Raw genomic sequence first — 115343 nt, 5'->3', positions numbered from 1 at the left:
GGTATGGAAGCTCATGGTAACTCACAAATCGTGAATGCTATGGTTCCATTAGCTGAAATGTTTGGTTACGCAACTACATTACGTTCTGCAACTCAAGGACGTGGTACATTCATGATGGTATTCGACCACTATGAAGACGTTCCTAAATCTATTCAAGAAGAAATCATCAAGAAAAATGGTGGATCTTCAGCTGAATAATCTATAGGACTATTCATTTTGGAAGAAATCATGTAAAATATAATTTGAGATTAAACTCCCGTCTGTGTGACGGGAGATTTATCGAATATAAAAAAACATATATATTAGGAGGAACATATTAAAATGGCTAAAGAAAAATTTGACCGTTCTAAACCCCATGTAAATATTGGTACAATCGGACACGTTGACCATGGTAAAACTACATTATCAGCTGCTATCGCAACTGTATTAGCAAAAGCTTTAGGTGGAGAAGCAAAAGGTTACGATGAAATCGATAACGCTCCAGAAGAAAAAGAACGTGGAATTACAATTTCTACTTCTCATATCGAGTACGAAACAGAAAACCGTCACTACGCTCACGTAGACTGCCCAGGACATGCTGACTATGTTAAAAACATGATCACAGGTGCTGCTCAAATGGACGGAGCTATCTTAGTAGTATCTGCTGCTGATGGCCCAATGCCACAAACACGCGAGCATATCTTATTATCTCGTAACGTTGGTGTACCATACATCGTTGTTTTCTTAAACAAAATGGATATGGTTGACGATGAAGAATTATTAGAATTAGTAGAAATGGAAGTTCGTGACTTATTATCAGAATACGAATTCCCTGGTGACGATACTCCAATCGTAGCTGGTTCTGCTTTACGCGCTTTAGAAGGCGACGAAGAATACGAAGCTAAAATCTTAGAATTAATGGCTGAAGTTGATGCTTACATCCCAACTCCAGAACGTGACCATGACAAACCATTCATGATGCCAGTTGAGGATGTATTCTCAATTACTGGTCGTGGTACTGTTGCTACAGGACGTGTTGAACGTGGACAAATCAAAGTTGGTGACGAAGTTGAAGTTATCGGTATCGCTGAAGAAACTGGTAAAACAACAGTTACTGGTGTTGAAATGTTCCGTAAATTATTAGATTACGCTGAAGCTGGTGACAACATTGGTGCTTTATTACGTGGTGTATCTCGTGAAGATATCCAACGTGGACAAGTATTAGCTCAACCAGGAACAATCACTCCACATACAAAATTCAACGCTGAAGTATATGTATTGAGCAAAGAAGAAGGCGGACGTCATACTCCATTCTTCGGAAACTACCGTCCTCAATTCTACTTCCGTACAACTGACGTTACTGGTGTTATCGAATTACCAGAAGGAACTGAAATGGTTATGCCTGGCGATAACGTAACAATCGACGTTAACTTAATCCACCCAATCGCTATCGAAGAAGGAACTCGTTTCTCAATTCGTGAAGGTGGACGTACTGTAGGTTCAGGTGTTGTTTCAACAATCAAAGAGTAATCTTTGTTAACTTACAAACTCCAAAGCTAGTAGCATTTGCTACTAGCTTTTTTTGTCTTTCTAAAAGATGAAAATTAGTTGTTTAGACCGAAGAAATAAGGTATTCTTATAGGTGAATGAAGAAAAATGGAGGTTTATGAATGAATAAAAAGAGTTTATTGGTTTTAGTTTTATCTGCCATTTTTGCGTTTGCTTCAATTGCGGTGGGATTAAAATATTCTAAAGATCAATCAGAAAAATTAAATGCTAATGTTGCTGGAGAAATAGCACCTGAAAAAAAAGAGAGTAATCAAAAAAAGGACAAAACAAAAGTCTCTGCAGATGTTTTGTATTTAGATAGTGACAGTGTTTATTTATCTAAGAAAATTAGCGATAAACAAATTTCAGAAGTGAAGAAAGCTGTTAAAGGATCTGACGAGCAAACAAAGTTAGTAGAAACAGCAAAAAGTAAATGGGCGGCTTTAAAAGAAGTTAATAATTTGTTTAAAGAAACGGTATTAAATGGTGATGAAGTAACTAACGCCACGATGAAAGATGAGATAAAAGAAGAAGATATTCAAAGAGTCATCAATATAATAGAAGAAACATTACCTGATGACGCATTTAAAACCACTCTATTAGCAATATTGAACGGCGACGAAGTATCGACAGATTCAGTTTCTATTGAAGAAGAGTCAGATGATGGTTATGCAAAATCATTAGTTGAAGTATTGGTTACTGATGACGGTGTAAGAGATTCGTCAACATTTACTTATGACGATTATGCTAATGCTGTTAATGAGGTACAAAACTTATCTGATGGTGAAGAAAAAACTTATTTATATTCGCAATTAGATAAAGTGTTAAACGCATATCCATGGTTGCAATAAATTTAAAAAAATAATAAAAAAAGCTTGCGTGCAGGCTTTTTTTTTTGTATACTATTAGAAGTGTTGTGCATAGACAATCACGACACAGGGGGCTATTCGAAGAAAGCCTTCAGGCTGGGAAGCGAAAGGTTGCGACACGCCCGGAAGAGTTGCCATGGAAGGTCGTATCGGATATTTTCGTGGAGCTATGTCTAATTTTAAAGTAGGCGAAGGAGGGAAAAATATGGCAAAGCAAAAAATTCGTATTCGTTTAAAAGCGTATGAACACCGTACACTGGATCAAGCGGCAGAGAAAATCGTTGAAACAGCAAAAAGAACTGGGGCAGACATTTCTGGACCAATTCCATTACCAACAGAGCGTTCTCTATACACAGTAATCCGTGCGACACATAAGTACAAAGATTCTCGTGAACAATTTGAAATGCGAACTCACAAACGTTTAATCGACATTGTGAATCCAACACCAAAAACAGTTGACGCTTTAATGAAGCTAGACTTACCAAGCGGTGTAAATATTGAAATCAAACTATAAAATTAAGATGATGGGGGTGTAATCATGACCAAAGGAATCTTAGGAACAAAAGTAGGTATGACACAAATCTTTACTGAGAACGGTGAACTAATTCCTGTAACAGTTATCGAAGCGGCTGCTAACGTTGTTTTACAAGTTAAAACAAACGAAACAGACGGTTACGAAGCTATTCAGGTTGGTTTCCAAGACAAACGTGAAGTTTTATCAAATAAACCTGCTATGGGTCATGTTGCAAAAGCAAGTGCAACTCCTAAGCGCTTCATTAAGGAATTTACTGATGTTGAGCTAGGGGAATACGAAGTAGGACAAGAAATTAAAGTAGATGTTTTCCAAGCTGGAGATATCGTAGACGTTACGGGTACAACAAAGGGTAAAGGGTTCCAAGGGGTTATCAAACGCCATGGACAAGCTCGTGGACCAATGAGTCATGGTTCTCGTTACCACCGTCGTCCTGGTTCAATGGGTCCTGTAGATCCGAACCGCGTATTTAAAAATAAAAAATTAGCTGGTCAAATGGGTGGCGACCGCGTGACAATTCAAAATCTTGAAATTGTACGTGTTGACGTTGAGAAAAACGTTATCTTAATTAAAGGTAATGTACCAGGTTCTAAGAAATCATTAGTTCAAATCCAGCAAGCAGTTAAGTCTGCTAAATAATTGTTGAAGGAAGGAGGAACTAAGGAATGACTTCTGTAGCATTATTCAAACAAGATGGTACTAAAAATGGCGAAATTGAATTAAACGAAACTATTTTCGGTATCGAACCAAATGAAAGTGTCGTATTTGATGCAATCATCATGCAACGTGCTTCTTTAAGACAAGGAACACACGCAGTAAAAAATCGTAGCGCAGTCCGCGGTGGTGGTCGTAAACCATGGCGTCAAAAAGGAACTGGTCGTGCACGTCAAGGATCAATCCGCTCACCACAATGGCGTGGAGGTGGCGTTGTATTCGGACCAACACCACGTTCATACAGCTACAAACTTCCTAAAAAAGTTCGTCGCTTAGCAATCCGCTCAGTATTATCTGAAAAAGTTGCTGAAAATAATTTGGTGGTAGTAGATGGATTAACATTTGACGCACCAAAAACTAAAAACTTCAAAGAAGTTTTATCTAATTTAGAGGTATCTACAAAAGTATTAGTAGTTTTAGAAAACGGAAATGATTTCGCAGCTTTATCAGCTCGTAATTTACCAAATGTTTCTGTAGTTTCTGCTGATAACGTATCTGTTTTAGATGTAGTATCTAACAAGAAAATGTTAATTACTCAAGCCGCTCTTACTCAATTAGAGGAGGTACTTGTATAATGGAATTACATGACTTAATTAAAAAACCAGTTATTACTGAAGCTTCAATGCTTGCAATGGACGAGAAAAAATACACATTTGATGTAGATACTCGTGCTAACAAAACATTAGTTAAACAAGCTGTTGAAACAGTATTTGGTGTAAAAGTTGAAAAAGTTAACATCATGAATGTTAAACCTAAATTTAAACGTATGGGTCGCTATGCTGGTTATACTAGCAAACGTCGTAAAGCGATTGTGACTCTAACTAAAGATTCAAAAGAAATCGAATTATTTAGTGCTGAATAAGCAACTAAAATAGCTACTCATTTTTAAGTAGGAGGGAATTTAACGTGGGCATTAAACACTACAAACCAACCACGAATGGTCGTCGTAACATGACATCCCTAGATTTTTCTGAAATTACAACTAATAAACCAGAAAAAACATTGTTACAATCATCTAAAAATAACGCTGGTCGTAACAACATGGGACGTATCACTGTACGCCACCAAGGTGGAGGACACAAACGTCAATACCGTTTGATTGACTTCAAACGTAACAAAGATAACGTCGTAGCAACAGTTAAAACTATTGAATACGATCCAAATAGAACAGCTAACATTGCGTTAGTTCACTATGAAGATGGTGTGAAAGCATACATCTTAGCTCCAAAAGGACTACAAGTAGGAGACAAATTAGTTTCTGGACCAGAAGCGGATATTAAAGTTGGTAACGCGTTACCATTAGTTAACATCCCTGTAGGTACTGTAATCCACAATATCGAAACTAAACCTGGTAAAGGTGGACAATTAATCCGTTCTGCTGGTACTAAAGCGCAAGTTTTAGGTAAAGAAGGCAAATACGTATTAATCCGCTTGAACTCTGGTGAAGTTCGTATGATCTTAGGAACTTGTCGTGCGACAATCGGTTCTGTAGGTAACGAACAACACGAATTAGTTAACATCGGTAAAGCTGGACGTAGCCGTTGGATGCGTAAACGCCCAACAGTACGTGGTAGCGTAATGAACCCTAACGATCACCCACACGGTGGTGGTGAAGGTAAAGCACCAATCGGACGTCCATCACCAATGACGCCATGGGGCAAACCTACATTGGGTTACAAAACTCGTAAGAAAAATAAGAATGATAAGTTAATCGTTCGTCGTCGTAAAACAAAATAATTAGGTTTATAAACAACCGTAAATTTTGAGAGGAGGTTCACCATGGGACGCAGTTTGAAGAAAGGACCTTTTTGCGATGATCATTTAATGAAAAAAGTATTAGAGCAAAAAGATTCAGAGAAAAAACAAGTGATCAAAACTTGGTCTCGTCGTTCTACAATCTTTCCTAACTTTGTAGGATTAACTATCGCAGTTTATGATGGTAGAAAACATGTACCAGTTTACATTCAAGAAGACATGGTTGGGCACAAATTAGGTGAATTTGCACCAACAAGAACATACAAAGGTCACGTAGCTGACGATAAGAAAACACGCCGCTAATTATTGAGGGGAGGAATTGCAAATGACAGAACAAATTACTTCAGCAAGAGCAACTGCTAAAACAGTACGCACTTCACCTCGTAAATCACGTCTAGTGATCGACTTAATTAGAGGTAAAAGTGTTGCGGAAGCTATTTCAATTTTGAAATACACTCCGAACAAAGCAGCTGGTCTAATTGAAAAAGTATTAATGTCTGCTGTAGCTAATGCAGAAAACAACTTTGATTTAGATGTTGAGAAATTGGTAATATCTGAAGCATTTGTTAACGAAGGACCAACGATGAAACGTTTCCGTCCACGTGCAAAAGGTTCAGCATCACCAATCAACAAAAGAACAAGTCATATTACAGTAGTAGTGACTGAGAAATAGGAGGGACATTCAGTGGGTCAAAAAGTACATCCAATAGGAATGCGTGTTGGCATTATCCGCGACTGGGATGCTAAATGGTATGCCGAAAAAGAATACGCAGAATACTTACACGAAGACTTAAACATCCGCAAGTACATTGCGAAAAACCTAGCTGATGCCGCAGTTTCAACAATTGAAATCGAACGCGCTGCAAACCGCGTTAACGTATCAATCCATACAGCTAAACCAGGTATGGTTATTGGTAAAGGCGGATCAGAGGTTGAGAAGTTACGTAAAGAATTAAATGCATTAACTGGTAAGAGAGTGCATATTAACATTGTAGAAATTAAAAAACCTGACTTGGATGCTAAATTAGTCGGCGAAGGAATTGCACGTCAATTAGAAAACCGTGTTGCTTTCCGTCGTGCTCAAAAACAAGCAATCCAACGTACAATGAGAGCTGGAGCTCAAGGGATCAAAACTATGGTTTCTGGTCGTTTAAACGGAGCTGACATCGCTCGTTCAGAAGGTTACTCAGAAGGAACTGTTCCTTTACACACATTGCGTGCAGATATTGACTACGCATGGGAAGAAGCAGACACAACTTACGGTAAATTAGGCGTTAAAGTTTGGATCTACCGTGGAGAAATCCTTCCAGGAGTTAAAAACACTGAGAAAGGAGGGAAATAAACATGTTAGTACCTAAACGTGTAAAACACCGTCGTGAATTCCGTGGGAAAATGCGTGGTGAAGCCAAAGGTGGTAAAGAAGTAACTTTTGGTGAATATGGTTTACAAGCGGTTGATTCAAAATGGATCACTAACCGTCAAATCGAAGCGGCTCGTATTGCGATGACTCGTCATATGAAACGTGGAGGGAAAGTATGGATCAAAATTTTCCCTCATAAATCATACACTTCTAAAGCTATCGGAGTTCGTATGGGTAAAGGTAAAGGGGCACCTGAAGGTTGGGTAGCACCAGTTAAACGTGGAAAAATCATGTTTGAAATCGCTGGCGTTTCTGAAGAAGTAGCACGTGAAGCATTACGTTTAGCTTCTCACAAATTACCAGTGAAAACTAAAATTGTAAAACGCGAAGAAATGGGTGGTGAATCGAATGAAGGCTAATGAAATCAAAGAATTAACCACTGCTGAATTACAAGCTAAAGAAAAAGAATTTAAAGAAGAATTATTCAACTTAAGATTCCAATTAGCTACTGGTCAATTAGAAGATACATCACGTATTAAAAAAGTACGTCAATCGATTGCCCGCATTAAAACTGTTTTGCGTGAGCAAGAAGTTAAGTAATAGTGGAAGGAGGCCATACGTATGACTGAAAGAAATGAACGTAAAGTTTATCAAGGCCGTGTTGTTTCAGATAAAATGGACAAAACTATTACAGTTGTTGTCGAAACAAGAAAAACACATAAAGTATACGGTAAACGTGTTAAATATTCTAAGAAATACAAAGCACACGATGAAAACAATGTTGCTAAAGTTGGAGATATCGTGAAAATTATGGAAACTCGTCCATTATCTGCTACTAAACGTTTCCGTTTATTAGAGGTAGTTGAAGAAGCGGTTATCATTTAATCGAGATTTTCCTATAGATTGTAAGTTTAAATCTGAAAGGAGGATACTATAGTGATCCAAACAGAAAGTCGTTTGAAAGTAGCTGACAACTCAGGTGCTAAAGAAGTACTAACAATTCGTGTACTTGGTGGTTCAGGACGTAACAATGCTAACATCGGTGATATCATCGTTGCTACTGTTAAGAGTGCTACGCCAGGTGGAGTTGTTAAAAAAGGTGAAGTTGTAAAAGCTGTAATCGTTAGAACTAAATCAGGAGCTCGTCGTGCTGACGGTTCATATATTAAATTTGATGAAAATGCATGTGTAATTATCCGTGACGATAAGAGCCCACGTGGAACTCGTATCTTTGGACCTGTTGCTCGTGAATTACGTGATAGTAACTTCATGAAAATTATTTCATTAGCACCAGAAGTATTATAATTACATGTTAGTTAAAGGAGGTGCGAGACAATATGTTTGTTAAAAAAGGCGATAAAGTAAAAGTTATCACTGGTAAAGACAAAAACAAAGAAGGCGTAGTATTAACTGCGTTCCCTAAAAAAGATCAAGTCATCGTTGAAGGAATCAACATGGTTAAGAAACATCAAAAGCCTAGTGCTACTGCTCCTCAAGGTGGAATCATCGAAACTGAGGCACCAATTCACGTATCAAACGTAATGGTGGTTGACCCAACTACTGGCGAAGCAACTCGTGTTGGCCATAAAGAGGTAGACGGTAAAAAAGTACGCGTTTCTAAGAAAACTGGAGAAGTTTTAGATAAGTAATAGTAACGAAAGGAGGGACCGACGGAAATGAACCGCCTAAAAGAAAAATATTTAAACGAAGTAACTCCTGCTTTAATGGAGAAATTCAATTATAGCTCAATCATGCAAACACCAAAAGTTGATAAAATCGTTATTAACATGGGTGTAGGTGAAGCTGTATCTAACTCAAAAACTTTAGATAAAGCTGTGGAAGAATTAACTTTAATTTCAGGACAAAAACCTGTAATTACCAAGGCAAAGAAATCAATTGCTGGATTTAGATTACGTGAAGGTATGCCTATCGGCTGTAAAGTAACTTTACGTGGCGAAAGAATGTACGAATTCTTAGATAAATTAGTAACTGTATCTTTACCTCGTGTACGTGACTTCCATGGTGTAAGTACAAAATCATTCGACGGTCGTGGTAACTATACTTTAGGAGTTAAAGAACAATTAATCTTCCCTGAAGTAGACTACGATTTAGTAGATAAAGTACGTGGTATGGATATCGTTATTGTTACAACTGCTAACACTGACGAAGAATCACGTGAATTATTAACACAACTTGGAATGCCATTCCAAAAATAATAAAAGGAGGCGAACTACGTGGCTAAAAAATCAATGATTGCTAAAAACAAACGTCCAGCTAAATTCTCTACTCAAGAGTACACTCGTTGTGAACGTTGTGGTCGTCCACATTCAGTTTATCGCAAATTTAAACTTTGCCGTATTTGCTTCCGCGAACTTGCCTATAAAGGACAAATTCCCGGCGTGAAGAAAGCTAGCTGGTAAACCTATAATCCCGCATAGAAGGAGGTACATAATTCAATGGTCATGACAGATCCAATCGCAGACTTATTAACACGCATTCGTAATGCAAACATGGTTAAACATGAAATGTTAGAAGTCCCTGCATCTAAAATCAAACTTGATATCGCAAACATCCTTAAAAACGAAGGATTCATCCGCGATGTTGAATATATCGAAGATGACAAGCAAGGCGTTATCCGTGTTTTCTTAAAATATGGACGTAACGAAGAGCGTGTTATTACAAACTTAAAACGTATTTCAAAACCAGGACTAAGAGCTTATGTTAAAGCTGATGAAGTTCCTAAAGTATTAAACGGACTAGGTATCGCTATCATTTCTACTTCTGAAGGTGTAATCACCGACAAAGAAGCTAGACAACGTAAAATTGGTGGCGAAGTATTAGCTTACGTTTGGTAATCAGTAAAAGTATATAAGGAGGTGTCTTGAGTGAGCCGTATTGGTAATAAACCAGTAATCATCCCTGCAGGCGTTACAGTTGAACAAAACGGAAACGTGGTAACTGTTAAAGGACCTAAAGGTGAATTGAGCCGCGAATTTGCTAGTCAAATCGCAATCAATATCGAAGGAAATGAAATTACTTTAACTCGTGAAAACGACGCTAAAGAAAGCCGTTCATTACACGGAACAATGCGTTCTAACCTATTTAACATGGTGACAGGTGTAAGCGAAGGCTTTGCAAAAGAATTAGAACTTATCGGGGTTGGGTACCGTGCACAAATGCAAGGAACAAAACTTGTATTGAACGTTGGTTACTCTCATCCAGTTGAGTTTAACGCTCCAGAAGGAATTACAATTGAAGTTCCTTCAAATACAAAAGTTATCGTTAAGGGTGCCAACAAAGAACACGTTGGTGAATTAGCTGCTAACATCCGTGGAGTACGTCCTCCAGAACCTTATAAAGGTAAAGGAATTCGCTATGTTGGTGAATTTGTACGACGTAAAGAAGGTAAGACTGGTAAATAGTCTTAACCGAAAAAAATAAATTAAAGAGGTGACAATTGTGATTTCTAAACCAGATAAAAACAAAACACGTCAAAAGAGACATCAACGTGTAAGAAAAAACATTTCTGGTACTGCTGAGTGCCCACGCTTAAACGTGTTCCGTTCGAACACTAACATCTACGCTCAATTAATTGATGACGTAGCGGGTGTGACGCTAGCAAGTGCCTCTACCTTAGATAAAGAAATTTCAGGTGGAACTAAAGTTGAACAAGCTGCCGCAGTTGGTAAATTAGTTGCTGAACGCGCAGTAGCAAATGGAAATAAAAAAGTAGTCTTCGACCGTGGTGGTTATCTTTACCATGGCCGTGTTGCAGCACTAGCTGAAGCAGCACGTGAAAATGGACTAGAATTTTAGGAAAAGGAGGATTACCATTCATGGTTTATATCGATCCAAAAGGTTTGGAATTAGAAGACCGCGTTGTATCTATCAACCGTGTTACTAAAGTTGTAAAAGGTGGACGTCGTTTACGTTTTGCTGCATTAGTAGTAGTAGGAGATAGAAATGGTCACGTAGGTTTCGGTACAGGTAAAGCTCAAGAAGTACCTGAAGCAATCCGTAAAGCGATTGAAGACGCTAAGAAAAACTTAATTGAAGTACCAATGGTAGGTTCTACCCTTCCTCATGAAGTAATTGGAAGCTTTGGTGGTGGCCGTATCATGATGAAACCTGCTGTAGCCGGTGCCGGAGTTGCTGCTGGTGGACCAGTTCGTGCTGTCTTAGAACTTGCTGGTGTTGCTGATGTAACATCTAAATCATTAGGTTCAAACACACCAATTAACGTTATTCGTGCGACAATCGAAGGATTAGATCGCTTAAAACGTGTTGAAGAAGTTGCTGAATTACGTGGCAAAACTGTAGAAGAAATCATCGGATAAGGAGGACATGGTAATGTCAGAATTAAAAATTACTTTAAAACGCAGCGTTATCGGACGTCCTCAAAACCAACGTGATACAGTTAAAGCTCTAGGCTTAGGTAAAACTAACAGCTCAGTTGTTAAGCCTGCTAACGAAGCAATCAAAGGTATGATTAGAACTGTTTCACATTTAGTGGACGTTGAAGAAGTTTAATAGATAAAAGTTAGACTACAAAAGAGGAGGTGCCCAAAGTATGAAACTTCATGAATTACAACCTTCAGAAGGATCAAGACACGTACGTAACAGAGTTGGTCGCGGAACTTCATCTGGTAATGGTAAAACAGCTGGTAGAGGTCAAAAAGGTCAAAAAGCTCGTTCAGGCGGTGGCGTTCGTTTAGGATTTGAAGGTGGTCAAACACCATTATTCCAACGCTTACCAAAACGTGGATTCACAAACATCAACCGTAAAGAATACGCTGTAATTAACTTAGACGTATTAGAGAAATTCGAAAACGGTGCAGAAGTTACACCTGCTATCTTAGTTGAAGCTGGTATTGTTAAAGATGAAAAAGCTGGTATCAAAGTATTAGCTAATGGATCTTTAACTAAGAAATTAACAGTGAAAGCTGCTAAATTCTCTAAAGCTGCTCAAGAAGCTATCGAAGCAGCTGGTGGATCAATCGAGGTGATCTAATGTTTAAACTATTGAAAAGTGCGTTTAAGGAAAAAAGCATTCGTAGTAGAATTCTATTTACGTTGTTCATTCTGTTCGCTTTTCGACTAGGAGCTCATATAACAGTTCCTGGGGTTGATGTTAAAGCATTAGCAAAACTAAGTTCAAATCCATTATTTAACATGATTAATACTGTTAGTGGTAGTGCCATGGAAAATTTCTCATTGTTCGCAATGGGAGTTTCTCCATATATTACCTCTTCAATTATTATTCAATTACTGCAAATGGACATTGTGCCAAAGTTTGTTGAATGGTCTAAACAAGGAGAAGTGGGACGCCGTAAATTAAATCAAGCAACACGTTACTTAACGTTGTTCATGGGATTCATGCAATCTATCATGTTAACAGCTGGATTTAATCAATTTGCTGGTCGTAGCTTCTTAATCGAGAAAGGTCTTAAGACTTATATCGTGATTGGAATTATTCTGACTGCTGGAACGATGTTGGTTACTTGGTTAGGAGAGCAAATTACTGAAAAAGGAATCGGAAACGGTGTTTCAATGATTATCTTTGCTGGTATTATCTCTCGTGTACCAAAAGGAATTAAATCAATAATTGAAGATTACTTTATTAATGTTAAAAGTGAAAACTTATGGAAATCCGTGATTTTTGTTGTTTTATTATTATTAGCAATTTTATTAATCGTGACCTTTGTTACATACTTTAACCAAGCGGAACGTAAATTGCCAATTCAATATACAAAGAGAGTTGCTGGAGCTCCACAAAGTAGTTACCTACCATTGAAGGTAAATGCAGCCGGCGTGATCCCAGTAATCTTTGCTAGTTCATTGATTACGACGCCAGGCCAAATTTTATCGTTACTCGCTAACTCAAAAGGTGGCGAAACTTGGTATCAAGTATTGAAACAAGTGTTTGATTATAGTACGCCATTAGGTGGTACTATTTACGGTATTCTTATCGTAGCCTTCACTTTCTTCTATGCGTTTGTCCAAGTTAACCCTGAGAAAGTGGCAGAGAACTTACAAAAACAAGGTAGTTACATTCCAAGTGTGCGTCCCGGAAAAGGTACTGAGGAATACATTTCAACTGTGTTAAAACATTTGAGTGTTGCCGGTGCTATCTTCCTAGCCGCTGTTGCTTTAATTCCAATTATTGCGCAAAATGTCTTTAACTTACCAGCCGCTGTCGGTTTGGGAGGAACAAGTCTTTTGATCGTGATTGGGGTTGCTTTAGAAACAGCTAAACAATTGGAAGGTTTATTGATGAAACGCCAATATACAGGCTTCATCGTGGAGTAAGAGCGAAGTGCTGAGGAAATATCTTCAGCACTGCCTCGAACTTACTAGGAGGATCAACCAATGAACATTCTTATTATGGGGTTACCCGGTGCTGGAAAAGGTACTCAAGCAGAACGTATCATCGACACTTACCACATTCCACATATTTCTACTGGAGATATGTTCCGTGCGGCAATGAAAAATGGTACTGAACTTGGGAAATTAGCTAAATCATACATTGATGCAGGTAACCTAGTTCCAGACGAAGTTACAAATGGTATCGTGAAAGAACGTCTAGCTGAACAAGACACTGAAAAGGGCTTTTTACTAGATGGCTTCCCACGTACATTTGATCAAAGCAGTGCGTTAGAAGAAATTCTAACAGATTTAGGCAAAAAGATAGATGCTGTTATCGAAATTCATGTTGAAGAAGACGTCTTAATTGACCGTCTAGCTGGACGCTTTATGTGTAAAGATTGCGGTGCAACTTATCATAAGCTTAACCATATGCCAAAAGTAGAAGATACTTGCGATCGTTGCGGAGGACATAATTTCTACCAACGCGAAGACGATAAACCAGAAGTGGTTAAAAATCGTTTGGCGGTTAATATTAAAGATAGCGCGCCAATTTTGGCATACTACAAAGAACAAGGCCTTCTACATACTATCGATGGAAATCGTGATATTGATGTTGTATTTGAAGATGTTAAAGTCATCATTGACAACATTTAATAACTTCAAGCCCGAAAGAGAAAACACTTGAATGCTTGTGAGTTAAATTAGGTCAATTTGCCCTATGGTTATTAAGACAAAGGCTTTAAAAAAATTTGGCTTTATGTTATAATAGACAAGTTGAGTTTCTCAACAATGTCCGAGTGCCATAGCGATTTTTATCGTGAATGATAACAAACAAGTAATAAGGAGGTACTCAAAGTGGCAAAAGAAGATGTGATTGAAATTGAAGGAACAGTTGTTGATACTTTGCCGAATGCGATGTTTAAAGTAGAACTAGAAAATGGCCATGAAGTTTTAGCTCATGTTTCTGGTAAAATCAGAATGCACTACATTCGAATCTTACCAGGAGATAAGGTAACAGTTGAACTGTCACCGTATGACTTGACTCGCGGTCGCATTACTTATCGCTTTAAATAGTGCACTCCGTAAAATCAAGGAGGTATAATCATGAAAGTAAGACCATCAGTAAAACCAATTTGCGAAAAATGCAAAGTAATTCGCCGTAAAGGTCGAGTTATGGTTATTTGCGAAAATCCAAAACACAAACAACGCCAAGGTTAATAAGTAGGAGGTGTAATATACATGGCTCGTATTGCAGGAGTAGATATCCCTCGTGAGAAACGAGTTGTTATTTCATTAACATACATTTTTGGTATCGGTAAAAATACCGCTCAAAAAGTGTTAGCTGACGCTGGAGTATCAGAAGATATTCGTGTTCGTGACTTAACAAACGATCAATTAGACAAAATCCGTGCTGAGATTGATAAACTAAAAATCGAAGGTGACTTACGTCGTGAAGTTAACCTAAACATTAAACGATTAATGGAAATCGGTTCATACCGAGGAATCCGTCACCGTCGTGGTTTACCAGTTCGCGGACAAAACACAAAGAACAATGCACGTACTCGTAAAGGCCCAGCCCGTGCTATCGCTGGCAAGAAAAAATAATAATAATTAACTTATGAAGGAGGTTAGAACTTCATGGTAGCAAAAAAAGTTAGCAGAAAACGTCGTGTGAAAAAGAATATTGAAGCTGGTATCGCGCATATCCATTCAACATTCAATAACACAATCATTATGATTACAGATGTACACGGAAATGCTATTTCTTGGTCATCTGCTGGATCTTTAGGATTCAAAGGTAGCAAAAAAGCTACTCCATTCGCAGCCCAAATGGCAGCGGAAGCAGCTACAAAAACAGCTATGGAACATGGTTTGAAAACTGTTGAAGTTACAGTTAAAGGCCCTGGTTCTGGTCGTGAAGCAGCAATTCGTTCATTACAAGCAACAGGTTTAGAAGTGACTGCAATTCGTGACGTAACACCAGTTCCGCATAATGGATGCCGCCCTCCAAAACGCCGTCGTGTTTAATGAGCGTCTTTCATTTTGAACGTAACTTGAACGTCATTGAACTGAACACTTTTCGTTTTGAAAGGGGTATAGACAAAAATGATTGAATTTGAAAAACCACGAATCACCAAAATTGATGAGGATAGAGATTATGGCAAGTTCGTCATTGAACCACTTGAAAGAGGTTATGGGACTACTTTAGGTAATTCTCTTCGTCGTATTTTACTGTCTTCTTTACCCGGAGCAGCAATCACTAATTTACAAATTGATGGTGTTTTACATGAATTCTCAACCGTTCCTGGTGTGAGAGAAGATGTAACTCAAATCATTTTGAATATTAAAGGATTAGCATTAAAGCTTTATGCTGAAGAAGAAAAATCCCTTGAAATAGATGTTACTGGTCCAGCTGTTGTCACAGCAGGCGACATTATTGTCGACAGTGATGTTGAAATTTTAAACAAAGATTTATACCTATGTACTGTTGCAGAAGGTGCAACTTTCCATGCAAAATTGGTTGTAAAACCAGGTCGAGGCTATGTTCAAGCTGAAGAAAACAAAACAGAAGATATGCCAATTGGTGTATTACCTGTGGATTCAATTTACACACCAGTTCGTCGTGTAAATTATCAAGTTGAAAATACTCGTGTCGGTCGTCGTGACGATTTCGATAAATTAACACTTGAAGTTTGGACAGATGGATCAATCAAGCCGCAAGAATCTATTAGCTTAGCTGCTAAAATTCTTACTGAGCATTTAGATATCTTCGTAAATCTAACAGATGAAGCGAAACATGCTGAAATCATGGTAGAAAAAGAAGAAACTCAAAAAGAGAAAATGCTTGAAATGACGATTGAAGAGTTAGACTTATCAGTTCGTTCATACAACTGCTTGAAGAGAGCAGGTATTAACTCTGTACAAGAATTAACTAATAAATCTGAAGCTGAAATGATTAAAGTTCGTAACTTAGGACGCAAGTCTTTAGATGAAGTTAAGTTTAAACTTAACGAATTAGAACTTTCATTACGCCAAGACGACTAGAATTTTTCTTAAGTAAGGAGGGAAACAACGTGAGTTATCGTAAATTAGGCCGTACAAGTAGTCAACGTAAAGCAATGTTACGTGATTTAACTACTGACTTATTGATCAACGAAAGAATCGTAACAACTGAAGCTCGTGCTAAAGAAGTTCGTTCTCTTGCTGAAAAAATGATTACTTTAGGTAAACGTGGAGATTTACATGCACGTCGTCAAGCTGCTACTTTCGTAAGAAATGAAGTTGCTGATGTTCGTGAAGAAAATGATGGAATCGTAGTTGAAACAGCTTTACAAAAGTTATTCAACGATATCGCTCCTCGTTATGCTGAACGTAACGGTGGTTACACACGTATCTTAAAAACAGAACCACGCCGCGGAGACGCAGCAAAAATGGTTATTTTAGAACTTGTCTAACATAAAAACTATACCATCACTTTATTGATGATTTATTTAGAGTGTTATGATGTTGAGTCGATTTTATTGGCTTAAAGTCTAGCTCGTGGTGGCTACTCCCTAACTTGCATGTTAGGGAGCTAGCGTTCATCATAAAGTGTTTTTTTTGTACATTTTTTTAGTGAGTTCGTTTACTTCAAAGAAATGAGTATAATTTACTTATTTAATTGAATTTTTTGGCTTTTTTAGGTACTATTAGTAATGATAATGAATAATAATTATCAAGGTTAGCTAACATTAGGCTAGCTTATTTTTTTACATTTAAACGTAATGTCAAATACATAGATTATGGTGAGAAAAATGAAACCAATTATTGAATTAAGTAAGGTAAATTTTAAATATCAAGAAGATGATGAACGTCAAGCGTTAACAGATGTCTCGTTGAATGTTTATGAAGGTGAATGGTTAGCTGTTATTGGTCATAATGGGTCAGGTAAATCAACACTTGCTAAAACAATTAATGGTCTAATCGTACCTTCCTCAGGTGACGTTGTGGTGGAAGGTTTACCAATGAATGAAGAGAATGTTTGGAATATTCGTAAAAAAATCGGGATGGTATTTCAAAATCCTGATAATCAATTTGTCGGTTCAACTGTTGAAGACGATGTTGCCTTTGGCTTAGAAAATCATGGGATTCCTCGTGAAGATATGCTACGAATTGTGAAAGAATCATTGGAAAAAGTTCGTATGACAGATTTTGCTAAGAAGGAGCCTGTCCGCTTATCTGGAGGTCAGAAACAACGTGTCGCGATTGCAGGCGTTGTAGCCCTTAGTCCTGATGTTATTATTTTGGATGAAGCAACCAGTATGTTGGATCCAGAAGGACGTATGGAAGTAATCAAAACGATACAAGAGATTCGTGATGAGAAAAATATTACGGTCATTTCAATTACACATGATATCGATGAAGCAGCTAATGCGACACGTGTTTTAGTGATGCGTGAAGGACGTGTCTTTAAGGATGGCTTACCAGAAGAAATATTCTCTGCAGGTCAAGACTTAATTGAAATGGGATTAGATTTGCCTTTCCCAGAAAAATTAAAAATGGAAATGCGTGCACAAGGAATGGACGTGCCAGCTGATTATATGTCAGAAGAAAGGATGGTGGAGTGGTTATGGACATCCGCTTTGAACAAGTAGGGTTTACTTACCAACCCCATACACCTTTTGAACAAAGAGCGTTGTATGATATTGATTTAACCATTCAAGACGGTTCTTATACCGCTTTAGTGGGACATACAGGTAGTGGGAAGTCTACTTTTTTACAACACTTGAATGCCTTAGTTAAACCAACAGAAGGAAGTGTGACTATCGGTGATCGTGTGATTACACCAAGCACGGATAATAAAAATCTAAAGCCGATTCGTCAGCAAGTCGGAATTGTTTTCCAATTTCCTGAGGCACAATTATTTGAAGAAACAGTCGCAAAGGATATAGGCTTTGGTCCTAAAAATTTTGGTCGTAGTGCTGAAGAGATTGAGAAGATTACCAAAGAAGTGATTGAACTGGTCGGACTAGATGAGAGCTATTTAGAGCGTTCACCGTTTGAATTGTCTGGTGGTCAAATGCGTCGTGTGGCGATTGCGGGTGTACTTGCGATGGAACCGTCTGTTTTAGTATTAGATGAGCCGACAGCAGGACTTGATCCAAAAGGACGCGAAGACATGATGAACATGTTTAATCGCCTACACGAAGAACGTCAGATGACAATTGTTTTAGTGACACATTTAATGGACGATGTGGCAGATTTTGCTGATTACGTGGTTGTTCTAGAAAAAGGTACTGTGATTAAACAAGGTGTACCTAGTGAGGTGTTTAATGATGTAGAGTGGTTGGAAGAAAAGCATTTAGGTGTACCAACTGCGACACGTTTTGCTAATGAATTAATGAAAAAAGGTTTTGTGTTTGATCAATTACCTTTAACAACCGAAGAGTTAGTAACGGCATTAAAAAATAAACAGTTTGACTTAAAAGTAGGTGGCCAAGCATGACAGATAAATTAATTTTTGGTCGCTATATGCCGGGGGATTCGGTAATTCACCGTATGGATCCGCGTACCAAGTTATTATGTAGTTTTTATTTTATTGGTATTATTTTCTTGTGTAATAATTTCGCTTCTTATGCGTTAATGTTTGCTTTTACATTGATGGCAATTTTTTTATCAAAAGTTGATTTAAAGTTTTTTATTCGTGGTGTGAAACCGATGATTTGGCTAATTTTATTCACTGTTATTTTGCAGTTATTCTTTACACAAGGTGGTAAAGTGTATTGGCAATGGGGTGTCTTTTCTTTAACTGAATTTGGGGTGCAAAATGCGCTCTTTATTTTCTGCCGTTTTGTCCTAATTATCTTTATGTCGACATTGTTGACGTTAACAACGCCGCCGTTATCGTTATCTGATGCGATAGAGGCGTTATTACGTCCGTTAAAAGTGATTAAGTTTCCGGCGCATGAAGTGTCATTAATGTTGTCTATTGCACTTCGTTTTGTGCCAACTTTAATGGATGAGACAGAAAAAATCATGAATGCTCAACGTGCGCGTGGGGTAGATTTTAATGATGGGAATTTAATGGATAAAATGAAGGCGATTGTGCCCTTATTAATTCCTTTGTTCATCAGTAGTTTTAACCGTGCAGAAGAATTAGCCACAGCTATGGAAGCCCGTGGTTATCAAGGCGGAGACGGACGTACTAAGTATCGTCAATTGAAGTGGGAAATGCGAGATACTGTCTGTGTGCTAGTCTTTGCATTATTAACGGTTGCATTGATTTTTTTAAGAAAATAAGATAAACATATGTGAGGCTGCGGCAATGGTTGCCACAGCCTTTTTTTAATAGGAGGAAGTATAAATTATGGTGAGATACAAAGCAGTTATTGCCTATGATGGGACACGTTACAGTGGCTTTCAAACGCAAGGAGAGAGTTTAACGGTCCAATTAGTGTTAGAAGATACGTTAAAAAAATTAAATGGAGGTAAGCCTGTTTATGTGCATGCATCAGGTCGTACGGATGCGGGTGTCCATGCGTGGGGACAAGTGATTCATTTTGATTTACCACAAGAACGAGACGCGGAGAAGTTTCGCCATGCGTTTGATACCCAGTCACCGGAAGATATTGCTGTGCGTTCGGTTGAACAGGTGGCGGACACGTTTCACTCTCGTTATTTAGCGACAGAAAAAACATATCACTATCGTTTGGATATAGGACGCCCTAGAGTGCCGTTTAAACGTCACTACGCCGCTTTTTATCCGTATACTGGAGATTTGGATGTTGAACGTATGCAACGCGCTATGGAGGATCTGATTGGCACACACGACTTCACACCGTTTTGCGCAACAGGGAGCTCAGTTGAAGACCGTGTCCGCACAATTTTTGAAGCACGAGTTGAAGAAAATAAAGAAACGCAAGAGCTGTTATTTATTTTCCGAGGGACAGGGTTCCTGTATAAAATGGTGCGCATTTTAGTAGGCACTTTAATGAAGATTGGGCAAAATAAATTACCTGAGGACGCATTTAAATTAGCAATTGATCAACAAAGTAAAGATTACATTGGACCAACAGCACATCCTGAAGGGTTATATTTGATGGAAGTAAGATATGATGGGAAACCGAAGAAAGCTTATCAGGAAGAGTCGTCCAATTAATGGGATGAATCATACGTGTACACCCGGATAAGTTGTTTTTGAATGGCTTGAAGAGAAACGTTGGTTGAAGCGTGTAATATCAATCGTTTCAGCGTATAGAAGGATGAAAATAAATTTGCAAAAAATGTAAACAAATGTTTGACATTATTGTGATAAACAGTTAATATGATAGATGGTATTGTTTGCCCCATGATAAGCCCCGGAAACTTGTTATGAAAGTCAAACATTTAGTAGATTGAAATTGGAGGAAAACAAAGTGCGTACAACATATATGGCCAAAGCTGGCGAAATAGAACGTAAATGGTACGTAGTAGACGCAACAGATATCCCTATGGGTCGATTATCTGCAGTAGTTGCATCTATCTTACGTGGAAAAAATAAACCAACATTCACACCTCATGTGGATACTGGTGACTATGTAATCGTAATTAACGCTGATCAAGTAAAATTAACAGGTAAAAAAGCAAGTGATAAAATTTATCACCGTCATTCTGGATTCCCAGGTGGTTTAAAATCTATCTCTGCTGGTGAATTACGCGACAAGAACTCTCGTCGTTTAATCGAATTATCAGTTAAAGGTATGTTACCTAAAAATACTTTAGGACGTCAACAAGGTTCTAAATTATTCGTTTACGGTGGCGCTGAGCATAATCACGCTGCACAACAACCTGAAGTTTTAGATATCACAAACCTAATTTAAGGAGGGAATTTCATTGGCTAAAGTACAATACAGCGGCACTGGCCGTCGTAAAAGATCTGTAGCTCGCGTACGTTTAGTACCCGGTACAGGTAAAATCATTATGAACAATAAAGACATCGAAGAATATATTCCACATGCTGACCTACGTGAAGTAGTTAACCAACCATTTGCGGTTACTGACACTAAAGGTGCTTATGACGTTTTAGTTAACGTTAACGGTGGTGGATATGCTGGACAAGCTGGCGCAACTCGTCACGGTATCGCTCGTGCGTTACTACAAGTTGACCCAGACTTCCGTACACCATTAAAACGTGCTGGATTATTAACACGTGACTCTCGTATGGTTGAACGTAAAAAACCAGGTCTTAAGAAAGCACGTAAATCTTCACAGTTCTCAAAACGTTAATCAATTCCTTATTGTATCAACGTTTACTGGCACTTTTTGGTGTCAGTTGGTGTTAATCATAAAGATAAATCGTTTAAGAGCTCTAAAGCATCAGCATCTTGCTGGTGCTTTTTTTCTGGCATTAATTCTAGATAGTAGTTTTGTGTTGTCAAAATAGAGTTGTGACCTAACCGTCTTGAAATATAATCTATGCTAATATCTTTTGAGAATAAGAACGATGCGTGTGTGTCACGCAGTCCGTGAAAAGTCGTCTTTTTAATATTCAATTTCCTTAATAATTGTTGTAGCTGTGAAGCTTGTCTGAAACCATTCCAATCAAAAATATAATCAGATTTATTATCAGCCAGCTTTATAAGAGCATGATAGACATCTTGATTGATTGAAATATCACGTTTAGAATGTTTCGTCTTTAATTGTGTATCGTTATTGGTTGGGCTAATTGAGTGTCTTATTTTGATACCATACTCATAAATATCTTCTTTAGTAATCCCTAACAGTTCCCCGCGGCGTGCACCTGTTTCTAATGCAAGTAAAACTAACACATTAAATTCCGCCTCTTGATGATTTAAACAATATTGTCTAAGCTTTTTAAATTCTGTAATAGATAAAGCAACATTCCTTTTTGGTTGTTCTTGTCCACGAGCTTTTAATAGATGACCAAAATCATTGGTAATTAAACCTCTAGCATAGGCATACTTTAATGAGCCACGTATTTTGAGTACTAATTCTTTTGTCGTTTTTTTTGAATGTGTTTCAGCATAACGATCAATTTTTTTTTGCATAACGATATCATCTAAGTGTTTTAACTGAATACCTTGAAATAGGGATTCAACTACTGTGATTGTACGCATATAGTTGATATAGGTTGCTTCTCTAACATCATTTTTCTTAATCGTATTGACCCAGTTTCGGTAGAAATCTGGAAATAATGTTGAGCGTTCTGCTAAGTTTTTTCCCCGTCCTTTTTCGAGCTCCATTTCAAGTGCCCACAGTTCAGCATCTTTTTTATTTTTAAATGATTTTGTCTCTCTTTTATATTCCCCTTTCTTATAAAGCGAAACGGTTGCGCGATAAGCGTTACCTCTTTTTATAATAGTTGCCATTTCTTTTCATCCTTCCTTCAATAAAAAAAGATTGATAAAGCAGATAGATGACTCATATAACGTATGAGAGCTATCATTCTTATCAATCTTTTTAAGTGTTATTTTACACAGTTGTTTTCAATAAATTCGATTAATTTTGATTTAAGGTATCGTTCCTGTTTTCCTACCATAAAACAAGGGAAATCAGGGTGACGTCGAATATATTGATCGAATGACTTAGGGTCAATTCCCAAGAATTTTGAAGCTTGTTGACGTGTGAGTAAAAGTGGGTATTCGTTCATCTAAATTCATCCTTTCTTTTGATTATTTGATATTATTAGTATATTTTGTTCAAGCGGATTTATACATGCGTGAAAATGTGTGGCTAATCTGTAAAAATCTACTACATAAAAAGGTACACAATTATCTAAAAAGACGATTGCGTACCTTTTATTTGATTGTTATATTTACACCGTTTTTATATCTACATATCTTTTCGCAAATAAGTGTATATCCTTAACATCATTATCTTCTGAAAGTTTGCTATAACATTGTGTAAGTATATCAATATCGTAACCTAGTTGATTTACATCATAGTAGTTACTTGTGATATCTCGTTTTGCATTCAATTCAGGATTCATGTTTAATGCCGCTTGTATTCTGCTCCTAACGTGATTGTGACCAATTGCAGTGTCATGGGTGTATTCATCCACTGTTAATAATTCTTGAAGTAAGTAAATGAATGCTTCAGATTGTATCACATAATTAAAATGTTTATCATTTAATTTTTTTAAAGCGTGTGCATCGTTGCTTAGACGGAATATTTGCTCATCGAAAAACTTCATTAATACGTCTTTTTTATTGTCCCACAATTCTTCAAATGCTGTGATGAATTGTGGGAAGTAAGTTAATGTCCAGTCAATTGCTAGACTACCATAAACCCCTTTGTTTTGCAGTAAGTTCAGTGCTTCTTCCTTAAAGGTTCCATAAGCGATATTTATATTAGTAAAATGTTCAATAAAGCTTTTCGCAAATTTAAGGTTTCCGAATAACAGCTTAATAAGTAACGTGGAAGGTTCTAGTAAATCTTTAGAATAGCCAGTGTACAAAATGTTATATTTATCAATATTTTCTTTGTTAGCAAAAAAAGGAAAGGATGAATTAATAAAATTATTGAATTCTTCTGAATTTATTAATAATTTATTTTCATCTTTGAAAACAGAGTGACTATTAGCATCTGTGAATTGATAAATTAAATAATCGTGACCTGTTTGCTCATATTCAAAAGGATTTTTTACACTTTTTAAAAATGGTAACTGAATATCCTTATCGAATCTGTCCTTGTCGCCATTCATAATAATTGATAATAAAATCAATTTAATTAGTTTTTCTCTATCTTGTTTATCACCAAAAATAAAGGTAGTTTTATCAATGTTCAACATGTTAGAGAAGATATCTAGTTGTAATGATGACATAAGGTATGGATTTTTTCGAGGGTCAGTTTTTCCGTTTTCAATAGCTGAGATGCGTTGCCTATCAAATGAGTAATGGTATTTTTGAGAGATATCTTCTATTAAATTATCTTGTGTTTTATTATTTTTTTTCCTAAAGTCGTTTACTTTTGTTCCCATATCTTTATAAAGTAATTTTTGAAAATTCATTATGAAGCTCCTTTTTTATGTAATATATATATATGAATAGATAAAACAATTATATATTCTTTTTTAATAAATGGTCTATAGTTAAACGAAAGAAAGCATTGATGTTAAAGATCATTCAATAGGTTAGTAGTTACATCCTGCAACTTTTTACACTTAAAAAGTTAGGAATTATATAGGTGGAAAACAATACTGAACAGTAATTATCAAATTATGATGCGATGTACAGTAGGCCTTCTTTCTTGAAATAGGAGAGAATTTGTTAATGTTTTCAAATTATTTATCGGCGCCATTGGTGGTGCTTTTATATCCTGTTAATATTATTATTTTATATAAAAATATAAGAATAGTGTATGGTTGTTTGATAAATATGTTTGACGGGGAGCTAATTATTATAACTTGTGTCAATTTAATTTGTTATTGTACTTAAAAAGCAGGCATTGTCTGCTAAACAATAAGACTTAATTTTTAACGCAAGTTGAAAATTAAGTTGTCATGAGCAGTTCCGTGAAGCGGAGCTGAGGAGCAAAAAAGCGAAGCTTTTTTAGAGACGAAGTAAAGGGTGTGGTCGGCTATGCCGACTGGGAAAATTTATCGCAGATGAATTTTGTCATACACACCCCTTATGCTCTTTCCTCGTGACCACCAATTTTATCACCCAGTGGACATAACATGGTGGCACACCACTGGTACCAACGTTTTGAGGCAGACATCGTTGCCGAAGTTGGTGCTGATTCGTGTACACAATGTCCATACCCCTTCAGAAACGTTGATTTATCAACTAGGGGTATGGACATTTACCCCCATTTTTAGAGGTATTTTGTCAGACAATGTACATATGGACATTTATGTCCCGAAAATGGCTCTCAGAGGTCCAAAATGGGGGTGGTTTGATGTCTTTGGTCAAGATCTATTGTCAGGGGCTTGTCCCCTGGAGACATCAAAAGTAATCACGAAAAAAGACACGAGGAAGTTAGCGAAGCTCAATCAAAAAAGAAGCGACAGCGTTCAGCAAAATGTTTCCCGATACATGCCTAATATTCTGGTAACAGAAGATGGTTCCAGGGCATGTCAGCAAAGCTGTCCGCAGGACTATCAAGCAATATTGTGTGTACAAAAATGGGCTGGGAAAGACCGAGTCGGAGATGTCCACGTTACTTAACAATTAGCCGAGGGAATTGGGACCTATACCTTTTTTGAACATAGAAATAGGAAGAATATATGGGGTAAAATGGAGCCGGAGATGCCAGCGTAACCTAACAAACAGCCGACATTTTAAGGGCCCACGTATATTCTTCCTGATAAAATGGTGACAAACATTGGCACCATGGTGTTTTTGATATTCTTAGGTTCTCGTACAAGAATGTACCAATAAAGAAATAGAGATGTTTTCCAGTCTGTAAGTCATTGTTACCACAATATCGGACCATGTGTGTCGTAAGTATGATTTTTATCAATTTTGTTACAACAAATTATAACTATGTCATATTTTAAGAAAGAAATACGAACGCTGTTGTTACCCTGTCGAACCGTGTGTTAACAGAATAGGATGATACCCAATAATTTATACGAAAAAAATTTTGAGAGATCCACAGGTATGTTAGCTTTCGTTTAAGCTAGCAGGGTTGTATATTTCCCACACATTCGCCATTATGTTGAGCAGTGCGTGGACGGTATTATTGTTATACGCTGTCAAAATGTTATGGGAAATCAAACATGATATACCCATTATGTTAGAACAGATGTATCGTACCGCGGTTATTGTACAAGATGTTGTGTGGTACATGTTGACAATCCCTGGCTTATTGTTGTTGGTCGGGATGTTACTTAATATTATGTTTCCACGCAAACCTAAACGGGATACAACTGTTGATAGTCTAGATAATTTTAATTCATTTCAATAATATATAGTGTTACTTTTAGAATATCTAAGTAATGAAAATACTGTAGTAGGGAGGGGATTTCTTAGGTCTGACTACTTGTAGTCAATAAAACTTTATGATATTATATAGGTAGTTAATAGAGGTTACAGAGCCTACCAAAACTGTTTTAATAGAGGTTACAGAGCCTACCAAAACTGTTTTAATAGAGGTTACAGAGCCTACCAAAACTGTTTTAATAGTTAGACCTACGTTTTGTAGGTCTATTTTTATAGGGAGATATGAGTATGTTGGAATGGATAAAAGTTGATAAAAACTATTTAGATTTCTTGAGAGTAAAAGAACCAAGAATTCCAAATTCTGAATATTATGATGCGAGAGGGAGAAAACTACTAAAACCATTTTTTTCTCCATTATTTGAAATGAATGACTTAGTATATGTTACCCAAGTATCTCATCCACAACAAAGACATTTAAGGTTGCGTAATAGTGCGGATTTTATAAAAGTTTTTAAACCAAACAACGAAAAAACTGGTGGTATAGGAGACTTATATGCTGTTGTTAATTTAAATTATATGTTTCCAGTTCCTAAAGAACTAATTCAAAAGATAGATAATTCTAAAATGGATACGTATAGAGATTTTGATAGTGAGATTGGAAAATCTAAATATATAGATTTATTAAATAAGCAAATAGAAAAAATTAGAGAATTAGGAATTGAAGAAATGGCAATAAAATTATATGAGCGGAAATACCAATTTCCTGAAGATAGAGTATCTACTAGATGCCTTGATTATAAAGATTTAGAAATGATAGCAAAGGATTATTTGGGAAATAATAGTGTTGAAAATTAAGAAGCACAATCTTGTGTTACAAAGATTATACAGTTGATAGTTTATCTGAAGCGTTGAGGTCTAAACGTTTTAATGAATTAGTGGGCGGCTTAAACTGATTGGCTATGATGGTTTTTAGTACGTGTTTGGATGCTTTAAAATAAGTTGATAATATGGTACAAAAAAAATAAACCCCCTGAGATTGTTCTCAGAGGGTTTTTGTATTATTTGTTTTCTAGTTCTTCGCGTTTGTCGCTAGATGCAGCGTAAACATAAGCCAGGTACCAAACTGTTGTAGTTTTTTCTTCACCAGTCCAAGCATCAATGTATGTTTCTTCACGAGATACTAAACCGACTGAAGCGTAAGCCGCTAATGGGTTTAAGATATCTAAAGCATGGTCATCAGATAAGAAACCACCCATTGGACCAACGATCATTTCTGCTAATTTATCAAGGTAGTCTAAGGCATCATCCATAGAGTCATAGTTTTTAGCAGTGAAGTCGAAGCTGAAACCAGCTAAGTCATCAAGGATATATTCAAAGTCATCGTTAGAATCCATTGCTTCATCGTAGTAGCCTTGAGACAATTGGCTGTTAGAGTGACCAGAACTTGGACGTCCTGCTTCAACAGCATTAGCGTAATCATCGCCTTTAGATGTTGCGTAGTTAACTAATGATTCAGATGATTCTACTGGATCTAAACCAGCGGCAACACGGTATTCGTTGATTTTATCTAAGATGGCTTTTTTCATCGCATCTTCTGATACAGAGATAGACCCATCATCATTTTGAGTTAATAGTTCTTCAACTGTTTTGTCGTGATCAAAATCATCTAAATCTTCTTTGATTTCGTCGTCGTTTTCATCGACAATGTTTTGATTTTCTTCTGTGTCACCAGGATTAGGGATTTCAACTTCAGGTTCTTTTTCTTCTTCTTTGTCTTCATCTGGTGTTTCTGGTTGTGTGATTTCAGGTTCTTTTTCTTCTTCTTTGTCTTCATCTGGTGTTTCTGGTTGTGTGATTTCAGGCTCTGTCACTTCAGGTTCAGTGATTTCTGGTTCAGAAGGTTCAGTCACTTCGGGTTCCGAAGGTTCTGTTACTTCAGGCTCTGAAGGTTCAACTGGTTGTACTGGTGCCACAGTGTTGCCACCACCGTTACCACCTGAGTTGCCGTTGTTACCACCAGAATTACCACTACCGCCATTATTATTGTTGTTATTATTATTTTGATTTTTAATAGCTTCAGCTTGGCGATTAGCTTCTTGGCGATTTTGTTCGGCTAAGTTTAAGTGATTTTGTTTCTGGTTTTGTAATTTTTCTCGTTCTTTTTTACGTACTTGCATCGGCTGGTAGTTGTTGTTATAAGCTTGTTGCCATTCGGCATAATATGTCCCGTCTGGATCATATAAGGCATCACCAGGTTTTGCATTTTTGATTTGTTCCATCATGTTCAAAGCGTTTTGGCAAGACCCTTCATTTTGCTGGATTTGCCAATTAAGTGTTTCAATTTGACCGTCTAACCCAGCTGCTAAGTTTTCGTATTTTGTGATATTCGCAATGACGGTATCAGAGACGCCATCAACACCATTCCATGTGCCAGCTAGGGCGATTGGACTATTGATTAATAAGGTAGATGCTGCTAAGAGTACTAAGCTTTTCTTCAAAGTGTTTTTCATAAATAGTCTTCCTTTCATCAGTGATAAATTAGTTTTGGTAATTAATGAATAAGTCGGTTAAATCTTTATCTTCGATTTTGACGTTGGCTTCTTTTAGTACGTTACCAATGATTTTGTTTGTTGTTTCCGTGTCTTGTAGAGCGTTGGTGATGGCGATTTCGGTTAATTCGTCTTTGAATTTATTCATGTCTTTGCCTTTTTCGCCACGTTTAACCATATTTACCACGTAGTATTCTGTTTCATAATTGCTATTAACCGCTTCGATTACGCCAGATGTTTCCTTGTTTTTTAGTTTCCAAGCGGCAGTTTTAACACTCTCAGGAACGCTTGTGTCAGCTGAATCAAATGAAGTCGTCAAGTTGTCTTTATTTACTGCTTTAGCGGCTAATTTAACAAAATCGGCTTTCGCTTTTTTCTCTTCTTTTAAGAAACTGTCAGCTTCTTTTTTGTTTTTGAATTGGGCTAATTTAACTTCTGATGTTGGTTCAAATGTTTTCCAAGTGTTTTCGATGTCTTTGTCCGTGACTTTTCCCCCCTCACGTAAGCCAAACTCCGTAATTAATTGTGATTTTAGATTTGCTTTGTAATCATCAACAGATAAGCCTTTTTGTTCTAAAACTTTATCAAACGTCTCAGCACCGTAAGTTTCACGTAATTCCGTGTATTTAGCGTCAACGTCTTTATTGGTGATTTTGTCACCATAGATAGTAGCGAAGGCTTCAGCAACTAAGGCTTGTCTCATCGCATTTTGCGTGTTTGCATCGGCTTTTATCAGGTTGTAAATATCCTTTCCTGATAATTCCTTACCTTTCATGGTGATAGCAACCGTTTCTTTATCGTTTGTTACCTTTGTGTCGTTACTTGAACCACAGCCTGTTAGTACTAATCCAGTAAGTAGGCTGATTGTTCCCATTTTGATTAATTTTTTGCTTTTCATAAAAATCCTCCAGTTGTTTATTTTTTTTATAAGTCTTTTTTTAATGTACGGATTGATTAAATATCAAAATCAGTCTCTTTAAAACCATAAGATAATTGTTTTAAGAATGCTTGGTCAGTGTTGAATGTATGTAATTCTTCTAAGTTATACAGGTTTAAAATTAGGACCGGGCTTTTTCCTTTGTATTTCGTTGTTTGGCTAGAGAAAGACAACGTCTCAACGTTATTTTTAAGTAAATAATCAGCAAAATCAGCTAATGTTTCAATTTTTTCTATCCCTTCAATTGAATCAGGGAGATCGATATTGGTAGGTACATTTTCAGGTTGTTCATAGTCATTGTATTCATATTTACGTAGTAGAGTGATGCCTATAAAGTTTCCTTCTAGTATCTCTTCTTTGCGAATGTCGCGTTCGTCACCAATGCTTACTTCAGAAGATTGACTAGCAATTTTATTATCTTTAACGGTAATTTTTGTTGCACTTGCTGTTTGATATTGATTCGTATTGTCTCGATTAAATCCATCTTCTGAGTACCAATCGCCTTCATATTTTTTTATGAATTCAGCATTTATTCTCTCTTCTAGTGCCTCAATCGCCTTATTATAAGCTTGTTCTTCGATTTTAAGTTTTTCTTCTTTTTCTTTCTCCTCTTTGTCTCTTTTTTTGCGCTCCTTTTCATTTTTTTCTCTTGTTTTTTTGATTTCTGTTACGTTTTCTTTTTCAATTTTTGAGCCTTCGCGATAGAATGTTTTCTCTCCAATGGTTAGTGTATCTTTGTCAACAGTAAAAGGATAGGCTTCGCGATCACCATCATTTGTTACTTGGGTTAATAAACCTTTCTCTTTGTCTATATAAAGACTCAGAAGTTCAGTCTCTTCTTGTTCACCATTTTCATATTCTGTAATGGCTAGCATATTTGCTTTGGCATCAATTTTCCAAGTTGTTTTGTCTAATTCTGTTGACTCGTCATATTTAACCCATGTGTCATCAATTTTATTACTCTTACAAGCGGTTAATGACAAAAGCATGCCACAACAAAAAGCTAGTAGGGTTAATTTCTTTTTTGTTTTCATCATGATATCAGTCCTATCTGTTTTTTTAGATTAATGCTTAGTAGTTATTTAAGTTAGTTTATTATTGTATAAGTTTGTCGTTCTACATGCACTCCTTTATCGGTTAAGGTGGGTAAAATAAACTGGTGGTTAAAAATAAATGAACGTTTAAACAACGTTACTATACATTTATATCATAATTTTGATCCAAATAATATATCTATAGCCTTATAATTTCACTTATTTCCATCTAACATTGAATTAATGGAGGTGATCATCATTGTTAAATGAGCTAATTTCCAGCCAAATTAGAATTTATAGAACTGCACGAGATATGACTCTTTCAGACTTGTCCGTTGCAACAGATATTGATGATACATATTTGGGTCGTATTGAACGTAATGAAATCAATATTACGCTTAATACATTAGAAAAAATAATGGCAGGATTGAAAATGACTCCTTCAGAATTTTTTGGTTTTTTAGATTTAGAAAGTGTGGATCCGGTACTCTCTAAACTCTTTAGGGAAGTGAAGGTATCGCCTAAAAAAACTGAACTAACTAATATAATTCAAGATATTGTCGAGATATCTAAGGAAGAATAATCTGGTGGGAGCCATTATTTAGACCTTGCCATTTTCGTTTCTTCGGATAATCAAAAAACAGGCTCTTTGTCAAATTGGACTGATGAGTAATTTTAGCCAACCATGAAATTGGGGAAAACATTCTCTGATTTCATGGTTTTTTGTTATTTAATGATTAACTTCTATCAAACCTTCGGTTAAAAAGATTCTAATCCTCATATTGCTGAAAGATTTGAATCCATAAGAAACTCGTTTTAATGTTTTGATGTGTGTATTCTTTGCTTCAATCTTCCCATTTGAATAGGGATGTATTAAAGCATTGGTAATTCCTTCTTGATGACGTATTAGGTTTTGTACTTGTCCTTTAAACTCTTCATCTAATTCTTCTGGTAAAGTATTCAATAATTCAAAGAATCGTTCATATTCTTTTCTTCTAAATGAATCTAATAAATCATGGAAGTAGCCATAGGCTAATTTTAGAGGTTCGGAAAAATCTAATAACCGATCAATCATCATCAGTTCGGTCAAATAAGGATATTTATTTGACCGAAAGCTCGGCCATCTTTTGTATTCAGAGATATTAATGTCTAATCTATTTTTAAGTAGGAAGCGCCAATTTTTCTTAAGTTTACTTGCTTCTACTTTATGTCCCGATGCTTTGAGTTTTTTCATTTCCCGTACTCTGAAACTATTAAAGGCTTCATTCAAATGTTTAACAATATGAAAACGATCAATGATTAATTCAGCATTTGGAAAGATATCCTTCACTAATTGGAAATAAGCTGCATTCATATCTGTCACAAGGTATTTTACTTTAAAACGTTCTTCATCTGGATAACCATTAAAGTGAGGCATGAGATAATTTAATCGTCTACTTTCCAATATTTCTACTAATCGCCCTGAATTGCCATCAGCACAAATAAAACTCATAGAGTCTTCTATGGCTGTATGCGAACGGAATTCATCAACCATTAAAACCTCAGGCAACCAACGGTTTTTTGGACTAGGAAGGTAAGTTTCTAACGATTTTAATACCTGAATCACTTTACTTATTGAAACACTACATAATTTAGCAATTAGTTTTAGAGATATTCTTTCACCTAATAACTCAATAATTTTGCCTTCAATTATCCTTGAAACATTGTGACAAGGTTTAACTAAATCAATTTGAGCAGTCCAGTGCTTATTACAGTTGCGACAACGATAGCGTTGCTTAGATAGCTTCATAGAGACAATTCCTGTGTTCTCATGTGTTAATAGAATCTCTACTTCTTTAGAACCATTCTTAACAATAACGTACTTGCCGTCGCATTCTCTTGGAGAAGAGTCACAATGAGGGCAAGCTATCGTTTTAGGTTTATAGCTCGCTTTTATAATTTTCGCAGGCTTATTACGATAGGTTCCTTCGGAAACACTAGAAATTGTTAGATTAGAGTCTTCAATTCCATAAATTTTTTTGATATCATTAATCATAGCATATCGCTCCTTTTGTTTGTTTTGTGTGGTAACTTAATTTTAACAAAAGGCGATATGTTTTTTTAAGATTAAATACAAAAATAGGGCTGAAGAAGGAATAAAGCTTCATCAGTCCTATTTATTATAGAGCCAAAAAACACAGGTACTGATGAGTACCTGTGTTTTAGCTTATATTAAAATAAAAATTTATTAAAGTCTTGTTATTTATGATGAATTTATTTAATATAAACATCAATCGATTTTCGAAATAAATTCATCAAAATTATAACACCCTTGTCAAGTGAAGGCAATAAGTAATCAATTTAAACAATCGGGTTGTACTTCACGAAAGCTGTAATAATCTTTGTTGTCTGTGACAATGATATGGTCCAGAAGAGAGATACCAACGATTTCACACGCTTCTTTTAGACGTTTAGTGAATTTTTCGTCAGCAGAGCTAGGCGTTGAAATTCCAGAGGGGTGATTGTGGCTAATGATAATGTTCGCTGAATTACAAAGTAGTGCCCTCTGAAGTAAATCTCGAGGATGCGCAAGCGACTGGTTGAGCGTTCCGATGCACACAGTTGAATAGTTAATAATTTCGTTTTTTGTGTTAAGACAAATTAAGACGAGGTACTCTTGCGTTTGACTACCGATGTGGCGAGTGAGCCAATGTGCTATCGAAAAGCTCGAGGTGACTTTTTCGGGTAGTAGTTTAGACTGCCTTTTTCTTTTTACTTGTTTCAACGAAATGATTTCTTCGCAAATAATCGTTTTATCTTTCATATATTATACCTCCAGTTCTTCAGATTCACTTGTACAATCGAGGCAATACATCATTTCATTTCTCGCAACAAATTTCAATAAACAAACAGATTCAGCTAGTGAAATAGACGCTTGTTTCTTCTTGATACGCTGTTGGTTCATGGCACGATTTAATAAAAATTGTACTTGATAATGCCTTTCGTCCCAGACGTATAAAGGGATGTCGTTAAGATTATCATCATTTGATAGATAGTATCTTGATGGAAGAATACTTCTTAGGTCGCTATAACTAATAGCCTGTGCCAATGTGCTATAAAATTCACTATGTGTCATGCGATTATTTGTATATGCTTCACGGGCTGTATCATAGTCAAAGAGTGGTGTATTATTGTTCATTCTTTAGTCTCCTTAATTTATTTCCTATTATTTATCGGCGACACCTTGTCGCACTACACCTGTTTTGTGATTTGTTCATACGTACTACATGATATTTTATTAAAAGAGAGGGTGTCTAATTTAGTATAAGAAGTCATAGTTATATCAGCTGTAATATTACTAAAGTAAGTGCCACATTTGGGTAGATAAGGTGCTATTTTACAGATATTGTCTATCTTTTCTTAAGTCTTAATTTTAAATAATATTAATAAGTAAATCTATAGGATGCCGTGCTAAAACGTATCATTAATCCTAAAGGAACCTATACTCTTGATAAATACATCATCTGTTTCATTAAATGTTGTTTTAAAACAACGAGGGTTTATGATAATGTATAATAGATAAGATGCTAAATAAGGAGGAATTTTATTATGATTTTGTTAAATGTACCCTTTTCAGAAAAAGATGAGGCCAAAAAATTAGGAGCAAAATGGGAGCCAACATTAAAAAAGTGGTGTGCTAATCATAGAAATAACTATTGGAAATTTGAGAAATGGCTTAATGGTGAGTTAGTTTTTAAAGAGAATATATTTATTGTTGAAGGGAAACAGACGTGTTGGAAGTGTGACAAAACAACTAATGTATATGCAATAGGTGTCTTATCAGAAGATATCATTGAATTAGAGAACGTCAGTCAAAGGGAAACGGTTCAGCAGAAGACGGGGTTTGATTTGCAGATATGGCCGGTTGAGAGCGATATGCCAGATTTTCTTCGGGTACAATTGGTGGAAAGATTTGGTTGTAAGAAAAAATATTCGTATACGGAACAACGCAGTTATTTCGCCAATGTTTGTTCAAACTGTGACAGTTTACAGGGTAGTTTCTTTTTACATAGTTCACCTGATAGTCCATTTGGTTGGATGAATGAAAGCCAATTAACTCTTTATAAATATCCACTCAACTATGATTATGCTTCAAATGTTAGCTTAGACCGAAGCATTTCGATCAATTATAGCTATTTAAAAAGATCAGTGATTAAGACCTCGAGTAGTCCAATACTTTGAAATTTTGACAAGATATCGAAAAAAGAGACACGAATTTCAATTCGTGTCTCTTTTGCAATCAATTATCACGTTAGTTTTTTTGTAGGAACTAACAAAGACCAATTTATATACTTTTATTGTATCACTTTTAAGTTAAGTATCAATATCTATAGCGTCTTCTCGCTGTTTTCGGTCTTGTTTCTCACTTTTTGAATACGTGATTAAGGTGAAAGCCAGTGCCCCAAAAGAGATAAGTTCATAAGGGGCCAAAGATGTGCGCCAGAAAGTCAAGGGAGTGAGTAAGCCTATTTTATCAGTGGCTAATGTAGGTATATTCCTGTAGTCAAGTAGGATTGTTACACCAATCGTTCCTATTATACAATATTTCGCCTGTTTTTTCGGTTTTTTCCAAATATATAGCGTAACTAAAAGTAAGGTCATGTAGAATAAGAATTTCATCGTCATGCGACACTCCTGAGTGTTAAAATTTATTTTAAAAATAGTCGAGTAGAAGATTAACCACCATTTTTCATCTGTTGACTGCACTTCTTGCTAATGTGTCATCATTTAGTTATTACGTTGTGTGTCTTCTTTCTCGGGCTGTTCAATGGTTGCGATTGATACGATGAGTCTCTTGTTTAACTCCAGTACTTTTTCAGCATCTTTTTCTTGATAAGTGTCCACTGATACTAAAGCAGATAAGCTGTAAAGTTTTTCTACTCTTCCCCAAAATATGTCTGTTAATAAGGGACTTGTACATTTGCATCGGTCCCCAATCTTAATAGTTGTCATAATAGTTTTCTCCAATATAGTTGTATAATAGTTGTCTCTTTTTGGTTGATAAAATATTTTCTAAGAAAATCAAAACTCACTATCTAGTAAGAGACATATAGGGCTGATGTCCAATGCCCCTGTCAGTGAGCGTTAAGAGAGGTAAATGTTTGCACTGTCAAGATTATTGGTGTCATGAAAAGGTCGCCTATACTCTCAACACAGATAGGGGCCCTTTTTTATTAACGTCCTTTATTGTGTCACCACTAATACTTGTGCGACAAAAATCAGGTCAGACTTCAGATTATTCCATGTCTTTAATTGAGAAACGGTTGTATGGTGTTGCGTTGCAATACTGTACAAGGTATCCCCTGATTTTACTGTATAATGTGTTGTTTCGCTGGATGTAGAATGGTTAGATGTATTAGCCGACACATTTAATAATTGTCCAATAACAATCCTATCAGAGGTCAAGTTGTTCCATTGTTTAAGATTTGCGATAGATGTTTGATACTTTTTGGAGATACTGTATAACGTATCTCCTGCCTTGATTTGATAACGCGTTACTTGCGTATGAGAGGTATCGGGTAATGGCCTCGCATTGTTTTCTTGGCTAGTTTCTGGCGTTTTTTTTTGCTGATACCAATAGTGTTTGCCCAATATAGATAGTATCTGTTTTTAATTTGTTCCATGTCTTAATGGCGGCAACTGTTGTATGATGTTGTTTCGCAATAGCGTAAAGCGTATCTCCTGAAACTACCGTGTGTTTTTTGTCCTCTGTTGAGAGATTAGTATTGTTTTCGGTAGTGCCTCCGCCTGTCTCATTACCAGGTGAATCATATTGGCTAAGCTGGTAAGTTTCGATAATGGCATTTAATTTCCCTCCATAGCCGGTATCTGTTGCATATCGTCCAGTTAGCCAAGCAGTTGCTTCTTTATAGGAGGTCGTCTGGCTTTTCCAAGCACCTGCATAATAATAATGACCTGAAGAAAAGCTTGTCGTTTTCAATACATGAGCGTTGTCATTAAAGGCTTCTTTAAATGATGGATATTTCCTGAAATTTGCGTCTATCCAATAAGCATTTCCCTTCCCATCATCTTCCCAAGTTTGCATGGTCACATATCGTCCGTTATAGGCACCTTTAATTCCAAATAAATTGTAGTTTGGCGCTTGGCTTAATGAACTTGTACCGTAACCTGTTTCTAAACAAGCTTGGGCAATCATAACAGAAGCGTACAAATCATTTGCTGCAGCGACTGCTTGCGCTTGAGAGGCAATCGAGTCTATAAAAGTTTGTGTGTTCCCCTTTCTGGTGGTGAGGTTGCTCTCATGAATTTCTTCGCCGATAGCGGCTATTTCTTCTGCATCAGCAGAAATGAGTGTGGTCGTGGCAACAAAAGGTGTGACCATTAATGCTGTTTTTAGAGCCTGTTTCATTTGTTTTTCCCCTTAATATTTTTTTCATTGTTCATTATGGCATAATAACTAACGTTTTTTTTAAAAGAGACGAAATGTCATGTATTTGAAATATAAAACAAACGTTATTTAAGGTGAACCAATTCAGCTTGCTTGTGGTGAAATAGTAATACGTTTACTTTCTATTTAACTACATGTTATACTTTTTGTGTTTATAAAGAATAAATGAGTTAATAAAGAGCCTAAGAATAGGAGGCAGCGCTTCATGTTATTACTGTCTGATAGAGATCGATTGTGTATTCAATTAATAAAAATGTTGAAGGAACGTAACTATACTTATGAAGAGTTATGCAAGATGTTTGATATTTCACGAAATAATTTAAATAAGTTAATCAGTGATCTCAATGCTATCATAGGTGAGCCTATCATCCTCATACAAAAGGTTGATATTACATTAAACATTAATAATAATCTATCTTATGATGGCTGTATTTCTAAAATTTTATCTCAAAGTCTTGAATATCATTTATTGGAACAGATTTTTTTTAACGAAGATATGAGTTATCTGACACTATCGCTCGAACTATTTGTCAGTGAATCAACCATAAGAAAAATCATCGCGAGACTAAATGAAAAATTAGCCTTGATGGATTGTGCTATCCTAACGCGTCCCCTTCGACTGGAAGGGGACGAACGAACGATTCGTGTGTTGTTTTTTAGATTATTCAAAGAAACGTACGGTCTAAGTAATACGCCATTTAAAGAGGAAGAAAAACAATACATTGATCAATTTTATGACCTTGATATTCCATTTGCTCATCGGAATAAGTCCCTTCAAGAACGCTTGAATTTCCAACTGTTATCGTTAGTGGCACTAACACGGGAGAAACACGGCCACTCGATGGCTTCTGTTAGGAAAGTGGGTAAAGCGTTACCAGCCTTTTTAAAACTATCCAACGTACTTTCTAATGTTCCATTCCTTGGTGTACATAAAATCCCAAATAGTTTATCGGTTGAGTTTATTGAGAATGTTTTTTCTGCGTTCTTACATAATGATTTTCTTAAGGTTAGTAATTATAAAAAGCTTAAACTAAAAGATCATCCAGAATTACTTTCTATTTATGACTTTGTAACCGAAGTAGAAACGTTATTTAATTTACCTATCAATGAAGAAATCAAACAACTCGTCTGCCGCGATATGTATGATGGCATTTTTGGTTACTTGTCTTTAACTAAAGAGGTTATAGATCTTGTTGTGGTCAATAACGAGTATGTGAATTTCGTAGAGAATGCTGATTTGTTAGTGAAAGATATTATTCCTGCGATTAAGAAGCTGTATGATAAACACATTGACGCTAGTAAAACGCACTATTTTCCTTTTGCTTTTTATTTGTTACAGACACGGTTTAATCATGTGTTTATAGAAGAAATAAGAGAACGATTAAAAGTGAATATCTTGATTTATGTTGATTATGATGTGTATTATGCGGAATATATTAAAACTAGAATTGAGTTTGAATTAGGGGATTATGTCGATATTCGTATTATCGAAAAAAAAGAATCATTAGCTGATTTGAAACAATCGGGTAATTTGATTATCACGAATTTATTATTAGACGGATGCGATGAAGAAAATATTATTAGGATCAGTCACTACTTTTCTTACACTATCTTAGATAGAATCATTGTATGGGTTAGACAGGAAAAAAGAAAAGCCCTGAATGCATTAGTCATAAAAGATGAATAAACTTAGTTATCGCGCTAGGGAACTATTATGATAGTTCTCTAGCGTTTTTTTTGAGTCAATAATGCCTCATTTGGTGCGTTTTAGTAGATAGAAACTTGCCGAACTGTTTATTTTGTCTAAATTTTATTAAAAAAATAACAGTTCATTGTGAGGCGCCTATGGCATAATACGATTATAGAGTAATATAAGGAGGGATAGACATGAAGCCGTCTACCAGCAAAGCGTTAACACAAGAAGTCTATTTTGCCTTCTTTCATGATGTATGCAAGCAATACCATACCAAAACCAAATTGGTCCATGAAATAGAAATAATTTTAACCGAGATGACGCATCACTTAGAAAATCTTTCAGCAGAGTCTAGTTTTGAATGCTTGGGCAAACTTTTTGGATTAGACGCACGCTTACAAATAATCTTTTCGTTTATTGATGATGAGGACTTAACAGAAGATGAGATTATGAGATTACAATCTAATGACTACAAGGTTTTTATGAAAGAAAACTATCGTTTCTCAGGCGATGATCAAGTACCAACTTTATTTGATTTAGTCAGTTAAGTCCTTTATTAAGGTGTCGTGCATACTGCTGAACTGTTTTTTTTAGGAAAATATTTTCAAAAAAAAACAGTTCGTAAAAATAAATTCTGTCATACTATTAAATGGACTGTGTCATGTAAAGCAAAGAAGAGGACCAGTTTGTCAAAAGAAAGAGTCTACGTCAGCAATATTAGAAAGAAGCAATAGATAAACTAAACATTATGAGGAGGAGACAGACGTTGAAAAGAAATCATTTACACAAAAAAATTGGCGTTGTCGGGTTAATCGGTTTAACAATGGGAAGCGTTGCGGTACAAGGAATTAGTAACGCCCATAACGCGCAACCATTATCAGCAGATGAGGTCAGTGCAGAAGCGATTCAAAGTACACTAGCCACCAGCGAACTAGCCGAACAATTGATTCAAGAAAGTCACGTGACGCAAGAAAGTAGTCAGGAGGCACCACAGAGTACGGAAGAAACCGTTGAAGTGGTGGAAGAATCAGACATAGCTTCGACTCAGACTAGTGAGGAAGCCTCTTCTGATGTAACTGAAACGACAGTGGCATCAGAAGAAGCGTCAACGGATGCTACAGAAACAACGGTAGCCACAGAGGAAGAAGAAACATCCCCTGTTACCACGAATGAGGTGACTTATGAAGTGGTAGGGAACACCTTAATCATTGAAACCGCGCGTCTGGACGAGGCGACGAAGACAGATGCTAAGCAACCGGAAGCCTACAGCTATTTCGAAGCGGCCGGTGTGGACATCGCGTCAATCGAAACGATTGAAATAAAAGGCACTATCGAGTTAATCGATGAAGGGGGAGCCGGTCTATTTAGCGGTTTCACTTCGCTAAAAACAATCAACGGCTTAGACAATCTTAACACTAAAGAAGCCACTAGCTTAGCTAATTTCTTTAAAGACAGTCACGCCTTGACAAGCCTAGATTTAAGCGTATTTAATACTGAAAAAATCACCGACATGAAGGCGATGTTTGAAGGCTTAGACAACTTAATCCACATCAGACTTGGTGAAGACTTCACGTTCCAATCAGAGAGTGGTTTTGACACGTTAAACGCACCAACAGATACCACAGGCAAATGGTCAACCAAAGATAAAGAGGGCCACTTCAATCAAGTGCCAGTGACCAACCAAGACTTAGTCGTCAACTACCAAGAAAAGCAACCAACCACTGATTGGTACATCGTCGAACAATTAGGGATGACCGTCAAAGAAGCGACGATTTATCAAGACGAAGACGTTGACCCAGGTTTATTTATCGACAGCCTAACAGACGGTTATGGCAATCCATCTAGTATAGAGGCTCAAGACGTTGAGATTAAAAACGTCAAAGCGGTTAAGACGGAAGACAAAGGTGAACAAGACATTACGCTAACCTATGCGTCAAAAGGTGAAACCTTTGAAGCAACCACCGAGTTAACGGTCAAAGATATCACGGATGGTTTAAGTTTTACGTCCCTGCCTGAGACGGTTTCATTTGGTCAGTTGGATATTAGCGATGCAGGTAGTTATCCAGCAAGTATTACTGGTGACCTAAAAGTGACCGATAACCGTGAAGACTTAGAAGAGCCAAGCTGGCATGTCCAAGCGTCAATGGTGCAGGATTTGACTAATGAAGCACAAGACAACCATGTCTTAAATCAACATGTTTACGTCCAAACGGAAGAAGGAAAAGAATTAATTAACAGTGACACATCGGCTATTGTTTATTCACAAGAAGCCAGTCAATCAGAGGAAAAAACGGTTGAGTTAGCGGATAAACTGACGTTAGATATGAAGGCTAGTGAAGCCAAAACAGGCACGTATAGCGGAACGGTATTATGGACCTTAGCGGATGGCCCGGGGAATGAAATCCCAGACCCAGATCCGATTGCATGGGGAAGTGTGAAACGATTGAACTTAACAAAAGATGATGCAGGGAACTTCACACAAGGGCAAGCCGTGACGATTGAAAGTGATTTATCTAGTCCAACGTATAGCTTGGAAAATGCGACGTCAAAAGATACAACTATCAACGATACAACGGGTGAATTGACAGTTGGCTTGAACGAACAAGTAGGAGAATTGATTGTTCGTGTGACAAGTGGCAAAGAAGTGGTACGCTATGCGGTAACGATTGCGCCATTTGAAACGAATGACATCATCAACCAAGCAGGGATTGATTGGAAAATCATGAAAGATAGCAACAATGAAGTCTTAATGGTGACGGATGAGATACAGAAGGAAGTTGAGTTTAATCCAACACTGGATGACGGTAATGATTATACAGGCTCAACGTTAGAGCGTGAGATGCAGGCATTTTATGAGGAACGTATCGCGGGAAGTGACTTAGGGACATTTGTATCGGGAGTGGACTTGCCGAATACGGATGAAGATTATTTAACGACCATTAATGGAAATAATACGCCAACGGCGTTTGCGTTAACTAATTGGGATGTGACGAAGACGAAAGGCTTCGATAGAGTAGCGTACGACTACGAGGGTGAGAGAGATTGGTGGTGGTTGCGCTCGCCTAGGCCGACTTTTAACAACGCCGTGCGCTATGTGGACACGCAGGGCACTACCCTCTGGTTCGCCTATGTGGACAACGTGAAGGGGTTGCGCCCCGCGCTTTACCTTAATCTGGTATCTGACATCGAGCAATAGGCAGAACGTGCGTTCGTGTCTAGAAACAGTAAATGAATGGTTCACCCAAGAGGGAAGACGTGGTCAGAGAGACAGAATAGGTGGTGACAGGTAACCATTAAAGAATAGTGGGCACATGCAGCGCCGTGCCCAACCGCAGCGAAGCTGCGGCGGCGATTTCAAAATTTAGTAGGGGGTAGAGTAGGGATGACAGAGATAAACTGTTACATCAGTGTAGTCAAGAGTGACGCGGTTTTTGATGAGGTGTACACTAGTTGTGGGATTGTCTTACAGTCAGGGCAACATCGTAAAACCTATGCCAAGGTGACACCTGGTGTTAGTCTGCAAGTTGGGCTTTTAGAAGGGGTGGCGACAGCCCTAGGGATGATTCAACACCCTCATCGCCCAGTGCAACTTTATACTTCGATGAGTTATCTTTATCATGCCCTAACCAAAGGTTATTTAGAGGAATGGGCCCAACAACAATGGCTAACCAAACAAAATAAACCCGTCAAGAACCAAAAAGAATGGCGGGACCTGCGTCATGAGCTTAAACGATTTGACGACGTCCGTTGTCGTTTGATTAGTGGCAAAAGTCAAGCGTTTAATGCCAGATACAGTAAGTATCTAGCCAAGCAAGCCTTGTATACGCAAGTCCCCTTTGAAGGAGAGCTTTAGAAATGGCAGAAGAATTTTATGTTGCCGCTAGTGCCAAAGCGTTAGCTCGGTTAATCTTTCGTGTTACGCAATCAAGTCCCAAGCACTTCCGCTTTAGCTTGGTTGGGAAAATGCAGACGCTCACTTTAGGGGTGGTTGAAGGGATTTACCAAGCCAATGAGCTCCCGCTTGAGAAAGAAACGTTCCACACACGTCAAACTTATCAGCGTCAAGTCATGACGGATTTGAAACTACTTGGTTTCATGGTTGAGCTAGGTTTTGAAACAGGCTGCCTTCTTCAAAAAGATTACCTGTCATTAGTCGAACCATTAGAAAGTTGTCGGAAGTTAGTCTATCGCTGGCTAACCTCCGACCAAAAAAGAATCTCCCCGGATGGGGACTAAACGAAAGCAGCTAATTGGTGGTTGCGCTCGCCTAATACGACTAGTAACAACGCGCGCAATGTGAACACGAATGGCAACGTCAACAACAACAATGTGAACAACACGAACGGGTTGCGCCCCGCGCTTTAGCTTTAATCCCAAAGAATCCGCAACAAGTGGCACGTGCCCCTTGTCAGTATCACGATTAAAGGAGTTTAGGTTCCCTTTTATCCCTAAGGATAGAAAAAAATATAAAAAGAGTGTGATAAGTAGCGGTTGTGATTCACACGCCGTTCATACGCGGGCAGAAACGATTCTGCCCCTTTTTATTTTGTATTAGAAAGGAAAGGTTAGATGGAAAGAGACAAACAATGTGTTCTACGTGTGATTGCCAAGTTAGGCGGACAATTCGGTAAGACGACTACGGTGAAGGTGTTAAAAGGCAATCAATTGAAAGAAGAAGTTCAAGAAATAACCCGATGTGAACGTGGGTGTTTGAAAAACTATCGTAAAGAAGCCATCGAACAGATGATTGACCAGTTCATAACGGAAGGGTTGGTGGGCTATAGACAACGTGGCAATCTTCAACTGTTACGATTAACCTCCTTAGGGTGGGAAGGTATTTTGGTGCCGCTTGAAGAATGTTCTCAAATGCTTGATGCCTCTACACACGACCGTTGGTTTGAGCAGTTAAGGCAGTGGCGTCAGGCGCAAGCTAAATTAAACGGGGTTTCGCCGTTTATTATCTGTTCGAATGCCACATTGGAAGCGTTAGTGAGCCAACGTCCTCAAACCCTTGAGGCATTGACTTTGGTGAGCGGAATGTCGGAGAAGAAGGTAGCGGATTTTGGCGAATCGCTCTTAGCGTGTGTCAAGAGGTTAGACACACATGTTTGATTATGTTGACTTATATCGGGCCTATCAACATTGTCGTAAAGGTAAACGTCAGCATCCTGAAGTCGTGGCGTTTGAGTATGATTTGTCTCATCAGTTGTCTGTTCTCTTATCTTATCTGCCTTGAAAGAAGGCGCCTATCAACACGGAGGTTATCGGACTTTTGTAGTAACGGACTCTAAGCGCCGCGTCATTTCAGCGTCAACTTTTGTCGATCGTCTTGTGAATTATGCCCTGTGTCAGCGTTATATTATACCTTATACGGAGCCGTTCTTACTGCCTCACACGGCGGCTTGTCGTCGGCGAAGGGGGACGTCGTATGCACGTCGCAACTTACGCCAGTTTATTCATCAACTTAGCTCGCACGACAAAGCTACGTGTTACGTCTTACGTGTTGATATTCGTCATTTTTATGATAGTATCCCGCATGCTAGATTAAAACAATTCATCGCTAGTGCCCCGTATCCAGAAGAGGTAAAAGGGTTATGTTATCAAATCATTGAAAGTTATCATGCCTCACCTGGTAAAGGGTTACCCCTTGGGAATCAAACGAGTCAATGGTGGGCCAACGCCACGCTTCATTCATTAGATACGCTTATCGTTCAGCAGTTAGGGCATCGTTTTTATGCGCGCTACATGGACGATTTGGTTCTCCTTCATCCTGATAAGCAAGCCCTACAAGTGACACGCCAACACATTATCCAACATTTATGGGAGCTTGGCCTCGCCTATCATCCGCGCAAAACACAACTATTTCCGTTGAAGAATGGGGTAGAATGGCTAGGTTGGCGGTATCAACTAACGGCTAATCAAGGGTGTTATCACGTATTGCCACAACGTATTAAACGACGCTTACGTCTAAAATTTAAACATCAACCACTCGCCAATGAACACGTCACGACCTATCGCCATTACTTACAAACAGGCAAGGCCTATTTCTTCTCTAAACGCTATTTACCCTCGTCTTCTCGTTCATTTAATGAAGGATTGTAACTGTTTGTTCTTCATGATTTTTACTCAAAATATAACAGTTGCGATTGTTAAATTATGTGATAATGAAGTTGTAAGGATGCGGCAGCAATCAAACTGTTTTTTTTAGAAAATTTTTCTAAAAAAAAAACAGTTCGTAAAATTGAATTCTGTCATACTAATGAATGGACTGAGAAGTTTAGTAGAGTAAATCCTTTTAATAATGAAAATAATGACATAGGAGTGAAGAAATAATGAAGAAATTTGTATTGTTAATGACATCTTTATGTTCTGTAGGGATTTTTGGTGTAACGAGTACGCAAGCAAGTGAATTGAATTTTAGTGTCGATACGGTGTTGCCGGATAACCAACGCGAAGGTAGCACGTACTTCGATTTAGATATGACAGCGGGTCAGAAACAAACCTTAGTGACCAAGATTAAAAACCATAGCGATAAAGAAATAGAGGTAGAAGCCTTAATCGAGCCTGCGACAACGAATATTAACGGGGTGGTGGATTATGGCCAGACGAAGGATACTGTGGATGACACAGCACCCGCTAACTTAAAAGAAATCGCGAAGGCCGATAGCCAAACGGTGAAAATCCCAGCGAATGGCAGCTATGACTATAAAGTAACTATCGAAATGCCAGAAAAAGCCTTCGATGGGTTAATCGCAGGTGGCTTGACCTTTAAAGAAGTTGAGGAAGAAGAAAAAGAAGACGAGACAGCCGGTGGGATGACGATTGAAAATAAGTTTGCCTACTCTGTTGCGGTTTTACTACGTGAGAACGACAACAGCTTACCCTCAGATTTGAAATTAAATAAAGTAGAAGCCGATCAATTAAATGCCCGTAACGTGATTTATTCTTATTTACAAAATCCAGTCGCTAAATACATGAATCAACTAAAGGTTGATGCGAAAGTAACCAAACAAGGCAAGAGTGAAACGCTTTATGAAACAACCAAAGAGGGTATCCAGATGGCACCTAACACGACGATGGCCTTCCCGTTACGCATGGAAGGAAAGAAATTAGCAGCCGGTAAATATACCATGCACATTGAAGCGAGCTCAGGGAGTGATAAATGGTCACTAGAAAAAGACTTCGAGATCACCTCAGAAGAAGCAAAGAAATATAACGAAAAAGATGTGTCAATCGAAGAAGATAACACAAATTTATATTTAATGATTGGTATTGGCGTGATTGCCGCATTACTTGCGATCATTATTCTATTGTTAGTGAAGAAAAAGAAATAAAAAAGGAGGAAGAATGAATGAAACAGTTCAAACTTTATGCAACGGTGTTATTAATGATGGCGACCCCAATCAGTCAAGTGTTGGCCAGCGAGTCAGAAAAAACGTCACAGGGGACGATTACCTTTGTCGGTGAATATGTAGAAGACAGTGGTTTAGTCGAACCAGAACCAGAACCAGAACCAGAACCAGAACCAGAAAATCCAGGCGATGGCACAGATACAGATGAGGGTAATAACGGAAATGGCGGTAACACCGATAACGGTACAGGTGGTAACGGCGACGGGTCCGACAACAACGGTGGCAACACCGGTTCAGGCGGTAACGGCCAAACGAATCAGAACGGTAATAGCGGAACTAACACGCGTCCCAACACATCGGGTAATGGGAACACATCCAATAACACCCACCATTTACCACAAACAGGCGAACGCGTTCGTGCCTCACTTATGGGGCTAGGCGCACTGGCTCTTGGTGGAGCGTTCTTATTATTACTTACGAAAAAACGAAAGGAGACGGTTGAAGATGAAAAAAATTAATCCTTCTTTATTGGCTTTATGGTTAGTGTCAAGTTTCACGACAGTCGCATTTGCTCAAGAAGACAGCTCAAGCATCACATCAAATGGCCATGTTCAATTTATTCCAAGTGAGGACACCACGCTCCCACTTCATCCAGAAAACCCTGATCCAGAGGTACCCGTTTCACCGTGGAATCCGACCGATCCAGAAGGTAAACCAGAACCAGGCACACCGGGGCCATTATCCATTGACTTTGTCTCAACGTTTGACTTTGGCACCAATGAAATCAGTAATAAAGACCAAACGTATTATGCCAATCCACAATATTATGCCAATGACGAAGGCACGGCAGTCGACACAGACAAGAAGACAGCGAATTATTTACAAGTCACTGACTTACGCGGTGGCGCATCAGGTTGGCGATTAACTGTTAAACAACTTGCTCAGTTTGAAAATCAAGCGGCGAAATATCCCGTTCTTGACGGGGCTGAAATTCGTCTAGTAGAGAGTCAAGCGACGTCTAATGTGACGGACGACACGCAACGCCCAACTGCCCATGATGTCGCGCTAACACCAGGTGAAATGTCCGTCGTTATGCAGGCAGATTCAGGTGAAGGCTTTGGCACATGGCTAGACAGCTGGGGGAAAATTGACACCTTACCAGATGGTAGAGAAAAGAATACGGGTGTGCAATTTTTCATTCCTGGTTCAACACCGAAAGATGCCGTTAATTATCAAACAGAGTTTGTCTGGACGTTAACCGATGCGCCAGACAGTCAACTATAGAGAAAGGGGAATAAATCGTGAAAAAACAATTATTAACGATGAGCTTAGTCAGCACCATCATCTTAGGCAATATGCCCCTAACATTAGCGGCTGATACATTAGAAGGCACTACACCAGCTGACGTAACGTTTACGTCAAAGGCGGATCCGTCTAACCCACAATTACCAGGGGATGGTAGTGAGATTACCCCACTAGATCCAGAAAATCCAGAAGAAACGTTACCGCCAACAGGCAACGATGGGATGTTACGTCTAGATTTTGTGTCTAATTTTTACTTTGGTAAACAACAAGCCACGATGCAAGAGGATAAAACGTATTATGCCGCTGCCCAACCGTATAAACAAGTCGATGAGGACGGCAACGAGACCCGTGACCTTGTGAATAACTATGTCCAAGTGACGGATAATCGTGGCGACAGTGAGGCAAGTTGGAAATTATATGTAAAACAAGACGATGAATTTAGAACATCCGCAGGAGATCCATTAGTCGGGGCACAATTATCGATTGGCGCATTGGGGCTTAGAACCACTGCAGATGGCGGGGGAACACCTCCCACAACCGCAGACCCTAATGGTACCGAAGAACATGACGGACGCTATGTGTTAGACCCAGCCGAAGCGGTTCAATTAATTGACGGTCAAGCCGGTGAAGGGGCTGGGACATGGTTTGTCGAGTTAGGACAAACACTAACCCCTAACGATGGCTCTTATGGTCAATACGCAGAAGGGATTAGCAAGTTGAGTAAAGACGTGCAATTACTTGTCCCAGGAAGTGCGACAAAGGTTTCACAAGGAAAGTACCGCACGACCCTAACATGGACGATGCAGGATGTGCCGGGGATTCCACCAGAAGAAACCTTAGCCTTTACTATTAAAAATGTGAAAGATGAGATTGCCACAAGTGCCCATCGTACGATTGAACCACTTAAATTAAGTTCAAACGTGGAAGGTACAACGTATAGGATTGAAGGCGCACCTTCTGATAAGACGTATGTAGACGCAGAGACAAATTACTTCTACTTTGGGTCAGATTTAGCAGACAATACTGAAATCACGATTACAGCGATGACACAAGGAGGACAAAGCGAGACAGGCACCGTAACGGTCTTACCGTTTGTAAAAAATGAGGTCATTGCAATTCCAGACAAAGAGGGACAATTAATTGACTGGAAAATCATGAAAGAAGATGAACGTAACAAAGTCTTAATGGTGACGGATGAGATACAGAAGAAGGAAGTTGTGTTTAATCCAACACAGTCTGACGGTAATGATTATACGAATTCAACGTTAGAGAGTGAAATGAAGGCATTTTATGATAATAGCATTGCGGGAAGTGCCTTAGGGACGTTTGTATCGGGAGTGGACTTGCCGCATACAGAGACAAGTGATACTGATATCACTGATGTAACGACCATTAATGGAAATAATACGCCAACGGCGTTTGCGTTAAGTACGGCGGATGTGTTGACGACGTGGGAGAATGATGTAGATAGAATCGCGAAATACGATGGTTCAGCTGATTGGTGGTGGTTGCGCACGCCTGGTACGACTAGTAACTACGCGCGCGCTGTGAGCACGGGTGGCAGCGTCATCAGCAACACCGTGGGCGGCACGAACGGGTTGCGCCCCGCGCTTTACCTTAATCTGGTATCTGACATCGAGCAATAGGTAGAACGTGTGTTCGTGTCTAGAAACAGTAAATGAATGGTTAACCCAAGAGGGAAGACGTGGTCAGAGAGACAGAATAGGTGGTGACAGGTAACCATCAAAGGATAGTGGGCACATGCAGCGCCGTGCCCAACCGCAGCGAAGATGCGGCGGCTATTTAGAAAACTTATAGGGGAACAACGCTTGTGTAAGGCACGAAGCCCATTACACAACGTTTAAAAATAAAATCAAATAATAAAAGAGGAGTAACAAACATGAGAAAACAAGTGTTAGCCTTCATATTATTAAGTACAATGGTATTAAGCAACACCTCAGCAGTCTTTGCGGCGGAATTCGAACCTGAAGATGCGACATCAGAAGCAGCGATTCATTATAAAGAAAAAGATGGAGCAACGGATCCATTAGATCCAGATGGTGGAGGGGTGATTGACCCAGTAGACCCAGAAAATCCAGATACAGGCAACCCAGGAACAGGGCTAGAAGGTCCGTTAACGATTGACTTTGTATCAAAACTATACTTCGGTTCACAAGCTATTTCAAGTAATGATGAAACGTATCACCCAGCGGCTCAACCGTCAAAGGTTTATACTTATAATGAGGAAACAGAAGAAAATGATTTAACAGATTATCGTTTTGTGAATAACTATGTCCAAGTAACAGATGGTCGTGGGGTAGCTGATGCAGGCTGGACCTTAAGCGTGACTCAAGAGGAACAATTCTCATCATCAGCAGGCGAATTAGAAGGCGCAGCGCTGACGTTCAACCACTTAAAGATGACCAACACAGGGAATGAAGAAGCGGCAGCCCCACAAATCAAGATGACCAATGAAGAGGGCCATGCTATTGAAAAGCATGAATTGGACCCGGGAACTAAAATGACCCTTGTTGAGGCAACTGAGGGACAAGGAATCGGAACATGGTTCTTAAATCTAGGTCAAGAGTTAGTAGAAGATGATGGGAGTTACGGAGACTTCCCAGAATTAAAAGTAGGAGACAAGGAAATCCCTTACCAAATTAGCAAAGATATCCAATTAGACGTCCCAGGTAGCGCAATCAAGATGAAAGATACAACGTATAAAACAGATTTAACGTGGACATTAGAAGCCATTCCTTCAGCAAGTGAAGGGGCATAACCAACCACCTAAAAGAATTATTAAAAGAGTTATTAAAAGAGTTATTAAAAGAGTTATTGATGGAAAGAGGATATGATATGAAAAAAATGATGAGCACGTTATTATTAAGTACCTTAGTATTAGGCAGTCTAAACACAGCGGTATTTGCTGAAGAAGGAATCACAACGAATGAAACCAGCGAAGGGAAAGTTCACTTTGTAGTGGATGATGAGGCAACGAATCCACCGGTATCACCGCCTATCGTCGACCCAACTGATCCAGAAAATCCAGATCCAACGACACCAGAGATTACACCAGACGAACCAGATAAAGAAACAGGCCAAACAGGTCCGTTAACGATTGATTTTGTGTCAACCTTAAACTTTGGCATTCAAAAAATCTCAAACAGTGACGAAACGTATCCAGCATTCGCGTCAAAATCAACTATCACAGGGTCAGATGTCAAAGTCATCAACCCTAACTATGTGCAAATTACAGATAACACAGGTAGTCTAGCTGGTTGGACGTTGAAAGTTGAACAAACACAAGCGTTCAAAGATGAAGCAGAGCATGAATTAGAAGGCGCAAAAATCAATGTATCCAATGGCGCTGTTAACTCTGCATCAGATACAACAGGTATTGAAGCTAAAGAAGCCTTCGCTATTGAGCCTTCAACGGAAGAAAAAGCAATTAGCGTAGAGGTGATGACCGCCTCTGAAGGCCACGGAGCCGGACAATTCTTCTATCTAGCAGGAAATGGTGGAACAGCTGTAACGGAAGAACTAGGAGAAACTAGAGGGACTTTAGTGAAGGCTGACGTTCTTGGTGAAGACGGTCAAGTAAGCGGACAAGATTGGTTTAATACGGCCGTTCAATTAGAAGTACCAGGCGCGTCTGTTAAGAAATCAACCGCTTATACAGCTGAGTTAACATGGACATTAACCAACCAACCAGCAAACGAAGCGTAAGTCTTTGACAGAATGAGGTCAATGGCTAAATTACGTGGTGGTAATGAACGAATGATAGCAACCTTTCAAACAAATGAAGCGTGACAAACGCGAACATTTGGCATTCTAGTTGATGAATGAGATATACGCATCAATGTCTCTTGGTTCAATAGGGTGTGAACGCTAGAAAAATTTTGGTCGTGCTGGTCAAGAGTCCACACCGTTCGCTTAATCGCTCGCTACCATAGAGAAGCAATCAAGTTAATTGACGGGACGAAAGAAGTCAATCAAGGTTAATCGGTCAAGCACCCTGTTGCTTTCACGATAAAAAAGGGAAAAATAATACGGTTATCTATAGAAAAAATGCATAAGAATCATAAAGGAGAGGATGTCACAATGAAAAAGAAACGTCTGACTATCATGTTAGTAAGTACATTAGGTCTGTCGCAAAGCCCGTTAATGTTAGCGGCAGAAGCCACTTCAAAGATTGACACGAAACCAGCAACCAGTCAAGCTGGCGTGGATTTCGATAAAATCTATGAGGTCATTGAGCCTATTGATCCAGAAGAAGGGGGAACAGTGACCCCGCTTGACCCTGAAAACCCAGAAGAAGAGTTAGCAGGAACGGATAATAAAGGTCCAATCACCATCGACTTCGCCTCGAATCTCTATTTCGGAGCACAAGAAATCACGACAACTGACCAAACGTATTATGCCGCGGCCCAATTATTAAGAACAGAAGATGGCCAAACTAAATTTGTGAATAATTATGTGCAAGTAACAGATGCACGTGGCTGGGTAGACGGGAAGTGGTCATTGTCTGTCACACAAGATGCTGGTTTTAAAACAGCAGATGAATCCTCTTTCTTACCAGGAACAAAGATTACCTTACAAAATCTTAAGATGACGACCAACGGCTCTGAAACAGACGCGCCGAATTTAGCCACGCCAACAATAGCCGCGACAGAAAAAAGTCCAGCTAAGTATGTTATTACACCAGGTGATACCACGCCTATCGTTGAGGGAGACACAGGTCAAGGCATGGGCACGTGGTTTGTCAATTTAGGTGAAACGTTAATGGCCAATGATGGCACACATGGCGATTTTGATGCCGAGATGACGCAACTAAGTAAAGACGTCCAATTAATGGTTCCAGGTAAAGCGAACAAATTAAAAGAGGCACGCTATGCCACTACCCTGACGTGGTCACTAACAGACACACCAGGAACAGAACAAGTGCCAGAGGTTGAATTAGAACTGAGCGTAGATAACCCAGAACCAAAACGCTTGAGCACCGTAACGGTTAGTCCTAATAAAGAAGTGGTATCCTACGCGATTTCTGGTCAAACATCTAGTCAAACGACGATTGATCAGGAGACAGGTGTCTTAACGTTAGGACTAAATGAGTTAGTCGGAACAGTTATCACCATTACTGCAACGGATGCAGATGGTTTGACTGCAGAAACGAGTGTGACCGTCCAACCATTTGAAACCAATGACATTATCAACCAAGCAGGGATTGATTGGAAAATCATGAAAGATAGCAACAATGTAGTCTTAATGGTGACGGATGAGATACAGAAGGAAGTTCAGTTTAATCCAAAAAACGGTGACGGTAATGATTATACAGGCTCAACGTTAGAGCGTGAGATGCAGGCATTTTATGAGGAACGTATCGCGGGAAGTGACTTAGGGACATTTGTATCGGGAGTGGACTTGCCGCATGAAGAGACAAGTGCTACTGATACCACTGAGGTAACGACCATTAATGGAAATAATACGCCAACGGCGTTTGCGTTAAGTACGGCGGATGTGTTGACGACGTGGGAGAATGACGCAGATAGCATCGCGAAATACAATGGAAAAGCAGCTCCTTGGTGGTTGCGCTCGCCTATGACGACTAGTAGCGGCGCGTGCGATGTGAACGCGAGTGGCAGCGTCGGCGCCAACACTGTGACCACCGAGTACGGGTTGCGCCCCGCGCTTTACCTTAATCTGGTATCTGACATCGAGCAATAGGCAGAACGTGTGTTCGTGTCTAGAAACAGTAAATGAATGGTTCACCCAAGAGGGAAGACGTGGTCAGAGAGACAGAATATGTGGTGACAGGTAACCATCAAAGGATAGTGGGCACATGCAGCGCCGTGCCCAACCGAAGCTTCGCTGCGGCGGCGATTTCGAATTTTAGTAGGCAAGAGGGTGTTTAGTCTTACGAGTAATAGGCACAGAACAACGAAAAATTTGAAAATTTTTTAGAGGTCAGACCTATTACCGAGGAAGTTGCGACTAAAAGCCTGATTACAAAGAGTGCTTGAGAGGTCGTTAAGCTTCAAGAAATAAGTATAAGACCGAAGAAAATTGCGTATCAATTTTTGGAGGACTTATCTTATTTCCGCAGAAGCTGACCTCAAAAGCCGGCCTACAGGTTGTAACGGTGTGTTTGTTAAGTAGGGAAAATGCCTTAATTGTAAGCTAGAAACACGATAGTCTCGTGCTTTCTAGCTTTTTAGTATATTAAGGTAATTTTGGAAAGGAGTGGGGGAATGATTCGTCTTATGTTGGTTTTAGGGCTGATAGCTTTGATTGGCTTTTTTATAATCCCAAGAATTGGTATTCAATGGCAGTTGGATCGTGCGAGGGGTGTGCGTCCCAAGACCGAAGCCTTCACCCAAAAATTGGCGCGTCTTCAAGTGATTGAGAATCATCGCCATCTTCATCATGTGCTGTATAGTATGGGATTACTTGTGTTAGTGGTGGTGATTTTATTTAGTCAGATTCTCTTACTACAACGAGAACGCGGTCTTTTGTCTAAAGAAGTGACAGAGCTTTCTGAGTCGTTAATGGAAGTGACGAGGCAACAGGAACAAGCGGCCTACCGTTTTTCTTTAGCGACTTATCCCAAAGAAGGCATTGGCGTGCAGGATTACGTGTTGCATCCATCTGATGATTTAGTAGCCACTACTAAACAAGCAAGAAGACTAGCTGATGTCTTGGCACCTTACTTTTCTTATACCCCGCCTAATCTACTAATAGGGAAAGAAAGTTGGGTGTTTTCTGGCCAACAAGTTGTGATGGATGATCGTCAACTCGCGCTTCGTCGTGAGAATCAAGCGGCGTTTATTGAAGAAGTTTCTCAACTTACCGAGATTCAATCGGTCATTTTTGAGTGGCAAGGCGTTCAATCCATCGAGCGCGAGATTTATCAACGTAACCATTCAGAAGATAGTCTTAGATTAGTGGAAAGGACGGAAAACTAAATGTTAAAGCATTTTTTTTCATATAAGAAGTTTATACAGGAAGTAGAAGCGCTTGATGATGCGATGGTTAGACGTTTGTATGAACGAATTAATGGAACAAGTCATGACCAGCACAAGGCTAACAGTCCAACGCATTGCGCTAACGCTACCACCTCTGAAACGAATCAAGACGTTTCTGCAAGTGAGTTAGTTGCTTCGGAAGAAGAAACTTGATATAACTAACTCAATAGGAAAAATGTTTAGGTTGGTTAGATTAACCAAATGAAGAGGTGAGAAGTATGAAAAAGACCGTTATGTTGTGGGGGCTTTTAGGTTGTTTAGTGTTAGGGATGGTGTATCAGTTTGATTATCATCCAGTCAAGGGGCGCAGTATGTCACCGACGATTGAAAGTGGCGAAGGTGTTTTGTTGAAGAAGCATTTTAATGTGACGCGTTATGACTTGGTTGCGTTTCGTTCTCGTTCTGAGGATAAATTATTAGTGAAGCGTGTGATTGGGATGCCCGGTGATCGCGTGATAGTGAGTGACCATCAGCTGATGTTTATCCCTGACAACGGGACGAATTTAGGTACCACACTAACCTTTGAGCTAAAAGAAGAGGTTGCCCAACGTCTGAAAGGCCTGACCACCTTACCAGAGGCACACTATTTTGTCGTGGGAGATAATCAAGCACTCTCGAATGATAGCCGTCATTTTGGTTTAGTTGAGGCTGACCAATTAACCGGACAAGTGGTGTTACGCCTCGCGCCTTTAAAGAAAGCTGGGTTGGTACATTGAGTCATTATCCCTTTAAGCATAAGAGAAACACGCTATGCTATAATTAAGTGGAGATAATAAACAAGGGGAAATCGAAGTCGAACATGAGCTTCGATTTTTTTCATTTAGCAAATAAAAAACAATACGGGACGCTTATTACGTGATGATACTACTCAAAGATAGTTCTTAGAATGGATAAAGTTACGATACGCTATCTTCTGTAGAAGGAAAAGTATTGAAACAATCAAAAGTAAAAATATTAATTATTACACTATATGTTAACGTTAATTTAGAAAAACAACTCGTTTCTTATCTCTTCCATCCAAATAAAAAGGCAAAAAGGAAGGCCATTTTGTACTGTTTTTTTTATATATGATTTGTCAAATTAAACTGTAATGTGATTGACTTATATCAAACAAAACAAAATCTTTTTTCTGTTCTATTTCAATTAGGACAAAAAAACAGACCATTTCCTTCAGGATGGTCTGTTTTTTTCGCTTATTTAAAACATTAGCTGAAAAAATTAATCGATCCCTGATTAACTTTTTCCTAAGTTAGTTATAGTTTACCATTAAAAGCGCATTAACTTGAACTAAAAGGTGATAATATTGTACTTTTATGAAAATATTCATGTTTAGACGATGATTCTAAGCGTCTTTCCAATAAATTAGTATAGGATTATCCATGAAATGAGCTAAAAAATCTTCTCTAAAAGTCGGCTATTTAGGTATTTTTTATCTTTGCTCGTTATATGCTATAATAATTAACGTAGAAAAGTGAAAAAGATGGTGGCTAATCTCTTGAAAAAGGGGTGATGCCTTATGTTGATAATAAGCGCTACTCCTGGAAAGGAATAGCGTGTCTGTTTTTGAAGCATTATCGCTAATGATTGCCTTTGCAATGTTAGTGTTGCAGATAAATAATAAAAACAACAAAAAATAGCCATCTAAACACTTTGACAGAGAGTTAGATGGCTTAAAATAATTTAACTACAGTCACCGTCTTTTTAACGGTTCTACATAGGGAGATATGTTGACGCATATCTCTCTTTTCATATCTATCATACAACGATTTTATAAGACTTTCAAGTATTTGAAAGCGAAGGAGGATTATGCTGAGTCTATTAAACGCTTATTATTTATTGTACCTCCAAGAAACAGACGCACAGAAGAAACGATTGCTAGAGGAAAAAATACAATTAATTATCGATGATATCAAACAATCTGATTATAAGGATTTATCTCAAGAACCGGAGTGGCTTGAAATTTTCCGATTATTTGATAAATAAAAAAGAAGGGATGATCTCATGTCAGATGACATTTTACCTAATACACAAGAAGAAAAACCCGTTGATGGGCCAACTTTAACATTTAAACAGAAAATAGAAAAATACGACGAATTAAAGTCTGTTCGTAGTCAAGTGGCTATCCAGACAGCTGATGTTTGGCAACTGCATAAAGGACTATTTAAAGCAACACACGAAGCTGGATCAGATGAACATTGTGAGTTGTGTCAACGATTTCATTATTTGTTTGAGCTTCATCATGAATTAGGGAACCAACTAGACATCATGAAAAAAGAATTAGGCTTTTTAAAAACGAAAGAGAAAAACTAATATTATTTGAATTATTAGGCGTTAAAGCATATTTCAAAGCATATGTAGCTCCATTAACATAGTGAACGGTGCGCTTATCAACTGTCTCGTTCCCTGTTGTATCTTCGCTTCTTGATAGTTTGATGCGTCGGATTCATTTTTCCCTAAGTCACAACCAATCTCCTGTTTTAATAGTTAAAATCGTCTCAACTACATGAAGGTTCATAAATAGAAGAAGACTTGTGAATAAATCCATGAAACTTTATGAAATGTAAAAAGGAAACCCTTGATTTTGTTGAGTGTTTAAGATGCTTTCCACTCGTTAGGAAGGTGTCTTTTTGTTGTGGTAATGATGGAGACGAATTATAAACGCTATTCTTCTCCGCCAAATAGTGTAAAATGGCGTAGAAAAGAGGTGAGTGGCGGTGAAAACATTTAATTATCAAGAGGTAGAAAAGCTATCACTTAGGTATGATTTACTAAATACACTGACAAAGATTCATGAATACAAAGGGAAACAGGAATTGTACCTTGCGACAAAACCTGAATTTTTAATGAAGCTGACTGACTTAGCCTTAATTCAAAGTACGGAGTTTTCTAAAAGGTGTAAATATCTCATCCTGTTTTTAGAAAAATAAGCGTTTTTTATTCTGGGATTCAAACAAAACTTTATGATAAATATGTTTTAATAATGAAGGAGTGTGTATAAGAAAGGGGATTAAAGTTCCCCATTTTTGCTCCTAATTTAACATAGGTTGTTATTATTTAGGTTGCCTTTAAGAAGAGGTAATCTTGCTTATGATTACTAGGTAATAATTAATAAAATACTATATTCATATGCAAAGAAAAAATGGTAAAATAGTTGTAAATAAGTGTGTTAATAGAAGGTGTATTTATTGATTTATATAGTAGGTGTACTATTTAAACAGTTACATTATTTGTTCACTCTTTATGATCTATAATTTATATAATACGAGGTGATTTTTATGAATCAAAAGAATGAATTCATGGTGCAAGATGAATCTAAATATATTGAATATAAAGAGTCTAAAACTAACCTTTCAAAGTCATTGTTTGAAAGTTACAGTGCGTTTGCTAATACTAGTGGAGGCATCATTTATTTAGGCGTAACTGAGGAATTAGATCATAAAGGGAATCGGAGTTATCCAATAATCGGAATTGATAATCCTCAGATTCAAGAAGAACAGTTAACGGCTAAATTTAATGATCCAAATGTTGTGACTTACAATTCTGTTGAAGAAATTTCCATTAAAACGACGAATCATGGTAAAAAATTTATAGAGATTATTGTAAATGAGGCGCCAAGAGATAAAAAACCGGTAGAAGTTGTGGATAATAAAAGCAAAACGATGCGAGCTTTTATTAGAGAAGGTTCTAGAGATAAATTAGCTAGGGGAGAAATATACCAAGCTTTAATTAGGGATAAATCAGACAACTTAGATAGAGATGTTTTACGGAACTGTACTATCGATGATTTAGATATGCAATCCATCAATGAATATAGACTTAGGGTTCAATCACGTCCCAAGTTTGCTTCTTACCAAGAGTATTCAATAGAAGAGTTTCTCGAAAGAATCGGAGTAATTGCAAAGGCATATAATTGTGATGGTGAGAAGGGAATAACAGCAGGCGGCTTACTGTTTTTTGGCAAAACAACTGCTATTATACAAAATTTTCCTAATTTTCAGTTAGATTTGTTTGATCGACGTTCTGATAAAAGATGGCGTAATAGAATTTCAACGGTGAGTGATGATTTAAATCTCTATTATTTTTTTATTAAATCAATGGACTATTTACAGAATTTACCTGAAGATCAGTTTGAATTAGGGAAAGATCAATCGAGATTAGAAATAGGGGAATCAATGCGTGTAGCATTGAGAGAAGCGTTAATTAATTTAATTATGCATGCAGATTATTACTCTGAAGAACACAGTATCGTTAATGTTTATTGGGATTATTACGATTTTATTAACGGTGGTAGTATGAAAATTCCAAAAGAAGATTTTTTTACAACAAATGAGTCTAAAACAAGAAATCCTATTATTTCAAAATTATTAGTCTTTATGGGGTATGGCGAACGTGGAGGTACTGGAGGAGAGCAAATATTTGCTGCTGCTAGGTATGGGAAATTTAGATTTCCTGAAATAGATACAGATATAGAGAAAACGCACTTAAGAATATGGTCTGTTGATTTTGCTGATAGTATAGAGGAAATAGATGACCACGAAAAGATGATTTTAAAGCTTCTAACCAAAGAAGGAGAAGAGCTATCTAAAAAAGAAATTCAACGTATTACTAACTTATCTCGTTATTATGTTACCAAGGCGCTAGATACATTGATAAAAAAGGGCTATGTTCTTGAGACGGGAGCAGGTAGAAGTACTAAACATATTGTAAATAGAACATTAGAACAACAAGTTGCTACTATAAAACAACAAGCCGCTGATTTACGTATTACCGAAAAAATGAGAGTCTAAACCTGTTCATAGAAAATGATAAGTTATTAGTCAATATTAATGTATTAGGCGAAAATAATCTGCAGAAAAAAAAGCTAATCTGCAGAAAAACAGAGGAAGTATCTGAAAGGCAAGGGATAGTTGTTAGAAATAATCTGCAGAAAAAAAAGCTAATCTGCAGAAAAACAGAGGAAGTATCTGAAAGGCAAGGGATAGTTGTTAGAAATAATCTGCAGAAAAAAAAGCTAATCTGCAGAAAAACAGAGGAAGTATCTGAAAGGCAAGGGATAGTTGTTAGAAATAATCTGCAGAAAAAAAAGCTAATCTGCAGAAAAACAGAGGAAGTATCTGAAAGGTAAAGGATAGTTATTAGAAATAATCTGCAGAAAAAGCTATTTTTCAGCATCTTAATAAGAAAGACTTGTATTTTATAAAAAAGAGGGTGTTTATCTAGCGAATCTAAAGATTTAACTTTTCTAATCATTAGTCACAACCGTCTCTTGTTTTTATAGTTAAAATCGTATCAACAACATGAAGGTTCATAAATAGCAGAAGAAGGTAATAGTGTGATAAGCATTCATATGTTTATTGCTTATAGAAGATTAAACGCATTTAAAACCAAGCCTAGTGATAAGTATATGTTTGGATAGATTACACTTATATAGACAGAAAAAATAAGTTTTAAGGTGTAAAAAAAAACAGATGAATTCTGATATTGCTGACGAAGTGAACCATTGATAATGAGTGAAGATATGATAACTGATAGGAGTGGTTCAAGTTGTTCTATGTTTGAACACGAACCGCACATATTCATATCTTCAGAGCCTTATTGTCAATGGCAGTAATTAAATAACTGTCAGTACCTTAAAATAACTATATATAGAAGCGCTACCATATCAGTTGATAATGAAGGAGCGTGTACAAGATGAAAACATTTAGTCTTTTGGGTATATTGATACTCTTTAAAATAAGCATGATAGGAATGAGGAGGCTTTATGTTAAAATCATGTGTTCAAGTGAGTGGGCGTTTCAATCACACAATTGGTGGGGTCACTTGGTGAAGAAATCTAGACTAACGTTACATCATATTAGTCTTTTTTGTTTTGTACTGTTATTCTTAGGGATTGAGTGAATACAATATAATTAGGAACCCCTATTTATGATCTAAAAAGCAAGAGTATTATTGATATCATGGCATTTTCTATGGGCCTTCTTAGTCTATATGGTATATATATAGTTTTTTTACAATATATTACTGGACATAAAGAAGGTAATCGTTAAATGATCATATACGAGGAATATGGGCATATACAATTGCTTTACAAGAAGTTTCGTTAGAATATGGATGTAATCAACCTGGTCTTCTTCTTTTTGATGAGCCTAATCAACATAGTATAATTGAAAAAGATATGCGTGCATTTTTAAATAAAATTAAATCTTTAAATGATGATGTTCAGGTTATAGTAGGATGTACAATGAAAGATGAAGATTCTAAGGCGATAATTGATGAATAGGGTAAAGGAAACACAGTAATAAAAATTGATAATCTTGCTTTCCGAAAAATCATAGATAAAAAGTCAGAAAAATGTTAGACTATAAACTGATTAACAATAAACAGTAAGATACACTTAAATATATGGTGTTAATTGGTGTCAATAATATCTTTTTTTATCAATTCAGTAGATTTTAAAAGAATAATAGGTAATTAAGAATGTTGATACAACAAGCTTTATAACGTGTGTGTATTCTTGTTTTTTAGTATTAGAATTCTCAAAACGTTAATTGCTGGAGTCGTTGCGAATTCATTCGCTTACGAATACAGTATGGGACGGAGATTTCGCAGGAAATCGAGTACCAATCAATGTATCGTTTCAAGACACTTTCCATTCAGTTGGAAGGTGTCTTTTTTTGGGCTCTTCGTCAAATAGTGTTGATGGGCTCAAATTTGCTAAAATAAGTGACTAGGTGAAGTGTAAAAGCTTCACCTTTTTTATGTGATATTTTGGAAAATTAATCCTTGCGAAATATAAATTCTATCACGTAAGTTTCTAAAGTTACGATAGCCGTAGGAAACGCGTTTAATTAATTTGATTTTATTGTTGATACCTTCGGTAATACCATTAGAATCAAGGCATTATAAATGCCTTGATTGTGTCGATTGAAGAAGGTTAATTTCTTTCTAAACCAGTTAGGAAGCTCTTTAGATAAGTCATTTATTATATGAAAGAAGTTCTCTACATCGGATTTCTTGCGATAGTGATGTAAGAGCTGGATGGTATCGTATGCTAGTCGTAGACGCTCATCATAAGTTAATAGATCATCAATAATTTCCTGTTGGAAAAGTTCACGTTTAAACAAATAATGATAATGTGAATGCTTATTATCTAAAGTATCAGTATCTTTTAAAAGGAGTTTCCAGTAACGCTTCAATCTGCGATATTTCTTCATATCTTCTGAATGATGATTTCGGAAGGTATTCATGATATTGATACGTAATTGATTAAAGCTACGGTTAATGTGTTGTACAATATGAAAATGATCCGTGACAATTTCAGCACAAGGAAAAACTTTCTTGATTAGTTGCGCATAGCTACCATTCATATCCATGACTAAGTATTTAACGGATTTGCGTACTTTAAGAGAAAACTTCATGAAATAACTAGCCAACTTCTCCAATCGTCTGTCCTCTAAGAGGACAAACAGCTTATTCCTAACGCCGTCAACGCAAATAAAGCTCATAGAGCCTTCACATGATTTCATTGATTTAAATTCATCAATACATAGAATACTTGGTAGGTGATTGTAGTTAATTGTCCGTTGTTTAGCTAACTCTCTTTGTATACGTAACACAGTTACATCAGAAACAAAGTACCGTTCCGCAATATCTTTACGAGATACAATACGCTTTAATTCCATCATGATTTGATAGTTTAATTCACGGGAAATATGATGATTGCGTTCAACGATAGGTGTTGGGGCGATAAAAGTAGCACCACAGGTGTAACAACGAAATCTTGAACGATGCAGCTTTAGATACGTCAGTCTATTTCTAAAGGGCGGTAATTGTGTTTTGGTCGTTCTATATCCGTTTTTAACGATTTTTGAGCTATCTAGTTCACCACATTTTTCGCAGCAAGTCGGGCGATAGGTTAATACACCTTCAATAATATAAGCCAGAACATCTTTTTTCTTTTCTTCTTTTAACCAATCTTCTGCAAAATATATATTTTTATCTTCCAATCCAAGTAATTTTCTAGTATGCTTATCCATAAGAGACCCCTCCGATATATTTGGTTTTAGTCGACTTTAATTTTATCAGGTTGAGGTCTCTTTTTTTGTCTAAAAATCAACACCAAATATTATACAGCCTTTTTTTGTTGTGGTAATGAAAAAGGTAATGACGGCTTTAAAAACCATCATTACCTCGTCGATCTTGTGTTTCTTTTATGTCTGCTTTTCTTCTTGAATCTTTCTTAGTTTGTATATATTCTATGTGTATTTATTTAGATACGCTAATTCCTGATTTTTTATCACCTTGTTTTTCAATGGAAATACCATTCTTACAAGCAGATAAGCTTAATAGGCATATAATCATGATCAAGCTTACGAATCCTTTTTTTCACAGCGGTTCATCCTCTCTTATATACTGTATAATTTATTCATATCTTAACGCAGTAATTGGATCTAATTTAGCCGCGCGTTTGGCGGGAAGTGTACCAGCTAAAAATGAAATTAGCACTATAATTAAGACAATAAGACTGATAGATGTAGCATTAAACTGAATTAAACTTAAGTTTTCAAAACTTTGAACAAATGATTTAGCTGCTACTTTGTTAATAATCACCGAACTTCCAAATGCTCCCAATATTCCTAAAAGCGCCCCAATTAATCCAATAAGGACAGATTCAATGGTAAAGCTTAGGAATAATTTGCCATTACTCATGCCCATTGCTTTCATTAAGCCAATTTCACGTGTTCTATCTTGCACGGACATATACAGTGTGTTGATAATACCAAAACTTGCTGCTAAAAGGGAAATAGCACCAAAAATAATCAAAACTGAGGTAATAGCATCTACTGCAGATAAAACATTATCAATCCTGTCTTCAAATGTTTGCCCTGTGTAACCCAAATTATTTAAATCTTTTTTAATTTCCTCAATATTTCTAGAACTAGGGTCCTTTATTGTAGCAACCAATGAATAAAATTGATTTTTTAAATTTTCTGATAGACCATCATGATTAATGTTAAGAATTTGTTGAGATAAATGTTTATTGACAGTAGTTTGGACGCCTAAGATACTGTTAGGTGCTAAAATCCCAACAACTGTTGCTTTAATGCTCTCTTTTTTGTCAGATAATTCTGGAGAAATATTTAATTGGATAGTTTTATTTAATATCTCTTTATTTGATTGATAACCTAGAGCTTTAACGTAATCGGTTGTTAAAAGTATTTCATTTTGATTTATCTTATTGTTTAATTGTCGACCAGCCTCTAATGAGTAAGAAGTTCCATCATCAATATATGCGGATAGTTCAAATTTATTATTATTTTTCCCTTCTATATAGTTTATGGCTATGGATTCACTGGGTGAGACATCAGAAAACCATTTTAATTTTTTTAAGTTCTCAATATCTTTTTTAGTTAATACATGATCGTCGGCTGCATTCGTACTCTTTTCAGAATATTTTGTTGGAGAATTGTCAGTAGAAGCATCAATATCACTATTTTTGTTGATCAGGAGTAAATTGTTTCTATCTACTAACTTAACTTGTTGGTGAATAAAATTATTAACCCCTGTGTTAATTCCAGCAGTGAGAGCTATCGTAAAGGCTCCTATAAAGATAGCAATGATCGTAAGGAATGTTCTGCCTTTATTTCTTTTTAAATTTTTATTGGCTGTTTTAATAATATCGCTTATTTTCATGATTAATTTTCCTCCACAATATAACCATCTTTAATATGTATTTGTCTGTCACATTTCGCCGCTAGTTCAGGATCATGTGTCACGATAATTAAAGTGATACCTTTTTCTTTATTCATCTTAAAAAGTAATTCTTCAATTTTTTCACCGGTTTTAGAATCTAAATTACCAGTGGGTTCATCTGCAAAAATAATATTTGGTTCATTTACAATAGCTCTTGCGATACAAACCCGTTGTTTTTGCCCACCTGATAAGTCATTGGCATTATTGTGTACTTTATCATCAAGTTCTACAGCTTTTAAAGCATTCATTACTTTTCTTTTTCTTTCTTTGTTGTTCATTCCATTAATTTTCAGTGGTAACATGACATTATCTAATACTGTATCTTTAGGATTAATAAAAAACTGCTGAAAAACAAATCCAAATGTTTCGTTTCGTAGATGATTTAATGTTTTTTTGTTGATGTCTTTGACATTTTGACCCAATAGTTCAATTTCTCCAGATGTTGGTTTATCAAGCAAAGCTAAGATATGCATAAGCGTTGATTTTCCAGAACCACTTTTACCAATGATAGCAATTGATTCTCCTTTCTTGATTGATAGGCTGACTCCCTTGAGCGCTTTAAACGTATTTTTTCCTATTTTGTATTCTTTTTCTACGTTTTTGACCGTTAATATAGACATAATGACCTCCTGTTGTTTGTAATCGATTATTTTTTGAACATTTGTTCAATTAGTATATACCTGTGTTGATATTATGTATCTCGGTCTACAGACTGAAATAAATAATGTTTTCTATTTTTTGAGTAGAGATTTATTTATTCAACCAACTCACCAAGTTGTGGTAATGATAGAATGTCATTTTGTGAATTTTCATACAGTAGTATGAATAGTAAAAGGTTGGTAGAATAGTAGTTTAACTTTTTGACCATCATAAAGTCGTATTTTTTAACCAGATACTAAGAAATAGAGTACTAATCATATCGTTTCAAGACACTTTCTAATTATTTGGAAGATGTGTTTTTTTGTTGTGGTGTAGGATTAATGCTTAATTTTAATATCAAATAAGGATATTAGGTATATGTTTAAAAAATTTTAAAAATAGAAAAAAAAACAAGAAAAAAACGTTTTAGTCTATATTTTAATAGTTATAATATTTGTTATTATTAAATAGATTTTTTGAAACTTTTTTAATTTTATGAAAAGTGAAAAAAGAGATATATTTATTCCTAACATGCTAAAATATAATTAGATATTACATGTTATTTAATCGAGAGGGAGGGAGGAATATGAAAACAGAAGTATTAATGGAGAATGATGATAGGTTTAAAATTCTTATTCTACAATACTTAGAGTTGAATAAACAAGGATATGTACATATTTCTAAATTGTACGAATTAACAGGACTAAGTAAGTTTAAGATGGAAAACTTGCTTAAAGAATTGATGGAAGATTTACTACTATTAGAAGAAAATCCTAAGTTATATATTAATGATGAAGGTGTTATTGAAATAAAAAAAATAAATTTATCCATTATAAAAAAAATTAAATTAAAATATTTGGAGCATTCATTGACTTTCAAGATGCTAGACGATTTAGTAGTTAGACAATCATCGGTAGATAAGTTTTCTAAAGATAATCATTTGAGTAGATCTCAATTGTATATTAAAAGAAAAGAGCTAAAAAAATTCTTGAGTTCATACGATATTAAATTGAAAGGGAATAAAATTTTAGGTGATGAAACTAGAGTAAGAAATGCACTCTGCATTATATATTTTGATATATATAATGGAATAAAATTTCCTTTTTCAGACGAAATATACAACATAGTGAATAGGTTAGTCATTCACTATGAACAGTGGTTTAAATTCAATTTAACTTACGTGGATAGAGTGAAGTTAGGGATTGTTATAGCTGTTTCCATTATACGTGTAAAGAATAATCATCATAATAATATTAAGTTTTTCGAATCGGATGATTTATTAGACTTTTTCTCTTTACAAATATCAATGCTGTCAGATTATTTGCCAGTAAAATCTAATATATTAATTTATGAAGTTGAATACATACTCGTATACATTGTTTTAAATTTTGAGGGAGATTCTATTAAAAAAAATTATTCGAAAATTCAAACTTCTTTTTTTAATGATGTTGATGAATTTAGCCAAAATACGATTAATAAAATTGTTTCCAATGTAGAAAAAATATCTGATATGCACTATGAAGAAAAGAAGTTGTTTATTGAAGAAATATATAAAAATAATAGAAGAAAGTATCTCTTTGATATTGAAAGAACCAATATAAAATCAAAGAGGTTTTTTGAAGAAACGTATCCAGAAATATCGAATATAGTGAGTGAGTCAATTGATGACGAATTAAGCAAAGGAAAATATGATTTTAAATTTTTAAGTAATCATTTGTTTTATGATTATATTTTGATTCTCTTTTCTCTATTCTCAATAACATCATTAGAAAAAACTATACATGTATGTGTAGATTTTACTATGGGTAGGCACTATAATCAGTTCATCATTAATCAAGTGGTTGGTTTTAGACATTTTAATATAAAGATTGAAGATAAACTAACCAATAAAACAGATATTTATATATCTGATTGTATAATCGAAAATATTGAGATTATACAAATTATTTGGAAAAGTCCGCCAACCTCAGATGATTGGGAAGATTTTGGTAATAAGGTTATTGAAGTGAAAAACTTATAGTCTACAGGAGGAAGAAATTAGAATGAAAAAGAGAATAAGTGTCTGGATAATATTATTAATAATATTAAATAACTGTATAAAAAATAAATTCTTTTCCAATATGTTGACTCCTGAATCAGAAAATAATAAACATAGCATGGTTAGTTATAAGGAAGATGGAGTACATATAACTGCTAAAAACTATTTAAAAAAACAAGTAGATCATCAAACAGAACTTAAAAATTTAGAAAAATTTTCTGAGGTTATTACAAGTTTAGAAGATGAACCTAAAACTAATGATAGTCAAAGAGGCTCCTATGAATTGGGCTTATTGTTTAGAAGTTTATCGAAAAGTATCTTGATGAGAAGTTAATGTTAGCGGTGGATTTATTAATAGATATTAGATGTAAATATTAATAGTTTTTAGATAACAAAAGTAATTAAAATATTAATATTAGTGTTTAATTTTATCATTAATTTTTAATGCTTGTTATCATTAATTTGATAAATAAAATTAGTAGTGAAAATAAAATATTCATTAATTTTTGGGTGAGTAGAAATGAAAATGGGAGGATAGAATATGACTAGATTGAATAAATTAAACAAAATGCTCAATGTATTGTTGGTAGGCTTAATGTTTGTTTCTCAAACAGGTATTATGGAAGTCAAAGCTATTACAACAGGAGATACAATAGAAAGTTCAACAATGATGAGTTCAGAACAAACAACAGGTACACAACATATTATTGATAGTGAGTTTAATTATCAAGAAGATGAAAAACAAGAAGACAATTTACAAGATAATTTAGTATCGGATGAAACTCAAACAACAGAGACATCTAACCTAGCAAATGATAGTCCAAGTGATGAGCAAAATAAAGAAGTAATTGAAGAAGAGATAAAAAAACTGAGTGAAACAAAAGAAGAGTTAAAAAAGAATAGTTCAATGAAAGATACAACTACAAAGGCTGAAGGTGAAATGATAGGCTTAAGTCCAGGTATTTCAGAAAGTCAAGGGACAAGGGAGCATTTATTTTACTATCAGCTAAATATTAATGGATCTAACCCTAATTCCCATACTGCTGTCATAGAGATAGGAGCTGCTGAATACATTGATGGAGACTCAATAATACCAACAGTTATGGAAGGGATAAATTATCATATCGAATTAATAGAAGGTAATTATCAAATTGTTATTGAATATCCTGGAAATTTAGATGAACCTGGAATGGGGGCAGAATATCCAGTGAGATTTAATCTTCAACAAGGGATAGTTCCTGATAATTACAAGATTAATATTAAGGCAACTTTATATGAGGCAGCTGAAGAAATAAATCAAGAAGTGATACAATTAGAGGCTCATGTAAGCAACCCTAGTTTATCTAAATCCATTAAATCAAGTTCAAATAGCTGGTCAGGGGCAGGAACGACCAGTATCATGTACGGGGGATTAGATGATGGAGAAAAATTGAGTGATAATCTAGCGGAACTAGAACTAATTCAGTTTAGATTTAGTTATGATTTTAAAGATCGTTATCAAGAAAAAGTCGTTATTACGGATACCTTGCCTGATTATGCTGAATTTATTGCAGAAGAAAATGAGGGATGGGAGTATGATGAAATTAATAACGCAGTAACCTATATTGTAGAGGGGGATAATATTTTAAAAGGTGAAGTTTTTATAAATTTGAAGTTTCCTAATGCACCGGTTGGAACAAAATTTAAAAATACTGGGTCCGTAACTGGCACGCCTTTAAATAAACCAGATTATGAAGAAGGCCGAAATACTGAAACAAGTAGTGGCGATTTTCTTTTTGAACGATATAAACATGGACAAAAGTTTGATAAGAGCAGAGTAGGGAATACTGTAATAAAAAATGACACTACTTCAACACAAAATATTTCTCAGGAACATTATTTTAACATCTCATACAGTGAGACAATTTCAACAACTGGGAATATAGAAGTTCCGGAAACAGCGCTTAGAAATATAGAAATTATCGACTATGATTTGGATAAAGGAAATGCTGGAAATGGTAAGATACTCTATTATTCTTCAGTTGAGGCTACCAATGTTCCTGAAGAAACCGTTTTAACAGTTATTGGTGTTACGGAAGATAATACTGAAATAGTGTTAACCGATACGTTATTAGCTGGAGGAAAATTTGAGATAACAGATGGTACTAAATATAAAAATTTAATCGTAAAAACTAATAAAGAGATTTCGTTACCCTATAATCAAAATAGTTTTGATATTAATATAGGGGTTAAATTCACACAAGAGGATACACCTTATGATTTAGAGTCTATAACAGATAAATTAGAAAATTACGCTAATATTAAGGTAACCGATGAAAATCAAGAGGATGTATACATATACTCAGGCAATCAAGTGAACGATTTTTATACATTAGCTGATAAGGAAACGCCGAGATTTTATATAGGAAAGAATTCAATAGGTACATCACAAACATTATTACCAGGAGAAGAAGCTGAATATCATATTTTTATTGACCATACTAAAAGTCAAGATGAAGATAGAGATATTGAATATGAAGTGGTAGATTTTATACCTGAAGGGATGAAATTTGTAGAGCTTACAAAAAAGAGTAATGACATAGACGTTTCATATGAAATAGTGGATGACTATTTATCTAGTGGTAAGACTGCGATAATTTATACTGTCAAATTCAATGAAAGTAGCAAGATACCTAGTATATCTTTTGACTACAAATTAAAAGTTACGGAATCAACTGAAGATGGTATTAATAAAAACCTAGCATATGCTTATGAAAAAAATGGGTACAATATTGTGACATCTTCTTTGACTGATGATCTGTATGATGTTAATGGGAATGGGGATACCGGTAAGGATAAATTCGTAAGTTTCAAAAGTTCAGATGTTTTAGTAGCACCTGTAAAAACTGTTTTATTTGAAAAGAAAATCAAAGGAAGTTTAAATAGTAGCTATTTAACGTCACCTGCAATTGGGAAAACAAGTAAAAATAAAGAGTTCTCATACCAATTGAGCGTATTAAATAAAATAGGATATAATATCAATAATATTGTGATGATAGATAACCTTCCTTATAAAGACGATAGCTTAACAACTGGAGCTGGTGAGAGCAGAGGATCAGAATTTGATTTTATTTTATCTGAAGAATTAGATTATCCGGATGGCGTTAAAGTTTATTATTCAACTGAGCGTTTTATTGGCGCAACAGCATTGAAAGAAGCGGCAAATGATCCTTCTTGGCAAGAAAGTGTGAGTGATTTTAGTCAAATAAAATCAATAAAAGTGGTCGTTGAAGAAGAATTGGCAGAAGGCGCAACTAAAACAGTAGTGGTAAAAGGTAAGCCATCAGAGGAAGCAGAGTATGGACAATTACAAACGAATTCATATGCTGGATCATATAATGAACATGAATTTGTAGAGTCTAACCCTATTAGTGTTAAATTGACAGGATATGGTTCTGTAGAGTTAGAAAAAATTGATAGTCTAACGAAGTTACCGTTATCCGAAGTGAAATTTGATTTATTAGACGAAAACGATACTGTAATAGAATCTAATCTTACAACGGATAGTAACGGATTAATCAGAGTAGATAATTTAGAAGTTGGTAAGTATAAATTTATAGAAACAAGTGCCCTACCTGGATATCTTTCATTAGATGGACCAATAGAATTTTCTATAAAAGAAGATGAAGAATTAATAAAGTTAACAGTACCAAATGAACCGATTAAAGGAAAACTTACTATTCAAAAGGTGGATAGTAGTGATACTAATAAATTATTATCGGGTGCCATATTTGAATTATATGATGAAGAAGATGCCGCGGTAGATAGAATAGAAACTGTAGATGGAAAGATTTCAGTTAAAAATCTAAATGAAGGGAATTACTCTTTAAAAGAAATTCAAGCGCCGGAAGGGTATGAATTATCTGAAGAGGAAATAAAATTTACAATAGATTTTGAAGAAAATCGTGAAGTAACATTGATTGTTCCAAATACGAAAAGTACAGGTTCGGTACTATTGAAGAAGTATGGAGAAGTTTTTGAATATGGTAAAGAAAAGCCTTATGATACAAAACCTCTACAAAATGTTTCATTTGATTTATACAAATTGAATTCAGAAGGTGCTAAAGAATTGGTTGAAGAAGGTATCTTAACTAATGAACTTGGTGAAATTAGAAAAGATTTACCATATGGATCGTACGAATTTGTTGAAAAAAGTACTTTAGAAGGTTATCAATTAGATGCAACCCCAATACCGTTTGAAATTGTTGGCGCAGAAGAGGTAATATTACCGCCTGTGTTAAACAAATTAAAATTAGGGGATATTGGGTTAACTAAAATTGATGGAAAAACCAAAGAACCGTTAGCGGGAGCAGAGTTTAAATTATTAGATGCTAATGAAAATGAAATATTACCAAGTATTATTTATACTACCGGATCAGATGGTAAGGTAGAAATTAAGGGTTTATTACCTGGTGCATATTACTTACACGAAGTAAAAGCACCTGATGGTTATCAATTAAGTGATGAATTGGTAGAAGTCGTTGTTCCGGCTGAAACACTAACAATGTTATCAGATAACTTATTGATTAATAAAGTAGCACCTATCACGAAAGAGATGAAAGTAACAGATGATTTAAAAGAAAGTGTCGATCTTTATAATGAAGAACAAAATGAAATAAAAGTACCAGTAACCGTTGAAAATACGTTAACGCCAGGTGGAGTGATTGTAAACAAAGTAGATGGTAAGACAGGCAAGTCGTTAGAAGGTGCCGTCTTTAAAGTATTAGATTCCGAAGGGAATGCCGTACAAGAAGGTTTAGTGACTGGAAGAGATGGTCGTCTAAGTGTGGAAGATTTAGCGCCAGGGAAGTATCAATTGGTTGAAACAAAAGCGCCAACGGGTTACGAGTTAGTATCGAAACCAGTGGCATTTGAAGTGAAAGTGAATGAAACATCCGTCTTACACTTAACGGTAATCAACACGTTAACACCAGGATCGGTAATAGTAGAGAAAGTAGATGATAAAACATCTGAAGCCTTAGAAGGTGCGGTGTTTGAAATAAGGGACCATGAAGGAATTGTGATAAGAAGTGGTCTAGAAACGGGAAGAGATGGCCGTGTATCAATTGATGATTTAGCACCAGGTGAGTATCAATTAGTAGAAACCCAAGCACCAACGGGCTATGAATTAGATAGTAAGCCAGTAACATTCACGATTGAAAAAGGTCAAAAAGAAGCAGTAGAAGTAAGCATGACCAACAAGTTAACACCTGGAGGAGTGGTGTTAACGAAGAGTGACGGAAAAACGGCAGAAGTATTATCCGGAGCGGTATTTGAATTACAAGACAGCGAAGGCAATGTAATCAAGAGCGGTTTAGTTACAGATGCGAGTGGTAAGTTAGCAATTGATGATTTAGCACCAGGTGAGTATCAATTAGTAGAAACCCAAGCACCAACGGGCTATGAATTAGATAGTAAGCCAGTAACATTCACGATTGAAAAAGGTCAAAAAGAAGCAGTAGAAGTAAGCATGACCAACAAGTTAACACCTGGAGGAGTGGTGTTAACGAAGAGTGACGGAAAAACGGCAGAAGTATTATCCGGAGCGGTATTTGAATTACAAGACAGCGAAGGTAATGTAATCAAGAGCGGTTTAGTCACAGATGCGAGTGGTAAATTAGCAGTTGATGATTTAGCACCAGGTGAGTATCAATTAGTAGAAACCCAAGCACCAACGGGCTATGAATTGGATAGTAAGCCAGTGACATTCACGATTGAAAAAGGTCAAAAAGAAGCAGTAGAAGTAAGTATGACCAACAAGTTAACACCTGGAGGAGTGGTGTTAACGAAGAGTGACGGAAAAACGGCAGAAGCATTATCCGGAGCGGTATTTGAATTACAAGACAGCGAAGGCAATGTAATCAAGAGCGGTTTAGTCACAGATGCGAGTGGTAAATTAGCAGTTGATGATTTAGCACCAGGTGAGTATCAATTAGTAGAAACCCAAGCACCAACGGGCTATGAATTAGATAGTAAGCCAGTAACATTCACGATTGAAAAAGGTCAAAAAGAAGCAGTAGAAGTAAGTATGACCAACAAGTTAACACCTGGAGGAGTGGTGTTAACGAAGAGTGACGGAAAAACGGCAGAAGCATTATCCGGAGCGGTATTTGAATTACAAGACAGCGAAGGCAATGTAATCAAGAGCGGTTTAGTCACAGATGCGAGTGGTAAATTAGCAGTTGATGATTTAGCACCAGGTGAGTATCAATTAGTAGAAACCCAAGCACCAACGGGCTATGAATTGGATAGTAAGCCAGTGACATTCACGATTGAAAAAGGTCAAAAAGAAGCAGTAGAAGTAAGTATGACCAACAAGTTAACACCTGGAGGAGTGGTGTTAACGAAGAGTGACGGAAAAACGGCAGAAGCATTATCCGGAGCGGTATTTGAATTACAAGACAGCGAAGGCAATGTAATCAAGAGCGGTTTAGTCACAGATGCGAGTGGTAAATTAGCAGTTGATGATTTAGCACCAGGTGAGTATCAATTAGTAGAAACCCAAGCACCAACGGGCTATGAATTGGATAGTAAGCCAGTGACATTCACGATTGAAAAAGGTCAAAAAGAAGCAGTAGAAGTAAGTATGACCAACAAGTTAACACCTGGAGGAGTGGTGTTAACGAAGAGTGACGGAAAAACGGCAGAAGCATTATCCGGAGCGGTATTTGAATTACAAGACAGCGAAGGCAATGTAATCAAGAGCGGTTTAGTTACAGATGCGAGTGGTAAGTTAGCAATTGATGATTTAGCACCAGGTGAGTATCAATTAGTAGAAACCCAAGCACCAACGGGCTATGAATTAGATAGTAAGCCAGTAACATTCACGATTGAAAAAGGTCAAAAAGAAGCAGTAGAAGTAAGCATGACCAACAAGTTAACACCTGGAGGAGTGGTGTTAACGAAGAGTGACGGAAAAACGGCAGAAGTATTATCCGGAGCGGTATTTGAATTACAAGACAGCGAAGGTAATGTAATCAAGAGCGGTTTAGTTACAGATGCGAGAGGTAAGTTAGCCGTTGATGAATTAGCACCAGGTGAGTATCAATTAGTAGAAACCCAAGCACCAACGGGCTATGAATTAGACAGTAAGCCAGTGACATTTACGATTGAAAAAGGTCAAAAAGAAGCAATCGAGGTAAGGAAAACAAATACATTAATAAAGGGTAGTGTTATTTTAGAAAAAATTGATGGAGATACAGGAGCTCTATTGTCTGGAGCAGTGTTTGAACTTAGAAACAGTAAGAATGAGATAGTAATTGATAATTTAGTAACGGATGAAAATGGGAAATTAGCAATTGCTGACTTGCCTTATGGTAAATATCAGTTAATTGAGGTTCAATCGCCAACAGGTTATGAACTAGATAATACTCCAATTGAATTTGAGGTTGTAAAAGAATCTGAATCTACTGAGCTGTCTAAGACCAACTATGGTATTAGTAAAAATGTTAAGTTAGAGAAAAGAGATAGTCTATCAAATGAGTTACTATCTAATGCCGAATTTAAGTTGTTAGATTCATCAGGAAATTTACTGATAGAAGGGTTGGTTACTGATCAAGAAGGATTACTATTAATTAGTGATTTAGATATAGGTGAGTATCAATTAGTTGAAACAAAAGCTCCAGAAGGTTATAAATTAGATAGTACACCTCAAACTTTTGAAATTAAAGAAGATACGAAACTTATAACTCTAACTAAATATAATACACTTATAAATGAAAATAGACCTACGATAGATAATGATGAAAATGTGGAATCTGAGAATAATAAATATGGTTCTAGCCCACATACATACTTACCACAAACTGGAGAGGCTAAAAACTATCTAGAAATCATCGTGGGAATTCTAGTACTATTAGCTAGTTTGTTTATATTAATAAATAGAAAAGTTAAAAATAATTAAATAATTCTATTAATAAACCAACTCAATAAGTTGTGGTAATGATAGAATGTCATTTTATTAATTATCATACATTAAACTGTTAATTAATAGAGACGTTTCAAGACACTTTCCATTCATTTGGAAGGTGTCTTTTTTTTGGGTGAGTGGTCGAATAATAAACCGTAGCTAAAATCGGCTTTTTATCCGTAAAATATTGTGAAATGGTGTAGAAATAACTATTCAGGGTGGTTTAAAAATGTAAGTAAAAGCGAGCTTAAACGTTAATTTTAAAGATTTAGTCTAGAGTTTAATGTTAGTTATGGGATGATTTTTGCTAGAGGACATCTTGTCAGCATGTAAATTGTATTTATTTGACCATGTCAAAATGAGATTATTAGGAATTTATTTATTAAATTTTAGTAGTTATTTTTAATAATTTATAGAAATAAATTTAATTCACAATCTTTTTGATGATTAGGTCAGCGGTGCTTATTTTTTTTGAAATTATAAAAATAGCTGTTATTTATGGGGGAATCCATCGTTTTTTATGTCAAATAATGTGTGTATTTTTATAATTGGTGGTAACATTTTATTAAAGGGGTGTTTTGTGATGAATGGAGGAGTGATGAAAATGGAGAATAAAAGAAATGCAGTATGGTTAGGATGGATGAAATTTGTCGTAGCCTTATTGGTGCTTGTTGGCAGTGATGTCTTTGTTACACAAGTAGTGAAGGCCTCAGAGGTGAACTTTAATGTTGAGGCGGTGTTGCCTGATAATCAACGTGAAGGAAGTAGTTACTTTGATTTAGATATGGCACCAGGACAAAAGCAAGAATTAGCAGTGAAAGTGTTTAATCATTCGGATGAGGATATTGTGGTTGAACCTGACATTGCAGCCGCTACGACTAATTTAAATGGTGCAGTCGAGTACGGGAAAGCAGATGAACAATTAGATAAGACAGCGCCATATGATATTAGTAAGTTAATTTCTAATGATGAGCAAGAAATAAAAGTTCCGGCTCAACGTGCTGTTTTCTATAAGTTTAATGTGACCATGCCGCCAAAAGAATTCAACGGTGTATTAGCAGGTGGTATTACATTTAGAGAAAAAGAACAAAATGAAGCAAAAGAAGAATCTAATGATCAAGGAATTAGCATTAAGAATACTTTTTCACTCGTTTTGGCATTGTTATTAAGAGAAAACGAAACAGCTTTGAATTCTGATTTGAAATTAACGAAAGCAACAGCGGATCAAGTGAATGCACGTAATGTGATTTTTGCTCATCTGCAAAATCCAACAGCAAAATATCTAAATCAATTAACTGTAAGCGCTAAAGTGACCAAACGTAATCAGGATGAGGTGATTTATAAAGCGTCACAAGAACAGATGCAAATGGCACCTAATACAACCATGACGTTTCCCATTCGTTTGTTGGGTGAAAAAATCAAGTCCGGCAAGTATACAATGACAATCGATGCGACATCAGGTGAGGACAAGTGGCATTTAACTAAAGACTTTGAAATCAAAGCCGATGAAGCGAGAAAATTAAACAAGTCTGATGTTTCAATAGAAAAAGATAATACGATGTTATATGTGTTAATTGGAGTGGCTTTGATTATTATCTTATTGATGGTGTTAATCGCCTTACAAGTAAAAAACAAGAAAAAAAAATAGACCAATAGCACAGAAAGGGGATGGCAAAGATGTTCAAAAAAGTGGCACGGTTATTTGTAGGGCTATATCTTTTGATATCTTGGCCACCGCTTGCTATTCAAGCAGCTAGTGTTAATACCCATTCTTCTGGTGGAACGGGTTTTATTGGTGAATATCAAGAAGACAATGGTCCAGATGAAATAAAAACAGGTGATGGAGAGGCCAATACTAATCAAGAAGGTACGTTGGAAGTGGTAGAGGCCTATTTACCTCAATTAAATGAGCAAGCCAACAATTTATCTGCTTTGGGATGGTTGATTATTATGATGACGAGTTATTTTTACTGGCTATATACGGTAATGCAAGAAAGTTAATTAGTGTGGCTAGAGGAAGTAGGTGAAGGAATGAGGAAGGGTAATAAATTAATTTGTGTAGTAGGCTTACTGCTATTACCAAGTATCGTGCATGCGGCTAATAATCAGGATAAATCAAGTGATCTTGGCATCCAAATGGAAGCAGGAGATGCAAGTGTTCCGTCGATTGTTGATCCAGAAAAGCCTTCTCCAGAAAAACCAATCGTTCCTTTAGATCCTGATGATAAGCCTGGTGGAATCACTAATTTTCCTGGACCACTTTCGCTTGATTTTGTGTCTCGCTTTTACTTCGGAAATCAATGGATTAGCTCTAAAGACAAGAGCTACAAAGCGGCAGCCCAACGGTATATTGACCATGATGGCGTGAGTCGTGAGTCTATCAATTTTATCCAAATAACGGATACAAGAGGGAATAATAATGATAGTTGGTCGGTGTCTGTTCAACAAGTAGAGGCGTTTCATCATGGTACCCAAATTTTGACAGGAGCAGAGATTGTCTTATCTAATTTAATGACTCATTCAAATAGTCAGTCACTTGCGCCTGTTGTAAAAAGTGGAGAAAGTGTTATTAATTCAGCAGAACAAACGCTTGTAACATCTGGCCCTAATCAAGGAGCAGGTACTTGGGTCATTGGGTTAGGGCATCCAGAAAATTTAATAAACAAGAAGTTAGACATAGGGGAATATGGAGACAAAACCACTAAATTAAGCCCTGATATCAAATTAATCATTCCTGGAGAATCAAAAAAAGTCGCACAAGAGTATACAGCAACTATTGACTGGAAATTGAAAAATGTTCCGGGAAATATTGCCCAATAAACAATTTTATTAGTATAGGAGGAATTATGATGAAAAAAATGATAGGAGTAGCATTAATGAGTACCATGGTTTTGGGCTCATTATCAACAACAAGTTTAGCAGAAGAAAATGAAGGGGGCACCTTGAGTCGGGATGATAATGCTGTAAACTTTATTTCAGGGGATGGCCCAATTGCTCCAACAGACCCCACAGACCCTGATCCAGATATTCCCGTTCAACCAATGGATCCAGAACATCCTGGTGAGCCGGATAAACCAACGCCAACATCAGGACCATTATCAATTGATTACGCCTCTAAACTGTACTTTGGTATGAACAAAATATCTACTAAAACAGCTAATTATAAAGCAATCGCCCAACATATTACATTAAAGAATGCTGAAGAAGGCGAGCCAACTGAGAAAGATGTACCAAGTTACGTTCAAATTACAGACCAACGAGGCTCGCTTAGTGGTTGGAATCTATCAGTTACACAAACGGATAAGTTCAAAGATGTGTCTGGAGCTCCTCTTGAAAACGCGCAAATTAGCATAAGTGATGCTAACATTCAAACGAAAGCAGAGGATAAGGAAGGGTTAACCTACGTTGGTAGCTTTGCTCTAACTGTAGGGAAGAGTCAACCATTGATGTCAGCAGCGGAAGGTCACGGAGCAGGTACGTTCGTTTATTCAATGGGAAATGAAGAAAGCCTTGTTAGTGAGAAGGATTATAATAAAATGGATGAAAATGGTATGCCTTTAGAAGGAGATGCTATAAAAAATAAAAGTATACTTCTAAATGTTCCAGCCAATGCTAAAATAAAAGCGACTTGTTACACTACAAATTTAAACTGGGTGTTGGGTAACACACCAGCGAATGCGTTATAGTTTGAGTACTAGTGAATAATGTGACCACGGAATCGGCAGAACAAAACTGCCGATTTTATGTTTTACGTCATTTTTTATAAAGGAAAGTTGTAGGGCGAGGTGAGGATGAAGATGGATAATTTGCGAAAAATAATGGGCTGTTTTGGGATAGGTTGGCTGATGTTATTGAGTGGTTGGTTGGGTACATGTTCAGTTAAGGCAGAAAGCTTGCCATCCATTCAAACAGCTATCGCTGGACTGGACGGGTCACAAGGTGCCGGTCTAGAGCAACAAGGCGATTGGGCTAGCAATGAGAGTAATCTTTATTATGGGATAGGCTACTCAAAGGATGAAACGATTGAAGAGACAGGAGCAACCTATCGTCAAGGGGTCCCTGCAATTAATTATTTTGACCCTAATGATCCGGAAATGAAGAATCCAATTAAACATATGTATTCAACGCTGAAAAATTCAAATGATCCGGATAGCGGTTATCGATATGAAACGACAGCAGGGTTAAATATTTTTCGTGTGGATAGATTTAACTCAAGTACGTATAAGACGCGAGCTATTTATTTTGGAGAAGGTAAAATAACTGACGAAGACACAGGAGAAATTACCGCTTATGCTAATCCTTCATCAGGATCTAAATTAAAGAATATTAATGTATGGGTTGTGATGAAACCGAATGGCGACGTGATTGAACATCATTTTTATATAAAAAATCTTACTGAGGCACCACTGGATGTTTTTCCTATTAAACAAGTCGACACTTGTTTGGCAAACGATGATGACGTAGCGGTTTGTTCTAGAGGGCCTCATAAAGGCATGTATATCAAAAATAATCAGGTTGGTTTTCGTTTAGATTATCAGACTGATGTACCCAATGGACCAGCAGTTTATGCAGCTAGTAAGTACAGTATCCGTATGTCGGATGTTTTTGGTTCAACCCCCAGTGCCCCCAAAAGTAAACAAGTAGAACAACCACGAGGCGCTGTTTTATATGGGGGGACAATTGATCAAGATTCAGGATTATTTATGAGTTGGGGCAAGAAAACAATACCAGCCGGATCCGTGATTGAATTGCGTTATGATGTCGGGATTACCAAACAATTTTCTAAATCTTATCAAAATTTATGTAATAATACAGAAGCCTTAATCGCCGCCAACCAAAATTATATTGGAGATAAATTACGTTACACCGTGAAACTTAAATCAGACGAAGCGTTAACGGATATCAATGTTTCAGATATCTTGCCTGCAGGTTTATCAACACCTGAGGATATGTCATTATCAATCAACGGCAACGAGCAGAAATTAGCCACTGAGAACTGTTATGATGAAAAGACGAGAACAATTAACATCGCACAAGCAGATTTGCCTTTAATTGAAGGTGATTCGTATGGTGAAATGTTATTATCATATACTGCAACACCTGATAGAACAACAGCGGGCAAGACGTTAACCAATACCGCTAATTATCAGGCGACCTCTACAATTAGTGGGTTGAATGCTGGCAAAGCTAATACTAATGTTCTGATTTCTTCAGATTTAACAGCTAACCTTTTGCTGAAATGTGTCGATACAACAGGTGCAACGATTAGAGAAGATGAAGCGTTGACTTTTGATTTAGGAGAAAAATATGACATAACTCCTCCTAGAATAAGAGGCTATTCTTATCAAAAAATAGGTAAGGATTCCGCAGCATTAAGCGGTGTTTTCACTAGAGGATTAACGGTTATATTGGTTTACGAAAAGAAACCGGCGACTTTTGAACTTTCTCAAGATGTTACGGACTTAACGGGCCAATCATTAGATAAAGGAACGGCTACACAAGATCAACAGATGAATTATACGGTGATCATAGATAGTTTAAGAGAGTTGGAAGGGGATTATCAAGAACTAACTATTACGAGTCAGTTATCTGAATATTTAACAGATATTCGTCAGGTTACTTTGAAGGATGACGCAAATAATAAGCTAAATATAACGCAAGTATACGATGAAACGACACATCAATTAGTTGTGAAGTTGCCTAAAGATCAAGGGGTAAACGCCCTACAAAATTTGACGCTAACATGGCAAGCGAAAGTGAAGGTGGACGCACCTATTGATTCAGAAGTAAAGGTTACGACAACGGCTAAAGCAAACTATAGCGACGGGGTAGTATCTGATGAAGAAAAAGCAAACGAATTAACAACCACAGTAGTTGCAGGAGAGTTGTCTTTCGTTGAAGCGCCAACTGCTTTTCAATTTGGTCCGCAGAAAGTGTCAGTTATTGATGAAAGGTATCCTGTTGTGAAACAAGAGGGGCGTTTGCGTGTACAGGATTTAAGAGGACAAGGCCACCAGTGGCAGTTGTTTGTACAAATGACGACACCATTGATGTCAAATGGTGAACAACTATCTAGTACATTGGTTTATAAAAAAGACAATCAACTATATGACCTAAGTAAATCAATGCTAGTGGAAAACCATGAAACAACGGATGGTGGAATCGTTGATATGACCAAACCGTTTGATGAGAAGGAAGGCCTCTTTCTTGAGGTGCCTGCAGGACTCGCAACAGTGGGTAATTATCAGGGCGCTTTGTCGTGGACTTTAGTCAACGGTCCTAGTTAGACATGGGTGAATAGGTAACAATACTTATTGTGGCATGAAGATATCAAGACACTTTTCATTCAATTGAAAGGTGTCTTTTTGTGCAAATAGCACATTTTTCATCTGTTCATTTAACGGTTTTGTATTATACTTTATATAGGGAGAAAATTTTTATTATAGGGTTTTTCATGGGATACATAAGGGGGGATAATATGGAGACTTTTTTAAATAAGAAAGACAGAAGGGCTTATGAAATCATTAAAAAAATAGAAAATTCTGACACAAATGAAATGAAGGTTAAAACGATTGCTAGCGAGTTGGGGTTATCCGAACATAAAGTAATAGAAATCATCCAAGCATTAAATGACGACTTGGTTACTGATGAACATCAAGATAAATTTGATGTTTATATCAATGAAGTTGGTGTGTTAGTTAAAAAGAGTAACTTTTCTTCTTCCTTTTTCTTAATGTATTTTTTAAGAAGAAGTATCTATTATCACATACTAGACGATTTATTTTATAGTCGTATTATTTCGCTAGAAGAGTATTCCGATAGATGGTTTGTTAGTAAAGCCACAATGGGTAGACATTGGCACTATTTGAAAGATAATTTAGAAAAATATGAGATAAAAATAATTAAACGAAATAATAAATTTCAATTGGAAGGAAGCGAAGAAATCATCCGATCATTCTATTTTAAACTCTTTAAAATAAGTCAGTTACCTATTAAGGGGGTAAGTGGTGAAGTAGAAGAATTATGTAGAATTTACTGGGATGTTAATGAAGAGATGAGTCAAAAGTCTATAGATGATTTTAAAGTAATGATTAGTATCATCTATTTAAGATTGACACAAGGGAAATATATAGCTAGAGACAAAGAGTATTTCTACTTAAAAGATGAAATGCCAAAAAACAACTTTTTTTATGGGAAATTGACATCTTTTTATCAAGATTTTTCCATGAAAGAGGAGCAAGTGACGCGAGAGTTTTTCTTTTTTACATTTTTTTTAAGAACTAATTTAATCATTTCAAAGAGTAGTTTATCTGTTTCGGGTGTTTATTTAAATTCAGCAATAGTGACAGGTCCTTACTTTACTATTTGTAGTGAAATAATTGATACCGTTAAAGAGACTTATAATATCAAAATGGAAGCGGAGGAATACTTTTATTTGTTGGTAAATCTTTACATGATGATTCGTAAAAAAGAAGTATACGGTGAATTAGTAGATTTTGTGGATCATAGGTATCAAACCGCCATTTATAAAAAATTTATTGATAAATTACCTGATAAATTATTGCAACATGCTAGCATAACGACCTATCAACTATATGTCGTTATCTTTCCTTTATTGACGAAAGTCCAGGAACCGTTACGCCTGATGGTCATAAGTTCTCTAGGCGATCACTACCGAGAAATAATCGAGAAATATTTAGATGTATTCATGGGAAATGCTATTGTTTATGTCCGCCAACTAATAGAAAGACCCGATATAATATTGTCGGATACTTTTTATGAAGCAGGTGATATTCCGTGTATCTACATGCCAATATTTCCTAATACGGTAGATTTACAGTATTCAATGAATCAAGTGTGGAAAATAATTATTGAGAAAAGAAAAAACAAAGATTGATCTTAATACAAAAAATTTATTGAGATACACGCGTTTTTTATCAAAAAAAGCATTAAATCCTTATTGAAATGATAGTTTTTTTTAGTGAGAAAAAATTTTTTTGTGCAAAATCAGGAAATACGTACGTTATATTGTGGTTAGTTATAAGTTAACTACTAAAAAAAAATCAAGTTTGTTCAATTCCACCCAAAAAAATGACGAAGTGATTTTCGTAAATGGTGCTAAAATTAAATTGTCGCTTAGGCAGAGAAAAGATTACTTGAGTGAATAATTTAATTAGGGGGAAGAATGATGAAAAAAATGATTTTATCAGCTACATTAGCTAGTAGCATTATGTTAGGAGGCGCTATTAGTACGTTTGCAGCAGAGGATGCTATTGAACATAGCACAGGTACAGTCACCTTAACTAAAACAACTCCAACAGAGCCAGTAGACCCAGGGATTGATCCAACTGATCCAGAAAAACCAAATCCACCAAAAGATCCAGCTGGTCCAACAGGCGAAATTGGTGATTTAACTATTGATGTGGTTCCACAATTTGATTTTGTTAAAGATGATGCTAATGATGGCATGAAAGGTACATTTAATATGACCACTTATGATTATAACTACTTACAAGTATCCGACCAACGTGCAACTGGTGATGGATGGAGTGTAGGTCTTGCAACAACACCTTTCACACTTGATACCGATCAAACAATTAAACTTCAAAATGCTGAAGTCACTATTCCATTTAAAGCCTATGAAGGCACAACCGCAACTGCAACACCAGCTACAATAGACACCTCAGTTGGTTTTACTAATGCAGGCGTGTTTGCTGCCGGTATTAACGAAGGGATGGGTAAAGCTAACATTGCAAAAGTTGATGGTGCAACTTTAACAACAAAGGATGATAAGAACGTAGCAGGTAATTATACAAGTGAGTTTACTTGGACATTGTATACTGCCCCAAAAATTGATGGCGACATTGCTCAAATTGACAGACAAACACCTGCACCTGCACCTGAACCATAATTATAGTACGGGTCAATAAACCAACAATCACATAAGGGCAACTGAATAGGAAGCTACTTCTTATTCGGTTGCTTTTTTCATTGATACTTGGTTAACAACTAGTTAAGGGAATAAAGGATGTGACACTGTATGAAAACTAGAAATAAACTAATAGTGAATACCACACTATTATTAACAAGCCTTATAATGGGAAGCATTAATGTGAACGCCGCGGCAGTTAATACACAAATTCTTCCTGCAATTGAAGACTATCCTTATATTTTGGGGCCAGACAAAGACCCAGAAGGCTTTGTTCGACCAGTAGGAATTCAGAAAAATTTAACCGACTTAATGAATGTTTATGCGGCTCATCCAGAAGGCATGAAATGGACTGAATATTCCTCTCTTCAAAAGGGAAGCGTAGCTGATAATTTTACTACAAGAGGCCCAGGATTTATAGATGTGACCAAAAGTCATCATCCGGGATTTTTACAAGTTTATGAGAAGAGTCGTGTGAGTTCTATTCAAGGAAATGACAAGTTAAATATGCGTGAACCATTTCGCTTAGTTACATACATTAAGCACCATTACAATCAAAATAACAAAGAAACGGTCGATGGTGGTATGGGTTTTGTTATGCATAGTGGGAATGATAGCGGGACAGGAGGAAGAGTTAGACTACTTGATACGTGGATAGGTGGTATATTTGATGGTGCGACCCTGGATGGTTCCCAAAAAGTGGGACTAGGAATTTTAGGTGATGTCGGCAGATATACGTTTGCTAAAGATTCAAAAGGAATTCCTCATTCTTTCGCTGTAGAGTTTGACTTATATGGTGATAAAAACGGAAAAAACTTTGTAAGTGGTGTTGGATTAGGGTTAGGTGAAGGAAGTTACTTTGACGTAGATCCTAATGTAACAGGAGGTCCCAATAATAACCATGTAGGGTACTACTTTCCTGAAAATTTAGATGAAGGTGTCACTTATGGGAAATATACCGACCGGTGGGGACTTGCATGGCGAAAAGTGATCCATAATGCGCCTCAAAAAGTGAAATTAACCGATGGCACATACAAACGCTTTGAAGTATCTTGGGAACCAGGAGAAGGTGACAACTGGGCAGATGGACGCTTAGAGTATCAATATGATGGGCAACGTGTGTTAGTGGATCAAGCCTTATTTAAAAAAGAAGTATTAGAAGGCGGCACAGTTGATCAAGTCTATTGGGGATTCAATGGTACAGAAGGTAACTCAGAATCAGAGTCTTCTAAACGACAACGTGTCTACTTTGAACAAGTGCCAGGTTACTTAGATAGTACTGATTTTGATGTATCTACTAACTTTTATCAAGAAGATGGTACACCTGTAGAGGTAGATACATTAACAGGTGGTATGAAATATCGTGGAGAAGTAGTAGTAAAACGTAAAAAGAATGGTAACACCACACCTTGGGAAAATATTAATATACAAGTAACTGTTCCATCTGTGTTGGATATTGCGACTGATGAAACGTTGATGGTAAATGATACTAAAACCAGTGTTACTGCTGATCAAGGGAATAATCGCTTTGATACTAGAGGTAAGTATAATGTAGCAAGTGCTGATGAATATAAAGTATCCTTTAACTTCACACCAGAAGATACGGTATCAAGAGACCAAATGATTGATTATGATATTATGAGTGACCAAGTCGTGTTAAGAGAAAAAGGTAAACTTAATGTCCGAAAGAACGAAGTATTATCAGCTCGTATCGACGCACCTAAAGACGGCGATAAGGTGGTTGTAAATCGTTTAGAAACTGGGAAAATGAACATAGATACACGTTCATTTGTAAAATATTTTTCTACAGCACAATTGGCTATTTCATTAGAAGTACGTCAAGGGGAAAAAGATGCTACAACAGGCTTAATGCCGTTAAAAACAACGATTAATGAAGCGGTTAGTACCCCACCTATTAACGCACAAGGAATGATTGATCAACAAGCGTTGACTAATCTATTTACTTTAGATATTAAGCAATTAATGGCGGATAAACAATTGAACTACGGTGATTTTCAAATAGTTTATCGTATTAAAAATAATAATGCATCCGAAAATGTGCCAGCAGAAGAGGTGCAAGATAATACGGAAAAATTTGCTATTAGCAATTTAACATTGCAAAGCGCACCAGTCATCAATAAGGAAAAAACTAAATTTAACCTAACGCATTTCACTGAGAGTCCTGAAGGCGGCGGTGCCGAAAATACTAAACAAGGGTTACCAGTGTTATCTGTGGCCGGAGAAGATGCTGATAATTTTAAAACTGGATACGAAATCAAAGTGGAAAGTGACGATTATCACTATAGCAGACCATCAGGAGATATAAGCCCGGTCCCTTCTATTTCTGATCAAAAAATAACTGTATTTAAGACAGATGCGGATGTGGTAGCTAATCCTAATTTGCCAGAAGCAATAGCAGGCAGCGGTAGTGTTTCAGGTGCAACGTATATACCTGGGAATAGAAAAGTGAAAGTAACAATTATTGATGCAGATAAAAATGAATCAGATCCTGTGGAATTACCTATCACCTTTGAAAGTCCTGTTATAGTGGATATTCCGGATAAGTTTGATGATATGACATTGGATATTGGAAGTAAGGCTAGCAAATTAACTTTTTCAAGAACACCTGAACAAGAAGTGCGACAAGTAACAGAGGGACAACAGTTATCTCAAGAATCACTAAACCAAATGAAACAAGCTAAAGAAGCTGTTGGTTCGGAAGCCATTGTTGTTTATGATGGTTCAACAGATGGTTGGGAACTATCAGCCACAAGTGAATTCAAAGAAGACAAAGCGGATAACCCTTATATTATTCCAGATGGCTTTTTATACTATCAACAAGGTGATAAGAAGACAGTCATTCGAAATAAAAAATCAGACGATGATAAAGGGGTAACGTTACTTTCTAAAAAATTAGGTGATGAACCTAGCTTTACTAATAAAGAAATTAGTCAAAGTGGTACGGATGGTTTTTATATTGATTCAACTAAGAATGTCCTTGCGGCAACATACAATGGGGTCATTAATTGGACGTTATCAAATACTCCTTCTCCATAGATACGAGCAAAGGAAAGTGAGGGACATGAGATGAAACACAAAAGAAAAGAAATATTCATTGCAAGTTTAGTGATGTTGGTCGGATTATATGTTGCCTTTCCAGTAGCAACTTATGGAGCGGTACAATCTGAAACCCCAGTGACGGTTACTATTGAAAAAAATAATGCATTAGAAAAATCTACTGGAAAAGATACAACATCCAATCAACCTAGTTATTCTAATGGCTCAGGAACAGGCTTACTACCACAAACGAATGAAAAAACGTCTAGCATGTTAATAACTTTTACGGGAGTATTAGTTACTGCTATTAGTATGGTAGTGTTAGTTACTAAAAAAATGAAGGGGGTAAAAAAATGAAAAAAATATCGTTATTTTTATTAACCCCTATTCTATTGGGACTATCATTAGCTACCAAAGTTGAGGCACAGTCAGTAGATGCTATCGAACATAGTCAGGCAACCGTATCGATTGGACCAGGAAATATAAGCCTAGATAATATTGACTTAACACTAGATTTTGGCAAAGACAAAGCTATATATATAGAAGATAGCAATCAAGTAAGAAAAAAAGAAGGGACTATTAGTATTTTAGATACGAGAAGTGGTAATAACGGATGGCATGTTCAAGTCAAACGACAAGACAAAGCCACTAATAAATGGCATAAGGCGTTAAATTTATCTTTACAAGAAGCAACGCAAGAAAAGCAGTTAATTAATTCTGTGGGATTTGTGAATATGCTAAATCAAGAAGATGGCGTGTCCTATGATGCCTTACAAAATAGACCGGTCATCGCAACACTTGAAATCGGTAAAGAAATACCAAAAGGAGAGTATTCTACAACGTTGGTTTGGAATTTACAAGCAGGTCCAGAAAATTAGTGAGTTTACATTAAAAATAGACACTTAAAATGTGGGTGAGTGACCGCCTTATTTTAAGTGTCTATAGATATAAGGAGTGAAAGAAAAATGAAAAAATTGCTTATTAATTTAATGATAGGATTATCTATAGTTGCAGGAGGAACGACAGTTTTTGCGGAAAATACAAAGACAAGCGATACAGCTAAGGAAGAACAAGTCGGTTCACCAAATATCCCGTACAATGTCGTCACCAAAATCCCAGAAAACCAAATAAATAAACAAGCATCATACTATGATATTTTGGTTAAACCTGGTCAAAAGCAAACGTTTACGATGGAAATCATGAATGGCGCGGATAAAGAAGTCGATGTCATTGTAGAACCGATTACAGCAAGAACGAGTCAAAATGGGACGGTTACTTATTTGAAATCTAAAGAACCACTAAGCAAGACAATGAAATATTCCTTTGAAGACTTAGTATCAAAAAAACAAACAGTTAAATTACCTGCCAGAGGAAAGAAAAACGTCACCTTTACGGCTACAATGCCGGATCAAACGTTTGAGGGAATGTTATTAGGTGGCTTTAATATAAGAGAAGTCGACGATGAAAAAGATGATCAAAACAATGTCTCTGTTAAAGAAGGAATGACTATTACTAATAAATACTCTATAGTAGTAGCTGCTCAAATTAGAATGGATGAGAAAGCTGTTGTAAAACAAAACTTTTCTATTGAGGATGTTAAAGTAGCAGAGTATGGTGGTAGCTACTCCATTTTCTCAGAATTAAGTAATGATTCTGGTACGTTAATCGGAGGCTATACATTTGATGCCACAATTACAGATAAAGATGGAGATGCAATTTATAAGTGGTCAAACGAAGGCTTTCAAATGGCCCCTAATAGTGTCTTTGTGATTCCTCAAAAAGTCAGTCCAGATACTTTTCCAGCTGGTGATTACAAATTAGATATGACGGTTTATTCACCCGATGGTAAGCAAAAATGGCCACTAGAAAAGAAATTTACTATTGATAGAAAAGAACGTAAAAAAGTATTAGATACAGTAGTCGTTGATAAAGGAAAAGATAATTCAACATTGATGTATGTGTTAATTGCTATAGGTATTATGATTATCATATTAGGTATTGTGACAATTGTCATGATGAAACGTAAAAATGGAAAAGATGCTAATAATTAACAGATACAACTTAACGATTAACCTAGCAAAATATGTTTGGATTATCAGTAGTTTTATATTAATGTATTGCTTCATAGGAGAAAACAAGGTTTGCGCAGAAGGGATATCTAATTATACGGTCCAGTTACTATTACCTAATCATCAAAATAAAGAAGTTACTAGTTATTTTGATATGTGCTTACAACCAAATGAATCAGATAAAATTGGGATTGAAATTAATAATCAAGAAAACCACGCCCAACATTTCCAAATAGCTTTTACTAATGCAACAACTAATGACAATGGAATTGTTGACTATACAAAGAAGAATGTCGAATTGGTAGGAGATGCCTCAATAGATTTTTTACAGACAGTTGACAAAGAAAATTATCAACTAGAAGTCGCAAGTAACAGTAAAAAGGTGATGTGGTTTAATGTTCATATGCCCAATAAGCAAGTTGCAGGGATAATTTTAGGTGGTGTGCAGGTGAGTAACGTAAACCACGATACCCAAAAACAGGTATTAAATCATGAAGTACAATATACGGCAGCCATAAAATTATCACAAAACAACGAACCAATTGTGCCTAAGTTGAAAGCATTATCTGCAAAGGTGGATACAATAGACGATCATCAAGTAGTAAAAATGACCATTCAAAATTTAACACCAGTTTTGCTGAGAAAAGCAGAAATTCGTTCTAGATTTTATAAAGAAGGGGATAAGACACCTCTTATAGATGAAAGGAAGAAAGGTTTAAGTATCGCCCCTAATAGCGAATTCAACTTGTTTTCACCAATAGTTGAGGCTGTAAAACCAGGAGATTATCGATACGATATTGTAATAAAGAATGCGCTTGGTGAATGGCATTTATCAAAAAAAGTAACGATCACACATGCAAAAGCTCAAGAAATCAATAAGGATTACCCAAGGACACCTCAGTCTAATGAAAAATTATTGATTGCAGCAATTACATGTTTATCTATCATTTTATTATTGTTGGTTATTAAAATGATGAAAGTTGTGAAAGACAGATGAAATAAAAATGCCTCCCAAAAGTTAGAATAAGCATCTAACTTTTGGGAGGCATTTTTTAGTTTGGAAAATAATATTGAATTTAGCTAAGTTACTTTAATAAAATAAAAATCGGAGCAGATTTCTCTACTCCGAAAAAAGATTGATTTTTTTATTACTTGATTGTATAACCACCATCAATGATCATATTTTCACCTGTCATTAAGTTAGAAGCATCAGCTGCTAAGAATAATGCGCACGCTGCGACTTCTTCTGGATAACCAAAACGGCCAGCTGGAATTTGTTTTTTCATGTCTTCACCAACTTGGCCAGCCCAAGCTTTTTTACCTAATTCAGTTAAAATTACTGTTGGAGAAATACAATTTACATTAATGTTATATTGTGCCCATTCATAAGCTAATACTTGAGTCATTGATACAATAGCCCCTTTACTTGCACAGTATGCCACATGATTATCTAACGCAACAACAGAAGCTTGAGAGGCTAAGTTAATGATTTTTCCTCCGCCAGATTTGATCATTTGTTTTCCGATAGCTTGAGCTACTAAGAAGCTACCTTTAACATTGATAGCAAACGTTTTGTCCCAGTATTCTTCAGAAAGGTTTTCAGCATCATCAAGTAAAGCAACGCCTGCTGAGTTGACTAATAAATCAATTTTGCCATATTTAGCTAATGTTTCTTCAATAGCAGATTCGATTTGTTCTTTCTTGGTAACGTCAACAGTAACACCGATTGCGTTATCACCAAATTTATCATTTGCCTTTTCTTTAGCGTCTGCTTGGACATCGAAAATAGCAATTTTAGCGCCTTTTTTGATGAATAATTCAGCAGTTGCTTCTCCGATACCACTTAATCCTCCTGTTATTACGGCAACTTTTCCTTCTAATCCAAAATTGATATCAAATTCTTTGTAATCCATTAATGAATCCCCACTTTCATTTTTTTTTACAATTTATAGTATGGTGTATCACATGGTGCATCAAGTAATTCTTTAATCTCATCGTCAAGTTTTAGTAAAGTAACGGACATACCAATCATATCCATAGATGTTGCGTAGTTACCTACGTCAGTACGATGAATTTTAATGCCTTTTTCTTCTAAAATTTGATGAACACGACGGTAACAAATATATTGATCCATGACAGGAAGTCCGCCTAAACCGTTTAGTAATACATAAACTTCGTCATTTTGTTCTAGCTTAGCATCAGCTAAGATATTTTCCATGATTTCATCTACTACTTTGTCAGCTGGATCGATTTTACGACGTTCTAATCCAGGCTCGCCGTGAATTCCCATTCCAATTTCCATATCACCGTCTTCCATAAAGAAGATATCTTTTCCTGTAACAGGTAGGGTAGAAGATGAAAGGGCTACCCCCATAGAGTAAGTGCTATCATTTGCTTTTTGAGTTAAAGCGGTTACTTTATCTAAGTCATAACCTTTTGCTGCTGCACTACCAGCTACTTTAAATACTGGTACATCACCAGCGATACCACGACGGTTTTCTCTTTCTTTAGCAGAACATACATCATCAGTTACTAGGACTGTTTCAACTCTGATACCTTCTTCGGCTGCCATTTCGACTGCCATATCAAAGTTCATAACATCGCCAGCATAGTTTCCATATAAGAAAATACAACCTTTTCCTGAATCAACTGCTTGGACAGAACGAAGACATGCATCTGGTGCTGGAGACGTATTAATATTTCCAACAACTGCTGCATCAGCAAAATCTTTACCAACATATCCTAAAAATAGAGGTTCGTGTCCAGAACCACCACCAACAATTACTCTTACACGAGGTTCTGCACTCATTTGTTTACTAAGTACTACACGTTGATTTTCATCATCTAGGTATGCGTATTTATTATTAGCTAATACATACCCTTCTAGCATTTCTTCAACAACTTGATATCCATCATTTACTAATCGTTTCATTGTGTTGTCTCCTTATAATAAATTTTTATAAACATATGTATAGAGAGCTCTTCTATACGAATATGTTGTTAACAAGTATGGTGACGCTTACATTTGAGAGATATAACTATACAGCCTTCATTGGCTGTATGAACAACAATCAACTAAATTGCTTTTCGTTATTACATTTATAGATTATCAATATTTTTTCACTTAGTCAACGTTTATTTTTCTTTTCTTTTATTTACCTTCAAAATAACTTTCTTTTTCTTTTGTTTCTTTTCTTTTTATATGCGGTTTTGATTGATATGATTTTCTATTAGATAAGCAATTTCTTCAATTGATTTATCAGTAGCATCAACTATATACGCACCATATTGTTCAAATAGTTTAGTTGAGTAGTCCAATTCAGTTTGTATCGCTGGTAAATTAGTATAATTACTGTCCTGTTTTAAGCCTAAAGTATCTAAGCGATTACTTCTAATACTTGCTAAAGTCTCTGGCTTCATTACTAATCCAATCATCTTATCAGGATTAATACTTGATAAGACAGCAGGGGCATCCATATCTGAAGTGATCGTCATATTTGCTACTTTGATTCCTTTATTTGCTAAATAAACACTTAGAGGTGTTTTTGAAGTACGAGAAGCGCCTAATATAATGATATCTGCTTCTAAAAGAGATTCTGGTGAGTGATCATCATCGTGCTTAACAGCAAATTCAATTGCCGCCATTTTATTTATATAATTACTATCTAAATTATGAATAATACCAGGTTTTTCAATAGGTTCTTCACCTGCTTTATGTCGAATTAAGTCGAATAGAGGGGACATTAAGTCAAAGTATTGCAACCCATTTTTAGAACTGAAGTTTTTTGCTGTAGTTAACAAATTTTTGTTTACTAATGTACTAATGACAATGGCATCATCTTTCAAAGCAGATCTTAGTATTTCTAACAATTCGTTTTCTTGAGTGACAAAAGAAAATTTATTGTTATTATTGAATGTTAAATCAGGATATTGAGCGGTAACGGCACCTAATAATTTTTGTGATGTTTCTCCAATTGAATCAGATATTGTATAAATCATTATGTCTTTTTTCATGTCAATATTTCCTCCAGCTATCTTTATTTTTAGAGTTAACCTTGTAAACGTTGAGTAAATTTAATTACTCAATGTTTACAAGGTTAATGTAATTATTTTTTGTTTCTGTACTGATCTGATTGTCTGTAATAATTGTGTCTAATTGCTCTAATGATGCGAAAGTGGCGATGGATTTTTTCCCAAATTTAGAACTGTCTACTAGACCGATTGTTTTAGTTGATACTTCTATCATTTTTTTCTTTAATTCGACTTCGTATAAATTGAAGTCAGACAAACCTTCTGTATCTGAAATAGCGTAAGCAGACGTGAATAAAGTGTCTATATTAACTTTTTTCAAAATTTCAATACCTAATGTTCCTTCTATCGCATTTGATTTTCCTTTTACCACACCACCGATTACGATAACTGTTAAATTGAAATTTTCTTTTAAAATAGTCGCTGTTCGAAGGCCATTAGTTAGTACGGTTATCTTTTTGTCTGATTGACTAATAAGTCGTGCTAATTCATAGCAAGTTGAGCTTGCGTCTAGAATGATACATTCTCCCTGTTTAATAAAATTCATCGCTTTTTTTGCTATTTCTTGTTTTTGTTCTATATTAATTTGCTTTCTTGCTTCATAATTAATATCTTTTTTTATTATTTCATTTTCTTTTGTTTTAGTTGCTCCCCCATGAGTTCGAATAATTAAATTATTATTACTTAAATAAGTGAGGTCTGATCGTATAGTTGCTTTTGAAACCTCTAGTTCATTGCTTAGTTCATTAACCGAGATAGGGTCCTTACTTTGTAATAAATCCATTATTTTCTCTCTTCGTTCATGTGTATACATAAAATCTCCTCCATTACCTATATTGTAATCATTGTACAATAAAACACTGTATAATACAAAAGAAATATATCTAATTTTCGTTATTTGTTTTCGGATTCTTTTGTTTTTCGGGTGTATACGAAAGTTAAAGAAAACAATTGACAACAAAACGAAAAAGATATAAGATTAAGTCAACAAAAGATAAGGAGGAGGATATTAGTGAAAATTGGAATTGGATCAGATCATAATGCGTTTGAAATGAAAAGTGAATTAATTAATTATTTAAGAGGACAAGGGATTGAAGTGGAAGATTATGGATGTTTTTCACCAGATGAGGTGGATTATCCTAATATCGCCTTTACAGTTGCTAATGGTGTATTATCCAATGAAGTAGAGCGCGGAATACTTTGCTGTGGGACTGGAATTGGGATGGCGATGGCAGCTAATAAAATCCCAGGTATAAGAGCAGCGCAAGTACATGATACTTATTCAGCTGAAAGAGCTCAATTGAGTAACAATGCTCAAATTATTACATTAGGTTCTAAAGTGATAGGTATCGAAGTTGCCAAAAAAATCGTAGATGAATATTTATCAGTTTCATTTGAAGGTGGTAATTCATCAAGAAAAATCGACCAAATTATGGAAAAAGAAAACGAATTTAAAAAATAAGAAAAGAGGAAAAGTAAAATGAAATTTTTTCTAGATACTGCTAATGTTGATGAAATTAAACGAATTAATAAATTAGGTTTAGTCGATGGGGTCACAACTAATCCATCAATTATCGCTAAAGAAGGTCGTGATTTTAAAGAAGTTATCACTGAAATTTGCGAATTAATTCCAGGACCAGTAAGTGCTGAAGTTATTTCTTTGGAAGCAGATGGCATGGTTAAAGAAGCAAGAGAACTTGTTAAGTGGGCGGATAACGTTGTGGTAAAAATCCCTATGACTGAAGCAGGATTGGAAGCGGTTAATATTTTATCTAAAGAAGGAATTAAAACAAATGTCACACTTGTCTTTACAGTGTCACAAGGTTTAATGGCTGCAAAAGCCGGAGCAACTTATGTCAGCCCATTTGTTGGTCGCTTAGATGATATTGGAACAGACAGTATTTCAATGATTGCTAATTTGAAAAAAGTATTAGTCGACTACGGCTACGACACTGAAATTATTGCGGCTAGCATTAGAAATCTAGGGCATGTAGAATTGGTTGCTGAAGTGGGAGCAGATATTGCAACTATTCCAGGAAGTTTATTCCCTAAATTATGGTCTCACCCATTAACTGACGCTGGTATTGAAGGTTTCTTAAAAGATTGGGAATCTTTTAAAAAATAACATATGAAAGATAGTGTTTATATGAGAAAATCAATTGTAGGGATTAGTTTAAAAAACTATCAAAACTATATAACTGAGGCATGTGAATTTTCTAAAGAAGTGGTGAAAGAAATCGGTAATGAGAACCAAGTGGAACAATTCATGTTTCCTAGCTTAGGAGTAATTTACCCTGTGTCTATAGAATTAATGGATTCTTCTATAGGATTGGGTGCCCAAAATATTGGATTCGAAGCAAATGGAGCGTTCACTGGTGAATTTTCAGTTGAATCACTCATTGATATGGGCGGTAAATATGTTGAAATTGGACATATTGAGCGTCGTACAATTTTTAAAGAATCAAATGATATAATTAATAAAAAATTGAAATTGGCGCTAAGAAATGGTGTTACGCCAGTCCATTGTATTGGTGAATTAGAGATTACCGAGGATTATTGTTTAATTAAACAAGTTTTGAAAAAACAACTATCACTTGATTTAGCAACTATTGATCGTGAAGATGTTAAAAAGATTATTTTTGCATATGAACCAGCTTGGGCAATTGGAAAAGCACAAGCGGCTAGTTCAACTCATGTTCACAAGGTGCATCACTTGATTAGAAAATGTATCGAAGAATTATATGATAAAAAAACATCAGATACAATTAGAATTATCTATGGTGGGTCAGTATCTTTAGAAAATGTAGAAGAAATAGTTTCTGATGATAATGTTGATGGTGTATTTGTTGGTAGGTTTGGTCATAATCCCAAAAATTATGCTCTAATAGTTAAACTTGTAAAAAAAATAAAGGGGTAAGTAAAACATGATTGGAATAATTTTAGTTTCGCATAGTCAAAAAATTACAGATGGTACCAAAGAAATGATCGAGGAAATGACAGGTAAATGTGATCAAGTTAGGATTATTTCTGCAGGAGGAACAGGTGATGGCAGAATAGGAACTAACGCTATAATGATTATGGAAGCGATAGAAGCTAATAAAGATTGTCAGAATATTTTTATTTTTTGCGATATTGGAAGCGCTGTTTTGAGCTCGGAATCAGCTGTAGATTTGATTGAAGATAGCGAACTTTTATCAAAAGTAGAAATAATTGATGCCCCTCTAGTCGAAGGATCTTTCGCAGTGGCTGTTAAATCAACAGTTACTCAGGAAAAAGAAGAAATCTTGTCAGAACTATCTTATTTATAGGCTAAAATAATTTTTTATTAAAATAAGGAGAATCTATTATGAAATTTTTTAGAAGCTTTATTGGATATTTGATAGCTGGTGTTGTGGTGATGGCTGTATGGGGAGAATTAGGTAAGTTTGGCATTTTTGGGGGATTTTTGGCTGCAGGAATTATCATCGGTCCATTATGGTACATGAATCATTACGTGAATTTAACCGGTAATCTAGATGATGCTTCATTTGTTGATATGGGGTTAGCAATCGGTGTTTGTGGAATTATGAGAGACACATTTATGACGGGTACTTCGAGTCTTATTGATTCTATTCCGACAATTTTATTAGTGATAGTTGGGTCAGCTTTAGGTGGTATTGTGGCGGCTGCTATCGAAAAAAGTATGGCAAAAGACGATACGTTTGAAACAGAATCACCAGAACCTGGCATGAATGAACTAGAATTAAACAACCTTAAAAATAAAAATTAAGCAGGAGGAAGAATCATGACTACAAGTTTAGGTATTGCAACATTATGCGGCTCTTTTATTTTTCCTTTTATGATTAGAATGTCATGGGGTAAAATGGTAGATAATTGGGGGCCGATTGGTGGATGGATGGCAGCGCTATTTATTGTTGGAACTGCTTGGTGTCTAAACCATGGTATTTCTACACCTATGATTACACAATCAGGCGCGGCATGGGTAGATCAAGGATTAGCTGCCGGTGTTGGTGTATGGGTAGCATCTTCTATTGTAGGTGGTAATATAAAGAAATCTATTCCTAAAGTAGTAGCAGCTATTCTTGCAGGAATAGTGGGCGGTTTCTTATTGTCTCTATTTTTATAAAAACAAATTTTCCTTTACCACGAACTACATAAGAATTTTAATTCCAGAAAGAAGGTTACTTTATGAATAATAAGTTGTTGTTAAATAAAGAGTTTTTTAAAATTAGTTTAGAAAAAATGGCAGCGCTAACAGAAGAGAATCGTGATTATTGGACAGAATTAGATTCTGATATTGGCGATGGTGATCACGGTATTAATTTAAGTATTGGATTTAGAGGAGTTACAGAAAAACTTCAAGAAAATTATGATAACTCAAATGATATTAATGATTTATTAAAAAAATCAGGCATGATTTTATTAAGTAAAGTGGGCGGTGCTTCAGGACCGTTGTATGGCAGCTTTTTTATGAAAATTGGAAAAGACGTTGTTGGAAAGAATGAAGTGACATTTGTTGAGTTCGTGGATATGCTAAAAAATGGTATTGAAGCGATTCAAATGAGAGGTAAAGCAGAACTAGGTGATAAAACGATGTTGGATACATTATTACCTGGATTAGATTATCTAGAACTACATAAAGAAGACGAAGATTCTATCAAGGTCTTAGAAGATGCGGTAGCTATTATGAAACAAGGTTCGGATTCTACTATTCCTTTAGTGGCAAAAAAAGGTCGAGCAATGAGACTAGGAGAGAGAGCAATCGGGCATAGAGATCCTGGTTCTGCTTCATCTTGGATGCTTATTAATGTCTTTTTAGAGGAAATGAAGAAACAAGTAGAAAAGGTATAATACAATGATGAAATTTGAAGAAAAAGCAAGAGAGTTAAGAGGAAATATTATTAGCTCTCTTGAATCTGCGGGTTCAGGTCATCCAGGAGGTTCTCTTTCTGCTATTGATATTTTAACTGTGTTGTATTATAAGGAGATGGATATCTCACTTGAAAATTATGATTCTCAAGATAGAGATCACTTTATTTTATCCAAAGGTCATGCGGCACCGGCATTGTATGCCGTTTTAGCAGATAAAGGTTTTTTTGATAAAAAAGAATTACTTAATTTAAGGAAATTTTCTAGTATGTTACAAGGACATCCAGATCGTTTGAAAACGCGAGGTGTTGATTCATCGAGTGGTTCTTTAGGACAAGGTTTATCAATAGCTAATGGTTTAGCCTTAGCTAAGCGTCAAGATAATATTGATAAAAAAGTATATGTGCTTCTAGGTGATGGAGAGTTACAAGAAGGACAAGTTTGGGAAGCTGCAATGACAGCGGCACATTATAAGTTGAATAATGTTATCGCTTTAGTTGATCATAATGGTCTTCAAATCGATGGAAGTAATGATGAGGTAATGGCAGTTAATAATATTGCCGATAAATTCAAGGCGTTTAATTGGCATGTATTAGAAGCAAATGGTCATGATATTACGTCACTGATTGAAGCTATTGAACAAGCTAAAACTAATAAGGGAGCACCTACGATGATTCTTTGTGAAACGATTAAAGGAAAAGGTGTTAGTTTTATGGAAAATCAAGTAGGGTGGCATGGTAAAGCTCCTTCTCCAGAAGAAGCGCAACGAGCACTTTCTGAGTTGAAGGAGGTGTTGTAGGATGAAAAAAGCTACTAGACAAGCTTATGGTGAAACACTTTTAAAATTAAAAGATAATAAAGATCTAATTGTTTTAGACGCTGATTTATCCGCAGCAACTAAGACCGATGTATTTGCAAAAGAAGTTCCTAATAAGTTTTATAATATAGGGATTGCTGAAGCAGATATGATGGGAACAGCTGCTGGACTAGCTTTAGGCGGGAAACGTCCATTTGCAAGTACCTTTGCTATATTCGGAGCAGGACGAGCTTATGAACAAATAAGAAACGCTATCGCCTATCAAAATTTAAATGTCACGATTGCGGCGACACATGCAGGTGTTACGGTAGGAGAAGATGGTGGTTCTCATCAGGCTATTGAAGATATTGCGCTTATGCGTGTTATTCCTGGGATGACCATTATTAATCCAGTTGATGACCTGGAAACTGAAGCAGCAATGGAAGCTATTATGCAACATGAAGGCCCGGTTTATCTTAGATTAGGTAGATTAGCTGTAAATAGAGTCCATAAAGAAAAGCAACCCTTTGTTATTGGCAAGGGTGAAGAACTCTTAGCAGGTCATCACGGAACCATTATCGCCACAGGTGCTATGGTACAAGAAGCATTAACAGCGGCTACATTATTACAACAAGAAAATATTTTTTTGAATGTAATAAATATGCCTACCATTAAGCCATTAGATGAGGCGTTGTTATTAAAGATTGCGAAGAAAACACCATGGATTATTACGGCTGAAGAACACAGTATAATTGGTGGATTAGGAAGCGCGGTTGCTGAATATTTATCTGAAGCTTATCCTATTAAATTAAAAAAAATAGGGGTAGAAGATAGATTTGGTCAATCCGGAAATCCAGAAATATTAAAGGAACATTACGGTTTAACTGCTTCGGCTATTATTGAACAAGCGAAAAATATGTCTATTCGTTAGATAGGTGAGTAGCAGAAACATTAGATGAACCCAACAAACCCAACCTCTCAGTACTACATAGAGGTTGGGTTTAATTATTTTATCAAGTAAGGGTATAACTGTTTACCTAAACTTCTTCCGAACTAAACACCTGGTCTTTCTTCAATACTAATTTTTCTTCTTCAGAAGGTCCACGTTTATCAATAACTAGTGGGACACTTTCTTTAACGACTTCACTATATTGTAATCCAAACCAATTTTCAGTTGAGGTTGTCACGGTTTTAATGGCTAGTTTAATTTGATAAACAATTTTTTCAAAAGAGGTTAATCCGGTAGTTCCTTTGTATAACCCATCATCGATTAGGACAAAACAGAAGTCCCCAACGCTACGTCCAGGTTGGATAGAATATTCTTGTGTTTGTTTTTCAATAGTGTGTTCGTCCATCATCTCTTTGACAATTTGACGCATATAAACGTTCACGTTTTGATTCATTCTGAACCCTAAACGCAACTGTACGCTGACGACATGTTGACTATGGAAGGTTTCAACCAAGTATTCTTTGGTATAAGGGTCATCGGTGACAAATACATTAACAAACCAGTAGACTTGGGCCCGTTTTGGTTTTTTGTCTAAGATAGAATAAATGATTTTTCGATCAATCATTTGTTCAGATAAGTCATCGGTTAAATAAACCACATTCGTTTGGTAAAAGGGCATATCCGTATCGTTTGCTAGTTTTTCTAATTGTGAGACATAATCTTTTAGCGGCACTTTTTTTGCCACTTTTTCTTTGATTTGATTGCTCAAATGCCAACTTAGCATAATAATAAATAAAATAACCGCGATCAAAATAGCGACATAGCCACCTTGTAAAAACTTCGCCGCACTTGAGTAGAAGAAGACGCCTTCTAGCAAGCTAAAGAATATAAGGAACGTATAGGACAAGATTTTAGGAGTCTTATGTTTTAATAAATAGACCCATAACAAAATAGTCGTCATTAGCATCGTAATAGTAATGGCTAATCCATAGGCTGCTTCTAAGCGATGAGATGTTTTGAATTTAAAAACAATCGTGATACATAACAGCCATAGGAGTGAATTGATCACAGGAATATACATTTGTCCTTTATGAGTGGTAGGATAAACAATTCTCAATTTAGGGAATAATTTTAATTTCATGGCTTCGGCAACTAGAGTGAAGGAGCCAGAAATTAATGATTGAGAAGCGATAATTGCCGCTAAAGTTGCGAAAATTACGGCTACTAAGGATAATTCTTTTGGCATCATGCTAAAAAATGGGTTTAAGTCTGTTTGATTCATATATACCTCATTATTTAGATGAGTGATCAACCAAGCCCCTTGTCCTAAATAATTCAAGATCAAACATAATTTAATATAAGGCCAGCTCGCTAAAATATTATTTTTACCAACATGTCCCATATCAGCGTACAGAGCTTCGGCACCGGTTGTTGCTAGAAAGACACTACCTAAAATAAGAATGCCAATTTTATTTGCAGGGCTAAAAAGTAATTCTACTGCATAGTAAGGATTTAGGGCACGTAAGATAGAAAAATCTCCCAGTAAATTATACAATCCTACCGCACCTAAGAATGTAAACCAGCCAAACATGACAGGACCAAAGGCTTTTCCCACTTTTTCGGTACCAAAACGTTGGATCATGAACAATAAGGTGATGATTCCGATAGCCAGTAGGACGATAATATGTTGATTATCACCAAAATGCTGATAGAATAACGGGATTCCTCGTAAACCTTCAACTGCTGTTGTTATCGTTACAGCAGGTGTTAAGACACCATCAGCTAAAAGTGCGGCTCCTCCGATTAAAGCGGGGAAGATTAGAATAGGCACTACCTTTCGGACTAATGTATAGAGTGAAAAAATTCCTCCTTCACCATGATTATCAGCTCGTAATGCGATGAGAACATATTTAACAGTCGTCATTAAGGTGACAGTCCAGATCACTAACGAAATCGCCCCAACGACAAATTCTTCATTGATACTCCCTAGTCCTCCGTTACCGCTCACAATAGCTTTCATGACGTATAGTGGACTTGTTCCGATATCTCCGTATACAACGCCCATCGCTACCAATAAACTTGCGAGGGTGATTTTTTTTGATTGATGCATGATTGTCTTAATCTCCTTTCTAAAATAAAAAGACCTAACCAACACAAATAACTTGTGTTCGGTTAGGTCTTGCAAATTACGCTTTAAACCAGTCTGTTAGACGTGATAGTTGATTTAAAACCATAAATATACTATGTTGCTACTCCCCTAAATATATTAACGATTATACATGTTAATAAATAATAAACAAGGGGTTAATGAAAAAATAATTTATAAAAAACAATGACAATAGTTAAAAAGACTGATATCTCCCCAATCATCAAACGGTTAATAAATATTAAATAAACCCTCTTTTTATAGTTGTTTTTAGGTGGTACATGCTACAATTAGGGTATATTTACATAAAGGAGATGGCACGATGAAAAAATATCTTTTAATGAGTGCGTTACTATGTTTATTTCCAATGAGTACTTTGTCAGAAGAATCTAGTGAAGTACTTGATGCAAGAGTGACCACAACAGATTCACCCACAATAGAACAAACCAGTGACTACATATTAGAATCTAGTGCAATTGCAACGAGCCAAAGCACTCAAGAGCCAACAAGTATAGCTAGTAGTGAAGACGTCATCGAAAGTAGACCTGTTGAATCAGCTAAGATAGTAACGGAACAAGAAGCTGTTTTAAGTCAAATAGAGCAGGAGTTAGGCGTTGAGGCGGCTACGAGAGAAACCGCCATTGACCAAGAGAATGACCCAGAAAGTATACGTGCGACGTTATCATCGGTAAGTGATTTGATTTCAAAAGAAGAAATTGATGGTTATACGGATGAACAATTATTAAATGCGATGAAAGTGACAGAACGAGTAGGTGCTGATATTTATGGCCTAGATGTTGGGGGGTACATCCGCATACTTCAGGCGTTGTATAAAGATCATACCCTTTCATGGGAAGTCATTGAACCGATGCTTGCGTATGACCCAAATAGTTATGATAATGCATTAAAGATGATTCCAGAGGTAGATCAATTAGTTGAGTATCTCGCAGCACTTTATCCTAGTGATAGCTCATTCATTGCTATTCCCAAATTAAGCGCTCAAGAAGTGACGAATATTTTGAGCTATTTCTCACCGATACAAAAGGAAATGCTCGCTGAATCGGGTGCTCTTTTTCCAGGAATCATTGGTTGGATATGGCATTATTCTTCAAATGAAGAGGTCCTGACAACAGAGGCTTCTACAATAGAATCGTCTATGACGCCTCCAACCGAAACAACGATAGCGACATCAGAAGTAATAACCGATAGCTCTGAACAACAGAAAGTCGAAGCGGTGACATCAAGTGAGTCAACCGATGAGAATAAAGGGATTATGCCACAAACAGGAGAGCAAAAGAAAACATGGTTAACCGTTCTTGGTTTAGTGTTAGTGTTTCTGGTAGTATCAATTATCATTAGACGAAATAAAGTTAATAAACGTTAAAGATAAATAATAATCAGTGATGTGGAGAGATAGAATGAAAAAAATATGGTGGTTACTATGCCTATTAGTATTGGTAGGATGTCGTCAACAATCGACGGCTTCTTCCCCTGTAGAAGTGGGGGATCAAACTTCTGGAACAACGGAAGTTATTGAGCCTACGTATCAGTTTTCTAAGACGCCAACGCTGTTTGTTCATGGTTACCAAGGCGGGCGATTATCTTTTGGTGGCATGTTGCGTCGTTTGGAACGTGAAGGGATAACAAATAAAGAAATGGTCCTGAGCGTGGATACTGAAGGGAATGTATCTGCTAAGGGAGAATTGTCTGGAAAAACAGATAATCCGACGATTCAAGTCTTATTTGAAGACAATCAAAGTCATGAATGGAACCAAGCGTTATGGATTAAGAATTGTTTAGCGTATTTACATGATACTTATCAAGTGAAAGAGGTTAATTTAGTGGGACATTCGATGGGGGGTGTGAGTGCACTAAGGTACTTATTAACTTATACCCAAGACAATCAGCTTCCAAACGTGTCAAAATTCATTGCTATTGGGGCACCGTTTAATAATTTTGCTGAACTAAATGAGGGGGAGACGCTTGAATCAGTGTTGGCTAATGGTCCAGTTAACAAAAGCGATCGTTATGCTGATTTTGAGACAATGTTATCACAAGAACCACAACAGGTGCAGGCACTATTGATTGCTGGGGATGTATCAGATGGGACTCAAAGTGATGGCACAGTGTCAGTATCAGATGCGCTTAGTGTCGTTGCATTATTATCTAATCAATTTAGTAATATCTCTTACCAAATTATTGAAGGAACGAATGCACAACATAGCCAATTACATGAAAATCAAGACGTTGATCAAATGGTGTTAGATTTCTTATATAAATAAAACCAGAAGACTTAGTGCCAATTAAGGTGGTAAGTTTTCTGGTTTTAAATCTATTTAAACTTTTATTTGTTTATCGTTTGTAATAGGTTAGGCAGGCTGTTGTTTTTCACCCAATACACTTATCCAAATCCTCAATTAAGTCTTCTACATCTTCGATTCCACAAGATAATCGGACTAATGTAGGGGTAACGCCCATGTTTAAGCGTTCTTCTTCAGGCATACAAGCGTGTGACATTTGCCATGGATAAGATAGGATAGACTCAACCCCCCCAAGGCTAACGGCAACAATTGGAACTTGACAATTACTAAATAACTGTTTAATTTGCTCGATGTTTTCTAGTTCAAATGAAAGAACAGCCCCCCCATCTGATGCTTGCTTCATGTGGATATCATGATGAGCATGCGTAGATAGTCCAGGGTAGTAAACCTTAGTCACTTGTTTTTTGTTTAATAGGAATTCTGCGATGGTCTGTGCATTTTTTATGGATTGTTGCATGCGTAAGCCCATTGTCTTTACCCCGCGTAGTAGTAACCAAGCATCTTCGACACCTAAAACACCCCCCAATGCTTTTTGGTGTGTTTTTAACGTGTTGTATAGTGATTCAGAGTTGGTCGCTAACAAGCCAGCCACAACATCGCTATGTCCGTTGATAAATTTAGTTGCGCTATTAATACTGATATCGGCCCCTAATGTTAAGGGTTGTTGTGATAGCGGTGTCATAAAAGTGTTGTCGCAAGCAGTTAGAATGTTATGCTTCTTAGCAAGTGAACAAACTTCTTGAATATCTGTGATAGTTAATAAAGGATTAGAAGGAGATTCTAAATAGAACATTTTTGTATTAGGTTGAATAGCTTCTTGCCAAGCGACTACATCTGATTCATCCACAAATGTATACGTTACGCCAAAACGATCTAAAAACTCTGTTACCGTTTGGAAGGTGCCTCCATAAATATTTTTTCCTAATACAAGGTGATCGCCATTTGATAATAGGAACAATACGGCATTAATCGCAGCCATTCCTGATGAAAAAGCTAAGCCGTATTGAGCGTTTTCTAATGTTGCAATACAGTCTTCGGCTGCTTCAACAGTGGGGTTTGAAAAGCGAGTATAACTATAGCCCGTGTGATGAAAGACATCTGTTTGGTGGAAAGTTGAGGCTTGATACTTAGGGATAGACGAAGCGCCAGTTGTTGGGTCGATGACAGGGTAACCATGTAATAATTTAGTGTTAATTTTCATATTAGATTCCTCCGATTCAATAGACTGTTTAATAAATAATCGTTATGTGTATCGTTCGCTATAAACGTAACACGTTTAAAAAAAGAATGTCAACTAAATTTGATAAAAAATTATCACATTCGAGCAAAGATTAAACTAGGATGAAATAACTATCGAAAAGATTAATATAAACACAAAATACAATGAATAAAACGCTTACTTTTTATCATAAAATTATTGACGTAGGTTTTTTTATATGATAAGTTTTTCTATGAAAGAAGATTTGTTGATAAAAAATTATCAACTATAAAAATAGATGAATGGAGAGATTAGTATGTCAAAAATACCAGCAGCAATTGGGCCATATTCAACGTATCGTGAAGCAGGAGACTTAATCTTTGTATCAGGTCAATTACCAGTTAACGGGATGACAGGAGAAATTGAAGCAACAGATATCAAGGGGCAAACGAAACAAGTCATGGAAAATATTCAGTTGATTTTGAATGAAGTGGGGGCAAACTTTGATCAAATCGTTAAAACAACGTGTTTTTTAACCGACTTTAGTGGCTTTGTTTCATTTAACGAAGTTTATGGGGAATACTTCACTGGAGAATGTCCTGCTAGATCAGCCTTCCAAGTCTCAGCGTTGCCTAAGGGAGCATTAGTAGAAATCGAATTTATCATTAAAAAATAAGAGGAGATTAATTGATGGAGATTGTTATAATTGGTGGTATTGCAGCAGGGATGAGTGCGGCAGCTAAAGCAGCTCGTACGAACAAAGAAGCAAAGGTAACAGTGATTGAAAAAGAACAATACGTCTCGTTTGGTGCATGTGGTTTGCCATATTACTTAGGCAACCAATTTGAAGACGAGCAAGAAATGTTTGCTAGAACACCTGAACAAATGCGAGCATCCGGGATTAATTTATTACTAGGTCACGAAGTAACGGCCATTGATTTTACCAGCAAAACGTTAACAATCATTGATTTAGAAACGAATGAACACTTGGTTAAAAGCTATGATCGCCTAATGTTAGCGACAGGAGCGACACCTATTGTACCACCCATCCCAGGAATTCATTCGGATAATGTGTATACAGTAACCAAGCCAGAACGTGTCATGACATTAAAAGAAGAGTTAGTGAATTATCAGCATATTGTAGTTATCGGTGGAGGGTTCATTGGTATCGAAGTGGCAGATCAATTAGCTCTTCAAGGTAAGAAAGTAACAGTTATTGAATCCGATAGTGTTATAATGGGTGGGCCATTTGATCCGGAGTTTTCTGAGAAGATTATGGAAGCTGTTAGAGAAGAAGGGGTGCTCATCCAAACGCAAGAGCGTGCGCAAGAATTTGTTGCTGCTCAATCAAACGTAATATCTGTTAAAACAGATAAAGGGGAATATCCAGCAGATGCCGTCATCGTTGCGGTTGGCTTTAGACCTAACACTAAATTTTTAGATGGTCAGTTAGAGATGTTAGGAAATGGCGCGATTGTGATTGACGAATTCGGTGAAACATCAATCAAAGAAGTATATGCAGCCGGGGATTGCGCGACGATTAACCATCGTTTAGCCGGAACAATGTACATTCCGTTAGCCACTGTCGCTAATAAGATGGGACGCATTGTGGGAACCAATATTGCGGTAAATAGAGATGAACGTATGGCGTATGTTGGGGCCTTAGGAAGTAGTGCGATTAAAGCAGGGGCATATGAAGCAGCTAGTACAGGATTGACTGAAAAACAAGCCAAATCATTAGGGCTTTCTGTAAAAACAACGTGTATTGAAACGAACAATCACTCTAATTACTATACCGTACAGGAAAAAATTACGATTAAACTAGTGTATGATGCGCAGACATATGTTCTATATGGCGCGCAATTATTCGGGAAAAATGAAACCGTCTTAAGACTAACAGGTCTGGCAACCGCTGTTCATGCAGGTTTAACAACGAAAGAATTAGGTTTTATTGACTATGCGTATGCACCACCATTTGCTTCAACATGGGAAGCAATTAATGTTGCAGCGAATACCGCAAAATAAACTAGAAGTAATAGGAGATGAAAAAGATGATCGATGCCCCTTTTTTTACCCAGTTTTTAAAGATTAGTAACATGTATACTATTGGAGCTGTTGTTTTATTATTGGTAGCCTTGTATAGCTTAAAGGTGTTAAAAGAAAAAAAAGTAAACTTTTCTAAACGAATGATTATCGCATTAGTTATTGGGCTAGTGTTAGGTGTTGTGATTGATTTAGTTGGTAGTAAAAATAGTATTTATTTAGACTATGGTCGGGGTGAGATTTCAGTTTGGTACGGGTTACTTGGAAGTGGTTTTCTTAAGTTAGTGCAATTATTAGCTATTCCGGTAGTCTTTTTGTCAATTATTAAAGTAGTCATTGATGTTAAAGGCGATAGGATTAAACATTTAACAGGAAAAACATTTGCTACGTTACTTGGGACGACAGCTATTTCAGCTGTTGTGGGTATCTTAGTGGTTAAATTATTTGGATTAAATGGTGCCGATTTTGCAGGAGATTTGACAGAAGCAAAAGTTGAATCGATGGCTAATATTGCGTCTCAAAGTTTTCCGGAATTCTTCTTAAACTTAATTCCAAATAATATTTTTAGTGTAATGAGTGATAATGGAAGCATTGTATCCGTGGTTATTATTGCGGCGATGTTTGCCGTAGCGATTCGTTTCTTACAAGTGAAAAAACCAGAACAAGTGGCACCGTTTGTCACATTATTGGAATCATTAAAAGTAACGGTTAATTCAGTCTTAACGAACGTGATCAAGTTAATGCCTTATGGTGTTGTAGCGTTAGTAAGTAACACGATCATTTCAAATGGTCTTCAAGCAATCACAGGGATGATTGGTTTCATTGCTGCGTTATATACGGGCGTTATTATCATGTTATTAGTCTATGTGGTTATTTTAATAGGATTAGGTGTTAACCCGTTAACGTTCTACAAAAAAGCCTTCACCACCTTATTATTTGCTTTTTCTTCTCGTTCAAGTGTCGGGACATTGCCTTATACCATTACGACATTAGAAAAAAATATGGGTGTATCTGGTGAAACTACTAACTTCGTCGCAACGTTAGGAACCGCAGTTGGGATGAATGGCTGTGCAGGGGTGTTCCCAGCGATGTTAGGAACATTAATTGCTTCTGCTGCAGGTGCTGAGATGAACGTTTCATTTTTTGTCTTGGTAGTATTAGTAGTAACAGTCGGTTCAATTGGAATTGCGGGTGTACCGGGGACTGCAACAGTAGCAGCAACAGTTACCTTAAATGGTTTAGGTTATGGTCATACTATTTCAAGTATTGGTGCAATCTTTGGAATTGACCCAATTGTCGATATGGGACGCACCATGTTAAATGTAGCAGGCTCAATGGTATCAGCGATTATGGTTGATAAGTGGGAAGGTACATTTGATAAGGAAGCATTTAATAGCGAGATAAAATCAGTAGAAGAATAACAAGTAAAAAGGATAAAGATAATGTGCCAAATAGCCATTATCTTTATCCTTTTTCTTTGTCATTAACAATCTTAATGTAGCGATAAACACTGGGTTCAGAGATGTTTAAAATATCAGCCACGCGCATAACCGCTCCTTTGATTTGGAAGATACCTTTTTCATTTAATTGATGGATGACGTCTAATTTTTGCTCTTTTGATAATGAGGCATTTGACGTAAGTAATTCGGGCTTAATGATAGTATGAACGATATCCTCTATAGATTCATCAAGCACTTCAACAGTGTCGATAAGATGTTCTTCTTTGAATTCTGAAGGACAAGTTTGGGTTAGACCAGCCAGAGCAAGAAGTTCTTTAGAAAGTTGTTCGTACTTACTTACATCTTGATTAATACATAGAAGACCTTCAAGCTGTTTGTCTTCGTTTTTGATAAAAAAAGTAGCGCCTCTTAGAGCTTGACCGTTTACTGTTTGTGCTTTGTAATTAACAACATAGTCTTTGTCTAAATGGCGATTATCTTGGATTAATTCTAGTGCAAACTCTGTAACAGGAGAATTTAGACTTCGGCCGCTAATATGACTATTTTCAATTGCGGCAATGTGATAATTATCTTTTTCTAAGATATGTAAAACAACTTCAAAATTTTTACCTAATGTTTTGCCTAAAAAATGCGTTAGTGATTGATAAAAGTGTAAGTTTTCTTTTTTCATAGGGCCTCCTGATAATTTTTTATCATGGATATAGCATAGCACAAAAGCTCTAGATTATTAAATGAATTTTTTCTGCCATTAGGATGATAAAAATTTATTATTCTTACTAAGCGGTAGATTAAGGGAAAAGAAACACATAAATTTAGTCGAAAAAGCTTAATTAATGATCAAATTATGTTTGTTTTATGATAAAGTAAGAGGGTTAAAGTCATTAAGGATGGGGGAAGTGTTTTGCTTACAACTTATTTGAATATATTAGTTATTTTTTCTATGATACTGGTAGGATATGCATTATCAGCAAAGAAATGGTTTAATAATGTGATGATTGATGCTTTTTCAAAGTTAGTGCTTAATATCGCGTTACCTTTGAATATGTATCTTAATATGATTGAAAAATTCGAGCATGATCAATTTATGACGTTGGCTTCAGGTATTGCTTTACCAGCTATTTCAATTGTGGCTACGTTTATTTTATCTAAAGTGTTCTGTGTGGTGTGGAAAGTAACCCCTAGTAGACGTGGTGTTTTCCAAACGATGTTTACGGCATCGAATACCATTTTTATGGGATTACCTGTTACAACCGCAGTTTTTGGAGAGCAAGCAATTCCCTATGCGCTTTTATACTATATGTGTAACACGACGTTCTTTTTTACTATTGGGATTAGTTTGATAGCCAGTGATAAAGAAGGGGCCAGTATGTCGTGGTCATTTGATTGGCGAGAAGTCGCTCGGAAATTATTAAATCCAGCATTAGTTGGTTTTTTTGTTGGGTTAGTTTGGATGCTATTAGAATTGCCTAAAATAAAGCCGCTGATTGATTTTAGTCGTTATATGGGTGGTTTAACAACGCCGTTATCACTTTTTATTATCGGGATGATTGTGTATCAGACGGGCTGGAGGAATATTAATTTTGACAAAGAGGTTATAGGGGTTTTGCTAGGCCGCTACGTGGTATCTCCACTAGTGGTTTACTTGTTGGGCTTTGTGATACCTGTTCCTGCGCTTATGTTAAAAGTGTTTATGTTGCAATCCGCAATGCCAGTTCAAAACTCAATGCCGATGTTGGCCCGTGCGTATGGTGCAGATGATGTTTTTGCTACATCAAGTTTGATTTATTCGATTCTGTCTTACTTGTTTGTTATTATCCTTTACTTGTTTATCTGGATTTAATTTGAATTATTAACTTAATAGAATAGACAAACCACACGATTGTGTTAAAATAAGTGGTCGACTAGTTGTCTGTGAAGATGAAGTAAAGTACAAAGGAGTACAAAATGAGTTCAAAAGATAAAATGTTAGAATTAATCAAGAAGAAACAAAATGGCGGCGGTAAAACAAAAGACATGCAAGAGCCAAAAAATGATCGCAAAAACATGCGCCGTGGTCCAAAGATTTATATTAAATAAAAATGCATACAAAAAGGCAAAGCCCTAATCGGCTTTGCCTTTTTATATTATAATTCTTCAGAACTAAATTTGTGTGTGCGCTTCATGGTTAAGTGGTATTTTTCAGGGTATTCACGCGTGTCTATAACAAGCGGCACACTTTCTTTCACGACATCACTATACTGTAAACCAAACCAGTTTTCAGTTGAAGTGGTGACGGCTTTTATTGCTAATTTTAGTTGATAAGTCAATTTTTCAATATTGCTTAGGCCGGTGGTTCCTTTATAGAGACCATCATTAATTAGAACGAAACAGAAGTCACCAACGGATCTGCCCGGCTCAATCGAAAACTCTTGTTCTTGCGTATCAATCAAGCCTTGAGCCATCATTTCTTGTACGATTTGACGCATATACACATTCACTTTTTGACTCATTCTAAAACCTAAACGTAATTGAATACTTACGACGTGTTTGCTGTTGAAAGTCTCAACATAGTATTCTTTTGTGTAAGGTTCATCCGTAACGTAAAGATTAACAAACCAATATACTTGAGCACGTTTAGGTTTTTTATCCAAGATAGAGTAAAGAATCTTAAGATCAACCAGTTGCTCAGACAAATCATCAGTTAGGTAAACGACGTTGGTTTGATATAAAGGGATATCCTCAGAGTTAGATAATTTTTCTAATTGTTCTACATAATTTGCAAGAGGGACTTTTTTAGCTACTTTTTCTTTTATCTTATTACTTAAGTGCCAAGTTAACATGATAATGAATAATACAAATGCAATCAAAATTGCAACATAACCACCGTGCATGAATTTCGCGATGTTTGAATAGAAAAAGACACTTTGAAGTACAGAGAAAAAGAGTAAGAAACTATGCGCAATAATTGCCGGTATATTTTGTTTTAATAGATAGACCCATAATAAAATAGCTGTCATTAACATCGTAATAGTAATCGATAGTCCATAAGCTGACTCTAGATGTTGGGATGTTTTGAAACTAAACACAATGAGCATACATAACAAGCACAATAACCAATTAATAACAGGTATGTACATTTGTCCTTTTTGATTACTAGGATAGATGATTTTTAGCTTAGGAAATAGTTTTAATTTGATTGCTTCAGAAACTAAGGTGAATGAACCTGAAATTAATGATTGCGAAGCAATGATGGCAGCTAAGGTTGCGAATGCAACGGAAATAAGTGACAACTCATTAGGAATCATACTGAAGAAAGGGTTTAAGTCTTCGATTTCTAAATAAGTAGCATCGTTCATAGCTTCCATTAACCAAGCACCTTGTCCAAAGTAATTTAATAGTAAGCAAAGTTTGATATATGGCCAACTAGCATAAATATTATTACGCCCAACGTGTCCCATATCTGCATATAAGGCTTCAGCCCCAGTTGTGGCAAGAAAGACACTTCCAAGAATTAAAATACCAGCTTTATTGGCAGGACTTACTAGCAATTCAAATGCGTAATAGGGGTTAAGTGCCTTTAATATGTGCCACTCGCCAGATAAATTGTATAAGCCCATCGCGCCAAGAAATGTAAACCAACAAAACATTATCGGCCCAAATGTTTTCCCAACTTTTTCAGTACCAAAACGTTGAATGGTAAATAACAGCAGAATAATGGTTAATGTAATAATGACGATGATTTCTTGGTTATTACCAAATCGATCATAAAAAAACGGTAATCCTCGGAGACCTTCTACAGCGGTTGTAATAGTAACAGCAGGTGTTAAGATGCCATCAGCTAAAAGAGTAGCGCCTCCAATTAATGCAGGAAAAATTAAATAAGGGGACACTTTTCGAACTAAAGTATATAGAGAAAAGATACCACCTTCACCATGGTTGTCTGCACGTAAAGCTATTAGGACATACTTGACAGTAGTCATTAAGGTGACAGTCCAGATCACTAAAGAAATTGAACCAATGATGAATTCTTCATTGATACTCCCCAAGCCACCGTTTCCTGCTAATATTGCTTTCATTACATATAATGGACTTGTTCCGATATCACCGTAAACAACTCCCATAGTAACAAGTAAACTAGCTATTGTAACTTTTTTTGAATGTTGCATTTTTTCTTCTCCTTTTTTTAAAATAAAAACCGTTAATCATTAAATTAGTGATTGTTAGATTCTAAGAAGCGCATGTTTATTAAACTGTTCGGTTTGAAATCACAAAAAATATGTATCTACTTCCCAAATACAAGCATGATTATACGCCCAATAAACAGAAAAGCAAGTGTTAATTCCACAGAAATTTAGAGGATTTAAAATAAATAAAATAAAAAATTGTATTATATAGAAGAAAAATACAAATCATGTGTTTTTACTAAAAAAATATAAAATAGTGCTTGTATTATGTTGTTAATAGGTATAGTATAGGTGAAGTCGTCTGAGAGGACACGAGACATCATTTAAATTAAATAAAAAAACTTTTAAAAAGTTTTGGAAAACAGTTGACTTTATCAACTATTGATGATAAGATTTAGAAGTTGTCAGGAACGAAAGTTCTTCAAACGACAAAAACAAAATAAAAAAGTTTTTTAAAAAGTTGTTGACAAACAAAAACAACCATGATAAACTTATGTAGTTGTCACGAAAGGCAACGACAAGTTAAAAACTTTTACGTAGACCTTTGAAAACTGAACAATGAATAAGACAAACCAAATGTGTAGGGTGTTTTACAAAGTGTAAAACAAAACCAACAATTTTTAAATTTTAGTGAAGTAATTCGCTAGCAAACATAAATGAGCGACATCTTCGGATGTTATCAAAACTTTTATTGAGAGTTTGATCCTGGCTCAGGACGAACGCTGGCGGCGTGCCTAATACATGCAAGTCGAACGCTTTTTCTTTCACCGGAGCTTGCTCCACCGAAAGAAAAAGAGTGGCGGACGGGTGAGTAACACGTGGGTAACTTGCCCATCAGTGGGGGATAACACTTGGAAACAGGTGCTAATACCGCATATCTCTTTTGATCGCATGATTGAATGATGAAAGACGCTTTCGGGTGTCGCTGATGGATAGACCCGCGCTGCATTAGTTAGTTGGTGAGGTAATGGCTCACCAAGACCGTGATGCATAGCCGACCTGAGAGGGTGATCGGCCACACTGGGACTGAGACACGGCCCAGACTCCTACGGGAGGCAGCAGTAGGGAATCTTCGGCAATGGACGAAAGTCTGACCGAGCAACGCCGCGTGAGTGAAGAAGGTTTTCGGATCGTAAAACTCTGTTGTTAGAGAAGAACAAGCGTGAGAGTAACTGTTCACGCCTTGACGGTATCTAACCAGAAAGCCACGGCTAACTACGTGCCAGCAGCCGCGGTAATACGTAGGTGGCAAGCGTTGTCCGGATTTATTGGGCGTAAAGCGAGCGCAGGCGGTTCTTTAAGTCTGATGTGAAAGCCCTCGGCTCAACCGAGGAAGGTCATTGGAAACTGGGGAACTTGAGTGCAGAAGAGGAGAGTGGAATTCCATGTGTAGCGGTGAAATGCGTAGATATATGGAGGAACACCAGTGGCGAAGGCGACTCTCTGGTCTGTAACTGACGCTGAGGCTCGAAAGCGTGGGGAGCAAACAGGATTAGATACCCTGGTAGTCCACGCCGTAAACGATGAGTGCTAAGTGTTGGAGGGTTTCCGCCCTTCAGTGCTGCAGCTAACGCATTAAGCACTCCGCCTGGGGAGTACGGTCGCAAGACTGAAACTCAAAGGAATTGACGGGGGCCCGCACAAGCGGTGGAGCATGTGGTTTAATTCGAAGCAACGCGAAGAACCTTACCAGGTCTTGACATCCTTTGACCATTCTAGAGATAGAACTTTCCCTTCGGGGACAAAGTGACAGGTGGTGCATGGTTGTCGTCAGCTCGTGTCGTGAGATGTTGGGTTAAGTCCCGCAACGAGCGCAACCCTTATTGTTAGTTGCCATCATTAAGTTGGGCACTCTAGCAAGACTGCCGGTGACAAACCGGAGGAAGGTGGGGATGACGTCAAATCATCATGCCCCTTATGACCTGGGCTACACACGTGCTACAATGGACAGTACAACGAGTCGCGAGACCGCGAGGTCAAGCTAATCTCTTAAAGCTGTTCTCAGTTCGGATTGTAGGCTGCAACTCGCCTACATGAAGCCGGAATCGCTAGTAATCGCGGATCAGAACGCCGCGGTGAATACGTTCCCGGGCCTTGTACACACCGCCCGTCACACCACGGGAGTTTGTAACACCCAAAGTCGGTGAGGTAACCTTCGGGAGCCAGCCGCCTAAGGTGGGATAGATAACTGGGGTGAAGTCGTAACAAGGTAGCCGTATCGGAAGGTGCGGCTGGATCACCTCCTTTCTAAGGAATATTACGGAATACACAGGTTGACTTATTCATTGCTCAGTTTTGAGAGGTTTACTCTCAAACATTCGTTCATTGAAAACTGGATATTGAAACAAAATGTAAACAAACCGAAAACACCGCGTTGAAACGAGTTAATAAACAAAGTTCAATAGCTAAAACATAGGATTGATGGAGCTGACTATCGCTAGTTGGTAGAAATCAAGAGTCTAGCACGTAAGTGGTAGCAAATAAGGTTAAGTGAATAAGGGCGCACGGTGGATGCCTTGGCACTAGAAGACGATGAAGGACGGGACTAACTCCGATAAGCTTTGGGGAGCTGTACGTAAGCTATGATCCAGAGATTTCCGAATGGGGCAA

Annotated in this window: 118 protein-coding genes, 2 rRNA genes and 1 pseudogene (2 of these 121 only partly in view); 97 read left to right on the top strand and 24 right to left on the bottom strand. The window is 36.6% G+C overall.

Annotated elements, in window-relative coordinates; translation table 11 throughout:
• The 38 genes from fusA to rpsI form a co-directional block, all read left to right on the top strand.
• A protein-coding gene (gene fusA / locus E4Z98_RS09375) for an elongation factor G (protein ID WP_135253813.1) crosses the window boundary here: on the top strand, window positions 1–198 show its end. 1893 nt of this gene lie to the left of the window's left edge; the window shows 198 of its 2091 coding nt (coding positions 1894–2091); the start codon falls outside the window, past its left edge; its stop codon occupies window positions 196–198.
• Window positions 199–321: 123 nt separating this feature from the next.
• Window positions 322–1509 (top strand): elongation factor Tu, encoded by a 1188-nt coding sequence (tuf, locus tag E4Z98_RS09370; protein ID WP_135253812.1) that lies wholly within the window; start codon window positions 322–324, stop codon window positions 1507–1509.
• A 140-nt stretch (window positions 1510–1649) separates the two neighbouring features.
• Window positions 1650–2378 (top strand): hypothetical protein, encoded by a 729-nt coding sequence (locus tag E4Z98_RS09365; protein ID WP_135253811.1) that lies wholly within the window; start codon window positions 1650–1652, stop codon window positions 2376–2378.
• A 223-nt stretch (window positions 2379–2601) separates the two neighbouring features.
• Window positions 2602–2910 (top strand): 30S ribosomal protein S10, encoded by a 309-nt coding sequence (gene rpsJ, locus E4Z98_RS09360; protein ID WP_135253810.1) that lies wholly within the window; start codon window positions 2602–2604, stop codon window positions 2908–2910.
• 24 nt (window positions 2911–2934) lie between these two features.
• The gene (rplC, locus tag E4Z98_RS09355) at window positions 2935–3567 is read left to right on the top strand and encodes a 50S ribosomal protein L3 (RefSeq protein ID WP_135253809.1); all 633 of its coding nucleotides are present in this window, start codon (window positions 2935–2937) and stop codon (window positions 3565–3567) included.
• Between the two features lie 26 nt (window positions 3568–3593).
• Window positions 3594–4217, top strand: coding sequence for a 50S ribosomal protein L4 (gene rplD, locus E4Z98_RS09350; RefSeq protein ID WP_135253808.1), 624 nt, complete (start codon window positions 3594–3596; stop codon window positions 4215–4217).
• Window positions 4217–4504 carry a 50S ribosomal protein L23 gene (locus tag E4Z98_RS09345; protein ID WP_135253807.1) on the top strand — a complete coding sequence of 96 codons (288 nt, stop codon included), beginning with the start codon at window positions 4217–4219 and terminating at the stop codon, window positions 4502–4504. The genes rplD and E4Z98_RS09345 overlap by 1 nt, the downstream gene beginning before the upstream one ends.
• 44 nt (window positions 4505–4548) lie before the next feature.
• Window positions 4549–5379, top strand: a complete 831-nt coding sequence (gene rplB, locus E4Z98_RS09340) for a 50S ribosomal protein L2 (protein ID WP_135253806.1) — start codon at window positions 4549–4551, stop codon at window positions 5377–5379.
• Window positions 5380–5421: 42 nt separating this feature from the next.
• Window positions 5422–5700, top strand: a complete 279-nt coding sequence (gene rpsS / locus E4Z98_RS09335) for a 30S ribosomal protein S19 (protein ID WP_135253805.1) — start codon at window positions 5422–5424, stop codon at window positions 5698–5700.
• Window positions 5701–5722: 22 nt separating this feature from the next.
• On the top strand, window positions 5723–6070 hold the full coding sequence (gene rplV / locus E4Z98_RS09330; protein ID WP_135253804.1) for a 50S ribosomal protein L22: 348 nt from the start codon (window positions 5723–5725) through the stop codon (window positions 6068–6070).
• 12 nt (window positions 6071–6082) lie between these two features.
• On the top strand, window positions 6083–6739 hold the full coding sequence (gene rpsC, locus E4Z98_RS09325) for a 30S ribosomal protein S3 (protein ID WP_135253803.1): 657 nt from the start codon (window positions 6083–6085) through the stop codon (window positions 6737–6739).
• Between the two features lie 2 nt (window positions 6740–6741).
• Window positions 6742–7176 carry a 50S ribosomal protein L16 gene (gene rplP / locus E4Z98_RS09320; RefSeq protein WP_135253802.1) on the top strand — a complete coding sequence of 145 codons (435 nt, stop codon included), beginning with the start codon at window positions 6742–6744 and terminating at the stop codon, window positions 7174–7176.
• Entirely contained in the window at window positions 7166–7357 is a 192-nt protein-coding gene (gene rpmC / locus E4Z98_RS09315; protein ID WP_135253801.1) for a 50S ribosomal protein L29, read from the top strand. The genes rplP and rpmC overlap by 11 nt, the downstream gene beginning before the upstream one ends.
• A 21-nt stretch (window positions 7358–7378) precedes the next feature.
• Window positions 7379–7642: a 30S ribosomal protein S17 gene (gene rpsQ / locus E4Z98_RS09310; RefSeq protein ID WP_135253800.1), complete on the top strand. Its 264-nt coding sequence runs from the start codon at window positions 7379–7381 to the stop codon at window positions 7640–7642.
• A 51-nt stretch (window positions 7643–7693) separates the two neighbouring features.
• A complete protein-coding gene (gene rplN / locus E4Z98_RS09305) occupies window positions 7694–8062 on the top strand; it encodes a 50S ribosomal protein L14 (protein WP_135253799.1) in 369 nt (122 codons plus the stop codon).
• Between the two features lie 32 nt (window positions 8063–8094).
• Window positions 8095–8406: a 50S ribosomal protein L24 gene (gene rplX, locus E4Z98_RS09300; RefSeq protein ID WP_135253798.1), complete on the top strand. Its 312-nt coding sequence runs from the start codon at window positions 8095–8097 to the stop codon at window positions 8404–8406.
• 27 nt (window positions 8407–8433) lie between these two features.
• Window positions 8434–8973 carry a 50S ribosomal protein L5 gene (gene rplE, locus E4Z98_RS09295; RefSeq protein ID WP_135253797.1) on the top strand — a complete coding sequence of 180 codons (540 nt, stop codon included), beginning with the start codon at window positions 8434–8436 and terminating at the stop codon, window positions 8971–8973.
• An 18-nt stretch (window positions 8974–8991) separates the two neighbouring features.
• Window positions 8992–9177: a type Z 30S ribosomal protein S14 gene (locus E4Z98_RS09290; protein ID WP_016184192.1), complete on the top strand. Its 186-nt coding sequence runs from the start codon at window positions 8992–8994 to the stop codon at window positions 9175–9177.
• 36 nt (window positions 9178–9213) lie between these two features.
• A complete protein-coding gene (gene rpsH / locus E4Z98_RS09285; RefSeq protein WP_135253796.1) occupies window positions 9214–9612 on the top strand; it encodes a 30S ribosomal protein S8 in 399 nt (132 codons plus the stop codon).
• A gap of 30 nt (window positions 9613–9642) precedes the next feature.
• Window positions 9643–10179: a 50S ribosomal protein L6 gene (rplF, locus tag E4Z98_RS09280; RefSeq protein ID WP_135253795.1), complete on the top strand. Its 537-nt coding sequence runs from the start codon at window positions 9643–9645 to the stop codon at window positions 10177–10179.
• A gap of 28 nt (window positions 10180–10207) precedes the next feature.
• Window positions 10208–10573 (top strand): 50S ribosomal protein L18, encoded by a 366-nt coding sequence (gene rplR / locus E4Z98_RS09275; protein WP_280529208.1) that lies wholly within the window; start codon window positions 10208–10210, stop codon window positions 10571–10573.
• A gap of 20 nt (window positions 10574–10593) precedes the next feature.
• Window positions 10594–11094 (top strand): 30S ribosomal protein S5, encoded by a 501-nt coding sequence (rpsE, locus tag E4Z98_RS09270; RefSeq protein ID WP_135253793.1) that lies wholly within the window; start codon window positions 10594–10596, stop codon window positions 11092–11094.
• A gap of 13 nt (window positions 11095–11107) precedes the next feature.
• Entirely contained in the window at window positions 11108–11287 is a 180-nt protein-coding gene (gene rpmD / locus E4Z98_RS09265) for a 50S ribosomal protein L30 (RefSeq protein ID WP_135253792.1), read from the top strand.
• A gap of 40 nt (window positions 11288–11327) precedes the next feature.
• A complete protein-coding gene (gene rplO, locus E4Z98_RS09260; protein WP_135253791.1) occupies window positions 11328–11768 on the top strand; it encodes a 50S ribosomal protein L15 in 441 nt (146 codons plus the stop codon).
• A complete protein-coding gene (gene secY, locus E4Z98_RS09255) occupies window positions 11768–13066 on the top strand; it encodes a preprotein translocase subunit SecY (protein WP_135253790.1) in 1299 nt (432 codons plus the stop codon). Before rplO ends, secY begins: the two co-directional genes overlap by 1 nt.
• 60 nt (window positions 13067–13126) lie before the next feature.
• Window positions 13127–13777, top strand: coding sequence for an adenylate kinase (locus tag E4Z98_RS09250; protein WP_135253789.1), 651 nt, complete (start codon window positions 13127–13129; stop codon window positions 13775–13777).
• A gap of 201 nt (window positions 13778–13978) precedes the next feature.
• Complete coding sequence (gene infA, locus E4Z98_RS09245) at window positions 13979–14197, top strand: translation initiation factor IF-1 (protein ID WP_135253788.1); 219 nt, start codon at window positions 13979–13981, stop codon at window positions 14195–14197.
• Window positions 14198–14227: 30 nt separating this feature from the next.
• Window positions 14228–14341 carry a 50S ribosomal protein L36 gene (gene rpmJ / locus E4Z98_RS09240; RefSeq protein ID WP_009488082.1) on the top strand — a complete coding sequence of 38 codons (114 nt, stop codon included), beginning with the start codon at window positions 14228–14230 and terminating at the stop codon, window positions 14339–14341.
• Between the two features lie 21 nt (window positions 14342–14362).
• A complete protein-coding gene (gene rpsM / locus E4Z98_RS09235) occupies window positions 14363–14728 on the top strand; it encodes a 30S ribosomal protein S13 (RefSeq protein ID WP_135253787.1) in 366 nt (121 codons plus the stop codon).
• A gap of 33 nt (window positions 14729–14761) precedes the next feature.
• Window positions 14762–15151, top strand: coding sequence for a 30S ribosomal protein S11 (gene rpsK / locus E4Z98_RS09230; RefSeq protein WP_135253786.1), 390 nt, complete (start codon window positions 14762–14764; stop codon window positions 15149–15151).
• Between the two features lie 78 nt (window positions 15152–15229).
• On the top strand, window positions 15230–16168 hold the full coding sequence (locus E4Z98_RS09225) for a DNA-directed RNA polymerase subunit alpha (RefSeq protein ID WP_135253785.1): 939 nt from the start codon (window positions 15230–15232) through the stop codon (window positions 16166–16168).
• Window positions 16169–16197: 29 nt separating this feature from the next.
• Window positions 16198–16578, top strand: coding sequence for a 50S ribosomal protein L17 (rplQ, locus tag E4Z98_RS09220; protein ID WP_135253784.1), 381 nt, complete (start codon window positions 16198–16200; stop codon window positions 16576–16578).
• Between the two features lie 339 nt (window positions 16579–16917).
• Window positions 16918–17757 (top strand): energy-coupling factor ABC transporter ATP-binding protein, encoded by an 840-nt coding sequence (locus tag E4Z98_RS09215; RefSeq protein WP_135253783.1) that lies wholly within the window; start codon window positions 16918–16920, stop codon window positions 17755–17757.
• Window positions 17733–18608, top strand: a complete 876-nt coding sequence (locus E4Z98_RS09210; protein WP_135253782.1) for an energy-coupling factor ABC transporter ATP-binding protein — start codon at window positions 17733–17735, stop codon at window positions 18606–18608. The genes E4Z98_RS09215 and E4Z98_RS09210 overlap by 25 nt, the downstream gene beginning before the upstream one ends.
• Window positions 18605–19402, top strand: coding sequence for an energy-coupling factor transporter transmembrane component T family protein (locus E4Z98_RS09205; RefSeq protein WP_135253781.1), 798 nt, complete (start codon window positions 18605–18607; stop codon window positions 19400–19402). The genes E4Z98_RS09210 and E4Z98_RS09205 overlap by 4 nt, the downstream gene beginning before the upstream one ends.
• 67 nt (window positions 19403–19469) lie before the next feature.
• On the top strand, window positions 19470–20261 hold the full coding sequence (truA, locus tag E4Z98_RS09200) for a tRNA pseudouridine(38-40) synthase TruA (RefSeq protein ID WP_135253780.1): 792 nt from the start codon (window positions 19470–19472) through the stop codon (window positions 20259–20261).
• Window positions 20262–20532: 271 nt separating this feature from the next.
• Window positions 20533–20961 carry a 50S ribosomal protein L13 gene (rplM, locus tag E4Z98_RS09195; RefSeq protein ID WP_342353556.1) on the top strand — a complete coding sequence of 143 codons (429 nt, stop codon included), beginning with the start codon at window positions 20533–20535 and terminating at the stop codon, window positions 20959–20961.
• A gap of 13 nt (window positions 20962–20974) precedes the next feature.
• Window positions 20975–21367, top strand: a complete 393-nt coding sequence (rpsI, locus tag E4Z98_RS09190; protein ID WP_135253778.1) for a 30S ribosomal protein S9 — start codon at window positions 20975–20977, stop codon at window positions 21365–21367.
• 56 nt (window positions 21368–21423) lie between these two features.
• Here the strand turns inward: rpsI and E4Z98_RS09185 are convergent, their stop codons facing one another.
• The 3 genes from E4Z98_RS09185 to E4Z98_RS09175 all read right to left on the bottom strand — a co-directional run bounded on the left by E4Z98_RS09185 (window position 21424) and on the right by E4Z98_RS09175 (window position 24110).
• Window positions 21424–22470, bottom strand: a complete 1047-nt coding sequence (locus tag E4Z98_RS09185) for a site-specific integrase (RefSeq protein WP_135253777.1) — start codon at window positions 22468–22470, stop codon at window positions 21424–21426.
• 98 nt (window positions 22471–22568) lie between these two features.
• Window positions 22569–22751, bottom strand: coding sequence for a helix-turn-helix domain-containing protein (locus tag E4Z98_RS09180; protein WP_135253776.1), 183 nt, complete (start codon window positions 22749–22751; stop codon window positions 22569–22571).
• A gap of 165 nt (window positions 22752–22916) precedes the next feature.
• On the bottom strand, window positions 22917–24110 hold the full coding sequence (locus E4Z98_RS09175) for a hypothetical protein (protein WP_135253775.1): 1194 nt from the start codon (window positions 24108–24110) through the stop codon (window positions 22917–22919).
• A gap of 1676 nt (window positions 24111–25786) precedes the next feature.
• Here E4Z98_RS09175 and E4Z98_RS09170 point away from each other — a divergent pair.
• Both E4Z98_RS09170 and E4Z98_RS09165 read left to right on the top strand, forming a co-directional pair.
• Window positions 25787–26011, top strand: a complete 225-nt coding sequence (locus E4Z98_RS09170; RefSeq protein WP_135961199.1) for a hypothetical protein — start codon at window positions 25787–25789, stop codon at window positions 26009–26011.
• Window positions 26012–26274: 263 nt separating this feature from the next.
• Window positions 26275–26841, top strand: a complete 567-nt coding sequence (locus tag E4Z98_RS09165; RefSeq protein ID WP_167790881.1) for a type III toxin-antitoxin system ToxN/AbiQ family toxin — start codon at window positions 26275–26277, stop codon at window positions 26839–26841.
• Window positions 26842–27044: 203 nt separating this feature from the next.
• Here E4Z98_RS09165 and E4Z98_RS09160 read toward each other — a convergent pair whose 3' ends face one another.
• The 3 genes from E4Z98_RS09160 to E4Z98_RS09150 are packed head-to-tail and all read right to left on the bottom strand — an operon-like array spanning window position 27045 to window position 30509.
• Entirely contained in the window at window positions 27045–28496 is a 1452-nt protein-coding gene (locus E4Z98_RS09160; RefSeq protein WP_135253772.1) for a hypothetical protein, read from the bottom strand.
• A 28-nt stretch (window positions 28497–28524) separates the two neighbouring features.
• A complete protein-coding gene (locus E4Z98_RS09155; protein WP_135253771.1) occupies window positions 28525–29433 on the bottom strand; it encodes a peptidylprolyl isomerase PrsA in 909 nt (302 codons plus the stop codon).
• Between the two features lie 56 nt (window positions 29434–29489).
• Window positions 29490–30509: a hypothetical protein gene (locus tag E4Z98_RS09150; RefSeq protein ID WP_135253770.1), complete on the bottom strand. Its 1020-nt coding sequence runs from the start codon at window positions 30507–30509 to the stop codon at window positions 29490–29492.
• A gap of 256 nt (window positions 30510–30765) precedes the next feature.
• On the opposite strand from E4Z98_RS09150, the gene E4Z98_RS09145 reads away from it, so the two are divergent.
• Window positions 30766–31089 carry a helix-turn-helix domain-containing protein gene (locus tag E4Z98_RS09145; protein ID WP_135253769.1) on the top strand — a complete coding sequence of 108 codons (324 nt, stop codon included), beginning with the start codon at window positions 30766–30768 and terminating at the stop codon, window positions 31087–31089.
• Window positions 31090–31236: 147 nt separating this feature from the next.
• On the opposite strand, the gene E4Z98_RS09140 is transcribed toward E4Z98_RS09145, so the two are convergent.
• From E4Z98_RS09140 to E4Z98_RS09130, 3 genes are all read right to left on the bottom strand, one after another.
• Window positions 31237–32541: an ISL3 family transposase gene (locus E4Z98_RS09140; protein WP_135961198.1), complete on the bottom strand. Its 1305-nt coding sequence runs from the start codon at window positions 32539–32541 to the stop codon at window positions 31237–31239.
• Window positions 32542–32841: 300 nt separating this feature from the next.
• Window positions 32842–33309, bottom strand: a complete 468-nt coding sequence (locus E4Z98_RS09135; protein WP_135255046.1) for a JAB domain-containing protein — start codon at window positions 33307–33309, stop codon at window positions 32842–32844.
• A gap of 3 nt (window positions 33310–33312) precedes the next feature.
• Window positions 33313–33684 carry a hypothetical protein gene (locus tag E4Z98_RS09130; RefSeq protein ID WP_135255047.1) on the bottom strand — a complete coding sequence of 124 codons (372 nt, stop codon included), beginning with the start codon at window positions 33682–33684 and terminating at the stop codon, window positions 33313–33315.
• 410 nt (window positions 33685–34094) lie between these two features.
• On the opposite strand from E4Z98_RS09130, the gene E4Z98_RS09125 reads away from it, so the two are divergent.
• Window positions 34095–34727 (top strand): DUF5710 domain-containing protein, encoded by a 633-nt coding sequence (locus tag E4Z98_RS09125; protein WP_135255048.1) that lies wholly within the window; start codon window positions 34095–34097, stop codon window positions 34725–34727.
• Window positions 34728–34859: 132 nt separating this feature from the next.
• Here E4Z98_RS09125 and E4Z98_RS09120 read toward each other — a convergent pair whose 3' ends face one another.
• The 4 genes from E4Z98_RS09120 to E4Z98_RS09105 form a co-directional block, all read right to left on the bottom strand.
• Window positions 34860–35171 (bottom strand): hypothetical protein, encoded by a 312-nt coding sequence (locus E4Z98_RS09120; protein WP_135255049.1) that lies wholly within the window; start codon window positions 35169–35171, stop codon window positions 34860–34862.
• Between the two features lie 102 nt (window positions 35172–35273).
• Entirely contained in the window at window positions 35274–35498 is a 225-nt protein-coding gene (locus E4Z98_RS09115) for a hypothetical protein (protein WP_135255050.1), read from the bottom strand.
• Window positions 35499–35729: 231 nt separating this feature from the next.
• Window positions 35730–36137 (bottom strand): LysM peptidoglycan-binding domain-containing protein, encoded by a 408-nt coding sequence (locus tag E4Z98_RS09110; protein ID WP_135961197.1) that lies wholly within the window; start codon window positions 36135–36137, stop codon window positions 35730–35732.
• A complete protein-coding gene (locus E4Z98_RS09105; RefSeq protein WP_135961196.1) occupies window positions 36091–36915 on the bottom strand; it encodes a glucosaminidase domain-containing protein in 825 nt (274 codons plus the stop codon). The genes E4Z98_RS09110 and E4Z98_RS09105 overlap by 47 nt, the downstream gene beginning before the upstream one ends.
• A gap of 244 nt (window positions 36916–37159) precedes the next feature.
• Here E4Z98_RS09105 and E4Z98_RS09100 point away from each other — a divergent pair, with 244 nt between their 5' ends.
• From E4Z98_RS09100 to E4Z98_RS09005, 22 genes are all read left to right on the top strand, one after another.
• On the top strand, window positions 37160–38641 hold the full coding sequence (locus E4Z98_RS09100; protein WP_135255052.1) for an AcpB/EbpR/MafR family transcriptional regulator: 1482 nt from the start codon (window positions 37160–37162) through the stop codon (window positions 38639–38641).
• 200 nt (window positions 38642–38841) lie between these two features.
• Window positions 38842–39195 carry a DUF7006 family protein gene (locus tag E4Z98_RS09095; RefSeq protein ID WP_135255053.1) on the top strand — a complete coding sequence of 118 codons (354 nt, stop codon included), beginning with the start codon at window positions 38842–38844 and terminating at the stop codon, window positions 39193–39195.
• 218 nt (window positions 39196–39413) lie between these two features.
• Entirely contained in the window at window positions 39414–41843 is a 2430-nt protein-coding gene (locus E4Z98_RS09090) for a DUF6273 domain-containing protein (RefSeq protein ID WP_167790956.1), read from the top strand.
• A gap of 186 nt (window positions 41844–42029) precedes the next feature.
• Window positions 42030–42500, top strand: coding sequence for an RNase H family protein (locus E4Z98_RS09085; RefSeq protein WP_135255055.1), 471 nt, complete (start codon window positions 42030–42032; stop codon window positions 42498–42500).
• A 2-nt stretch (window positions 42501–42502) separates the two neighbouring features.
• Complete coding sequence (locus E4Z98_RS09080) at window positions 42503–42883, top strand: four helix bundle protein (protein ID WP_135255056.1); 381 nt, start codon at window positions 42503–42505, stop codon at window positions 42881–42883.
• A gap of 60 nt (window positions 42884–42943) precedes the next feature.
• Window positions 42944–43012: a hypothetical protein gene (locus E4Z98_RS10325; protein ID WP_425353666.1), complete on the top strand. Its 69-nt coding sequence runs from the start codon at window positions 42944–42946 to the stop codon at window positions 43010–43012.
• A 204-nt stretch (window positions 43013–43216) separates the two neighbouring features.
• Window positions 43217–43759 carry an HRDC domain-containing protein gene (locus E4Z98_RS09075; protein ID WP_135255057.1) on the top strand — a complete coding sequence of 181 codons (543 nt, stop codon included), beginning with the start codon at window positions 43217–43219 and terminating at the stop codon, window positions 43757–43759.
• Window positions 43752–43883, top strand: a complete 132-nt coding sequence (locus E4Z98_RS10265) for a hypothetical protein (RefSeq protein ID WP_280529217.1) — start codon at window positions 43752–43754, stop codon at window positions 43881–43883. The genes E4Z98_RS09075 and E4Z98_RS10265 overlap by 8 nt, the downstream gene beginning before the upstream one ends.
• Before the next feature lie 95 nt (window positions 43884–43978).
• The gene (locus E4Z98_RS09070) at window positions 43979–44749 is read left to right on the top strand and encodes an RNA-directed DNA polymerase (RefSeq protein WP_241856692.1); all 771 of its coding nucleotides are present in this window, start codon (window positions 43979–43981) and stop codon (window positions 44747–44749) included.
• A gap of 230 nt (window positions 44750–44979) precedes the next feature.
• On the top strand, window positions 44980–45981 hold the full coding sequence (locus tag E4Z98_RS09065) for a WxLIP family cell surface protein (RefSeq protein ID WP_135255059.1): 1002 nt from the start codon (window positions 44980–44982) through the stop codon (window positions 45979–45981).
• 17 nt (window positions 45982–45998) lie between these two features.
• Entirely contained in the window at window positions 45999–46517 is a 519-nt protein-coding gene (locus E4Z98_RS09060) for an LPXTG cell wall anchor domain-containing protein (protein WP_135255060.1), read from the top strand.
• Entirely contained in the window at window positions 46504–47283 is a 780-nt protein-coding gene (locus tag E4Z98_RS09055; protein ID WP_135255061.1) for a WxL domain-containing protein, read from the top strand. The genes E4Z98_RS09060 and E4Z98_RS09055 overlap by 14 nt, the downstream gene beginning before the upstream one ends.
• 17 nt (window positions 47284–47300) lie before the next feature.
• Window positions 47301–48950, top strand: coding sequence for a WxL domain-containing protein (locus E4Z98_RS09050; RefSeq protein WP_135255062.1), 1650 nt, complete (start codon window positions 47301–47303; stop codon window positions 48948–48950).
• A gap of 254 nt (window positions 48951–49204) precedes the next feature.
• Entirely contained in the window at window positions 49205–50083 is an 879-nt protein-coding gene (locus tag E4Z98_RS09045) for a WxL domain-containing protein (RefSeq protein WP_135255063.1), read from the top strand.
• Between the two features lie 77 nt (window positions 50084–50160).
• Complete coding sequence (locus E4Z98_RS09040) at window positions 50161–51030, top strand: WxL domain-containing protein (protein ID WP_167790959.1); 870 nt, start codon at window positions 50161–50163, stop codon at window positions 51028–51030.
• A gap of 375 nt (window positions 51031–51405) precedes the next feature.
• Window positions 51406–53028 carry a WxL domain-containing protein gene (locus tag E4Z98_RS09035; protein WP_167790960.1) on the top strand — a complete coding sequence of 541 codons (1623 nt, stop codon included), beginning with the start codon at window positions 51406–51408 and terminating at the stop codon, window positions 53026–53028.
• 524 nt (window positions 53029–53552) lie between these two features.
• Complete coding sequence (locus E4Z98_RS09030) at window positions 53553–54266, top strand: hypothetical protein (protein ID WP_135255066.1); 714 nt, start codon at window positions 53553–53555, stop codon at window positions 54264–54266.
• Entirely contained in the window at window positions 54267–54479 is a 213-nt protein-coding gene (locus E4Z98_RS09025) for a hypothetical protein (RefSeq protein ID WP_135255067.1), read from the top strand. It begins immediately after the preceding gene.
• An 80-nt stretch (window positions 54480–54559) separates the two neighbouring features.
• Entirely contained in the window at window positions 54560–55042 is a 483-nt protein-coding gene (gene lepB / locus E4Z98_RS09020) for a signal peptidase I (protein WP_168182787.1), read from the top strand.
• Between the two features lie 1090 nt (window positions 55043–56132).
• Window positions 56133–56309 (top strand): hypothetical protein, encoded by a 177-nt coding sequence (locus E4Z98_RS10070; RefSeq protein ID WP_167790961.1) that lies wholly within the window; start codon window positions 56133–56135, stop codon window positions 56307–56309.
• A gap of 18 nt (window positions 56310–56327) precedes the next feature.
• Window positions 56328–56636 carry a hypothetical protein gene (locus E4Z98_RS09015; protein ID WP_135255069.1) on the top strand — a complete coding sequence of 103 codons (309 nt, stop codon included), beginning with the start codon at window positions 56328–56330 and terminating at the stop codon, window positions 56634–56636.
• 965 nt (window positions 56637–57601) lie between these two features.
• Window positions 57602–59113 carry an RNA-binding domain-containing protein gene (locus E4Z98_RS09005; RefSeq protein WP_135255071.1) on the top strand — a complete coding sequence of 504 codons (1512 nt, stop codon included), beginning with the start codon at window positions 57602–57604 and terminating at the stop codon, window positions 59111–59113.
• A 1969-nt stretch (window positions 59114–61082) separates the two neighbouring features.
• Here the strand turns inward: E4Z98_RS09005 and E4Z98_RS09000 are convergent.
• The 3 genes and pseudogenes from E4Z98_RS09000 to E4Z98_RS08990 all read right to left on the bottom strand — a co-directional run bounded on the left by E4Z98_RS09000 (window position 61083) and on the right by E4Z98_RS08990 (window position 64699).
• Window positions 61083–62362 (bottom strand): annotated as a pseudogene (locus E4Z98_RS09000) (ISL3 family transposase).
• Window positions 62363–62747: 385 nt separating this feature from the next.
• The gene (locus E4Z98_RS08995; protein ID WP_135255073.1) at window positions 62748–64019 is read right to left on the bottom strand and encodes an ABC transporter permease; all 1272 of its coding nucleotides are present in this window, start codon (window positions 64017–64019) and stop codon (window positions 62748–62750) included.
• A gap of 2 nt (window positions 64020–64021) precedes the next feature.
• Window positions 64022–64699, bottom strand: coding sequence for an ABC transporter ATP-binding protein (locus tag E4Z98_RS08990; protein WP_135255074.1), 678 nt, complete (start codon window positions 64697–64699; stop codon window positions 64022–64024).
• A 605-nt stretch (window positions 64700–65304) separates the two neighbouring features.
• Here E4Z98_RS08990 and E4Z98_RS08985 point away from each other — a divergent pair.
• From E4Z98_RS08985 to E4Z98_RS08915, 15 genes are all read left to right on the top strand, one after another.
• Entirely contained in the window at window positions 65305–66738 is a 1434-nt protein-coding gene (locus tag E4Z98_RS08985; RefSeq protein ID WP_167790962.1) for a helix-turn-helix domain-containing protein, read from the top strand.
• A 22-nt stretch (window positions 66739–66760) separates the two neighbouring features.
• Entirely contained in the window at window positions 66761–67090 is a 330-nt protein-coding gene (locus tag E4Z98_RS08980; RefSeq protein ID WP_135255076.1) for a hypothetical protein, read from the top strand.
• Window positions 67091–67297: 207 nt separating this feature from the next.
• Window positions 67298–74698: a SpaA isopeptide-forming pilin-related protein gene (locus E4Z98_RS08975; RefSeq protein ID WP_135961195.1), complete on the top strand. Its 7401-nt coding sequence runs from the start codon at window positions 67298–67300 to the stop codon at window positions 74696–74698.
• Window positions 74699–75308: 610 nt separating this feature from the next.
• Complete coding sequence (locus E4Z98_RS08970) at window positions 75309–76352, top strand: WxLIP family cell surface protein (protein ID WP_168182785.1); 1044 nt, start codon at window positions 75309–75311, stop codon at window positions 76350–76352.
• A gap of 71 nt (window positions 76353–76423) precedes the next feature.
• Window positions 76424–76705: a hypothetical protein gene (locus tag E4Z98_RS08965; protein ID WP_210410153.1), complete on the top strand. Its 282-nt coding sequence runs from the start codon at window positions 76424–76426 to the stop codon at window positions 76703–76705.
• Between the two features lie 30 nt (window positions 76706–76735).
• Entirely contained in the window at window positions 76736–77524 is a 789-nt protein-coding gene (locus tag E4Z98_RS08960) for a WxL domain-containing protein (RefSeq protein WP_135254352.1), read from the top strand.
• Between the two features lie 29 nt (window positions 77525–77553).
• The gene (locus E4Z98_RS08955; RefSeq protein WP_167790905.1) at window positions 77554–78390 is read left to right on the top strand and encodes a WxL domain-containing protein; all 837 of its coding nucleotides are present in this window, start codon (window positions 77554–77556) and stop codon (window positions 78388–78390) included.
• A 111-nt stretch (window positions 78391–78501) separates the two neighbouring features.
• Window positions 78502–80991: a WxL domain-containing protein gene (locus tag E4Z98_RS08950; RefSeq protein WP_167790904.1), complete on the top strand. Its 2490-nt coding sequence runs from the start codon at window positions 78502–78504 to the stop codon at window positions 80989–80991.
• Between the two features lie 191 nt (window positions 80992–81182).
• Window positions 81183–82601 (top strand): helix-turn-helix domain-containing protein, encoded by a 1419-nt coding sequence (locus E4Z98_RS08945; protein WP_167790903.1) that lies wholly within the window; start codon window positions 81183–81185, stop codon window positions 82599–82601.
• 291 nt (window positions 82602–82892) lie between these two features.
• Window positions 82893–83615: a WxL domain-containing protein gene (locus E4Z98_RS08940; RefSeq protein WP_167790902.1), complete on the top strand. Its 723-nt coding sequence runs from the start codon at window positions 82893–82895 to the stop codon at window positions 83613–83615.
• A 129-nt stretch (window positions 83616–83744) separates the two neighbouring features.
• Window positions 83745–86690 carry a hypothetical protein gene (locus tag E4Z98_RS08935; RefSeq protein ID WP_135254347.1) on the top strand — a complete coding sequence of 982 codons (2946 nt, stop codon included), beginning with the start codon at window positions 83745–83747 and terminating at the stop codon, window positions 86688–86690.
• A 30-nt stretch (window positions 86691–86720) separates the two neighbouring features.
• Window positions 86721–87047: an LPXTG cell wall anchor domain-containing protein gene (locus E4Z98_RS08930; protein WP_135254346.1), complete on the top strand. Its 327-nt coding sequence runs from the start codon at window positions 86721–86723 to the stop codon at window positions 87045–87047.
• Window positions 87044–87568, top strand: a complete 525-nt coding sequence (locus E4Z98_RS08925) for a hypothetical protein (protein WP_135254345.1) — start codon at window positions 87044–87046, stop codon at window positions 87566–87568. The genes E4Z98_RS08930 and E4Z98_RS08925 overlap by 4 nt, the downstream gene beginning before the upstream one ends.
• An 87-nt stretch (window positions 87569–87655) precedes the next feature.
• Window positions 87656–88741, top strand: a complete 1086-nt coding sequence (locus E4Z98_RS08920) for a WxLIP family cell surface protein (RefSeq protein ID WP_135254344.1) — start codon at window positions 87656–87658, stop codon at window positions 88739–88741.
• Entirely contained in the window at window positions 88719–89756 is a 1038-nt protein-coding gene (locus tag E4Z98_RS08915; RefSeq protein WP_135254343.1) for a WxLIP family cell surface protein, read from the top strand. The genes E4Z98_RS08920 and E4Z98_RS08915 overlap by 23 nt, the downstream gene beginning before the upstream one ends.
• 151 nt (window positions 89757–89907) lie before the next feature.
• Here the strand turns inward: E4Z98_RS08915 and E4Z98_RS08910 are convergent, their stop codons facing one another.
• From E4Z98_RS08910 to E4Z98_RS08895, 4 genes are all read right to left on the bottom strand, one after another.
• Window positions 89908–90672, bottom strand: coding sequence for an SDR family oxidoreductase (locus E4Z98_RS08910; RefSeq protein WP_135254342.1), 765 nt, complete (start codon window positions 90670–90672; stop codon window positions 89908–89910).
• A 26-nt stretch (window positions 90673–90698) separates the two neighbouring features.
• Window positions 90699–91691, bottom strand: coding sequence for a dihydroxyacetone kinase subunit DhaK (locus E4Z98_RS08905; protein ID WP_135254341.1), 993 nt, complete (start codon window positions 91689–91691; stop codon window positions 90699–90701).
• A 266-nt stretch (window positions 91692–91957) separates the two neighbouring features.
• Window positions 91958–92779 carry a pyruvate, water dikinase regulatory protein gene (locus tag E4Z98_RS08900; RefSeq protein WP_241856766.1) on the bottom strand — a complete coding sequence of 274 codons (822 nt, stop codon included), beginning with the start codon at window positions 92777–92779 and terminating at the stop codon, window positions 91958–91960.
• Window positions 92780–92837: 58 nt separating this feature from the next.
• Complete coding sequence (locus E4Z98_RS08895) at window positions 92838–93602, bottom strand: DeoR/GlpR family DNA-binding transcription regulator (protein WP_135254339.1); 765 nt, start codon at window positions 93600–93602, stop codon at window positions 92838–92840.
• A 198-nt stretch (window positions 93603–93800) separates the two neighbouring features.
• Here E4Z98_RS08895 and rpiB point away from each other — a divergent pair, with 198 nt between their 5' ends.
• The 9 genes from rpiB to E4Z98_RS08850 all read left to right on the top strand — a co-directional run bounded on the left by rpiB (window position 93801) and on the right by E4Z98_RS08850 (window position 99384).
• On the top strand, window positions 93801–94250 hold the full coding sequence (rpiB, locus tag E4Z98_RS08890) for a ribose 5-phosphate isomerase B (RefSeq protein WP_135254338.1): 450 nt from the start codon (window positions 93801–93803) through the stop codon (window positions 94248–94250).
• A gap of 18 nt (window positions 94251–94268) precedes the next feature.
• Entirely contained in the window at window positions 94269–94913 is a 645-nt protein-coding gene (gene fsa, locus E4Z98_RS08885; protein WP_135254337.1) for a fructose-6-phosphate aldolase, read from the top strand.
• A 21-nt stretch (window positions 94914–94934) separates the two neighbouring features.
• The gene (locus E4Z98_RS08880) at window positions 94935–95705 is read left to right on the top strand and encodes a triose-phosphate isomerase family protein (protein WP_135254336.1); all 771 of its coding nucleotides are present in this window, start codon (window positions 94935–94937) and stop codon (window positions 95703–95705) included.
• Window positions 95706–95712: 7 nt separating this feature from the next.
• Complete coding sequence (gene dhaM / locus E4Z98_RS08875) at window positions 95713–96096, top strand: dihydroxyacetone kinase phosphoryl donor subunit DhaM (RefSeq protein ID WP_135254335.1); 384 nt, start codon at window positions 95713–95715, stop codon at window positions 96094–96096.
• Between the two features lie 38 nt (window positions 96097–96134).
• Window positions 96135–96557: a Lin0368 family putative glycerol transporter subunit gene (locus E4Z98_RS08870; RefSeq protein ID WP_135254334.1), complete on the top strand. Its 423-nt coding sequence runs from the start codon at window positions 96135–96137 to the stop codon at window positions 96555–96557.
• Between the two features lie 15 nt (window positions 96558–96572).
• Window positions 96573–96914 (top strand): Lin0368 family putative glycerol transporter subunit, encoded by a 342-nt coding sequence (locus E4Z98_RS08865; RefSeq protein ID WP_135254333.1) that lies wholly within the window; start codon window positions 96573–96575, stop codon window positions 96912–96914.
• Between the two features lie 116 nt (window positions 96915–97030).
• On the top strand, window positions 97031–97639 hold the full coding sequence (dhaL, locus tag E4Z98_RS08860; protein ID WP_241856764.1) for a dihydroxyacetone kinase subunit DhaL: 609 nt from the start codon (window positions 97031–97033) through the stop codon (window positions 97637–97639).
• 4 nt (window positions 97640–97643) lie between these two features.
• Window positions 97644–98456, top strand: a complete 813-nt coding sequence (locus E4Z98_RS08855) for a transketolase (RefSeq protein WP_135254331.1) — start codon at window positions 97644–97646, stop codon at window positions 98454–98456.
• Window position 98457: 1 nt separating this feature from the next.
• Window positions 98458–99384, top strand: a complete 927-nt coding sequence (locus E4Z98_RS08850) for a transketolase family protein (protein ID WP_135254330.1) — start codon at window positions 98458–98460, stop codon at window positions 99382–99384.
• Between the two features lie 106 nt (window positions 99385–99490).
• Here the strand turns inward: E4Z98_RS08850 and E4Z98_RS08845 are convergent, their stop codons facing one another.
• Window positions 99491–101512, bottom strand: a complete 2022-nt coding sequence (locus E4Z98_RS08845) for a KUP/HAK/KT family potassium transporter (RefSeq protein ID WP_135254329.1) — start codon at window positions 101510–101512, stop codon at window positions 99491–99493.
• A 358-nt stretch (window positions 101513–101870) separates the two neighbouring features.
• On the opposite strand from E4Z98_RS08845, the gene E4Z98_RS08840 reads away from it, so the two are divergent.
• Together E4Z98_RS08840 and E4Z98_RS08835 are read left to right on the top strand one after the other, a co-directional pair.
• Entirely contained in the window at window positions 101871–102932 is a 1062-nt protein-coding gene (locus E4Z98_RS08840; protein ID WP_135254328.1) for an LPXTG cell wall anchor domain-containing protein, read from the top strand.
• Between the two features lie 34 nt (window positions 102933–102966).
• Window positions 102967–103830, top strand: coding sequence for an alpha/beta fold hydrolase (locus E4Z98_RS08835; protein ID WP_135254327.1), 864 nt, complete (start codon window positions 102967–102969; stop codon window positions 103828–103830).
• A 106-nt stretch (window positions 103831–103936) separates the two neighbouring features.
• Here E4Z98_RS08835 and E4Z98_RS08830 read toward each other — a convergent pair whose 3' ends face one another.
• Entirely contained in the window at window positions 103937–105070 is a 1134-nt protein-coding gene (locus E4Z98_RS08830; protein ID WP_135254326.1) for a trans-sulfuration enzyme family protein, read from the bottom strand.
• 313 nt (window positions 105071–105383) lie between these two features.
• On the opposite strand from E4Z98_RS08830, the gene E4Z98_RS08825 reads away from it, so the two are divergent.
• From E4Z98_RS08825 to E4Z98_RS08815, 3 genes are read left to right on the top strand one after another with little or no spacing between them, the layout of a single operon-like run.
• Window positions 105384–105743, top strand: coding sequence for a Rid family detoxifying hydrolase (locus E4Z98_RS08825; RefSeq protein ID WP_135254325.1), 360 nt, complete (start codon window positions 105384–105386; stop codon window positions 105741–105743).
• A gap of 14 nt (window positions 105744–105757) precedes the next feature.
• The gene (locus tag E4Z98_RS08820; protein WP_135254324.1) at window positions 105758–107092 is read left to right on the top strand and encodes a CoA-disulfide reductase; all 1335 of its coding nucleotides are present in this window, start codon (window positions 105758–105760) and stop codon (window positions 107090–107092) included.
• Window positions 107093–107109: 17 nt separating this feature from the next.
• The gene (locus E4Z98_RS08815; RefSeq protein ID WP_241856690.1) at window positions 107110–108531 is read left to right on the top strand and encodes a cation:dicarboxylate symporter family transporter; all 1422 of its coding nucleotides are present in this window, start codon (window positions 107110–107112) and stop codon (window positions 108529–108531) included.
• A gap of 43 nt (window positions 108532–108574) precedes the next feature.
• Here the strand turns inward: E4Z98_RS08815 and E4Z98_RS08810 are convergent, their stop codons facing one another.
• Window positions 108575–109240 carry a helix-turn-helix transcriptional regulator gene (locus tag E4Z98_RS08810; protein WP_135254323.1) on the bottom strand — a complete coding sequence of 222 codons (666 nt, stop codon included), beginning with the start codon at window positions 109238–109240 and terminating at the stop codon, window positions 108575–108577.
• Between the two features lie 231 nt (window positions 109241–109471).
• Between E4Z98_RS08810 and E4Z98_RS08805 the strand changes: the two genes are divergently transcribed.
• The gene (locus tag E4Z98_RS08805) at window positions 109472–110410 is read left to right on the top strand and encodes an AEC family transporter (RefSeq protein WP_135254322.1); all 939 of its coding nucleotides are present in this window, start codon (window positions 109472–109474) and stop codon (window positions 110408–110410) included.
• 104 nt (window positions 110411–110514) lie between these two features.
• Entirely contained in the window at window positions 110515–110646 is a 132-nt protein-coding gene (locus E4Z98_RS10260; RefSeq protein WP_280529213.1) for a hypothetical protein, read from the top strand.
• A 47-nt stretch (window positions 110647–110693) separates the two neighbouring features.
• On the opposite strand, the gene E4Z98_RS08800 is transcribed toward E4Z98_RS10260, so the two are convergent.
• Window positions 110694–112715, bottom strand: coding sequence for a KUP/HAK/KT family potassium transporter (locus E4Z98_RS08800; RefSeq protein ID WP_135254321.1), 2022 nt, complete (start codon window positions 112713–112715; stop codon window positions 110694–110696).
• A gap of 705 nt (window positions 112716–113420) precedes the next feature.
• On the opposite strand from E4Z98_RS08800, the gene E4Z98_RS08795 reads away from it, so the two are divergent.
• Window positions 113421–114980: ribosomal RNA gene (locus E4Z98_RS08795) — 16S ribosomal RNA — on the top strand.
• Between the two features lie 237 nt (window positions 114981–115217).
• Window positions 115218–115343, top strand: a 23S ribosomal RNA gene (locus E4Z98_RS08790) (it continues 2791 nt past the right edge of the window).
• The 16S and 23S rRNA genes sit together here, the layout of an rRNA operon.

The sequence above is a fragment of the Vagococcus xieshaowenii genome (assembly GCF_004792515.1).
In the GTDB taxonomy this organism is placed as follows: domain Bacteria; phylum Bacillota; class Bacilli; order Lactobacillales; family Vagococcaceae; genus Vagococcus_A; species Vagococcus_A xieshaowenii.
Note: the sequence above shows the minus strand (reverse complement) of the source record. Positions and strands in the feature narration are given on the sequence as shown.

Coding starts and splice junctions, on each gene's coding strand:
- tuf (WP_135253812.1), top strand. CDS start 322: ATGGCTAAAGAAAAATTTGACCGTTCTAAACCCCATGTAAATATTGGT.
- E4Z98_RS09365 (WP_135253811.1), top strand. CDS start 1,650: ATGAATAAAAAGAGTTTATTGGTTTTAGTTTTATCTGCCATTTTTGCG.
- rpsJ (WP_135253810.1), top strand. CDS start 2,602: ATGGCAAAGCAAAAAATTCGTATTCGTTTAAAAGCGTATGAACACCGT.
- rplC (WP_135253809.1), top strand. CDS start 2,935: ATGACCAAAGGAATCTTAGGAACAAAAGTAGGTATGACACAAATCTTT.
- rplD (WP_135253808.1), top strand. CDS start 3,594: ATGACTTCTGTAGCATTATTCAAACAAGATGGTACTAAAAATGGCGAA.
- E4Z98_RS09345 (WP_135253807.1), top strand. CDS start 4,217: ATGGAATTACATGACTTAATTAAAAAACCAGTTATTACTGAAGCTTCA.
- rpsS (WP_135253805.1), top strand. CDS start 5,422: ATGGGACGCAGTTTGAAGAAAGGACCTTTTTGCGATGATCATTTAATG.
- rplV (WP_135253804.1), top strand. CDS start 5,723: ATGACAGAACAAATTACTTCAGCAAGAGCAACTGCTAAAACAGTACGC.
- rplP (WP_135253802.1), top strand. CDS start 6,742: ATGTTAGTACCTAAACGTGTAAAACACCGTCGTGAATTCCGTGGGAAA.
- rpmC (WP_135253801.1), top strand. CDS start 7,166: ATGAAGGCTAATGAAATCAAAGAATTAACCACTGCTGAATTACAAGCT.
- rpsQ (WP_135253800.1), top strand. CDS start 7,379: ATGACTGAAAGAAATGAACGTAAAGTTTATCAAGGCCGTGTTGTTTCA.
- rplX (WP_135253798.1), top strand. CDS start 8,095: ATGTTTGTTAAAAAAGGCGATAAAGTAAAAGTTATCACTGGTAAAGAC.
- rplE (WP_135253797.1), top strand. CDS start 8,434: ATGAACCGCCTAAAAGAAAAATATTTAAACGAAGTAACTCCTGCTTTA.
- rpsH (WP_135253796.1), top strand. CDS start 9,214: ATGGTCATGACAGATCCAATCGCAGACTTATTAACACGCATTCGTAAT.
- rpsE (WP_135253793.1), top strand. CDS start 10,594: ATGGTTTATATCGATCCAAAAGGTTTGGAATTAGAAGACCGCGTTGTA.
- rpmD (WP_135253792.1), top strand. CDS start 11,108: ATGTCAGAATTAAAAATTACTTTAAAACGCAGCGTTATCGGACGTCCT.
- rplO (WP_135253791.1), top strand. CDS start 11,328: ATGAAACTTCATGAATTACAACCTTCAGAAGGATCAAGACACGTACGT.
- secY (WP_135253790.1), top strand. CDS start 11,768: ATGTTTAAACTATTGAAAAGTGCGTTTAAGGAAAAAAGCATTCGTAGT.
- E4Z98_RS09250 (WP_135253789.1), top strand. CDS start 13,127: ATGAACATTCTTATTATGGGGTTACCCGGTGCTGGAAAAGGTACTCAA.
- rpmJ (WP_009488082.1), top strand. CDS start 14,228: ATGAAAGTAAGACCATCAGTAAAACCAATTTGCGAAAAATGCAAAGTA.
- rpsM (WP_135253787.1), top strand. CDS start 14,363: ATGGCTCGTATTGCAGGAGTAGATATCCCTCGTGAGAAACGAGTTGTT.
- rpsK (WP_135253786.1), top strand. CDS start 14,762: ATGGTAGCAAAAAAAGTTAGCAGAAAACGTCGTGTGAAAAAGAATATT.
- E4Z98_RS09225 (WP_135253785.1), top strand. CDS start 15,230: ATGATTGAATTTGAAAAACCACGAATCACCAAAATTGATGAGGATAGA.
- E4Z98_RS09215 (WP_135253783.1), top strand. CDS start 16,918: ATGAAACCAATTATTGAATTAAGTAAGGTAAATTTTAAATATCAAGAA.
- E4Z98_RS09210 (WP_135253782.1), top strand. CDS start 17,733: ATGGACATCCGCTTTGAACAAGTAGGGTTTACTTACCAACCCCATACA.
- E4Z98_RS09205 (WP_135253781.1), top strand. CDS start 18,605: ATGACAGATAAATTAATTTTTGGTCGCTATATGCCGGGGGATTCGGTA.
- truA (WP_135253780.1), top strand. CDS start 19,470: ATGGTGAGATACAAAGCAGTTATTGCCTATGATGGGACACGTTACAGT.
- rplM (WP_342353556.1), top strand. CDS start 20,533: ATGGCCAAAGCTGGCGAAATAGAACGTAAATGGTACGTAGTAGACGCA.
- E4Z98_RS09185 (WP_135253777.1), bottom strand. CDS start 22,470: ATGGCAACTATTATAAAAAGAGGTAACGCTTATCGCGCAACCGTTTCG.
- E4Z98_RS09180 (WP_135253776.1), bottom strand. CDS start 22,751: ATGAACGAATACCCACTTTTACTCACACGTCAACAAGCTTCAAAATTC.
- E4Z98_RS09175 (WP_135253775.1), bottom strand. CDS start 24,110: ATGAATTTTCAAAAATTACTTTATAAAGATATGGGAACAAAAGTAAAC.
- E4Z98_RS09165 (WP_167790881.1), top strand. CDS start 26,275: ATGTTGGAATGGATAAAAGTTGATAAAAACTATTTAGATTTCTTGAGA.
- E4Z98_RS09160 (WP_135253772.1), bottom strand. CDS start 28,496: ATGAAAAACACTTTGAAGAAAAGCTTAGTACTCTTAGCAGCATCTACC.
- E4Z98_RS09155 (WP_135253771.1), bottom strand. CDS start 29,433: ATGAAAAGCAAAAAATTAATCAAAATGGGAACAATCAGCCTACTTACT.
- E4Z98_RS09150 (WP_135253770.1), bottom strand. CDS start 30,509: ATGATGAAAACAAAAAAGAAATTAACCCTACTAGCTTTTTGTTGTGGC.
- E4Z98_RS09140 (WP_135961198.1), bottom strand. CDS start 32,541: ATGATTAATGATATCAAAAAAATTTATGGAATTGAAGACTCTAATCTA.
- E4Z98_RS09135 (WP_135255046.1), bottom strand. CDS start 33,309: ATGAAAGATAAAACGATTATTTGCGAAGAAATCATTTCGTTGAAACAA.
- E4Z98_RS09130 (WP_135255047.1), bottom strand. CDS start 33,684: ATGAACAATAATACACCACTCTTTGACTATGATACAGCCCGTGAAGCA.
- E4Z98_RS09125 (WP_135255048.1), top strand. CDS start 34,095: ATGATTTTGTTAAATGTACCCTTTTCAGAAAAAGATGAGGCCAAAAAA.
- E4Z98_RS09120 (WP_135255049.1), bottom strand. CDS start 35,171: ATGACGATGAAATTCTTATTCTACATGACCTTACTTTTAGTTACGCTA.
- E4Z98_RS09115 (WP_135255050.1), bottom strand. CDS start 35,498: ATGACAACTATTAAGATTGGGGACCGATGCAAATGTACAAGTCCCTTA.
- E4Z98_RS09105 (WP_135961196.1), bottom strand. CDS start 36,915: ATGAAACAGGCTCTAAAAACAGCATTAATGGTCACACCTTTTGTTGCC.
- E4Z98_RS09100 (WP_135255052.1), top strand. CDS start 37,160: ATGTTATTACTGTCTGATAGAGATCGATTGTGTATTCAATTAATAAAA.
- E4Z98_RS09095 (WP_135255053.1), top strand. CDS start 38,842: ATGAAGCCGTCTACCAGCAAAGCGTTAACACAAGAAGTCTATTTTGCC.
- E4Z98_RS09085 (WP_135255055.1), top strand. CDS start 42,030: ATGACAGAGATAAACTGTTACATCAGTGTAGTCAAGAGTGACGCGGTT.
- E4Z98_RS09080 (WP_135255056.1), top strand. CDS start 42,503: ATGGCAGAAGAATTTTATGTTGCCGCTAGTGCCAAAGCGTTAGCTCGG.
- E4Z98_RS09075 (WP_135255057.1), top strand. CDS start 43,217: ATGGAAAGAGACAAACAATGTGTTCTACGTGTGATTGCCAAGTTAGGC.
- E4Z98_RS10265 (WP_280529217.1), top strand. CDS start 43,752: ATGTTTGATTATGTTGACTTATATCGGGCCTATCAACATTGTCGTAAA.
- E4Z98_RS09065 (WP_135255059.1), top strand. CDS start 44,980: ATGAAGAAATTTGTATTGTTAATGACATCTTTATGTTCTGTAGGGATT.
- E4Z98_RS09060 (WP_135255060.1), top strand. CDS start 45,999: ATGAAACAGTTCAAACTTTATGCAACGGTGTTATTAATGATGGCGACC.
- E4Z98_RS09055 (WP_135255061.1), top strand. CDS start 46,504: ATGAAAAAAATTAATCCTTCTTTATTGGCTTTATGGTTAGTGTCAAGT.
- E4Z98_RS09045 (WP_135255063.1), top strand. CDS start 49,205: ATGAGAAAACAAGTGTTAGCCTTCATATTATTAAGTACAATGGTATTA.
- E4Z98_RS09040 (WP_167790959.1), top strand. CDS start 50,161: ATGAAAAAAATGATGAGCACGTTATTATTAAGTACCTTAGTATTAGGC.
- E4Z98_RS09035 (WP_167790960.1), top strand. CDS start 51,406: ATGAAAAAGAAACGTCTGACTATCATGTTAGTAAGTACATTAGGTCTG.
- E4Z98_RS09030 (WP_135255066.1), top strand. CDS start 53,553: ATGATTCGTCTTATGTTGGTTTTAGGGCTGATAGCTTTGATTGGCTTT.
- E4Z98_RS09025 (WP_135255067.1), top strand. CDS start 54,267: ATGTTAAAGCATTTTTTTTCATATAAGAAGTTTATACAGGAAGTAGAA.
- lepB (WP_168182787.1), top strand. CDS start 54,560: ATGTTGTGGGGGCTTTTAGGTTGTTTAGTGTTAGGGATGGTGTATCAG.
- E4Z98_RS10070 (WP_167790961.1), top strand. CDS start 56,133: ATGCTGAGTCTATTAAACGCTTATTATTTATTGTACCTCCAAGAAACA.
- E4Z98_RS09015 (WP_135255069.1), top strand. CDS start 56,328: ATGTCAGATGACATTTTACCTAATACACAAGAAGAAAAACCCGTTGAT.
- E4Z98_RS09005 (WP_135255071.1), top strand. CDS start 57,602: ATGAATCAAAAGAATGAATTCATGGTGCAAGATGAATCTAAATATATT.
- E4Z98_RS08995 (WP_135255073.1), bottom strand. CDS start 64,019: ATGAAAATAAGCGATATTATTAAAACAGCCAATAAAAATTTAAAAAGA.
- E4Z98_RS08990 (WP_135255074.1), bottom strand. CDS start 64,699: ATGTCTATATTAACGGTCAAAAACGTAGAAAAAGAATACAAAATAGGA.
- E4Z98_RS08985 (WP_167790962.1), top strand. CDS start 65,305: ATGAAAACAGAAGTATTAATGGAGAATGATGATAGGTTTAAAATTCTT.
- E4Z98_RS08980 (WP_135255076.1), top strand. CDS start 66,761: ATGAAAAAGAGAATAAGTGTCTGGATAATATTATTAATAATATTAAAT.
- E4Z98_RS08975 (WP_135961195.1), top strand. CDS start 67,298: ATGACTAGATTGAATAAATTAAACAAAATGCTCAATGTATTGTTGGTA.
- E4Z98_RS08970 (WP_168182785.1), top strand. CDS start 75,309: ATGGAGAATAAAAGAAATGCAGTATGGTTAGGATGGATGAAATTTGTC.
- E4Z98_RS08960 (WP_135254352.1), top strand. CDS start 76,736: ATGAGGAAGGGTAATAAATTAATTTGTGTAGTAGGCTTACTGCTATTA.
- E4Z98_RS08955 (WP_167790905.1), top strand. CDS start 77,554: ATGAAAAAAATGATAGGAGTAGCATTAATGAGTACCATGGTTTTGGGC.
- E4Z98_RS08950 (WP_167790904.1), top strand. CDS start 78,502: ATGGATAATTTGCGAAAAATAATGGGCTGTTTTGGGATAGGTTGGCTG.
- E4Z98_RS08945 (WP_167790903.1), top strand. CDS start 81,183: ATGGAGACTTTTTTAAATAAGAAAGACAGAAGGGCTTATGAAATCATT.
- E4Z98_RS08940 (WP_167790902.1), top strand. CDS start 82,893: ATGAAAAAAATGATTTTATCAGCTACATTAGCTAGTAGCATTATGTTA.
- E4Z98_RS08935 (WP_135254347.1), top strand. CDS start 83,745: ATGAAAACTAGAAATAAACTAATAGTGAATACCACACTATTATTAACA.
- E4Z98_RS08930 (WP_135254346.1), top strand. CDS start 86,721: ATGAAACACAAAAGAAAAGAAATATTCATTGCAAGTTTAGTGATGTTG.
- E4Z98_RS08925 (WP_135254345.1), top strand. CDS start 87,044: ATGAAAAAAATATCGTTATTTTTATTAACCCCTATTCTATTGGGACTA.
- E4Z98_RS08920 (WP_135254344.1), top strand. CDS start 87,656: ATGAAAAAATTGCTTATTAATTTAATGATAGGATTATCTATAGTTGCA.
- E4Z98_RS08915 (WP_135254343.1), top strand. CDS start 88,719: ATGGAAAAGATGCTAATAATTAACAGATACAACTTAACGATTAACCTA.
- E4Z98_RS08910 (WP_135254342.1), bottom strand. CDS start 90,672: ATGGATTACAAAGAATTTGATATCAATTTTGGATTAGAAGGAAAAGTT.
- E4Z98_RS08905 (WP_135254341.1), bottom strand. CDS start 91,691: ATGAAACGATTAGTAAATGATGGATATCAAGTTGTTGAAGAAATGCTA.
- E4Z98_RS08895 (WP_135254339.1), bottom strand. CDS start 93,602: ATGTATACACATGAACGAAGAGAGAAAATAATGGATTTATTACAAAGT.
- fsa (WP_135254337.1), top strand. CDS start 94,269: ATGAAATTTTTTCTAGATACTGCTAATGTTGATGAAATTAAACGAATT.
- E4Z98_RS08880 (WP_135254336.1), top strand. CDS start 94,935: ATGAGAAAATCAATTGTAGGGATTAGTTTAAAAAACTATCAAAACTAT.
- dhaM (WP_135254335.1), top strand. CDS start 95,713: ATGATTGGAATAATTTTAGTTTCGCATAGTCAAAAAATTACAGATGGT.
- E4Z98_RS08870 (WP_135254334.1), top strand. CDS start 96,135: ATGAAATTTTTTAGAAGCTTTATTGGATATTTGATAGCTGGTGTTGTG.
- E4Z98_RS08865 (WP_135254333.1), top strand. CDS start 96,573: ATGACTACAAGTTTAGGTATTGCAACATTATGCGGCTCTTTTATTTTT.
- dhaL (WP_241856764.1), top strand. CDS start 97,031: ATGGCAGCGCTAACAGAAGAGAATCGTGATTATTGGACAGAATTAGAT.
- E4Z98_RS08855 (WP_135254331.1), top strand. CDS start 97,644: ATGATGAAATTTGAAGAAAAAGCAAGAGAGTTAAGAGGAAATATTATT.
- E4Z98_RS08850 (WP_135254330.1), top strand. CDS start 98,458: ATGAAAAAAGCTACTAGACAAGCTTATGGTGAAACACTTTTAAAATTA.
- E4Z98_RS08845 (WP_135254329.1), bottom strand. CDS start 101,512: ATGCATCAATCAAAAAAAATCACCCTCGCAAGTTTATTGGTAGCGATG.
- E4Z98_RS08840 (WP_135254328.1), top strand. CDS start 101,871: ATGAAAAAATATCTTTTAATGAGTGCGTTACTATGTTTATTTCCAATG.
- E4Z98_RS08835 (WP_135254327.1), top strand. CDS start 102,967: ATGAAAAAAATATGGTGGTTACTATGCCTATTAGTATTGGTAGGATGT.
- E4Z98_RS08830 (WP_135254326.1), bottom strand. CDS start 105,070: ATGAAAATTAACACTAAATTATTACATGGTTACCCTGTCATCGACCCA.
- E4Z98_RS08825 (WP_135254325.1), top strand. CDS start 105,384: ATGTCAAAAATACCAGCAGCAATTGGGCCATATTCAACGTATCGTGAA.
- E4Z98_RS08820 (WP_135254324.1), top strand. CDS start 105,758: ATGGAGATTGTTATAATTGGTGGTATTGCAGCAGGGATGAGTGCGGCA.
- E4Z98_RS08815 (WP_241856690.1), top strand. CDS start 107,110: ATGAAAAAGATGATCGATGCCCCTTTTTTTACCCAGTTTTTAAAGATT.
- E4Z98_RS08810 (WP_135254323.1), bottom strand. CDS start 109,240: ATGAAAAAAGAAAACTTACACTTTTATCAATCACTAACGCATTTTTTA.
- E4Z98_RS10260 (WP_280529213.1), top strand. CDS start 110,515: ATGAGTTCAAAAGATAAAATGTTAGAATTAATCAAGAAGAAACAAAAT.
- E4Z98_RS08800 (WP_135254321.1), bottom strand. CDS start 112,715: ATGCAACATTCAAAAAAAGTTACAATAGCTAGTTTACTTGTTACTATG.